Here is a 115,343-nt window from a genome sequence, read left to right as displayed (position 1 = left end):
TGTTTAGATTATAGCTTGATATAGCCGATGTGATCTGCCCCACCATGTTTGGAACATTTTGATGGAATACTGCCACACGTCGCTGCCCTGTATAAGGTATGGAAGCGTTTGGAAAATTCACTGAGTTTTTGATATTTCCTGTATTTAGGAATTCCTTCACTTGCCAAGCCGCCATAATCGCACAGTTTTCCTCTGATTCTTGGGTTGAGGCACCAAGATGTGGGATTGGTACGGTATTTTTCATTTTCAATATATTTTCATTTGGAAAGTCTGTAATGTACTTACCAACTTTTCCACTTTCGAGGGCAGCTTCCATATCCGTTTCATTCACTAACTCACCACGTGAAAAATTCAAAATATGAACGCCCTGCTTCATGATACTGAATGTTTCTTGGTTAAACATTCCTTTAGTATCATCAGTTAGCGGAACGTGTACAGTAATATAATCAGAGTTTGCAAACAATTGTTCAATCGTCATAGCACGTTGGACATTACGAGACAAGTTCCAAGCTGTATCGACAGAGATGAATGGGTCAAATCCGATTACATCCATGTCTAAATCGAGCGCATCATTTGCTACAAGGGCACCGATTGCCCCTAAACCTATCACTCCGAGAGTTTTTCCTTTAATTTCTTTTCCAACGAATTGTTTTTTTCCTGCTTCTACTAGCTTTGGTACATCTACCCCTTCACCTACTAACGTCTTTGTCCAAGCTACACCATCAAAAAGGTTACGGGATGAAGCCATTAATAAGGTAAGGACCAATTCTTTTACGGCGTTAGCATTTGCCCCAGGGGTATTAAAAACAACAATTCCTTCCTCTGTACATTTTTCGACAGGGATATTATTTACACCCGCACCTGCACGTGCGATAGCTTTTAGATTATTGCCAAATTCCATTGTATGCATATTAAAACTGCGAACCATAATGGCATCAGGATTTTCACTATCATTGTTAATCGTAAAAAGATCCTTATTAAATACATTTAACCCGCTTTCTGCAATATTATTTAACGTTTTAATTGTTTTCACTTTGTCTATATTTGGTGTACTCATTTTTTTATCCCCTTTCATATTCCTTTTCTAGTTTACTTAAGTATAACAGGACAATCTTGTATCTTAGCATGTTTCTTAAATTTTTATGTAAACTTTCATTTCCCTATTTTCACCAAAAAGAAAGCCTTATCCAACCGGAATTAGGCTTTCTTAGATTTTTTTTGAATGGCTCTGTTAAATTAGAATGTTGATTTCCGTTACAGGCACTCGCTTTCCGCGGGGCGGGCGGTGAGCCTCCTCGGCGCTAAAGCGCCTGCGGGGTCTCACCTGTTCCGCTGCTCCCGCAGGAGTCTTCGTGCCTTCCACTCCAATCAACATTGTGCAAAAATCAACATTGCGCTTTAAAACAGCCTTTTGAATAAACTGATCAATCTATAAGTCTACCTAAACGATCATAAGCATCATTTAAAGCACCTTACTTAAGAATAACTTGGTTCGTTCATGTTGAGGGTTACCGAATAACTCATTTGGCTCATTTTCTTCAACGATATAGCCACCATCCATGAAAATCACTCGGTCTCCAACTTCTCTTGCAAAGCCCATTTCATGGGTAACGACAACCATTGTCATCCCCTCTTTTGCAAGCTGTTTCATAACCTCTAAAACATCTCCGACCATTTCAGGGTCAAGTGCAGAAGTCGGCTCGTCAAACAGCATAATTTTCGGATTCATGGCGAGAGCTCTGGCTATGGCCACCCGTTGTTGTTGACCTCCAGATAGTTCTCCAGGATAACTATCTGCTTTTTCCCTTAGCCCTACTTTATCAAGTAATTCAAAGGCAACTTTTTCAGCTTGCTCTTTATGGGTTGAGCGAATTTTAATAAGCCCCAATGTGATGTTTTCTAATACCGTTTTATGAGGGAATAAATTAAATTGTTGAAAAACCATCCCAACTTCTTGTCTCACTTTATTTATATTAACTTTTGGGTCCGTAATATCATTTCCATCGATAATTACCTCACCACCCGTAATATCCTCCAGGCGATTTAAGCAGCGAAGAAAAGTACTCTTTCCTGAACCTGAGGGTCCTATGACACAAATAACTTCTTTTTCTTGAACTTCTGCATTTATATCTTTTAAAACTTCTAGATTTCCAAATGATTTTCTCAGGTTTTTTACTGTTATGATGCTCATCTAAGCTGAAACCTCCTTTCAACGAAACTAGCAAGCATGGTCAACAGATAAATGACAATAAAGTAAATAACACCAACGGCCAGCCAAATCTTAAAAGCTTCAAATGTGGCGGAAGCTTGAATCTGTCCTTGCTGTGTTAAATCTGCTATGCCAATGACGGATAGAAGTGAAGTATCTTTCAAGCTAATAATGGATTGATTCGTAATGGTAGGAAGCATTCTTCTAAATGCCTGTGGAAGTATGATAAAACGCATTGTTTGTCCACTTGTAAATCCGATTGATCTTGCAGCTTCAGTCTGGCCTTTATCAATAGATTGAATACCCGCTCTTATGATTTCGGAAAAATATGCACCTGCATTGATTGCAACTGTAACGATTCCAGCTGTCGTATTATCAAGTGAAATCAAATTTAACGAATTTAGACCGAAATAAATAAAAAATAATTGCACAATAAAAGGTGTTCCTCGAATTGCATCTACATAGACTTTTGCGATCCAATTCAAGATCTTTAGTGGGGCAAGTCGCAACAAGGCAACCATTAAACCAATTACAAAACCTAGTATTATAGCAATCACAAAGATATAAAGTGTCACTTGAAGCCCTTCTAATAATATTGGCAATGCTGCAACAATTATATCCACTCGCTTCATTCCCTTCCAAAAAGAAGGCGCGCACGATGCGCGCCTTTGTCTGTATTTATTCTTATATTATTCACCAAGGTAAGTTTTTAAAATCTCATCATACGTTCCATCTTTTTTAAGTTCTGCAAAACCTTTATTAATTTTTTTCAGTAAATCTTGGTTTTTCCCTTTTAAAACTGCAATTCCGTATTGGTCTCCATTTAGACGATCACCCACGATTTTTAATCCAAGCTCTTGTTGGGCAATTGCATAGGAGATAACAGGATAATCTTCAATAAGTGCATCTGCATTTCCATTAGATACTTCTTGGAACATGGCAGGACTATCGTTAAATTGGACGACGGTAATCCCTAATTTTGAAGCATTATCTGTTGCGTATTTAGCACCTGTTGTCCCTTTTTTAACTGCAACTTTTTTTCCATTAAGGTCAGAAACAGATTTAATACTTGAATTATCATTTTTTACAACAACAGTTAATCCTGCATCAAAATACGGTGTTGAGAAATCTACTACCTTTTTTCTATCATCTGTAATACTCATACCAGCAATCGCTACATCAAGCTGATTAGCTTGCATGGCTGGGATAATTCCACCAAAATCCATCGGAGAAAGTTCGATTTTGAAGCCTTGATTTTTCGCAATAGCATTGATTAATTCAATATCGATTCCCTTATACTCGTTTCCTTCTTTAAATTCGAATGGTGGATAAGTTACATCTACGCCCACCTTATAAACCTTTTCTTTTTCGGCTTTTTTATCTGGTGTTTTATCAGTTCCACATGCAGAGATAAAAAGAGCAAGAATCAATAACATACTGAATAAACCAAATTTTTTCAATAAAATCACTCCGTTTTTTAGAATATTGGTATAACACTGATAATTAAAATACTTTTTTATAATATATCACATCAAACTAAGAATTTAATAGTATTAGTTTTTGGAATATAATTACTCTTGTGAACCTATTGGTAATATGATTATTACCTTATTTGATAAAAATCTTATTATTTAAAATGAATTTTAATTAAAATATTAATTATTTTTTCAGTATTTAATTATGACAAATTCGGCAAATTTATTATTTTAAAATAAAAATAGTATGCCACTGCTTTGGTATATTCCTATGTACTATTATCTAACAGAAATGTACTGATTCTTAGTGATTCATTAAATAATTAATAGGAAAAAGAGAAAATGTATTGTAAAATAAGTAAACATTTAGATAATTGAGGGGTGTTAAGTTTGTACGGAATTATTAATTTTGAAGTTTTTTTAGTAACGGCCATTCTGCTCAATTTAACTCCTGGTACGGATACCATGTATATAGTCAGTAGAAGTATTTCTCAAGGTAGAGCAGCTGGGATCTATTCTGCATTAGGCATTTCAGCAGGAGTAGTTGTCCATACTTTACTTGCCGCCTTTGGATTATCCGTTATTTTAATGCAATCAGCATTCTTGTTTAATTTAATCAAAATTATTGGGGCTATTTATTTAGCTTATTTAGGTTTTAAAATGTTAATAACCAAAAAGACAATAAATGAGCAAAAAGACTTACCGAAGCAGAGTAATAAAAAAATATTCCTGCAAGGTATGCTAACGAATGTGACTAATCCAAAAGTTGCCTTGTTTTTCATAGCTTTCCTGCCCCAATTTATTCATACTAGCCCTGGGGTTTCAAGTCCGATTCCTTTTATTTTACTAGGATTGACTTTCACTTTAACAGGGGGCACTTGGTGTTTAATTACAGCCTTCTTTTCCTCAATGGCGACAAATAAATTAAGAAGCAATGCGAAAGTTGGAAATGTGTTGAATAGATTAACAGGAATTGTTTTTATTGCCATGGGCATTAAATTACTTAACACTAAAGTTCACTAATTGCTCGGCAAGTTCCGACAGTGACAAAAGGAGCCCAATCGTTGGATTGGACTCCTTTTTAAATATATATGTCTAAGATATTTATTCCTGCTTTGTTTAAATAATACGAGCTGTAACAACGCCTGTTATTTGGCTGATTTTTTCCTCTAAACCAGGGATGATATCACCGTTTGCTTTATCTTCAATGTGAACCATTGTGTAAGCATATCCACCGCGGCTTCTGTTAATCATGTCAGCAATGTTCAAATTATAGCTTGAAATAACAGATGTGATCTGACCCACCATGTTTGGAACGTTTTTGTGGAAAGCTGCCACTCGTAGTTGTCCTGTATAAGGAAGGTTAGCGTTTGGAAAATTCACTGAGTTTTTGATATTTCCTGTATTTAGAAACTCCTGCACTTGACGAGCAGCCATAATGGCACAGTTTTCTTCTGATTCAGCAGTAGAGGCACCAAGATGTGGAACTGGGATGGTATTTTTCATTTTCAATACATTTTCATTCGGGAAGTCTGTAATATACTTACCAACTTTTCCACTTTCGAGTGCAGCTTCCATATCTGCTTCATTCACTAGCTCGCCTCGTGAAAAATTTAAAATATGAACGTCTGGCTTCATGATGCTGAATGTTTCTTGATTAAACATTCCCTTTGTGTCATCAGTTAGCGGAACATGTACTGTGATATAATCGGAGTTTGCAAACAATTGTTCAATCGTCATCGCACGTTGTACATTGCGTGCTAAATTCCAGGCAGTATCTACAGAGATGAACGGATCAAAACCAATTACATCCATATCTAAATCAAGGGCATCATTTGCAACAAGAGCACCAATCGCTCCTAAACCTATTATACCAAGAGTTTTCCCCTTAATTTCTTTTCCTACAAATTGTTTCTTTCCTGCTTCTACAAGCTTAGGAACCTCTGCACCTTCGCCCACTAATGTCTTTGTCCATGCTACACCATCAAAAAGGTTACGTGATGAAGCAATTAATACAGTAAGAATCATTTCCTTTACAGCATTAGCATTTGCACCAGGCGTATTAAAAACAACAATTCCTTCTTCCGTACATCTTTCAACAGGAATATTATTGACACCGGCACCAGCACGTGCGATTGCTTTTAGATTACTTCCAAACTCCATTTCATGCATGTTATAGCTGCGAACAACAATCGCATCAGGATTTTCACTATTATTATCAATCGTATAGGTATCTTTATTGAAAACATTTAACCCATTCTCAGCAATACTGTTTAATGTTTTGATTGTTTTTACCTTGTCTATAGTTATTGCGCTCATTTTATTGTTATCCCCTTTTTGTTTTTACTTAATTTCAAATCGTTTGTTATTTTTAATATTCTAATATTTTTTATTGGATATATCAACTTTTACTTCCTTCCCCCCTTAATAAGCAGAAAGAGGTAAAGGATATTAAATCCCTTACCTCTGCCCAGGCGAACGGCTACGTCACTATGTGCTCCCTCACGGTTATCCGCGTTTCGCCAGTTACACATAGACTTTTCATTTGTTTTATTTTATCTGATTCTTCACTAAACTTCAACCTTTATTATTTTTACTTTTAAAATTTTTCTCGTTCCCTAGCCAATTAGGACACCGCCGCAGTTAAATATGACTCGTTGACATAGGATTCAAACTCGGTAGCTGACAAAGGTCGGCTGTAATAATACCCTTGCCCTAAAACACAGTCTATTTCTTTTAAAAATTTTACTTGTTCCTTCGTTTCAATTCCTTCAGCTATGACCTCATATTGTAGGTTTTTTCCCATGCTCATGATCGTTTTAACTAAAGGACCCTCTGGGTTATCGATCAATTCATCAATAAATGCCTTATCTATCTTTAAACAATCAATTGGCAAATGCTTTAAGTAAGCTAGAGATGAATACCCAGTTCCAAAATCATCAATCGCTATTTTCACTCCCAAATCCTTCAGCCTCATTAAAATTGGGATCATGATTTCAATATCTTGAAGCACACTTTCCGTTAGTTCAATTTTTAACAAATGAGGGTCTAACCCCGTTTCACTGAGGATTCCCACCACCTTACTGGTAAACAGCGGATCCTTAAATTGTTTTGCTGATACATTAACAGAAATAAAGATATTCGTTAAACCAGCTTCCTGCCATTCTTTCATTTGTTGACAAGCTGTTTTCATCACCCAGGTACCAATAGGCTCAATTAATCCTGTATCTTCAGCTAAAGGAATGAATTCAAGCGGCGATATCATTCCTAATTCAGGATGATTCCAGCGAATAAGAGCTTCCGTTCCAACGACACCACCAGAACCCAATTCCACCAATGGCTGATAATACAGCAAAAATTGTTCTTGTTGAATCGCCCTTCTTAATTGTGATTCTAACTCTATTCTTCTTGTCTGTTTTTGTTGTAGCGTTACGCTAAAGATCTTAAATTGATTTTTCCCCTCCTCTTTTGCTAAATACATGGCGGTGTCGGCATTCTTCATCAATACATCAACATCATTGCCATGATCAGGATAGATGCTAATACCTATGCTTGCGGTTGAATATACTTCATTTCCTTTTATGAAAAAGGGCTTTGAGAATTCATGAATGATTTTTTCAGCAACCAAAATCGATTTTTGTTGATTAGTATCTGGTAAGAGGATGGTAAATTCATCTCCAGACATCCTTGAAATCATCGCTTTCCCGCCCAGAGTCGAACAAAATCGATCGGCAATTTGTTGTAATAACAAATTACCTCCATGATGCCCCAAGCGATCATTAATATTTTTGAAACGATCCATATCGATAAACAGAATTGAGAACTTCCCTTCCCTATGCTGCATTAAGTCTATTTCTAGTTGAACTCGTTTATGAAATAAGCTATTATTCGCCAGCTTTGTTAGTGCGTCAAAATGAACTAATTCCTCAATTTTTAAAAATAAACCTTGTATGTAATTTCCTCTTTTAGTAGAACCTGTGCCTGTTTGATTAGTTGATTCTGAGCCTGCCAGCCTGTATAATTTTTCAATCATTCTCCTATTCTCAATCGTGCTGAAAACTTGTTTGAATAGCAAAAGTAACATAATCAAATAAATTCCAATTTGGAGCACATCTAACTTTCCTTGATGATAGACCAGGGAAACAATGAGAAATAGACCAGAACTGATATAGGTGATGTAAAACCCTTTATTCTCCGGTGAACCTATTTTCATACGAGACTCCCTTTGTATCCATTGGAATTCCCGTGATAAAAGTGCTGATAATCCCATTAACAATTGCGCCATTGGCCATAATAGATTAACGTAGTTTCCATTCGTATATTTTTCATAATAGGATTGATAATTATAGAAGGCATCCGCCATTATTTGGATTAATAGCGGTAAGGAAATCATATAGAATACTTTTCTAACTGCGGGATTGAAGGAACTATACAATAAACAAATGATAGCAAAAAATAAACTGGCGTCTAATAGGATATACCCTGTCGAGATTGAGGATGATAAAACAGAAAGTTCTCGCGGATAATTTAAAATCGGGTGAATAATAAAAGACCAACAGATGCTAAAGCCAACAATCATTAAAATAACGACATGAAATAAGAATGCAATCATTGGAATGGTATCTTTCATCACCTTCATGACATAAAAAAGGGCAATTAAGTTCATGACATACCCTATTAATCTAATCAAATCACCCAAATTCCCATATGGAATCGTTTGAAATGTGATTTGGTAAATTGTCCAGTAAAGTTGTGCAACTAAAAGACAAAATCCACATAATCCTAACCATAACCAAATATACCTTTGTTTGCCGGTAATTTTCCTGAAAGAGGATATCAGCCAAGTTGTGCTAATCGCGTAGGCTATACTCGAAAATACACATGTTCCTATCAAAGATACGATAGGATGCCCCTTCCAATAATAAAGAAATATGCTAAAGGTGACAAAATAGATCAAGATAAATAGTTTTCTTTTCAAGTTAGTAGTATTCATCTTTTTTGTCCTTTCTTTGGGACATTCATCTGGATGGTTATTTTACGACTTAGACCCGGAGCTTTACGCGAGAATCTTTCGACTAGTTTGCCTTTTCGGATATTATTACTTTAAATATAATTCTGACAGAGGGTAATTCCTATTAAATAAATCACTATTCAGACACTTTTTGTTCATTTTTATGTTTTAAAAACAACATATTATTTGATCACCCTATAATTTTTTTCTAAATACTTGAGCATAATAAAAACGATAATATTTGAAAGTGAGATGGGAAAGAATGTCCAATCAAGGCAGACAAAATAAGGATCAAACCAGAGAGCAAATTGAGAAACAGGATAAAAGAAACGATGTTGAATTAGGTAATGATTTTCAAATTGGAAACACTAGTTCACAAAGTCAGAAAAAAAGCGGACGCCAAGTTAATAAAAAATAACTTCGAGCCTGTCACGTGTCAGGTTTTCGAGTACAAAACTGTAAATAATAAACCAAGTAGTAGCCCAATTTATATAAATTGGACTACTACTTTTTTTGACTTGACGGGGTCTAAGGGTATATAGCATAGGAATTTGCACCTGATTAATGGATATTTATGTTAATAAAGATAGCATATATTCTGAAAGTCGAGCATACATTCTGAAAGTCGAGCATATATCCTGAAAGTCGAGCATACATCCTGAAAAGTTGAGCATATATATCGAAAAGTCGAGCATATATCCTGAAAAGTTGAGCATATATCTCGAAAAGTCGAGCATATATCTCGAAAAGTCGATTAGAACACCGCAAAAGATGAGTGAATTTCCCCATATTCGAGAATACATCCACATTAAGATGACTTTTATTCAAATAACGGGGTCAAATGTTGAATAATGTAATAAAAATGAAGCAAAAGTTCAGATTTTTTTCAGTATCGTCTATTGTGTTAATTAGTTTTTTTATTCAGCTGCAAATTCTAATTCGATTTCAGTCACTAATTGTAATTTTGCACTTCAAAATCGAAAGCAAAGAAGCCATTCTCTTCCTGTGAGAATGGCTTCATTTTTATTGACCTACAAAGAAAATTGCATGAGGCTAGCTACTACTTGGATTCCTGTTAGGATAATTCCAATAATAAAACCACAAACTGCTCCGTTCACACGGATCCACTGCAAATCTTTACCAATGTTATTTTCCATCATATCAATCAAGGTTTCATCGTCCAGCTTATCTAAATTCTCCTGAACGAGATTGCCTATCTGTGAATGGTTATTTTCAATAAGGTTAACGATTTGGTTTTGAATCCAGTTATCAATATTAGTATTTCTTTCTTTTATTTTGCCTAAGGTATGATTAATTAAGGGAATTAGATAGATATCCATAAAACTTTGAGTTTCAATTAGTTCTAATACATTCTTTTGAATGTGTATCAGCATGTTTGTAATGGTTTCATCAGGCTCCCAGTTCTCCAGAAGTTGATTTTTCCATTTTTCAATACCCTCTAATAGCTCCGAGTTTTCATTAATGCCTTGTATTTCTTTTCGAATATATAAGATTAAAGCTGCTCTGTTCTGATCATTACTATCCTGCAAACTATGGATGCCGCTTAATAATAGTTTTTTCACTATATTTCCAAGTTTTTCCTCACTGAGTATATTTTTAATGGAATTAAGGGCAAATTGAAGGATCCCATCTAATTCAATTTTGTTGAGTAAATTCATGGAAACTGTACCTAAGCGTTGACTTGTTTGTTCTTGTTTAAGCCAGGTCTCAGCTTTTTTCAAAATATGATCCAAAACCCTTTGATCAAATTGTTCTTTAAGTAATTGTGTACTTAGTAGTTGGAGAAATTTACTCATATCAATTTTTGAAAGAGCAGAAGTAATTTGTTTTTTTACAAATGGAGAAATTTTTTCAACATCGATATTACAAATTATTTCTTTTATCATCTTTATCAGACCGTTTCTAAACGGTTCAGTATGTATCTCTTGTTCTATCCTTGTCACTAGCTTATCTGAAAAATGAACTTGTTTTACTTTCCCCTGAATACTTTCCTTAGAAAGCCAATCATTTTTTATGGTCGAAACAAGCCCATTTGTCATTCTTTTTCGGTTATTTGCTAGTAGAGAAGTATGAGGGATTGGTAATCCTAATGGATGGCGAAAAAGTGCGGTAACCGCAAACCAATCAGCAAGTCCACCTACTAGCCCTGCCTCAAACCCACCCTGTAATAAATTTACCCAAAATGAACCTTGAAATGGGATGGTTGCAATAAAACCTATCCCCATGATAATTAATGAATACCTAGCTATTTTTTTTGACTCTCTCGTTTTTGTTGACATTATATTCCCTCATCCTAAAATGTAATTCAAAACCAATAAGCTAACGATGAGCAAAAGTTTACATTCACTCATGATAGGCATTTTCAACTAATATAATAGCAACTTATCTTTCGATTATCTAGTTTGTATATCGGTAATGAAAATAATACTGCTTTCCTCATAAAAAATTCATTAACAGTAAAGTCGCGCTTACGATTGGTGTTACGACAATTCCATAGCGCAAGAATACTTGAGGGAGTTTACTCGTTAATTTTGCTCCAACGTACGTCCCAAACATTGTGCTAATCGCTACTTGAAAAAACAGCATAAGATCAAAGTATCCATTTTGAATGGACCCAATGGACGCAAAAAATGCAACCGGCAATAGGACCAGCATGGTGGTTCCTGCTGCAATCCTCATTGGAAAATGAAGCCATTTTAACAAGGATAACTGAATAAATGGTGCAGCGCCAATTCCAAAAGTGCCCGAAATCAATCCATTTCCAAGACCTATCCCAACGTAACTTAAAAAGACAGGCTCCTTCTTCACTTCTTCCTTTTGGAGTTTCATCCTTGTTTTTAACCAAATGAGAACTCCAGATGACGCCAGTGCGAAAACGGTAAATAGCATTAACACATTTGGATTAATAAGTGTTGTTAAACGCATGCCAAAATAAGCGCCAATTCCCCCGAATAACCCAACCAAAAGCCCTTGCTTTACATATATATTCCCTTCGCGAAAATGACTCATGCTTCCAGTTATTACGTTAATAAACATAACTGGTACAGCAGTGCCAAGCGCCTCATGGATTGGAATGTGAAAAACGGTCACTAAAATTGCAATGATAAACCCAGAGCCCCCGGCTCCAATAAATCCTAACAGTAACCCTAAAAACAGCATCGTGATACTTAAAAGCATATTAAGTTAGAAACCCCTCTCATCAAAATAGCTACCAATAATCGGAGGAGCTATTCTTTTTGTTCTTTTCTTCAGATGATGACAATCACAAGTCTACTAAATTTTGTCAAAATCAGAGCTTTTGCACTAAAGCTTTTTTATAGTAGTAATCCTATTTTCCTATAAAAATAGATAATAATCTATTATTTTTGCCTTTTTCACAAAAAAGCAAGTCTAGTTTAAAGTTATTAAAGTCAAAGTGATTATTTTCGATGTGTTAGACTCCTGATAGTATAAAGATTATTAAGGGAAGCCCAAAGGACTTCCCTTAATTTAACAATCTATAAATTACTAGGAGTAACCCAGTCACGTATATCGTACCAAATATCAATTTGTTGTTTTTTGCTAACCATCTTGGCAAATAGATATCAAATCCAACCTCTTGATTTTCTGTGTATTTATACCCCAAAATCGTTAATGGGCATTTCCCTTTAAAAATGATCAAAATTATTCCTTCAAAAATGACTGAGCCAATTGCAAGCCACGTATATAAATTTATTTGGTTATAAAGACCTGCAAATACTATGTAGGAAATGATTAATACGTAAAAAACCCAGATGATTGTATGCATCAATTTAATATAAACTAATTTCTTGGACATATTCATCCCCTCAAAAATCGTTCTAAATAATACTGTGATACAATTTAAGGATTTCGTACTATTATCATAGTATCCTACTATTATGCCTCCGCTCAATTATACAGAATATTAATATAGTTTTCCAAAATTCAATATTATTAAAAATCCTTCGATTCCTAATATTTGATTAGACACTACTTTTTTAATGCCTTTATGTCCTCTATAAATGCGAGTACCTCACCCTCTTTTGTAGCCCAAGAAGTTACTAGCCGAATGGCAGAATGATCCGAATCGACCTTTTCCCAAATATGAAATGAATACTTATTTTGGAGCTCGGTTATAAGTGAATTGGGTAGAATCGGAAATATTTGGTTCGATGGAGAATGGTTCAGGAACTTAATATTGGCTTTGCTTATTTCATCCCTCAGCAAGTCAGCCATATTATTCGCATGGGTGGCAGAATCAAAGAACAAATTATCCCGAAAAAGTTCAAGAAACTGTACTCCCAATAGTCTTCCTTTTGCAAGGAGCCCACCTTTTTGCTTTATATGGTAGCGAAAATCCTTTTTAAGGTAATCACGGCAAATGACTAAAGCCTCACCGATTAGTGCACCATTCTTAGTTCCGCCAATATAAAAAGCATCTACAAGTGCAGGCAGATCGATCAACTCGAGGTCATTTTCTGCAGAGCAAAGAGCTGACCCGAGTCTTGCACCATCCATAAATAATACAAGATTATGCTCACGGCAGAAACGACTTAACTGCTCCAGTTCTTTCTTTTTATAAATAGAACCTATTTCGGTGGAATTAGATATGTAAACTAACTTAGGCTTAACCATGTGTTCATCTGGATGAGCATCGAGTGCAGCTTCCAAGTGCGAAGGGCTAAGTTTGCCATCTTCAGTATCTATTGAAATGATTTTATGTCCTGTCGCTTCGATTGCACCTGTCTCATGTCCGAGAATATGCCCTGTACTAGCTGCGATAGCGGCTTCATGTGGTCTTAGAAAAGCTGAAATAGCGGTTAAATTGGTTTGTGTTCCTCCTGTTAAAAAATGAATATCGACGTCTGTGCAGTCCATTCTTTCCTTTAACAGTGCAATCGCTTTTTGGGAATAACGATCTTCTCCATAGCCCTCCTCCTGCACAAAGTTAGATTCAATTAAAGCATTTAGGATTCTTGGATGTGCGCCTTCACTGTAATCGTTTTTAAAGCTGTACATATGGTAAACCCCCGTCCTTGATTAATAACATCTCTTATTTTATCGTAACATAACATTTAATGAATCCGCACTTTCTTATACTAATTTCTACTTCAGGTGGCCACAACTTCCCTTTTCTGTTAATCGTTGCGTTTTTTCTCTCTTCGGTCACTCTCTTTTCTGGAAAAGCAATGTCGAACTTTGTCAAAAATTATTTGTAAATTATCAGATAATATGATATTTTTATATTGGTGATGTATATGATATTTAAAGAACTTCTTTCAAATTTAGGTATAATGACTTCATTACTTTTCCTTTACACCCAATTAACGAATTCTTCTCCACTAGAAAAGACATCTCCACTACCTAAAGATTACTATTAGGTGCCCTTGGAGGAATATTAAGCAACATTCTCATGTTATATAGTATTCATTTAGGTAATACCATCATTGATCTTAGACATATCCCAATCATATTGCTTTCATTATATGGTGGTGCTGTGCCAGCATTGGTTTCAATGGTATTGGTGATTTTTGGTCGTTTTTTAATTGGAATAAATTCTTCTTCGTATCTAGCTGCTATCCTCATCGTTTCAATTTAATTGTTTCTCTTTACTTTTCAAAAAAGGAATTATCAAAAAAAATAAAAGTATTAGTTATACTAACAATTTCAAACCTCATTTATTCTGTTTTTTATTCATACGTAATAAAAGATGTTACTATACTAATATTATTAATACCTGTTTTCTTGGTTATTTCTTATTTAGGTGGGTTTATCGCTTTTTACATTTTGGAATACTTGCGAAGTAGCCAAGAGCTATTTAATCGATTTAAATCTGAGTCCTTAACAGATGGACTTACAGGACTAAATAACTATAGAAAATTTTTTTAAAAAAGTAAATGATACTTATGGACATAAAGAAGGAGACCTTGTATTAAAAGAACTAGGTGACATTTTAAAAAATTCCGCAAGGTCCTTTGACATTGTCAGTAGGAACGGTGGTGAAGAATTTTCTGTCATTCTTTTAGACTGTCCGATGAAACGAGCGGTAGAAATTGGCGAGTTGATAAGAAGGAATGTTGAAAGCCACTTATTCATACTGAGCTCATGTAAAAAAATTAATATTACTATTTCTATTGGTTTGGCTTGTTTTGATGAAACGACAAAGGATCCTGCACTATTAATCGACGATGCTGATAAAGCATTGTATCAAGCAAAAAGAACGGGCCGCAATAAAGTTTGTGTTTATTTACATTCTTCCAATAATGCTTTTTTATAAAAAGTCTCTGTAAAAACTAGGATGGTGATTTCCGTTCCAGACGCTTCGCTTTCCGCGGGTCGGGCGGTGAGCCTCCTCGGCGCTAAAGCGCCTGCGGGGTCTCGCCTGTCCCGCTGCTCCCGCAGGAGTCTTCGCGCCTTCCACTCCAATCACCATTGTGCAAAATGTAGGTGTACACCAGTAATTGTTCACTAGCAAATCGCTGTGCATTTTCTATTTCAAATTAGAGGATTTACTATGTGAAAAACTTGATAAAACAATAAAAAATGACTAACAATTTAACATACATTTTGTTAGTCATTTTTAGTTTGATTGTTTTTCGTTATCATCTATTTAACTTACCGCTAATTTCCTGATAGATAGAACACCATGACCTTTTGGAAAAACAGATGGGAATCCCTTGATCCTGCGCCTTTCGTTTAATAGCTCCTGAATCGCTGTGGCTGATAAAATCTGTTAACACTAAAATTAAATCAAATTTCCCTGGTATTCCTTTTCCTTTTCGTATCATCTTTTTTTTCGGCAATTTAAATGGGTCACTTCGTTAAACCCTTCTCCTTCTAGCCTTTGGGTAATTTTACCGAGATGATCTCCGCCAATAATTAACATTGACTTCACACCAATCCCCCCTTTAAGAATGTTCTGATATTTAATCACAAACTATTCCTACCTAAATAGTTGTATTTATACTTAAAAAAAATGAAAGGATTATATTTTTTTATCTTATCTCCAGTTTTATTACATTTCTGCTTTGTTCACTTTCATTAATAAATTCATTCAGCCTTTTTGTAAGGCCTCCATGACCAAATCGGATAAATTTATGTTGATCTTCCACTAGCCGTTCATCTTTATTAAATTCTAAGAATGCCAAAATCTGAATTCTACGGTATTGAATTTCGACAATCCCATACTCATAAAACCATTGATCAATCGTATTATAAACACCTCTATTGACCCCATATTTTCGATTGCACCAATTAAAAAACTGTAGATCTGGCAAATTAAGATATTTACTTGTTTCGAACTGTTTATTTGTTTTTCTTATTATCCCTACCAAATTTTCATTTTGGGTCTTCATGATATCGATCTCCTTTGTGTTTGTCCCTTTGCCCCATTAAAATACGATATTTCTATTGTAAGGACAGGTTTTTTGGACCCGTCTCTATTCTTCATGGTTAAGAAAAATCTTTATTATAATGAAAAACATCAATTAAATGGTTTTTTTATGTAACTATGCCAAGGACCACTATTTTGATTTATTGCTAATAAAATTGGATTGATCCAAAATCACCATGAGGATGACTATATAATTGAAATCCTCTATATTCATTTTCAAGTTCTGTTAAAGATAACTCAAAAAGATGCTTATCTTCTTTCTTATACACATTAAAAGCAATTAATTTCTCTATTAATTTTTTACGTCTATCTTCTACTGCTTTCCGAAGAATATCGCCCACCTGAATCACTCCTATTTTTAGATTTATCATTATTGATTTCCAAAAAACGGATTCTGAATTGATCCCAACTTCCTTTTTAAATAACGGCTCTGTTTACCATGCTTTAACACAGCCTAAATAATAAAAGGCTCTCTATTCAAGATGCATTCATCTTGAATAGAGAGCCTCTAGAGATCTAGTCAGCACGGAAAATAATTCTAAATATTTTAATTAATTTTAAACTATATAATTCTCATCTGTCAAGTAAGAATTAAATTTACACAAATTTGAATCATCTCATTTATTGTCATATTACACTTAATCATCTGAACATACTAATTAGTATATTATATTCAATAAAATCGCTTTAAAATCAGAGTGAACATAAATCATTGTACACTGCTAGAGTTACAGATTGCTTTTAGCCTTTAAAACCTCAATAAAATTCTCTAGCTTCTCCAACGATATCAAGTTTTCATTGCATTTCTGGCTATCTTGGCAAATATAGTTTCCTCTTCGAATGAAAGTTCCCTGGGCAACGCCTTTTGTTTCTGACATAAATAGGCCCACTTCCCCATGACTGTTGCAAAGAGTACAAAATCCCTTTTTGCTTGCAAGGGTAAAAGTTCCATGTAGCCCAATGAAATGATTTTGGCAAAGTGCAATAATATACTTTTTATTGGTACCCTTATCGTTCCAGCCGAGATACGTCAATTCTTTGGGATCTATTTCATCTAAAGATGGTAACCTCAACTTCTTGGCTTTCGGAAAAAGTTTTTTCACTGTCTGCTCTGTTACTTGTTTAAAAGGGATAACATAAGGCTTTAATTTGACCAAATATTCTTCCGCCTTCACGCTGTCCACCACCTCGATGATGGGTTCCACTAACCTTTTTTGTTCAGCGTTAATATCGAAAAATAGATTGGACACTTTATCACTTGCCAATGATTTTAGAGCGTTGAGAACATTCCTGTCATTTACGCTAGAATGTCCATTTATGAGAATTTGCGTTTGTTTTTTAATGAATTGGAACTGGTCAGATCTATTGAACTACCCCTCCTTAACACCCTTACGGGTTGTTTGAAGAAGGGGATTCCTAAGAACACCAGTGTATCCACCAGTTATTGATTAGGCGATCCCCGCAGTCCCTGCGGTTAGAAGTCTTAGGGCTTCGTTTTTAAGATTGATTCCTGCGTTAATATCTCGATTATGATAGGTATGACATTTAGGGCATTCCCATTCACGTAATCCGAGATTTTTAACGTCTTTGTTTTTGTAGCCACAACCAGAACAAAGCTGACTACTAGCGAAGTTTTTTGAAACGGTTACCACTTGTCTGCTGCTCCATTTAGCTTTATATTCGATCATACATTTGAATTGTGACCAAGATACTTCGCTGATTGCTTTAGCAAGATGGTGGTTCTTTAACATGTTCGATACGGACAAGTCTTCCATCCCAATAATGTCGTGGTTTTTGACAATCTTGGAAGAAATCTTGTCCAAATAATCTTTTCTTGCATTTACAATTTTTTCATGAATACATGCGACTTTTCTTTTGGCTTTATACCAGTTCGCGCCACCTATCTTTCGTCTGCTCATAACTCTTTGCGCATGGACTAATTTTTCTTCTAATGAACGAAAAAACTTCGGATTAGGGTAAATCGTTCCATCCGAAAGAATAGCGAAATCTTTCAGTCCTACATCAATACCAATTGCTGAATTGGTTTTAAGTAATGCCATAACTTCCGATTCAGTAGCTACAGAAACAAAATATTTACCAGAGAGGTTTCTTCCGATCGTGGCACTTATAATACGACCTTCGACTTCACGACTTTTTGCAAAACGGACGTACCCTAGTTTGGGGAGTTTGATGCGGTTGTCTATGATAGCTATATTTCCGTTTGTATACTTTGTTGTATAAGATTGCACTGGATTCTTTTTTGACTTAAAGCGTGGTTGTTTATTTTGCTTTTTGTAGTAGCGATCATAGGAATCAGCTAAATTTTCTACTGATTTTTGCAAAGCAATACTATCGACTTCTTTCAAAAATGAGTACTGTTTCTTCAGTTCAGGAAGCGATTTCACTGTTTCAAATTTGTTTAAGAATTTGCCTTTCCAGTTATTCGCTGTGAGTTGACCGTTTTGTCTCATTTCTTCGACGATATACCAGTAAGCATTTTTTTCTTTTTGTTTACCAAGAAAGAAATTGAAAACAAATCTTGAACAGCCAATGGTTTTGTTTATCTGTTCAATTTGTTTTTTATTTGGGTAGATGCGGAACTTGTAAGCCTTGTTTACTAGCATATATTCCACCTCGACACACAGGAACATTTGTTCTTATTATAACACAAGGAAGAAAGTTTTGGCTATCGCCAACCGACATTCATCCATACCCTACTCATTGGGCTTCGCCCTTCACATTCCTTTAGGGAGGGATATTCTGTCGGAAGGATGATAAATGGCTCCTCTTTTATTCCTCCTATCCATACCCTATTACTTTAAACGGTATGATCCAATTATTATAGGTAGAAAATAATTCTAATCAATCTACACACAAAAAGCACTGAGGAATCAGTGCTTTGAATACACAATTTTTTTAATAGTTTCAATGGAGAAAAAGTATTCATCTGCCAAGTCAGTAATAGTCCTTCCCTGTGAATACGCCCTTTTTATGGAGGAATTCCGGTTGTCTATTTATCTCCTACCGCCGGACAAGGTTCCCCATTTTTTTCGGGTGGATTCGGAATTTGGGATATAGATGGTCTCTCCTTGGACATATTTTTGAATTTCCAATATCAGTTTTTTTGGTAAAACTGCACTCGCTTTCACATATTTCATTTTAGCCAGCCCCTTATTAATTTTTAATAAAATAAGGTGCAAAGCCAAGTATAAGAAATGGCGATTTAGTGTAGGTTAGACCCCATGCAAAGTATCGCCGTTCCAATAACAGGCTTTGCATGAGTGGCTGAAGAATTAGGCAAAAGAAAATGAATTGCCATTTGTTTGCCTCCTTTATATACCATAGATTTTCTCAATCATTATAAAATATAACGACTGATTTTGCATCTAAATTCCATCAGTAGCAGCTAAGTCGTTATTCAATCATTAAAAAAGGCGACCACCATAATTAGCGTTCGCCCTTGTTTTGAAACTAATTGATTTTTTCAAATGTATTCAACTGAATAAACCAGTGTGCAGTTAAATAGAATAGGGTTAAAATTAAAAAAGAATAAGTAAAAGCCCAATCAATTTTCTTGTATAAATCTATCATTGCCAATAATGGCATTCTCACATATGCACCTAATCCACCGAAAAAAACTGCTTTTACAAATGAATTATTTGTTGGTTTAAATTGCAATAACAGCATTAGAAACACAGGTAAAACTGAAAGTCGATACGAAAAGTTTAAGGTTGCTAGAGGTACAACTTTCACGGGGTATGCCCATTTGCCAAAACTAACGCCGAATGTATCAAGGATTTCTGATAATACCATTACCAATAAACCCGCGGATAATATTCGAGCTGAGCTTTCACGGTTGCGGAATACCCCCCAAATAGCCCAAGGAACAACAATCATTGCTAATGCTAACCACCATTGCCAAGTAAATAAAAAAGCGTTCATAACTGCTTCAAAAGTTAAATGATTTGCGTCACTAATTAATTTTGTAGCTTTATCAATTTGTTTTAATCCATCTTGATAATTCATTACTCTCCACCTTGTTTTACTTTATTCATCGACTGTTAGTCTTTACCAAATTTCCTCAACTATTCGGTGGTTTATTAAATTTTTGATGAAGTTACAAATCATGAGTAATTCCCCTTTTATGAAAAATCGGAAAAAGAAATCTTTCTTTTCCTTTCATTGTTTTATATTCCGCTGTTTAATCTTGGGTATCTTCATCACTTCGGTATTCTAAAATATCTCCGGGTTGACATTCTAAAGCCTTACAAATTGCCTCTAAAGTTGAAAACCTTATTGCTTTTGCCTTTCCATTTTTCAATATAGAAAGGTTAGCCATTGTTATTCCAACCCTCTCCGAGAGTTCTGTTACGCTCATTTTCCTTTTAGCCAGCATCACATCAATATTAATTATAATTGCCATTGTTATCACCTCAGACTATTAAGTCATTTTCCGATTTTATATCAATCGCTTCTTTTAAAAGTCTCTGAAGGACCGCAGCGAATACTGCGATTACCATTGAAGCAAAGATAGGGACCATTCCGACTATGACTAGACCTGGTGCATCATCTAGATCTGCTACGAGAAAAACAAATGGCTCAATTACCACATACAAACCACTGATTGTCATGGCACAGAATTTGATATTCTTTAGAGCCTTTACAGACAATTCAGAGAATGCTTGATTATTGTCAATATAGCCTAAAAGTTTAAAAGCCTGATACAATGCAACAAAAAACGGAAACACTGATAAACACATACCGATTACAATGGGGTACAGTATATGGGCATAATCTGGATTTGCTGGATTCTTAGCTAACCAAAATAGCCCATATATACCCAAAGCAAGCACAGGAGTTCCAATAAGAAAAACAGCCATCCTTAAAAATAGTGTTGACCCTCGTTTCATAAAAAGCACCTCACTTATTTATTGTCAAATTGATTATAATATATATTTTATCGTTTATCAATAAATCATTATTGTCTTTTATTATATTATTATCGTTATATAAATATCCCTTTCATTTTTAAAAAGATAAAAAAGCATTCCTCATTACAAAGGAATGCTTAATAATTTAAAACTATACGACCACCGACAATTTTCATCGCTAATTCAATCATTTTAACAACGTTCCTGCGAATCACATTTTTTTGATATTCCCATCAACCCTACCTTTATTTACCATGAGTCGTTAATTTATCACGGGTAAAGCGATTTTCAGGCTTCTTTAACCCAAGATGATCACGAAGTGTGTCACCTTCATAATCCAACCGGAATAATCCTCGCTCCTGTAAAATCGGCACGACTAGCTTGACAAAATCCTCTAGATCATTAGGATACAGAGGGAACTGAAGCATAAAGCCGTCAGCAGCTCTTTCGACAAACCATTTCTCTATTTCATCCGCTACTTGCGTTGGTGTCCCAACAAATGCGTCACGTCTCCCTGGCCCAAAGAAACGATTATATAAATCACCGACTTTTAAGTCTTCTTCATCGATAATTTTCTTCATTTCATTAAAATGACTTTGAATGCTATTCACTACCGGAAATTCAACTTCTCTTGCTGGAGTATCTAAATCATATTTAGAGAAATCAACGTTTCCCATATAACCCGATACAAATTTTAAGCTCTCATATGGATCAATCAGATTTTGGAGAGTTTGGTATTTCTGTAAGGCAATTTCTTCCGTTTCCCCAACGATTGGTGAAATACCATGAAGAATGTGGAGCTCATCTTCGCCTCTTCCAAAATCCTTCAATTGTGATTTTAACTTTTTATAATAACTTTTCGCTTCTTCGATATTATCCCAATGAACGAACACCACTTCAGCAACCCGAGATGCGAGCCGTTGTCCTGGTTCAGATGCGCCTGCTTGAACAATAACGGGCTGTCCTTGCTTTGAGCGTGCAATATTTAATGGACCCTTTACGGAAAAATACTTCCCATTATAATGAATCTCATGGAGTTTATCTTTATCATAAAATCCACCTGTTTCTTTGTTATACAAGAAGGCATCATCTTCCCATGAATCCCATAATCCTTGTACAACATCTACAAACTCTTCCGCGCGCTCATAACGCTGGTCATGTTCCCAATGCGCATTTCGAGTAAAATTCAATGCCGTTTCACCCGTTGCATCTGATGTAGTAACAAGATTCCAAGCTGCCCGACCATTACTAATATGATCAACAGAAGCAAATTGACGAGCAAGGACATATGGTTCGCTGTAAGTAGTCGACGCTGTTGCACCAACACCAATTTTTTCCGTAACGGCGGCGATTGCTGTAATTAACACCGTTGGGTCAAAGCGATTCAAAATTTGCGGATGTGACTCATGATTAATTGCCAAACTATCGGCCACAAACGCCACATCAAATTTCCCTTTTTCAGCAATTTGCGCCAATTTTTGAAAAGCCTTTACATCAATACTTGCATTTGGATTAGCATTCGGATGACGCCACGAAGCTACATGCATCCCTGTCCCAATTAAATAAGCCGCAAGCTTAATCTGTCTTTTTTGGCTCATTTTCCTCTCTCCTTATTTTTTAGAGTATGTTTCCTTGTATGTGCTTAACTCATCTAGAGTAATAAAGGTTGGAATATAGTTTCCGTTATAGGTTTTTTCAATAAATTTTGCAGTATCTTCAGATTGATATAGTTTGACGATTTTTTTAAACGTTGGATTATTTTTGTCTTCTTTTTTTGCTGCAATGACATTAATGTAAGGCTTTGCTGTTTTACTTTCATGAATGATTGCATCTTTAAGGGACAGCCCAGCCTCGACTGCTACACCATTATTAATGATAGAACCCGCAGTATCTTCCATGACACGAGGTGTTGTCGCCGCATCAACTGGAACAATTTCAATTTTCTTTGGATTGTCTTTAATTTTATCCACCCCACCATTTCCATCGAACCCATCTACAACCTTTAACAATCCCGCTTCTTGCAACAATACGAGTGCGCGTCCCCAATTCGACGGGTCATTAGGTACAGCAATTTGGGCACCATTTGGTATATCATCTAGAGAATTATATTTTTTTGAATACAAGCCAAGCGGCGCAATAATTGTCGTCCCAATTGGTACAATATTTGTCTTGTTATTTTTATTAAATAAGTCTAAGTAAGCAACATGTTGAAAAGCGTTAATATCAATATCACCGGCTACTAAAGCTTGATCTGGATCAACAGCAGATGAAAAATTAACAATTTCTATCTCGATCCCTTCATCTTTTGCTTTCTCCTTTAAATATTCCCATGTTCGAAGCTCTGAGCCTCTAACCCCAACCTTCACTTTCTCCTGCTCAGATTCTTTATTTACTGCATCGCTTGTAGACTTGCTTGAGCATCCTGTTAAAATTATTCCAAGGACAAGAAAAATTAATAAAATTGTTTTCTTCATTTTGTTTAAATCACCTTTCTTTATAACTTTCAAACTCTTCTGATTTTTCTCTCCAAAATATTCCCCAAACTTTGAACCCCTTGTACGATAACAACGAGAATAATCACTGTGGCAAAAATCGTGATGGTGCTAAAGCGCTGATAACCATAGGTAATCGCTACATCTCCTAATCCTCCACCACCAATTGCTCCTGCCATAGCTGTTGCACCAATTAAACCGATTGTTGCAGTTGTTATACTTAGAATTAATGATGCGAAGGCCTCAGGAATTAAAAATTTAAAAATAATCTGTAATGGTGTTGCTCCCATTGCCTTAGCTGCTTCAATAATCCCTTCATCTACTTCTAGCAATGAATTTTCGACAAGTCTGGAGATATATGGTCCTACATGAAGCACAAGCGGCACAATTGCTGCCGACGTACCAATCGAGGTACCTACAATTATCCTTGTAAAGGGAATGATGGCTACTAGTAAAATAATAAAAGGGATTGATCGAAAGATATTAACGATTGGGTTAACAATTGAAAAAATCCATTTATTCTCCAACACATGTCCCTTCCTTGTAACCACTAGTAAAATTCCTAAAAAAACACCAAGGAGCCCCCCAAAAAAGAGAGAAGTACTAACCATGTAGAGCGTTTCCCACAAGGCGTTTAGAATAAGTTCTGTACTTACTTCCAACTTCAGTCACCTCCGTTACCTTGACGTTTTGTTTTTCAATAAATTGAATCGCTCTTTCCATTTCGTCCTCATTACCAATAAATTCAACAATTAAATTGCCAAACGGAATGCCCTGGAGTTCGGTAATGTTTCCGAACAAAACATTAATATCGACATTGAAATTCTTGGCCGTTTTTGAAACAACAGGTTGACCTGAGCTTGATCCAAGAAAATCAATTTTGACAATTCGACTGTCATCCTTATTTTCTTTTAACAGTCGATACACGCTAGCTGGAACTTCATCGCGAACAACAGATCGGACGAAATTGCGGGTCGTTAGCGTTCGTGGAGAAGCAAAAATGTCAAACACACTTCCTGCTTCAATCACACGACCATCTTCCATGACTGCAACACGATTACATATTTCCTTAATCACTTCCATCTCATGGGTGATGATAAGAATCGTAATTTTATATTCTTCATTAATCCTTTTTAACAGGTCAAGAATCGATTTTGTTGTTTGAGGATCTAATGCCGATGTCGCTTCATCACATAATAAAATCGAAGGGTTTGTCGCCAGCGCCCGAGCAATTCCTACTCGTTGTTTTTGTCCCCCCGATAGCTGATCAGGGTAATTCTTCGCTTTGTCCTCTAACCCAACAAAGCGAAGAATCTCATAAACTCGGTCTTCGATCTCTTTTTTCTTTTTTTTACTTAATAAGAGTGGCATCGCCACATTATCAAAAACCGTTTTAGAATTCAGTAAATTAAAATGCTGAAAAATCATTCCGATATTTTTCTTAGCTTCTCTTAATTCTTTTTCCGATAAGTCTGCTAAATTTCTTCCTTCGATGACCACCTCTCCTGAAGTTGGAGATTCTAGTAAATTTACCGTTCGGATGAGTGTGCTTTTTCCAGCACCACTAAAACCAATGACGCCAAAAATATCTCCTTTTTCAACCGTTAAATCAATATCTATTAACGCCTCAATCTTTTTCTCTCCATTATCAAACACTTTTGAAACATGACGGAATTCAATCAAAGCAACCCCTCCTAACTTTCATAATGGTTAAAATGCTGGCACAACAGCACCTTCATATTTTTCCTCAATAAATTGTTTTACTTTTTCAGATGTTAACGCTTTTGCAAGCTTTTGAATGGCTTCATCATCCTTATTATCTGGCCGAGACACTAGAATATTGACATACGGTGAATTACTTCCTTCAATAATTATCGCATCTTTCAATGGTTTAAAACCGCCTTCTAACGCATAGTTTGTATTAATCGCCGAGGCTTCCACATCATCTAATGAACGTACTAATACTGGGCCATCTACTGGAATAAACTCTATTTTTTTATCATTTTCGGTAATGTCCTCTAATGTGTAATTCCCCTTTTTTGAACGGTCTAACTTGATAAGACCATTATCTGCAAACAATAATAATCCACGGGAAAAGTTTACTGGATCCTTAGGTAATGCAACTTTCGCACCATTTGATAATTCTTTAATAGAGTTAATTTTTTTCGAATACACTCCGAATGGCTCGATATGAACTCCAACTACCTTTACCAAATCTAAACCACTATCCTTATTTACTTGCTCTAAATAGGGTGTATGTTGAAAAAAGTTTGCATCTAATTCTTTGTCAGCTGTTGATTGATTCGTTTGAATTCCATCTTGAGTGATGACGATATCTAACTTCACGCCTTGTTTTTCCAAATCAGGAGCAATATGCTCTAATATTTCAGCATGTGGTGTAGAAGATGCACTAATTTTCAAGGTAACCTGTTTATTTTTATTCTCTGCCCCTTTCGAAGACGCTTGCTCTTCTTTTCCGCAAGCACCTAATACCACAGATAACAACAATACAAATGTAAGGGACAACCATTTCAATTTTTTCACTTTTCCCAATCTCCTATTCGGTATAAAATTGATAATTCAAATACGTTTACTATGATTTAATGATAAAAAACCTTCTCTTCTTTTTAGCCCCAAGAAGAGATCGATGAAATGCATTTGCAAATCTCTATTTAACTAGCAAACTACCGCTATTCCTCATTAATAAACTCTTGGCACTCTCATATAAAAAATAGGCTGCTTTTATAATAGCTGTTTCATCAATCGTGAACGCTGGATGATGCCAGTCTTGACTCCCGCTTGTGCCAAAAAAAGCAAATGAGCCAGGAATATATTGCAAATAACTTGCGAAATCTTCACCCGCCATCGATGGTTCGGGATCAACTACCTTTAATGAATGCCGTTCTGCAGATTGACGGGCAATTTCTGTTATGTTTGCATCATTCAAGAGTGGAGGTGGACCAGGATACCATGTAAAAGTTGATTCTTGGGAAAAGGCAAGGGCTATATGTTTCACTAAATGGTTCATCTTTTGTTTGACCTCTTCCCGCAAGGAGGGGTCAAACGTTCGAACCGTGCCCTCCAATATGACGTCTTCTGGAATGACATTCCATGTATTTCCACCTACTATTTTCGTTACACTTACAACAGCACTTTGCAAGGGTGAAATTGTTCGGCTAACGATGGTCTGCAAGGCTGTAATCAGTTGTGTTGCAGCAATAATCGGGTCCTTTCCAGTTTGAGGAAGCGCACCATGACTCCCTTTGCCACGTAATTTGATGACAAAGCGGTCTGCCGCCGCCATTAAGGGGCCTTCCTTCAATCCAATTGTCCCAACTGGTAAATCGGGCTTATTATGCAGCCCGATGATCGCTTCGACTTCTTGAAGTTGGCCATCTTTTATCACTTTTTCGGCACCGCCACCCGATTCCTCTGCTGGTTGAAAAATTAAACGCACAGTACCACTCAATTCAGCTTGAGACTCTTTCAAAAGATAAGCCGCCCCAAGCGCTGCAGCTGTATGAAAATCATGACCGCATGCGTGCATGATGCCTTTGATTTTTGAAGCATAAGGTAGCCCTGTTTGTTCTTCAATCGGCAGTGCATCAATATCTGCTCGAATGGCCACTGTCGGCCCTGGCTTTTCCCCTTCGATGTCGGCAAAAACACCCGTTGGCAAGCTGGTGCTCCGAATATCAATCCCTTCCTCTTGTAGCCATTTCTGAATCGACTTTGTTGTTTCAAATTCTTCTTTTGAAACTTCCGGATACTGGTGTAAATGGCGCCTAATCGTAATAAGGCGCGATTCTAATTTCGTTTGATTCATACAGTCTTTAGTCACTTCCTTCTATAAATCGAATCGAAAGCATTTTACTAAAATATCATGATTTTGAAATTCCTTTGTTCGATCCCGTTTAAAACCGAGCCATTCATACAGTTTAATAGCTTTGTGCATTTTATCACTCGAATGCAAATACAAACTATTCGCTTCTTGTTCCTTTGCGTAGTTAATACTAGCTTTTAATAACTCTTGTGCAACTCCAAGCCCTCTTGCTTTAGGATGAACGCCTAACAATCGGACAATTGGTGAGAAGATTTCAAGCTCTGGTTTCGCATATGCCTGTTCCGATGACAGAAATAGCTGCAATGTGCCAAGAACATCCTGGCCGCTCTTCGCGACCAATATTTTTTCAACCTGTGGATTATCGATTGAAACAGTAATATTTTCTAAATATTCCTGCCAAACTTGAGGATCTGAATAGTCATGTTCATACTGTTGATAGCTGTCAATTAATACACGACGAGCTATTTCTTTATCTTCTTCCAGAAGTTCCGACACGACTATTTGATTGGACAATTGATTGACTCCCTGTTTGGACATTCTATTTTCTCCCCTTCCTTCTTTTCTTACTTCGCAGATAAGAGTAATCAACTTTATTGATTTAATTGAAAATTATCCTATCACTTAATCCAAGACGATGACAATACTTTTCCTGATAGGAATTTTTTTAAAATTGATAGAAATATTTTATTGATTGTAAAAAAGGTCCATAAATCAATGACTCAGTCTTTAGTCTTTTAAGCAAATGTTGACTGTTTGTTTTCCCAGATTGTACTTGGAATTTCTCGACGAAGGACCGGTATTACTTCAGTAGCAAATCTATCGAGCTGTTCAAGTTGTTCTGCTTCACCTAGTCCCTCTACACTAATACTTTGAACTTGATGCCCATATGCCTTGTGATATTTTAATAGCTTCTCAATCACTTGATCAGGTGTTCCCACTAAAGCCGGACCATTCTTAATATTGTCTTCCAGATCATTAAATGGGGACTGATTATACTTCGCTGGTTCTGTGTGATTATAAGCATCATAGTAAGGACGGTATCCTTTGATAGCTTCCTCTGATGTATTAGCTAAATACAAGCCTCTCGCCCCTGATCCAACAACTGCTTTTTCAGGATCATAACCGTAAAAAGCCAAACGCTCACGGTAATGTTCAATTAATTCTTTATACTTCAACATTGGATGGAAGGTATTAGATGAGAAAATCGGTTCTCCATTTTTTGCAGCCAGCTCCGTAGAAAGCTTACTTGATGCACTTCCATGCCATATCGGAATCTGTTGTTGAAACGGTCTCGGCTGGGTAGTAACATTTTCTAATGGTGTTCGATATTTCCCTGTCCAATTCACATTCTTTTCACTCCATAGGCGTTTAAGTAGATTGTATCGCTCCGCAAGGGATTCCCACTGTTCTTCCTCTGTAATACCAAAAAGTGAGTAGTGCCGTGGGTCGTTTCCTTTACCGATTATCATCTCTAATCTTCCGCTTGAAAGATGATCCAGCGTAGCATAGTCCTCTGCAACACGCACTGGATCAAGAATGCTAAGCACTGTAACTGTAGTCAACAACCGAATTTTTGATGTTTTTGTGGCAATGGCCCCAAGTAACACTGCAGGAGAAGATGACAGAAAAGGTTCTCCGTGTCTTTCTCCCACACCATAGCCGTCAAAACCCCATTTTTCAGCGAAAACGGCCTGGTCAAGGACCTTTTGAAAAAGTTGTTGTTCAGTCAATGATTCTCCTGTAACCCCGTTAGGTAGATTACTCATGAGAGTAAATAAAACAAATTTCATTAATCTTCTGCCTCCAAATCTAGAGCTACTAAAATAATTCTAACCAAAAAAGTAATGACAATTTCCCACACCCATAACCTAAATTCCTACGATACGATTCGGCATCCTTTAGTACGGAAAATAGGTTGGAAAATTGTCATGATAAAAAATCTCAAGTTAATATCAAACTATTAATATTTATATAGTCGGGATTAAATCGTGCTTTTTTGATTTTGAACTTCGGCAAGCGCTTTTTCCAGATGTTCAATTCCAACCTCTGTTACACCTTGATATACTTCACCCTGCCCAATTTCCACGACAGGTACGTGACGAACCCCATATTTCACATCCAAAATATCTCGATAATCATCATGGTTTGTTACGTCCACCGTTTGATAAGAAATGCCTTTATCCTCTAAAAAATTTTTTACTACTCCACAATAGTGGCATCCTTGTTTTGACCAGACAACAACTGATAAACTTTTGCTCATCTACTTTTCCTCCTCAAATGAATAAAATGATTTTTCTTTTTATAAAACTGAACCAATTAGCTTTTATATTTCACTATTAAGAACCCAATTCAAAAATCTATCCTAGCATTATTGTTGAATCGGTTCTACCGCATAACGATTTTTCGGGATTGGAAGCCCTAGGTTACCACGTAATGTGTCTGCTTCATATTCGGTCCGATAAATCCCTCGTTTCTGAAGAATAGGTACAACATGGTCGACGAAATCATTCAAAGCATTTGGTACCCCTGCTGCTAGGTTAAATCCATCAGCTCCCTTCTCTTCGAACCATTGCTGAATCTGGTCTGCCACTTTCTCTGGAGTTCCAATGAAAGGCGTCCGTGGTGTCGCTTCTCTTAATGCAAATTGTCGAAGTGTTAGCCCTTCTTTCTTTGCTTCCACCTTAATTCGATCCGTGGTGCTTTTGAAACTGTTTTTTCCTACCTCACCGAGTTCAGGGAACGGTGCATCTAATTCATATTGGGAGAAATCATGATGATCGAAGTAGCGTCCTAAATAGTCAAGGGCCTTATCTATCGATACAAGGTTAGCAATTTCTTGATATTTTAGTTCGGCCTCTTCCTCTGTTGCCCCAATAATTGGTGAAAAACCTGGTAATATCACTAGATCATCTGGATTTCTCCCTAATGCTTTAGCCCTACTTTTCACATCTTGATAAAATTTTTGAGCTTCTTCCAAGGTAGGCTGTCCTGTGAAAATAGCATCCGCTTCTTTAGCAGCCAAATTTATTCCTGCTTCGGAAGAACCAGCTTGGAAAATAATAGGATGACCTTGTTTGGACCGACCAATATTAAGTGGTCCCTGAACAGAGAAAAACTCTCCTTTATGGTTTAATGGATGCAATTTTGTTGGATCAAAAAATACGCCCGATTCTTTATCTCTAACAAATGCATCATCTTCCCAGGAATCCCATAGCCCTTTTACAACCTGTAAATATTCGGAAGCGATTCGATATCGTTTAGGATGATTCGGATGTTCTTCAATTGTTTTGTTAAAGTTTAATGCAGTACTTTCAAGAGGTGTCGTGACAACATTCCACCCTGCACGACCACCGCTAATTTGATCCAGCGAAGCGAATTGCCGAGCTATTGTAAATGGCTCACTATACGAAGTAGAAACTGTCCCAATAAGCCCGATGTGTGAAGTGACAGCGGCAAGGGCAGATAAAATGGTCAGTGGCTCAAAACGATTTAAAAAATGAGGAATCGACTTTTCATTTATATATAAGCCATCGGCAATGAATACTAAATCGAACTTCCCTTCTTCAGCCTTCAGAGCCTGTTCCTTATAAAAGTCAAGACTAACACTTGCATCAGTTTGAACCTCAGGGTGCCTCCAGCCTGCTATATTCCCCCCGACTCCATGAATAAGTGCGCCAAATTTCAACTTTCTTTGCTTGGCCATTGATATTTCCCCCTTTGATATTTCATCAGCAATAAGGATTCATTAATAGATTGAAAGAATCGTAGGCTCGGTTTTCCTTAAATGGTCACTTTAATTGGACTCAACAATTTAAAGGACCGTAATCGCTCTTCTTCTTTTAGAATTGGAGTATGCAAAATAAACTCATCTACACCATATTTTTTGTGGAGATCATCTAAAACGCCATTAACATAGGAAGGAGTTCCCGCAATAATTTTGGAATCCTGCTCTTCAATTTCGTACTTCTCTCCAGATTGATTGCCAAACAATTCTGCTTGTTCACGTGTTTGAACCTTCAATGTCCGACCACTTTGCAAGTGTACCTTCACAATTTTGTTATAATCACTTGAAAGTAGTTCTGCTTCGTGCTGTGTAGGGGCAGCAAATCCGGCAACGCCTAAGATAAAACGGCCTTCAGGAAAGCGACTATGATACACCTGCGCCGCTTCTTCCAACTCGTTCAGATCGTTATTAAAAAAGATACCGAATACAAACGGTGTTTTATAATCAGCAGCTAACTTCGCACTTGCAGAACTTGCACCCAGTAAGATCGTTTCTGGTTTTTCAGATGGTAGAGGTGTTGCTTGAATACCAGCAAGCGGGTGAGAGTCATCTACGGAATTTTCAATTAATTTTTGCAGCAATGAGAACCGTTCCTCGAAATCTTTTCCATCATTTACTGTTCCATACTGAAGTGCTCTTGTTGACAATGGAAGTCCGCCTGGAGCTTTTCCAATACCCAAATCAACCCTTCCAGGCGCCAGATTGGATAACACATGGAAATTTTCGGCCACTTTATATGGGCTATAATGCTGAAGCAAGACTCCGCCTGATCCAACTCGAATCGATTTTGTTTGTGCTAGCAGGTAGGATACCAATACTTCAGGTGATGCCCCAGCCAACTGTTCAGCGTGATGATGTTCTGATACCCAAAATCGTGAGTACCCCCAATCTTCTGCATTTTTTGCTAGATTAATGGTTTGTTGTAACGCAGAATATGCAGAAGTCTCAGGAAAAATGGGGCTTTGATCTAAAATACCAAGCTTGTAACTCATCTTAATTCCTCCTTTTTTATTCCAATTTTGCAGGTATGAATAATATGTTTTATTGGGATTTGGTTGAGACTTATCCTATCACCTAAAACCCTTCTATGACAATCCTTTCGCTGATAGAAAGATTTATTGTATTCATAGGAAAGTTTAATCAATCAGTATGTAGAAGTGATAGTTGATGATTTTTTTCAAATTCCTGAACTGAATGTAGAATATCCTCCCAAAGCAAAGGTAGTTCCGAGCCATTATTTCCATGTATTAGATAGATAGATTGTTTGAGCTTGATTAAGTGTGACACATCTATTTCAATCAATTTGCCCTGTTCTATCTCTTTTTTTACGCATAAATGTGGTAAAAATCCGATACCGCTTCTGCTTAGTATTAGCGCCTTAGCCACTTCAAGATGATCTACCTGAAACTCAATGCGTGGCTCTATATGACTCACTTCAAAAATTTTGCGAACCCTATTCCAGTCAAATGCACCACATTCAAAAAATACCATTGGCTCCACTGCTAATTGCTGTGCTGTGATATCTGTCTGAAATTGAAATGAATGTCCAGGATAGACAACTAATCGAACCGAGTTATCAAGTACCTCGTGTTTTTGGAGACGGTTATGTTCCACATCCTTTAAAAATGCCAGGTCCACTTGCTTTTGAAGCAGTTTGTCAACGAGCATATCGTTTGGTGCAGCAATAAATTTAAATCGCAAATCAGGATGTGCTTTTTTCCATAAAGGTAAGGCAAATGGAATAAAATATTGTGAAGTAATCATATTTGCACCTATCGTTATTTCTTCATTTATTGGTGCTTTTTTCAATTGCTTTTTTCCCAGTTGAAGGGTTCGGATAATCTGTTCTGCATATGGAAAAAACTCTTTCCCTTTTTCATTTAAAATAAGTCCTCTTCCCTGTCGCACAAATAATTCAGAATCAAGTTCACGCTCAAGCGTCTTTATTCTCGCCGTAACAGTTGGTTGTGACAAAAACAAAGCGTCTGCGGCCTTATGAATATTGTTAAAATGCACTACATACATAAATGCCTCAATATTATCTATGTTCAAATCCCCATCTCCTTTTCTCTAATATAAAAACCAAAAGCTCCTGTACGCTTAGCGTTCAGGAGCTTTTGGTCGACCAATCAGCTCAATAAATAATGTTTTTAACCCGACTATTGTTAGTGAAAAAATGGGTATTAGCTCTACTATTAAAGAATGTATGACTGTTGAGTTTTTTGAATACCTAATTTTAACGTTTTTAATACCGAGTATTTTTATGTGTTTTGTTTTTTTATATCATATTATTTATTCCTAATTTAATCAACCGAATATTTTAATTTTTAAAAAAATATAAAAAGCCGTCTCCAAAGTTAGTTCTCTTATTAGGGCTGCATTGATTCGCATGTTATAATCAGTTCATTTATGAAAAACATCTTAGAAAGGAATTGTTTTATGAACAGAAAAATTGGTTTTATTGGTTGCGGAAGCATGGCCAAAGCAATGATCGGCGGGATTGTGAAATCGGGACATACAAGTCCAGACAATATTTATGCTTCAAACCGTTCTTTATCTAATCTTGAGGAAATGAAACAGGCTTATGGCATTCAAATTAAAGAGGACAATCGTGAGGTGGCTCAGAACTGTAACATCATTTTCCTTTCAGTTACTCCCGATATGTATGAATCAGTTATTGAACAAATAAGAGAAAGCATTCACGAACAAACCATCATTATTATGATTGCTGCTGGGCAGACCATCGCTCAAAATGAACAGCGATTTGGGCGCAAAATCAAAATAGCTAGATCTATGCCTAATACCCCGGCTCTTGTGGGTGAGGCAATGTCAGCACTGTGTGTCAATGATTTAATTTCAGCTGATGAAAAACAGGAACTAAAAGCGATTTTCGAATGCTTCGGTGAAGTTGAATTTATAGAAGAAAACCTTATGGATGTCGTTAGTGGGGTCAGCGGCGCTTCTCCTGCCTATGCCTATATGTTCATTGAAGCTCTTGCTGATGGAGCAGTCAAACAAGGAATGCCAAGGAAACAGGCTTATATTTTTGCATCTCAGGCAATATTGGGCGCCGCAAAAATGGTATTGGAAACTGGTATTCATCCAGGAGAGCTAAAAGATCAGGTTTGCTCACCAGGTGGAGCGACAATTGAGGCGATTGCAAGCCTTGAAGAAAATGGGTTCCGGTCGTCAGTCATTAAAGCAGTTGATGCATGTGTTGCAAAATCGAAATTGTTGAATAGCTAATGATTTGATTAGAGACAACCTTGTTTTTCCAATCGATTTATAATCCATCATATAATAACCTTGATAGACCGTTTGCATGATTTCTAATAAATATTTCGTTCAAGAAGAAAATCAAATAGCATAGCCTCCAAAAAAGAAAGCAAACTAAAATAGTGGGTGCCAATCGAAAAAAACATAAAAAATTTCCGCACCGTAATCCTTATATTGTGTTGGCATCATTTAAGGAATAACTATATCAGCCTGCAATGGTGGTGAGAAAATGGCTAAAAATAAGAATAATCAATTTAAGAATAATAAAAATGCTCTACCAAAAGCAGATGTAGAATTTGCGGGAGAAAATGGACTAGAAAAAAAAGCACTAAAGGCACTAAAAAGTCAAAATAAGTAAACAACATGGAATAGTCAACCTGTCACTTTGTCCTACCTATCTGATATTACCCGCACTTTAATGACTAAGGGAGCTGTCACATTGTCTTTCGGTCGCTACTGCCCTATTTTTAGTGACCGCCTGGGTCCTTTTTTTCTCTCTTTGGTAACTACTTAACTGGTTTAGTGACCGTCTGAGTCCTTTTCCCCTCTCTTTGGTCACTACTTCACCGGTTTAGTGACCGCTCGGGTATTCTTTTCCCATCTTCGGTCACTACTTCACCGGTTTAGTGACCGCTCGGGTATTTTTTTCCCATCTTTGGTCACTACTTAACTGGTTTAGTGACCGACTGAGTTCTTTTTCCCTCTCTTCGGTCACTACTTCACTAGTTTAGTGACCGTTCAGGTATTTTTTTCCCATCTTCGGTCACTACTTCAAGTTTAGTGACCGTTCAGGTATTTTTGTCTATTTTCGGTCACTACAGCCATTCATCAGCGATTGAACTATTGTCAGCGATTGAATAGGCTGCATTCACGATTGCTTGTGGTAAGGTTTCACCAGTGGCGCCTTCGTCATTAAAGCACACCTCGTAAGCCCCTTTTTTTGTATATGTAAATCCTAGCTTTTCTAATTTTTCAACGATAAGCATTGCATGGTCAAGTTTTTGCTCAGGTTGAAAATTACGGATGAAAATACCTTTTTCATAATCAAACCATTTATCCCAGCTATTCATTTTCCAGCCTAGTATTCTGCGAGCTATTACCTCTACTTTATCCATTTCCTGCTGCCCTCTTTCCTCTAGATTTTTTTATTTTACCATTTTCCATCACACTAGTAGTACTAATTCAATTCCAATTTCTCGAAAAAAATAATGCCTGTTCTATTTCAAAATACCATTGTATAGTTACAGTAATGAAATTTTTTAGGAGTGGTCTAATTTGTTCATAAAACTTACTAAAGAGCAACAACAATTAATGATATCTGACATTCAGTATTTCTTTTCACAAGAAAGAGATGAAGAAATATCTGAATTTGCGGCTGAAACGGTATTAGATTTCGTGAAGAAGTCCCTTGCTCCACATTTCTATAATGCTGCAGTTTTAGATGCAAAAAATGTTATTGATCAGCAATTTGCTTCACTTGAAGATGAAATATTAACTTTGGAACGACCAATAAAAAGATAAGAAATACACAAAAGGAACTTCTAACGATAGAGGTTCCTTCTAATATATTAGCACCCTACCACTTTTTCAAGTCAACTCGCTTTGTTATGAGCAGCCAATTAGACTGTTCAACTAGGAAGTCAAAAATTTTAAAAAACCTTTTCCATGACCATCACATCGACAAAACGACCATCTAACTTCCCCTGATTCTTCAATAACCCCACTTCTCGATAACCATTTTTTCTATAAAGCCCCTGCCCTAATTCGTTAAATGGGAGGGTAAATAGGACAATTTTATTAAATTTATTCTCCATTGCAAGGAGCTCAATATCTCTCAATAATAACGAACCAATTCCCGTTCCCCGATTTTTCCTTTTAATATAAATAGACAAATCCGCCACGCCATCGTAGGCACATCGATTGGAATATCGGTTTAAAGATGTCCAACCCACAATTTTCCCAGATTGCTCAGCAACCAAAACTGCAAAACGCTGATTATGATCTTTCTCGAACCAATTTTGCATATAATCTAAGTCTTTTGGAGTTTCTTCTAATGTAGCAATCCTATCCTCAATTCCTTGGTTATAAATTTCAAGAATGGATTCCAAGTCCTCTTTTGTGGCTAACCTTGTTTTTAGATTCGATTTCACTGTAATCTCTCCTTAAATTTAATTCCCTAAATTTATTTTATCAAACTATTTGCATTTTGAAAATTTAAAAACTTGCAATTTGCAAATAATTATTATATAAATAATTGTGAGGTGATTAAATTGGAAAATAACAACTTAAGAAGTTTGCTCCAAATGATTGTTAGAAGATTTGGCTTCCTGAATGAACGTTGCTGTGAAGACTGCTGTGGGGATGATATTAGTCTCATTCAAGGCCACATATTATACGAGATCTCTAGACAGAACAAGCCGTCAATGCAGGATATTGCTGGAGCTTTGGGTTTAGATATCACAACCTTTAGCCGTCAAGTCAAGACCCTTGTTGAAAGGGATTTGGTCAAAAAGACACCTCATCCTAATGATAATCGCGTAAACCTTCTATCACTCACGCCTAAAGGAACCCAGACCGAGCAAAATATAAATCAAGAAATGAATAAGTATCTTAACGACATTTTATCTCCCTTTAGTGATTTCGAGCGAGAAACTGTTATTCGATCGATGCAGCTTTTAGATGAGGCAATGAGAAAATCAGAAAGTTATTGTTGCCCACCAAAATAAACCGGGATATTCTTAATAAAATACTTGTAAATCACAAATAATCACCAAAAGTAGATGGAGGGTTATTTTATGAAAGACAAAGAAGAAATTAGAGAATTTATTCGAAAAAACTATGCAGAGGTTGCATTGAAAGGATCAGACCAAGGCTGTTGCAGTAGTGGTTGTAGTTGTGAAGAGACTCCCTTTGATATTAGTGAGACCTCAATTAAATTAGGTTATAAAGCAGATGATCTATTAAATATACCGCTTGAATCCAATATGGGATTAGGATGTGGAAATCCTATCGCCATCGCAGCTATTAAAGAAGGAGAAGTCGTTCTCGATCTTGGAAGTGGAGGCGGATTTGATTGTTTCCTTGCAAGGAGGCAGGTAGGTGAAACTGGGTATGTAATTGGGGTTGATATGACCCCCGATATGATTAAGTTGGCAAGAAAAAATGCGGAGAAAAGTGGATATTCCAATGTTGAATTCAGATTGGGAGAAATCGAACATATACCCGTTGCTGATGCGTCAGTGAATGTGATCATATCCAATTGTGTCATTAACCTTTCTCTAGATAAAGCCCAAGTATTTAAAGAAGCCTTCAGAGTTCTTAAGCCGGGTGGCAGGTTATCAATATCTGATGTTGTCGCAACAGCACCCATCCCGCAAAACATAAAACAGGATCTGAGATTGATTACAGGCTGTGTTGGTGGTGCTGAATATGTTGAAGACATTAAAAATATGCTGTGTAACGCGGGATTCAAGGATATTCAAATGGCACAAAAAGATAACAGCAGAGAGATCATAAAAACATGGTCCCCTGATAAAAATATTGAAGATTTCGTCGCTTCTTTTCTAATAGAGGCTATAAAGGAATAAACCAAAGGAGATAATATCCCAATATGTTCAAAAATGGCTCAGTCCTAGCGACTGAGCCATTTCCTTTTAGCAACAGCTACTAGCACCTAATAAAACCAATCCTGTGCCTTCTTGATTTTCTTCTTTGTCTAGAGTTAATTCCTCAGTTGTCGTGATTTGTGCATCAAATGCTACTTTAATTCCATTAATCGTTTCCATTCTATCCGATTCCTGTGGTGGATCTAGAGATATGGCAAATTGTGGCCCACAGCAGCCTCCAACCGTATAAAGACGAATTCCGTCAGCCCCTTTTTCTTTTAAAAAGCTTTCTAACAGTTGTTTAGCTTCATCTGTAATTTTCATCTATTGCTCCTCCTTTATTTTTTTGCATCCATTTAAGCCTTAAAATAAGTAATCCTTTAGCTTGTCATAACCAATTTTTTCTTCATGCAACCAAGGAATAAGCGCACATTCCTCAGCTAGGTTTTCCTTTACTTCATTGATCCATTTAGTTTCCGAAATAGCTTTTCCTTTTAAAATAGGATCGTTTGTCGTTGTGGTAGATAAACTCTGATTGATCACCCACCATTTTGGACTAATATTAGCTCTTCTTAAATCATCTTGTAATCTGGATGACTCTAAAACAGGGGTCGCTTCCGCAAGTGTGACAATAACAACGGCTGTTTCTTTTGGATTCCGAATTTGTGGCAGTAGCATTTTTGCACTTTCTGGCACGTCTCCAGTTGACCTTTCAATCTCTTTGCTATATGACTGAGAAGCATCTAATAATAGTAAGGTGTGTCCTGTCGGTGCCGTATCTATAACGACAATTTCATTAATTGATCTGGCTACTACTTCCGCAAAGGCTTGAAAAACGGCAATTTCTTCTGTACACGGTGACTCTAAATCTTCTTGCAAGTATGCAAGACCTGCTTCATCCAAGTCCTTACTCGCATTGGATAATACGGTTGCTTTATATTTTTCAACTTCTACTTTCGGATTAATGCTACTAATCGTTAAATTTTGATTCAGATGCTCACTTTGAAATTGATATTCTAGGTGAGCCGCAGGATCGGTTGTGGTCAAATGGACCCGATGCCCTTTTTCAACTAGACCCACGGCAATGGCTGCTGCAACCGTTGTTTTTCCAACACCGCCTTTGCCCATCGTGAAGATTAGCTTTGTATGACTTGCTGAAGAGTCATCAACCACAGCTTTTAATCCAGGAAGTTGAACGAATTTACTCCCCATGTGATTTTCTTTTTTTGGAAATTCGTTTGGTTTAAAAAGATTGCGAAGATTTTCTACTCCTGTTAATGAATAGGCAAGGTATGGTAGCGAGTAAATAGTGCTCTCCGTTAAATTTTTTGATATCTGCTTTAATGCCTGTCTTTGCCGATGATAAAATGCTGATGACACTTCATCTTGTTCAACGTGGTTCTGAAGAAGACCGTTTATGATCAGCATTTTGTTTTTGATTCCAATTTCTTTTAGCTCTTTTGAAGCTCGGTCTGCTTCAAAGAGAGATGAGACATCAGGTCGCGTTACCAACATTAATGTCGTTTTAGTTGGGTCAGAAAGAGCCGATACGGCCTTTGAATATAAATCTTTTTTATCTGCCAGTCCCGATAAAGGGCCCAAACACGATGCACCGAGTGTACTTTCTTCTAAAAATCCATCCCAAGCAGTGGGAAGCTGCAAAAGCCGTAATGTATGGCCTGTTGGGGCTGTATCAAAAATAATGTGGTCATATAGATTTACGATTTCAATATTTGTAAGAAAATTGGTAAATTCGTCAAAGGCTGCAATTTCTACTGTACATGCCCCTGATAGCTGTTCTTCCATTGTAGTCACTACTGCTTCAGGAAATTTCTCTCGATACGGACCGACAACACTTTCACGATAAGCTTTTGCAGCAGCTTCAGGGTCAATGTTACTAGCAAATAAATTTTCAACCGCTGGAACGGCTTTTGGTGCGCTGGTTAATTCGATTCCAAACACATCTTCTAAATTGGAGGCAGGGTCAGTACTTATCAATAATACTTTTTTCCCGCTATCCGCTAATGCCACAGCTAGCGCACAAGCTGTTGAGGTTTTCCCTACCCCACCTTTTCCTGTTAAAAATAAAAATTGAGTGTGCATATGATTTGGTCTGAATGCTGGATACATGCTTTTTCCTTCTTCCAAATTTATTACAATTGTTTTAAATTGATAGAAAGTCGAGCTTTTGGTTTTTCAGTTAACTCTTCCAAACTCACTTCAAACCATTCAGCAAATTCTTCGTTAGATGGATAACTTCCTTCTTTTACAACTTGATCATTAACCAAAACCACCGGTAAAGCATTAGGTCCTTTTTCAATAAAAACACGATTTATTTCCTTGTTTTCTGCAAATTTATCAGGGTCATTTGTTAATTGGTACCGTTTAATATCAAAACCCTTTTTCCCTAATGAATATATAGCAGCTGCCACCCTTGCTAACTCTGGATCCACACTAGGACCACATACTCCTGTTGAACAACACATCGCCGGATCAAAAATTTCGACTTTTGTCATATTAAGACCTCCATTAATAAGCATTCTCTTATATACGAATCGAAAGGATAGCCAAGAATTTCTCTTGGCTAATACATTACTCTCCAGTTTCCGAGAAGCATTTTATCCGTTCTCCGATTTCATCACGTACCCGTTGGAAGAACGCCCATTTTTCGTCGTCGGTTCCCTTTGCTTTTGCAGGGTCATCAAAGCCCCAATGTTCACGCTTCACCTGTGGTGGGGTCATCGGACACTTATCTGCAGCGTCTCCGCAAAGAGTCACAACTAAATCAGCATTATTTAAGATTTCAGGGTCGATCATATCCGATGTATGATTAGAAATATCAATCCCGACTTCCTTCATTGCTTTAACAGCATTAGGATTTACCCCATGTGCTTCAATCCCTGCACTACGGACTTCCCACTCATCAACTAAATATTTTTTTGCCCAGCCATCAGCCATTTGGCTTCGACATGAATTTCCAGTACACAAAAAATAGATTGTTTTTTTAGCCATATTTCTACTCCTTTGATTTAACTTGGTCTATTCGCACGAAATGCGCAAACCATCTGATTCTAATTGGATTAATAATTCGTCTTGTTTTGGTAAATGGTCTAATAAACTTTTGACAAACGGATAATATTCATTTTCTTTATTCATTGAATAGAAAATCCATTGGCCCCTTCGGCTTTCCCTTACCAAACCAGCATCCCTTAATTTACGTAAATGCTGACTGACCGCTGGTTGACTCATATTAAAAATCCCTACAAATTCGCATACGCAACAGTCATTCGTTTCTAGTAACTTAACCATCGTGAGACGGGTTTTATCACCAAGTAATTTAAGGATTTGCGCGACATTTTGCATATCAGGTGTCATTTTAACATCCAAGATGGAACACCCCCATATTATTCTACAGCAGTACTAAAGTATTTCTTTTGCATCCAAAGAGCGACGTTTACTAAGCCAACCATTACGGGGACTTCTACTAATGGACCAATTACCGCTGCAAAGGCCACACCCGAGTGGATCCCAAATACACCAACGGCAACCGCAATCGCCAACTCAAAATTATTGCTTCCCGCGGTAAAAGCGAGCGTCGTTGTCACTGGATAGTTTGCACCAATCTTCTTCCCCATAAAGAAAGATATAAAGAACATCACCACAAAATAAATCAATAATGGAATGGCAATTCTTACAACATCTAAAGGTAAAGTCACGATTGTCTCACCTTTTAGCGAGAACATAACGATGATCGTGAATAATAAGGCAATAAGGGTGATTGGACTGATTTTAGGAATAAATACCTTTTGATACCATTCTCTCCCTTTTGATTTTACCAAGATCAATCGAGTTAACATCCCACTGATGAAAGGAATTCCGAGATAGATAAAAACTGACTTTGCCACTTCTCCCATTGTGATTTTGACGATTGCCCCTTCTAATCCAATCCATTGCGGGATAACGGTGACGAACACATAGGCATAAAGAGAGAAGAACAGTAATTGGAACACGGAGTTAAACGCAACCAATCCAGCTGCGTACTCAGCGTCCCCTTTGGCAAGGTCATTCCAGACAATAACCATGGCAATACACCTGGCCAGTCCGATCATGATGAGTCCTATCATATATTCTGGTTTATCCGGTAAAAAGACAATGGCTAGCACAAACATCAATATGGGGCCAACAATCCAGTTTTGGACAAGAGATAGTCCTAACACCTTCATATTTTTAAATACGCGACCCATTTCCTCATATTTTACCTTTGCTAACGGCGGATACATCATTAAAATCAAACCAATCGCCAATGGTATTGAAGTCGTTCCTACCTGGAGACGATTGATTCCCTTCACTAAGCCTGGAGAAACACATCCAATTCCTATTCCCACTGCCATCGCCAAAAATATCCATAGCGTGAGGTAACGATCAAGAAAAGATAATCGTTTCTTTTTGGTTATGTTCATAAATCTAACCTCCTAAATGAAAAAATATGTATTTTAAAACCCTATTATAAGTATATAAGCATTAGCTTATATATGCAAGTCGTTTTCTTGTTTTAAATGTAGTATTACTTTTCAGAATCAGACGACCAGAGCACCCGTGTTTTGAGGTCCCGCTTACTGACTTGCCCATGAATATTTGATGTACGCATAAAGGGTTAATTACCCATTTATCTGTTTTTCCAAAACGTCCACTTTGTTGCTTTTCCAAGGTTTGGTTAAGACATATTCAAATCCTTGCCGAGCCCAAAATTCTTTTGCTGACAGGTTGTCTTGAAGCACACCTAGCCTTACAGCATCATATTTTAGGGCTTTTAATTTTTCTTCAAAAGTATGATAAATCCGTGTCCCGTACCCTTTTGAACGGAATTTCCCATGAATCATTAGTAACCCAATCCAAGGAAATCCATCCTTAGGATTTTTATGAAGAAAATCAATGACTGCGATATAAACGCCATCATTTTTTATTAAAAAGCTATCAGACTGTATATTTAGAAATTCCTCTTTTATTTCGTCTTCTGTTCTACATTGATGACCATTTTCTAACTGATTATAATCAGGATTGGAGTTTATTATTTCTAACACATTTGATAATGTTTCAGTTGTTATTTTTTCAAAATAAAACATCATGGGGCTCCTTTCCCGGATTTTAACATTATTATCCTACTAATCCTTATTCAAGTCCATTTAAACAATTTAATAGTTTGTTACACAAGCAAACCCAAACAACTGTTTAGCGCTCCTAATAAAATATAGTGAAAGGTAAAAAGTGAAGAAAAACGCTATACTAATACGCAAGGAGTGGTTTACTATGGACTTTTTTTCAATTATTGCTGAAGATAAAATTCGCAAAGCGATAAAAGATGGTGATTTTGCTAACCTACCGGGTCAAGGAAAACCACTGAAGCTCGAAGACTTATCAAATATTCCAGAAGAACTTCGAATGGCCTACAAAGTGATGAAAAACGCAAATGTTATCGACGATTACGATGCATTAAGGGCAGAGTTAATGACCATTAATGACCTGATTAATGACTGTGAAAATAATGATGAGAGACAGCTTCTTAAAAGACAAAAGAATGAAAAAGAAATTAGATTCGAGGCTTTAATGAAAAAGCGGAGAACACTTAATTCCCCAGCCTCTTCCTTCTATAAAGAACAAATGTTAGAACGATTAAAAGGTCATGGACGGAAAAAGTGATGGAAAGGAAACACTGTCAGAATTTTAACACAATATTCATTGATTGAGTTCATCCATGTCCTTTCTTTTCTATAAAATAAATATAGAGTTAATAAAAAGGAAGGATGTGGAATATGCTTTTTAAGCCTCGCACAGTGCCAATTGAATTATTAATTCTAGGATATTTAAACACTCGAATGAAATTATCATCCAAGGATATACAGCAATTTTTGACCCTTAAAAAAGGATTTGAAGGGGAAGCTATGTTTGACTTATTACTAGGAAATCTCCAAAGTGAGATGATTATTTTAAATGACTTGTTGTTTGAGGTGAACAACTCTCTGTTCCAAATAGATTCATTAATCATTTCACAAGAAACCATTTACCTTTTTGAAGTAAAAAATTATGAAGTAGATTTTTATTATAAATCTGACAGGTTTTACACGATGTTAGGCACCGAAATTAAAAATCCACTAGACCATTAAAACGTACTGAATCCTTGCTCCGTCAATTACTCCAAAAACTAGGATACAATTTCCCAATTGAGGCTCAGGTTGTCTTTATCAATCCGGCGTTCACCTTATATCAAGCCCCCTCAAACCAACCGATTATTTTCCCAACACAGCTAACTCGCCTATTGAACAAATTAAATACGACCCCATCTGCACTTAATGAAAGGCATAAGAAACTAGCGGATCACCTGGTCTCTTTGCACCTAAAAGTATCTCCTCATTCCCGTTTGCCAAAATATGACTATAATCAGCTAAAAAAAGGGATTATCTCATCGTCTTGTAACTCATTTATGGTTGCTAGCGGTGAAAGGAAATTAATATGTGAGAAATGTGGATGCTCTGAACGGGTAGAATCAGCCGTTTTGCGGAGTATAGCGGAATTTAAGCTTCTTTTCCCTGGTCAACTACCCCCACTGAGGTCAAGCATTTCAGTGGGGGTTTGAGTTAAAACTCTAGGTCTTTTCGTCTATTACTAGACAGTTTGACGCTCTAGAATTCATGCCACCCTACGGTGACACCCCAAGTAAGTTTTTGGTTGGTACTAGCGACGAACTATCGTTTTCCCACTTGCACCACCCTTTCGAAAAGAACAGTTCTTCCTTACGGAAGAAGCCACCACTCAGATTGTTCCGGCGTGTACTACAAGCCCCGACAAGTCGAGTACGCATGGATGGTTGACGCACCCACTAAGTTATGCACTAAGCAACAACTTTACGTTTTTGTACTTCCAATAAGATTGGATTTATGAGTATCATATTATCGTCCAATTCTACTACTTCTGATTTACGCAAGATGTTTAGGGCACCGTTGATGTCGGCTTGAATACATCTTCCATTTTTACTTCGGTACAAACCACGAGTTATCCGTTTGCCACTAAAGCGATAAGTTGTTTTATTGTCTTTCGACCAAACAGGAATGAAATCTTTGTCTAGGAAACTTGCTTTTGATGTATAGCTTTCTTCTTGTTTTAAAAATCGAATACCTTCTTTTACACACTTATTCTCAAAGGCAGAAATCAGCTTATGGAAGGGGATTTGAACAAAAGCTTGATTATTCTTTTTTCCCATCTCACATTCTTGTTTCCAACCAGCGTTATAGCCGACTATAACAGTATCAATCTTACCTTCTTTTATTTTTTGGAACAGCAAGCCGACGGCTTGTGAGAAATATCCGTTAATTTGGCTTTCACGTTTGTTCCAGAGTTCTGCCAATTGGTTCGTGACAACACGTTTGGAAAGACCGTTTTCGATGTTTTTCTGTTGTAAATTACTTATCATTTTATTAAAGTATTGGTTGATAGATTTTAATTTTTTTCCATCGATTAAAAACGTATCCCCCTTATTGGTTGCACAGCTCAATAATCGGTCTACACCTAAATCGCAACTCAAAGCATTATTCGTTGTCGTTGGTTGTTTTTTCATTTGAGAAACGTGCATTTCATACGTATAATGCACCTCAAAGAACCGACCTTTTTGCTTGGGTACGATTTCAATGTAGGAGATTTTTTTGTGTAACAAATTCTTCGGCATACGAATTTTGATGGAACCGTAACGTTTTCTGAATTCGACGTTCATAGGAATTGACCAATAGCCTTCCTTATCTACTTTCGGAACTTGGTAGATTTCAATAACACGTTTTTCAGTAGCACGAGAATACTTCGGAAACTTTGGACGCCCCGTGAATTTTTCGGGATTTTTCTTCCACTTTTCTAATGCTTTGAAAAAGCTCTTCGCTTCCGCATACAACGTTCTACGAATAGCTTGAGCAGAGTTAGATTGAACGCCCCAATAGTTCATATCCGCTTGAATGGCAGTGTCTATTTCTTTTACAGTCGCTATCTTATTGGTGTTTAAGTAGCTTTGTTTAATGGTATACAATCCAACATTGCGCAACGCTTTCGAACTATGCGACATACGTTGAAGCAAACGGAATTCTTTAGACGTTAGGACACCACTTCCAATATTTTGTTTCTGTGTAAACCGTTGAATATGTTCGGTTTTCTTTTGTTTGCGCAACACTTTAATTGCTTTCTTTCTAGCCATTGTGTTCACCACCATTCTTAGGAGAGTTTATTAAGGATTAAGTAAACAAACCGGACGATTAGAATCATCGATTTTTAACTTATTCCCATCTGCGATTAATCGTAGCATTAGGTAAATAAATATGCGAACATTTGCTCTCAAGAAAGGCAAAAATTTTTTGAACTAAAAAGAGTTCAGCCTATCGGCTGACGGCAATTCATCTACACCTGAATTGTTGGGCTTCGCCCGTAACACAAATCAGGTGGAGTCTTCTTGCCAAAAGGGATAAAAAAGTTACCTCCAAAGCTATTCATGAATGGTGTGCGGTTGTCGAGTCCAAGAAGGTGATTAGGAGAATTTTAAAACAAAACTATCGGGCAATGGGGAAGGGAACTAATACTTATTATTTGTAAGTTTTGTTTTCTCTGGGGGGGCTCCTGGTTTCGTGACCGGTCCGACTCTCTTTTCTCTCAATTGGTCACTACTCTAATACCTTGATCTAGTGACCGTTCGCATGCTTCTTTACTCTCTTCGGTCACTACTACCCGGGTTTAGTGACCGTTTGCATGGTTTTACCCTCTCATTGGTCGCTACTACCCTGGTCTAGTGACCGTTCGCATCGTTTTACCCTCTCATTAGTCGCTACTACTCTGGTCTAGTGACCGTTCGCATGGCTTTTTCCTCTGTTTGGTCACTCCAGTTCTGCACGGGTAACCACACCCTCTTCCTTCATCTTAGCTCACTCCAATCCAAGTTATATTACCACTGGTGCTCTTTTACCTCTTTTCAATCTTATTTTCATCCAATAACCCTACATGTTAAAATAAAACAAACACTAGCCCTTACCAAATATAATTGGAGTGAGCAGGATGTTCCATTTAGAAAAAAATCAAAATCCGAAAACAAACAGTCAACTATTGGAGAAAATAACCGGAAGCCAACTCCAAATTAGTGAAGCACTAGAAGAGACCGAGCAGCTTTTCCACCTTTGTCAGGAGAATAAGATTCCTCCTTTCCCTACATACGCCAACACCCACACTCAAGCGCCTTCTTCCACAAAAAAAATGGCAGAACTTCTCTGGCGAGTTTTTTCCAAGCCCGCAAACTATCAAGAGCGAACGATGATCTCAGTTGATGCAAACGGAAACGTCATTCCGGATTGGAAAGAAAAGCTTGATCAAGAGTTCAGTTTGCTGAAAAAAAACATAAACAGTGAAGTTTATTTACTGGATTTCGGTGCTATTGGGGATGGAAAAACGGACTGTACTCTTGCATTTAAAAGAGCGATAGGAAGAGGGCGAGTAAAAGTTGTCGTTCCAGAAGGAGTTTTTATCACAAAAGGAATTAAGCTACCATCATGGACATGGCTTATTGGGGTTGGAAAAGGAGTGACCAAGATAAAGCTGCATGATGAAGCAACAAAAGATACCCGACTTGTCACCAACGCTAACCACTGGAAGGGCAATCACTATATTTTTGTCGGATCTTTAAGTCTCGACTGGAATGTGGAGAGACTTGGAAATGTGGAGAAAACCAGTTCGGGCGGCAATCATTCAAGCTGTTTAACATTTGCCAATGTAACGTATGGTTGGGTTAGAGATGTGGAAGCCATCAATCCTGGTCTCCATTGTTTTGATATTTCCTCGACCATGTATAATTATGCCGGGGATGGATACCGTGCTCGCGGCGGGAGCAAATATGTATGGCTCGATGGGTTAAATGGTTTCGGCTTTGGTGATGACGGAATTACCACACACCATAGCGATCATATTTTTATTTCACGATCTCATATGTGCGACCCTAGTGGGCGTGCCCATCAGAAAGGTTTTTCTAATTCGAATGGATTTGAAATTGATGACGGTTCACAAAATGTATTACTTGTAGAAAATTCTACAGCAAGGTGCTTTGGTGGTGTCGAAATTAAGGCCCATCAAAATTCTTCGGCAGCCTCAAATGTGCAAATTGTCGGGCATATTTCTGTCAACGATAACCGCTCTTATAATTTTCGCCATATTGGCCATCACAAAAACACCGATCCGGAATCGAAATCGGCATACAATATTCTAGCGACAAACATTGTCTCCGTTGCCCCTGTTTTTACTGACTTATATAAAGATTCATCGCCGCGAGGTTTAGTGGTTTCAGCTTATAAAAATGTAGTCATAAATCATTTCACCTTAATCGGTGATCCTGATTACGATTTAAAGAAAAATCCTGTTGTTGCAATTCAATATCGGGCCCGAAACGTTATTTTAAACCATGTTACCTTAAAAAATTTTCAAAAAACCGGACCTGGAGTAAAAGTATTTGGAGGCTCCAACCGGGCGGATTCTGTTAGAATCCGCAACGTTAAGTTTGATAGCAGTTTAAAAAAAGCTATAGAGGTCGGGCAGAACGTCCATGATATTAAAATTGAAAATGTTAAAACTTTTTAAAATGATTAAGCCTTAACATTGTTAACCATTCCATTTCGAAGTATCTTAACGATTACTTGCGGTCAACCCTGAAAATACATGAGCCACACGACACCTTTTATATTTAATCGATTAGCCCTGTGACAATCTCAATCCCAAGGTAGAGACCAATCAGTATTACTTTATCTGCTTATTTTCCATTATATTTAATCGTTCTGCCATGTTTTGCTGATTTTCAATAATGGTACTCAGCTTTTGATGAATATCTTCTATGATGATTTCCGCTTTTAAGTTAACTTTAAAATCGTTTTTTGCTCTTAGTCTATCCTTTTGCTCTTGTCTATTTTGGCTCATCATAATTACAGGAGCCTGAATAGCAGCCAGGCATGACAAAATTAGGTTGAGTAAAATGAAGGGGTAAATATCATAAGGTTTTGTGAGGATTACTGCATTTAAGGTAATCCAACCTGATAAAATAAAGAAAAATATAATGATGAAAGCCCAGCTACCTGCAAATTTCGCAAGATTATCTGCCGCTTTTTCACCAAAGGTTAGCCCTTCGTCATGCTCTAACATGGAATTTTTTGAAATACGTTCTTGTAAAAGTATATGTAGAATTTCATCTTCTTCAGCTGCAATAGAGTCATCTTCTAGGATCGTTTTGATTAATTCTAGCCTTTTTTCATTTATAGACATATAGTTTAGTCCCCTCTCCTTAGTCCTGACAATCTGAATGATTTATATTAAAGTAACTATTTAATAATTCCATCCTAAATTTACGCCTTTTTCCAAATATCTAGAAAATCAGTTAACATTCTTTTCTCAGGATCACTTTTGGCCAATGTACAAAGAAATTGAGCAGTGCTTGATCTTTCGTGATTATTCGAATCTGTTAATTTCGCTTTCAATTGACCCCATACTTCATAAGGCAGTCTACCTTTTCTTTAGTAGCTGCAAGAATCTGATTTGAGGCTTCCAATTGTCGTTCCCTAACAAGTGAAATTAAGTTTTCAAAAATAGGATTGTATCTTCGAATCCACCGTCACCACTCCTTCTAAAAATTGTGTGTCCCACCCGTATTAATTCCTTTGCAACTAGTATATCATTTAGTATTTTATAGTTAAATGAGGCCAAGCGTTTGCACTTTTAGGGCACTTTCCTTTTGAAAATAGTTGTTATGGCGAGTGTTAAACCTTTCCTATTTCACCTCATATTACCACCAAAAGACAGATGATTCCTAAACTGGTGGCGGTGGTTCCGGTGCTTTCTAGCTTTTATAATTAAATATTTGCGATGAATATTCAATGAATAAATTTGTTTCTCAGATTAACACTATCTTTAGTGTTATCTTTTAACACTAAACTTCAATGCGGAGGGATATCTGATGAATATTCTTTTTAGCTTATTTCCACGATTAATTATTATGTGGTTTAGAGTGACAATCTTAATTAGTACCATGATATCTAAGTTGAAATGTCTCTTAAGAATGCCTGCTTTAACTTAAGTATCGAATATACCATAAGTATCATTAAATTCGCATTGTTGTAGAAAAAGGTGAGCACAGTATTGTGCTTGCTTTTTTTAGTGAATAAATCTCGCAGGAGAACAATACATTTAATTTTTGATAATGCGTACATTAACCTACAAATCTAAATTTCATTAGAAGTAATTGGTTAGAAAAGACTTAATGTATTTTTACGATTCATGCGATAACGATGCGAAAAGGTGGGAAAAGTTGTGGGGATAAGTGCAAGTATTTGGAGTGTAATTTGGTCCAGTTTGCCCACCCCCCAAAAAAGCCCAGACCTCATCCAACATTTGGATAAGCCCTGGCGCTTTTTTGGTTCTAATTTGGTTTACATGTAAGAAGACTAAGGTCGATCATACCATCAATTGCGATATTTTATAAGCTAACAAAATAATTTCATTTCCCCTCTTCCCAAAGCTCCAATGGTAATCCCACTAAAATCTTTCCAACTTGATCACGTGCTATATTATTTGATGGTGCCATTGGAATTCCTGCTCGGGCATCTCGGTATAGCCGTTCAAATATACCTTCTTTATATCCATAACCACCTGCTACATCCATCGCAATTCGAGCTGAAAAATCTGCTAATTCCGATGTTTGAACTTTTAATTCTATGACTTCCGCCGCTAATAAACTTAATGGTTTCCCCTCGGCAAGCAACTCATCATAATGTCTCGCTAAATCTAATTGCCACGCTTTTAATCCAGTAATTTGTATTTTTACCTCTGCTAATTTTTGACGAATCACTTGATGATCAGCCAGACTTTTATTGAAGCCTTCATTCACTGTCTTCGTAACATGATCTACCGCTGCCTTAAGAGCACCTTGCGCCACCCCAAGCCATGCAGATGCAAGACCAAGTAAATAAATTGGATTCACACCATCATCCATAATTTCTTTTCCTAATCCTTCATACCCCACTAGATCGCGATGACTTACTTTAACGTTACGATAAGTAATCGGTCCACTATGGTTTCCTCTTACTCCCAATGCTTTCCATGGTTCAGAAGTAATACCCTTGTCATGACCGTCAACGATGAAATAGCTAATATCACTATAGTCATCAGTCTCTGGAGTTCTCGTTTGTAAAATGTAAAAATCAGCCTGGCCACCACTAGTTGTAAACGACTTTTCGGCATTAATAATATAATCCTTTCCATCGCGTTCTGCTTGGCTTAGGTTAAACCATACATGGCCTCTTGTGGCTTTTTCGCTAATAGAAAAAGTTCCTACAGATCCCTCACGAACTGGCAATAACCAGCGGTTTTTTTGATCCTCATTTCCATATAAGGCAATTACTTGGGCAGCACCAACGTGCATGGCATATACTAAAGCAGTCGAAGCATCCACCTTCCCGATTTCTTCCGCAACAATTGCAAGACCTAAATAGCCTAAATCCAGTCCGCCCCATTTTTCAGAAAATGTTACCGAATTCCATCCTTCTTTAGCAAGCGCTAATAAATTTTCACGGGGAAATCTTCCTTCTTTATCAATAATTACAGCATTTGGTTCGATGATATTTTGAATAATCGGTCGAACTCTTTCTCTAATTTCCTCGACATAGGCTCTTGAATAGATATTTTTTTTCGTTTCTACATTACTCATGATTAATTCCTCCAATTTTATTACTAATAAATTTCCACATTAATATTAATTAGTTTTTAAAAATAAATTTCTCCAATTGGAAGCTCAGAATCATTCACAACATAGTTACCTATGGCACGTGCTTTGTATACGACTGGATTGTGGGAAGCAATCGTACGAATATTACGCCAGTGGCGATCAAGGTTCGCTGACTGTCTTGTTGCCGATGCACCACCAACATCAAAAAGTTGCGTAGAGGACTGTAATGCAAGATTGTCTACTATTACCTTAGCCTTAGCCGCTTGAAGCGAAGCATCATGACTCAAAGAATAATCAATAACACCCTCTACTGCTGAATTCACTGCAATATCTAGTGCATCTGCAGCAGCAAGGACAATCGCTTCGGCAGCAAAAGCACTACTCGAAAGCTGTCCAATTATTTGCAGTAATTGTGGGTCTTCGTTTGGTTTCTCGGCCGCTGCAAAACTAAAAGTACGAGTTCTTCTTTTCACCAAAGAAGAAGCATCGGTAACGACATTTCGCAATATTCCAGCTATAACTGCATGGAGAATTAGCTGTAAAAATGAATTAAACGGTGTTTGCTCTTCATTGGTGACAGTCACTTCATTTTTATGGACGAATGCATTCTTAAGGACCGTGGTTCCACTACCCGTCAATCTTTGGCCAATTCCATCCCAATCATCCTCAATGATGACTCCTTCTCGGTCAGTTGGGATTAATGCAGAAACATTTAAACCCTCAGGAGTTGACGCCGTAACAAAAACCCAATCAGCATACAAAGTACCGGTGCTAAAATACTTCGTTCCATTTAAACGGTAGCCATCTCCATCAGGGGATAAAGTAGTTTCATAGACGGAACTCCCAACATTATTATTTGATATTTCAGTATACGCATTTCCAATAATCGTTCCGTCCGCCACTCTTTTCAGCCACGTATTACGTAGTTCATTATTCGGACTAAGGAGGAATTCCTCAACTTGGTAATAATGGAAACGAAGACTATGAGCAACATCTGGGTCCGCTTCAGCTAAACGTGTGACGGCATAGAAAAGGTCCCGAATGCTAGCTCCTCCGCCACCTAGTTCAATCGGTAAACGTAGAGCGCCCAGTTTTGATTGTCTGATTAAATCAATTGAAAAATAGGGACGTGCCTCGCTGCCAGCATTCCTTCGCTCCTGGGCATTCCGTGCAATTGCTGTAATCAAGTGTTCAAATTCTTTAGAACCTACTTTTACCGGTGCAGTAAACGTTAGTTGGGGAGAAGAATCGTTCTTATTATTATTAATTTCTGGATTTAATTGTTTTTGCTTCGCCATTTTGACAAACTCCTTTTGTTTTAACATCATGATCAGAATCTTTTTAGTCGCTCTTATTCAATGCAGAGGCCTATTGTAATCTAGCCGAAGATTATATTTTCAAAACCATACATTCGGACTCAACTAATTGTGCAAGAGCTCCTTCAATTTAGCCTCTTTTTCTCTGACAAGTGGCAATACCTTCTCACCAAATGCTCGCAAGTCTTGCTCATAGTGGAGAAAACCTGTAAGAATGATGTTGACTCCTATCTTTTTAAGTTCAATGATTTGGTCCGCTACTTGTTCCGCTGTTCCAATTAAGCCTGTTTTAAAACCGTCATTATATTGGATATGATCTTCGAAGGAGGATTCTGCCCACATTCCTTGCCCTTCTGGTGAGGCTGCACCTGCGGTTTTGACTGATTCTTTAAATCCTTCAACTGCTTCTATATTGGCATTTTCCACAATTTCTCGTAGAACTTCTTTTGCTTCTGCTTCTGTATCACGAACAATAACAAAGCCATTTACTCCAAATTGGATGTCGCCTCTGCCATTTTCATTTCTTAATGCTCTCACTTCATCTATTTGTTGTTTTATTTTTTCAAGCGAACCTCCGTTCATAAAATACACATCTGTACTACGTCCTGCCATTTCTTTAGCTGCCTTAGAATTTCCACCTTGAAAGATTTTTGGCTGTTTAATTGGTTTTGGTTTTAAAGGTGCGTTGTTTATCCGATAAAAATCGCCCCGATAATTAGTATTTTCTTTTGTCCATAACTCACGAAGGACTTCGATAAATTCCTCTGAACGGCGATATCGTTCATCGTGATCGAGCCATGGTTCACCATAACCATTAAATTCACCTTTAAACCAACCACTAACAATATTAATCGCAGCACGTCCATTACTGATTTGATCTATCGTCGAGATGATTTTTGCCATCACCCCTGGGTGCCATAGACCTGGAAGTACAGCGGTAATGATGTTGATTTTTTTTGTTGAAGCAGCAAGTGCGGATGCAAGTGCAGATGCTTCTAACTGATTTTCAGCCCCATAGCTTGCAAAAAACCTTGTTTGCAAGAGTACATAATCAAACCCGATTTCTTCAGCAATTAATGCATACCGTTTATTGTCTTCAAATGACCAGCCTGTTTTTTGTGGGATGTTTGATATCACTAGACCTCCACTAACATTTGGTGCCCAATAGGCAAATTGTAAACTCATTATTTTTCCCCCTTATTAATTTGGAAATAAAAAAAGAGGCTCATATCAGAATCCTAATCGTAAAGGATTGACATGGGCCTCCGGTAAACCAGTGGGCAATATTGGATATTAAGTAATTTATTACTATTTACACAATAAACTACATTAAACCTACTAGTCAAGTGTGTTTTTAAAAAAAGTTAATAATCTCTCTCCAGACGTCTAATCCTGTTTGAAAATAAAACGACCGGAATTATCCTTATCGTAAGGCTCTGTTAAACTATAATGTTGATTTCCGTTCCAGGCACTCGCTTTCCGCGGGGCGGGCGGTGAGCCTCCTAGGCGCTAAAGCGTCTCCGGGGTCTCACCTGTCCCGCTGCTCCCGCAGGAGTCTTCGTGCCTTCCACTCCAATCTACATTGTGCAATAATCAACAATGAGCTTTAACACAGCCTTTTCGCAAAAAAAAATCACTTCCTTTTGGAAAGTGATTTTTTCTAGTTAGGCTAAATCCTTTTGTAAACTCTTTATACTTTGAGGGGTCAAAGCAATTTTCACAGTTAAATTTGGGTGATTGAGGATTAAAGCTACATCAGTAGGTCCGTTACTAAAAAGATTTTTGGCATTCTGTGTCATTGGGAATTTTAAATAATGAACACTTGTGGTAAATTCACGGTCATCATGCACTTCTTCAAAAACAGCTGGAACCTCTTCGTTTTCAACCATCATCATTAAATGATGTTCAATACCTTTTAGGGAAACTAATAAGTCTGAAAGTTTACTTTGGTCGTCTAACTCTATGAAAAGAGTAGCTGACAATTCACTCTCATTAGGAATCATATCTGAATAAATGTCTATGTATTCATCAATTTCTTGAGGGTCCTCTAGATCTTCACAATTTACCAATTCTTGAATTTGAAATAACACCGTGTTTCGATTTTCAAATAATAGGGAAATATGTTCCGACAACTGGATCCGTCTATTATTTTTATATGTAATCATTTTTTGAAGGTATTCTTCTCTTCCTCGTCGGTATGTACTTAATGGGATCAAATCTTGTCTAGTTATGGTATTAGTCATACATAGCCCACCTCTTTTCATTTATTAAAACAACCGTCCCAAATAATCAGGGACGGCAATAAAAATTAGTCTTCTAAAGAATCAAGCAACTTTTGGAAACGTTGTGCATGAACTCGTTCTGCTTTTGCCATAACTTCCATCCACTCACCGATTTGGTCAAATCCTTCTTTACGAGCAGTTGCTGCAAAACCTGGGTACATTTCGGAATACTCGTATGTTTCTCCAGCAATCGCTGAAGCAAGCATTTCTTTAACATTTCCCACAGGAAGACCTGTAGCAGGATCACCTTCACCGTTGCTACGTAAATTATCAAAGTGGCCAAAAGCATGTTTTGTCTCACCATTTGCAATGCTACGGAATAAGCTTGCTACTTCTTCTGCACCTTCTGTATCAGCTTTGTCCGCAAAGTAAAGATAGCGTCGATTTGCTTGTGACTCCCCTGCAAAGCCCGCTCTTAAATTGTCTGCTGTTTTTGTTCCTTTTAAATCTGCCATGTTTCATTCCTCCTTGATATGATTTTGAATGAATTTAGATCCACTATTCATCTAAATCCACTCATTATTCCCATTTTATGTAATCCAAATAATGAACAACAAAAGTCGTCTATTATTCAAGTATATCGTTTCATAAGAAAACTGTAAAATCTTTCATCCCATCTTTAACCAAAAAGGAATTTGTTCACCATTAGGATAGTATTGCCACTTTTTGAAATTTTGCCACAATGCTGTCCGCTTTTTCCGAAAATTAAAATTAAAATGAGGGTATACAAATACTTACATACAAATAATTTGAGAGGAGGTATTTCTTTTATGAGAAAAATTTCACTTAGTATTCTTTTACTATTTTTTTGTGTTGGTTTGGTTGGTTGTTCAAATAAGGAGGAAGTAAGTAAACAAGCGAAAATTGATCCTAATAAGTTGCTTGAAACTCTTCAAAATGATAGCCCCCTTGTACCATTAGGCGATATCCCAGTTCCAGTGGATAACCCAATGACGCCTGAAGTGGTCAAGCTAGGGCAAACCTTGTTCTTTGATCCTCGCCTTTCCGGAAACAATGAGCGAAGCTGCGCTACATGTCATGATTCAAGTTTAGGTTATGGGGATGGTCGTCCAACTTTAAAAATGTATGATGGTAGTGATGGAGCTAGAAATAGTCCAACCATCATCAACTCAGGCTACTACACCTCAAACTTTTGGGACGGGCGGGCGTCTTCATTAGAGGAACAGGCACTAGGTCCCATCCAGAATCCAAATGAAATGAATCAAAAATTAGATGAGCTTATTCAGGAATTAAAGGGCATAACAGGTTACGAAGACCTTTTTTTGGCCGCTTTTAATGACGGAATAACCGAAAAAAATCTTGCTAAAGCCTTAGCTGCTTTTGAACGACAAATCGTTGTAAAAGATACACCTTATGATCAATTTTTACAAGGGGACACAACAGCATTAAACCAACAGGAACTTCGAGGTTTAAGTTTATTCTCTGGGAAGGCTTATTGCTCAAAATGTCATAATGGCCCAAATCTCTCTGACAACAACTTTTATAATACTGGACTAAATAGTGAAGATGAGGGAAGGTTTGCTTTAACGAAAAAAATTGGAGATATGGGGAAATTTCGCACAGCTGGTTTATATGGGATAACCCACACCGCACCATACATGCGTGATGGAAGCATTGCCACACTAAAAGAGGTCATTAATTACTATAATCGCGGCGGCGGCGAACACCCAAACAAGAGCTTTTACTTGAAAAATTTTATGTCTCCCTTAGATTTAACAAAGCAAGAAAAAGAAGATTTGTTAGCCTTCTTAAAATCATTAGGAGGTAATCCACCAATTTTTACGAAACCTGTACTACCTGGGATTACCAACTAATTGTAGCAACTATAGTAAAAAGTTCCCTTAACCGAAGGGAACTTTTTTTTTCCATTGGCTCTGTTAAACTAGAATGTTGATTTCCGTTCCAGGCGCTTCGCGCACCTTAGGGGTGGGCGGTGAGCCTCCTCGGCGCTAAAGCGCCTGCGGGGTCTCACCTGTCCCACTGCTCCCGCAGGAGTCTCGCGCCTTCCACTCCAATCAACATTGTGCCAAAAAAAACATTGTGCTTTAACACAGCCTTTTCATTAAAAAATTATTTAATAATGACTAATCTTGATACCCAGATAATTGTTGTTGTGCGGTATTTAGTGAATTTATAGCTTGTTGTATCTTGTTTTTATTATCTGGTTTTTCTGCAGAACCTAGTGCTTGTTGTAAGGTGCTCACCGTACCTTGAACTGTTGACATACATTGGTCAATCTGTTGTTTCGCTTTTCCTGGCATACCTAATACCTCCTTTGAAATTAATTCAAAGATAGTATCTTCACACATTCTGATATATATTCATAATCAAATTCATTTCATCTAAAGGGAGAATCATATTATCTTCCAACTAACGATATACTCCATCTGTTCATTTGGGAGACCAATTTTGGGATCCTCTTTTATCCATTGACCCTCGACATTTATTTCCTGACAAGCTAAATCAAACTGACACATGGCAATCCCCATATCTAGTATTTGCATGTCATATCCCAATTTTGCGCTATAATTTGGCGTATGCTCTATATAAAAATGACAAACCTGCCGATCAGGAGACACCACGAGTCGCCAAGGCTGTTTATTTGAAGCAGATGGTCCAAGTCTAACCATTTCAATCGGTATTTCAAAATTACCTGCTTTCTCTTTTACTAAAGTAACCTTAAAGTTCGCATCATAAAAAAGCTTTTCCCAAGCCTTTTTATTGTCTGCTTTTACGACGAAGCGGAGTGCTTTATCCAAAACCCGTTTTTTATCATTTGGATAGCCTATGGGTGTTATGCAAGGAATGAACTCCCCTTCCTCTAGCTGAAGTTCCTTTTCAAAGGAATTTCGGTTGAATGTTCCTCCCATCCAGCAAGTTCCAATTTCTAACTCTGTCAAAAATAATATGAGTTTTTGAAAAGTGTAGCCAAACTCTAATATCGAGTTTTGATTATTTTCGGCAATTCCTACAAAATATCCCTGTGGATTTTTAATCATTCCATAGGTCCCCAACTTTATTCCCTTGTCTGTTACATTGTTGGTTACTTGAATCAACTCAACTCTCCCTTTTCCTCCAAACGGTCCGATAAAGTTTTCTTCTGTATTTATGTAATCATTTATTAACTTATAATGAGATTCGGTTATTTCTTGGGTATCATATGTTCTAATCGACTGACGCTTACGCATTATTTCAATTACCGATTTTTTTATACTCATCTTAATCCCCACCTCACTATAATTATATTATTATTCTATACGAACATCACGGATATTCCCCTTAGCCTCTCCTCATTTATTTTTTTACTTAAAAATACTTATTTATCATTGAATTCACTTAAAGATAGTGTATAATTACTTATAAATACTTAAATTGAAAGTTGGTGTGTTAAGTTGTATCAAGAGGAAAGATTATTGTCCATTTTGGATTTTCTTAAAAAGAATAATAGAATTTCAGTCGAACAAATCTGTTCCTTGCTTAATGTTTCAAGAGACACAGCAAGAAGAGATTTGGTCAAACTAGAAGAAGAAAAATCAATATTACGGACACGTGGAGGGGCGATTCTTCCCTCTGTTCATCAAGAAATAAAAGACTACTCGAACCGACTTAAAACGGTTTCTGACGAAAAAAAGACGATTGGAAAACTAGCAGCTTCGTTTATTTTTCCAGGTGATAGAGTAATATTGGATGCCTCAACTACCGTTCAATCCTGCGCTGAACAGATTGAAAATATAGATTGTACCATTATCACCAATTCAATTAACCAGGCAGAAGTATTATCTAACAACTCAGATGTGAATATTCAACTCCTAGGTGGGACTCTTCATAAAGAACATCGGTTTCTATACGGTTCATCTGTATCAGAAAAATTAGCAGAATTTCATGTAGATAAAGCTTTTATTGGTGTAGTTGGCATTTCTGAACATGGTTTAACCAGTCCTCATGAGGAGGATGGAATGGTAAAACGAAAAATGATTAAGCAAGCTAAGCAGGTTATCGTTTTAGCCGATCATACAAAATTAGGTATCACTGATTTTTTCAGGTTTGCCAATCTAAATGATATAGATCTTTTAATAACGGATAAAACTCCCCCAAAAGCGTTTAGGGATTTGTTGAATAAAAACAATGTTGAGCTCTTAACTGCTGATCAAAAAGACATAGGAGTGGATTAACTTGGTGAAATTGATTGCGATTGATTTAGATGGAACTTTACTTAATGAAGAAAACCAAGTAAGCATACAAAATTTGGAAGCTATTAAATTTGCCCAATCCAACCAAATTGAAATTGTTATTGCGACAGGACGCACTCATTTTGATGTTCAATCCATATTTAAAAATTGCGGTATTAAAACTTGGGTTATTGGAGCTAATGGAGCCACAATTCACCAACCAAATGGAGAATTGTTCCACTCAGAACCAATCAATAGACAGGGTGCATTAAATATTTTGAGTTGGCTCGAAAAAGAAAACTTTTATTATGAAGTTTGTAGCAATGATTTCATATGGACTCCGCATAATGGAAGAGAGCTTTTAGCAATCGAAATGGATCGAATAACAAGTGCATACCCCGATATAAATAAAGATCGACTGAAATATGCTGCAGAAAAGCAATTCAGTCAAACAGGCTTTTCCTATATCAAGTCCTACAAAGATCTTTTTGATAAAGATATTGATTTTTACAATATCCTTGCCTTTTCGTTTGATGAGGAAAAGCTGAAAAAAGGCTGGGCAAATTTTGAGTATAGGGACGATTTAACCATGGTTAAGTCTGCTAAACATAATTTTGAATTGGAACACAAGAATGCTTCAAAAGGAATTGCCCTAGAAATTCTTGCAAAAAAGCTAAATATTAACTTAGCGGATACTGCAGCAGTTGGCGACAGCTTTAACGATTTATCTATGCTAAGAATTGCCGGAAGAAGTGCCGCAATGGGGAATGCCCATCAGGAGATTAAAGACGCCTGTCATGAAGTTACCCTTCCTAATCACGAAGACGGTGTTGCACATTTCCTCTATACTTTAACAAAAACAACAGCTATTCATTCTTGATGTTTTTATAAGGCTGTTTTCGTAATCTTTGTTGCTATTTACTAAAAGAAAAGAGTGATTGATTTCCGCTCCAGGATGCTCGCTTTCCGCGGGGCGGGCGGTGAGCCTCCTCGGCGCTTAAGCGCCTGTGGGGTCTCACCTGTCCCGCTGCTCCCGCAGGAGTCTCGCACCTTCCGCTCCAATCAACTTTCTTCTAATAGGTTTCCTTTCCACAAAACCTATTAAAAAAACAACAATCTTTTAGAAAAGAGCCTTTTATAAACATGCTACTTAAACTCATATTGGCGTAACGCAGATTGCGGCGTAACAATTTGAGTTTGAGATATAAATGATTAGATATAAATAATCAGCATTACTTTTGAGTGCCTAGTTTGGGCACTTATTTTTTTATGTCATGAACTTAGATAAAAAGGAAATACTAAATATATCTAATTTCAATTGGGAGGAATACATTTGGCAACCACTGAAAATAAATTATCCATTTTCGCCTTAGGTGGCATCAATGAAATCGGAAAAAACATGTATGTTATCCAATATGCTAACGATATTATTATTGTCGACTGTGGTGGTAAGTTTCCAGATGAGAGTTTATTAGGAATCGATTTAATTATCCCTGATATTACCTATTTAGAAGAAAATCAGGACAAAATCCGTGCATTAATTGTGACCCATGGACACGAAGATCATATCGGTGGTGTTCCTTTTTTCTTAAAAAAATTAAACGTCCCCATTTATGCAACCCGTTTTACACTAGGTTTGATTGAATTAAAATTAGACGAGCATAAGCTCCGACGGGATACGCAATTAGTCCAGATTAACTCGGATTCAAATCTTGAGTTGGGTGAGATCAATGTTTCCTTTTTCAGAGTTAGTCATAGTATTCCTGATTGTCTTGGCGTCGTCTTCCATACACCTGAAGGAAATGTTGTCCATACCGGGGACTTCAAATTCGATTTAACACCTGTAAATAGCCAACATTCTGATATTCATAAAATGGCTGAAATCGGCAATCAAGGTGTCTTAGTATTAATTTCGGAAAGTACAAATGCAGAACGGTCTGGTTTAACCCCTTCGGAGCAAATTATTGGTGGCCATATGGATGAAGCTTTTATGAAAGCTGATGGAAAAATCTTCATCTCCACCTTTGCTTCAAATGTAAATCGCCTACAGCAAGTCGTTGAAGCTTCAATTAAAACTAATCGAAAGCTTGCTTTACTTGGTCGAAGTATGGTCAATGTTGTCTCAGTTGCGATTGAACATGGGTATTTAAATGTTCCAGAAGGGATGCTAATTGAGGCAAATGAAGTCGATAAGCTGGCGCCTGAAAAGGTTACGATTCTATGTACGGGAAGTCAAGGAGAACCAAATGCAGCCCTTGCCCGCCTAGCTAGCGGAAACTATCGGGATGCTGCTATCTATCCTGGAGACACAGTTATTTTTGCCGCTTCGCCAATCCCAGGCAATGAAAAGGACGTTTCACGTATCATCGACAACTTGTTTCAACTTGGCGCCAAGGTTGTATATGGATCTGGAAGTTCAACGGGAATGCATGTTTCAGGACATGGTTACCAGGAAGATTTAAAACTCATGCTTACCTTAATGAAACCCACCTATTTTATTCCAATCCATGGTGAATATCGAATGTTGCATCACCACCGCTTGTTAGCTGAATCGGTTGGAATAGAAAAAGGGAACACTTTTAATATTAAAAATGGTGATGTCGTTGATGTTGAAAACTCAGTTGCCCGACAAACTCGGCAAGTACCTTCAGGGGTTACATATGTAGATGGGATGGGTGTTGGCGATGTTGGAGAGATTGTATTACGAGACCGTAAACAACTTTCTGAGGATGGAATGCTCGTGATTGTTTTAACAATTAGTAAAACAGACCGCAAAATTATTCAAGGTCCAGATACCATTTCTCGTGGGTTCGTGTACGTAAAAGATTCCGAGGATCTTATCAAAGAGATTAACCGTCTTGTAAAAAAATCCGTTAATGACTTACAAGCAGAGAATGTTCGGCAGTGGAATGTAATCAAACAAAGTATTAAAAAATCAGTAGGACAATATTTATACTCCCAAACGAAGCGAAAGCCAATGATCCTGCCAATCATTATTGAAATTTGATGTGATATCCCCCTGGCAATCAGTAGCTATTACAGTTTAAATAGGGGGATGGCTATTTTGAGTAGATTTACACTTATGTTTCCAAAAATATTGGAGGGTGAGCCTTGGAAACGAATAAATCAATTCAATTAACAGCTCCAGAAATTTCGAGCCTTTGGACTCAATACATTTTTGATTCAATGTCCATTTGTTTTTTTCGATATGCACTTGAGCATATCGAAGATCACGAAATCAAATCAATCTACCAAAATGCCTTGGGATTATCAAGAGAGCATGTTCAAAAAGTAACTGAATTCATGTTAAAAGAAAATTACCCGATCCCTCATGGGTTTACAGAAAAAGAAGATGTAAACATTAACGCACCTCGTCTTTTTCAGGACCCTTTCTACCTACATTATCTTTATATCATGACATTGCAAGGGTTGACTGGATACTCTTTTTCAGTAAGTAATTCTATTCGATCTGACTTACGGAAGTATTACATAGCCTGTATGACCGAAACGATGATGCTTTTCGATCAAACCATTGATGTAATGCTTACGAAAGGACTATACACACGACCTCCTATTGTTTCACCACCCGATTCTATCGATTTTGTTAAAAACCAAAGTTTTTTAACTGGATGGTTTGGAAAACGTCGACCACTGAATGTTATGGAAATTGGAGACATTACCTTCAACATGGCTAAAATGCATTTACATGCTGCTTTAAAGGTGGGATTTATCCAAGTAGCTCAATCAAAAGAGGTTCGTCAACATATTAAGAGAGGTCTAGACATTACCAATAAACAACTGAAAATATTTGAATCGGTATTTCATGAAGAGAAATTAAATTCCCCCATTTCTTTACAAGCGCTGATTACTAACTCTACTACTTCGCCCTTTTCAGATAAATTTTTGATGTACCAAATTCAGTTATCTACACAATTATCCATTGGATATTATGGAACTGCTTTGAGTGTCAATGGAAGGAGAGATATAGGTGCTCATTACTTTCGACTTAATCTAGAACTTCTACAATTTGCAGAAGACGGTGGGAAACTGATGATAAAAAATGGTTGGTTAGAGCAGCCTCCATTATCGAGTGACCGTGACTCACTTGTAAAGAAAATGAGTGATTAATAATAATTCGAAATACATGACATTGATATAATTATGTTAATAATCCACCGCGTTAATTTATAACAAATTAACGCGGTGGATTATTAATTTTTGAGACAATAATTGTCATTGATCCAATTGACTTTAAAACTAATTAAAACCAAATGAAATTAAACAAAACTTAACGATATTAAACAAAACTAAACTAATTGTGATAAAATACATAGTAATTATTAATAACATTATTTACACTATTTAATAGTAAATACTGGTTTTAAAGTATTAATCAAAAAATCAATTTGGAGGAACTTACATGAAGAAAAATCGTTTTCTAGCTGTCCTTTTTACTTTAATGCTACTGGTTTTAGCAGCATGCGGAAATTCAAACACAAATTCTGCTACAAAGGAGAAAAAACAGGAGCCTAAAGCAGAACCGACTAGCATGATTCTTGCCACTACTACAAGTACACAAGACAGCGGACTGCTAGATGTAATAATGCCTATGTTTGAAAAGCAAAATAATGTTAAAGTAAAGGTTATTGCAGTAGGTACTGGACAAGCATTAGAAATGGGAACAAAAGGAGAAGCTGATGCCCTTTTGGTTCATGCACCTGCAGCTGAAAAAGCTGTTGTTGATGCCGGTGATGCCATTAACTATAAACGAGTTATGTATAATGACTTTGTTCTAGTTGGACCAAAAGAAAATCCTGCAGGAGTAAGCGGAGAAGATATTAATGCTTCATTCAAAAAATTAGCCGGGACAAAATCAATCTTTGTTTCCCGTGGTGACGATTCTGGTACAGATAAAAAGGAAAAAGGGATTTGGACTGCTCTAAACATTAAGCCAGAAGGTGAATGGTATTTATCAACTGGTCAAGGTATGGGACAAACCCTTCAAGTTGCAGCTGAGAAAAAAGGGTACGTTCTTACAGACCGTGCTACATGGTTAGCTCAAGAAAAGAACTTAGGTGACCTTCAAATTGTCGTTGAAGGCGGTAAAGATTTAATGAACATTTATCACGTAATGCAGGTAAACCCTGAAAAGCATGATAAAGTTAACAGTAAAGATGCTGAAAAATTTGTTAAATTTATGATTGATCCTAAGACACAAGATGTAATCGAAAACTTTGGTAAGAAAGAATATGGTCGATCACTATTTATTAAATATACAGAATAATTTTAAAGGAAGGTCCTTTCTCAAGGACCTTCCTTTTGTGCTTTAGATGTATGGATTACATGTCATTCGTATTGTCTCAAATCAGAAAAGTAACCCCACATACTTACAACGACTTCAGGTTTAACTAAATCGTCCTATTCATACTGTTACACGTCAAAATTTAACTAAGCGCAATAGAAATAAATTTCGTTTCCAGGAATTCCTCGATTCCGTGATGTCCTCCTTCTCGGCCTAAACCACTCTGCTTAAAGCCACCGAATGGAGCCTGGGCCACTGATGGAACGCCGTCGTTTAGACCGACAATTCCATATTCCAGCTTTTCGCTAACTTGAATCGCTTTGCCTAAATTTTGAGTGAAAACATAGGCTGCTAATCCAAATGGAGTGTGATTGGCTCTTTTGATCACTTCTTCTGTGGTCTTAAAAGTAGCGATTGGTGCAAGTGGACCAAATGTTTCTTCATTCATACATTGCATATCATCAGTCGCATTAATTAAGACAGTTGGTTCAAAGAAATAGCCCCCATTTAAGGATAGCTTATTCCCTCCCGTTTCAACCTTTCCACCCTTTTGGATGGCATCTGATATATGGGCTTCCATTTTTTTTATCGCTCTCTCATCGATAAGAGGTCCAATATTGGTCCCGGCTTCCAGTCCATCTCCAATTTTCAACTCTTTTACTGTAGCAATATATTTTATTGAAAAAACCTCTATAATCGATTCTTGAACATAAATCCTGTTGGCACATACACAGGTTTGACCAGCATTTCTAAATTTAGAAGCGATCGCTTCCTTAACCGCTTTGTCAATATCGGCATCTTCGAACACAATCAAGGGGGCATGGCCACCCAGTTCAAGTGATACTTTTTTCACGGTATCGGCAGCACCGCGCATTAAGGTTTTTCCAACTTCTGTCGATCCAGTAAAAGTTATTTTTCGAACTCGATCATCTTGAAGCCAGGCTTCACCTATCGCCTTGGCGTCCCCTGTAATGACATTAAATACCCCTTTTGGAATACCTGCTTTTTCCGCCAAGTCTGCCAATTTCAATGCCGTTAGTGGGGTTAACTCAGAAGGTTTTACGACTACTGTACATCCTGCTGCCAAGGCTGGCGCCACTTTCCTTGTTATCATGCCAGCTGGGAAATTCCAAGGGGTAATCGCCGCCACCACGCCAACCGGTTGTTTTAAGACAACAATCCTTTTATTTTCATGTGAGGCGGGAATGGTTTCTCCATAAATCCTTTTTCCCTCTTCTGCATACCAGGAGATAAAGCTATTTCCATAAGTGACCTCGCCAATTGCTTCTTGTAATGGCTTCCCTTGTTCACGAGTAATAATTTTTCCGATGACTTCTTTTTCCTCATCAATTAATTTGTACCATTGCAGTAATCGTTCGGCCCGCTCATTTGCAGTTTTTCTCGACCAAGTCGATAATGCCTCATATGCGGCATCTACCGCGTTCTTTGCTTCTACTGCTCCACCGCTTGGTACAGTAGCAATAACTTCTCCATTCGCCGGATTGATTACGGGAATGACTGTAACATCATCTGCTGCGAATAAGTCTCTTTTTTTAGGATCTATTTTGGTTGTCATTTCAGTTCCCCTATCCTTTAAAAATTTCCATAATGATAAGTATTTTTATAGATTGGAAGTTTCTTCTTTTAAATAAGTAGGCATTCTTCCTATGTCTTTTAATTTCCGAAGTTCATTTGGGTATTCGTCATTTGAATAATTTCCCCCGATTGCTTCTGGATGCTCAACTTTATTAATAAAAGCTCTTGTTCGTTCATGCCTTGGAAAATTAAACAACTGCTTTGGATGGCCTTCCTCAACAATGACTCCTTTATCCATGAAAATGACGCGATCACCTACATCTTCAGCAAATCTCATTTCATGGGTCACGATCACCATTGTCATTCCTTCATCGGCAAGCTCTTTCATTACATTTAATACTTCTCCAACCAATTCAGGGTCAAGTGCTGAGGTTGCCTCATCAAAAAGCATAACTTTAGGTTCCATTGCTAGTGCTCTAGCGATAGCAACCCGCTGCTGTTGCCCTCCTGAAAGTTGACTTGGATAGTGATTCATTCTGTCTCCTAAGCCAACTTTTCTTAAATAGCGCTCAGCCGTTTTCCTTGCATCTTCTTTTGACTTTTTTCGTATTTTTATTTGAGCAGCCATAACATTCTCTAAGGCCGTCATCGTTGGGAACAGATTAAATCTTTGAAACACCATTCCGATTTCTGTCCTAAGTTTTGCCACATGTTTCTCATTATACTTTTTCTTAGGCTCAACGAAGAATTCACCTTCTACTTTCACAGTACCAGAGGTTGGTATTTCAAGAAAATTCAGACATCTAAGCATAGTCGATTTCCCTGATCCAGATGGCCCAATGATGACGATTTTTTCCCCTTTAAAAACTTTGAAGTCAATTCCTTTTAAAATTTCATTTTTCCCAAATGATTTATGCAAATCTGTAACTTTGATCATGATCTCATGCATGTTTTAATAACCTCCGTTCCAATAAACGAATAATTTGCGCCAAAGGTAGACTGATTATTAAGTACGCAACTGCTAAGAGTGTATATGACTCAATGGTTAAAAATGTTTGTGAAGCATAAGATTGTGTTCGTAATAACAACTCATTTACGGTGATAAAAGCTAACAACGACGTATCTTTAATCATCATTACTAGGTAATTTCCCAAAACTGGAATCGACGATCTTGTCGCCTGTGGCATAATAATTGACCACATCGATTGACGTTTCGTATACCCCAATGCTAATGCCGCTTCATTTTGGCCCTTATCCACAGCAAGTATTGAAGAACGAATCACCTCTGATAAGTAGCAGCCATAGTTAATCCCGAGCCCTAGCATTCCTGCCATAAATGGACTAATTGTAAATTGATAATCAGGGATCCAAACATTAACCAGTAAGGAAATGAGTAGTGGGACGACATAGTACATATAAACTAATTGAACAAGTAACGGGGTTCCTCGAACGATCTCCAACATAGTAACCAATACTCCATTTAGAAGTTTTGATTTTGAAATCCGCCCAAGAGCTATAAAAACTCCTACTATAATCGCCAAAGCAAAGCCGCTTATGGTTGCTTTTAAGGCAATCCACATGCCTTCAACAAGGATGGGTAAAAGATCTGACGATGCAGTATGGAAATCTAAATTCTCGATAATGTTCATTTAGAACCACCTCTTTTCAAAATTTAGCTTTTTTAAAGCTTTATTTTTCATGCCATCGTGAAAAACTATTAAGATTTGACTTATTTTGCTGGAACAAAGTAATCCTCATTTAAGCCATATTTTTTCAATACTTTCAAAATAAAACCATTCTTCTTTAATTCTTCTATTTCTTTATTAATAGCTTCCACTAATGTCTTATCTTCCTTGCGAGCCGCCGCAGCAATATTACCAGATGCTTGAGCCTTATATGGTGAAACGATTTTTAAATTTAATGATGGATCCTTAGAAATACTATAGGCTGCCACGACACCATCTGTAATCGTCCCGTCGATCTTCCCTGTGTTAGTTGCTAATAGCAATTCCGCCGATGAGCCAAAAATATCAACCCTACCAATCTTCCCCTCAGCTTGTAACTTTTGAGCTAATTCTAGAAAAGTTACTCCTTTTTGAGCTCCAATTACTTTTCCCTTTAAATCATCAATTCCCTTAATAGGTGAAGTTTTTGGAACGACCAGTGCTTCCCCTTGCTTGTACCAAATATCTGTGAATTGAACGATTTTCTCTCTTTCCGGTTTTATGTACATCCCATCGGAAACAAGGTCAATGTTCTTATTGTTTAATTCCAGTAATAGATTTTCAAACTTAACTTCTTTCAATTCCACCTTTGGTATACCAATCCGCTTAGCCACTTCTGTTAAAATTTCGGCATCAATACCACTATATTTCTTTGTATCCTTGTCTATATAGGCAAATGGAGCGTCATTTGATGAACCTACAATGAGTACACCTTTTTCTTTAGCGGCCTCCAGAGTATCTTTTTTTTCTGCTGCTGCACTATTAGAATTCGTTTTACTACTGCTTCCGCAACCTGCCAAAATAGAAGAAACCAATGTTACGATCATAATCAATGAAACTATCTTTTTCATATCCTTACCTCCAATAATAGTGTGTATTGTTTACGAAAACTGTTCGTCCTGTTTTTACGAATGTGAATTGAATAGGATCGTAACCTGGTAGATTTTCTCCTTATTCATCATTTTTTAATGATCCCCCCTATTCAGCCTTTCCCTCTTCCATTCTTTAATTTGTTCTAATTAGAGGTTAGCATTAATTTTCTGAATATACTAACGTTGTGTTAGGTTATCTAACATACATTTTATTTACTGGTCAAATGTCAGAACCGATTGCTGCTGTTTTTGCCCTGTTTTTCTTCCATATAATAAAAAATATAATAGGATACAGGCGATAACTACCATAGCTGCAATAACATACACTCCTCTAAAACCAGTTACTGGAATGAAATACCCTAATAAAAAGGGCCCAATTCCAATTCCTCCATCTAGGAAAACAAAGAAGGTTGAGGTAGCCAATCCGATCCGGTGACGTGGTGATACTTGAACTGAAATCGCTTGGGCACTGGACATGAAAGTTCCAAACCCGAGACCGATGAAAGCCGCAGATAATAAGAAGAAGAATCCTTGATGAGCCTGACTAAGAATCATTAGTCCGATTGCAAATGAGAGGAACGCTGGATACATAACAAAACTTTTCCCTTTTTTATCAAACCAAACTCCAGTGAATGGTCTTGAAACTATAATGAAAAATGCATAAACGATAAAGAAAAAACTACCCTCATAAACTAGATTAATTTCTCTCGTATAGGATGTAAGGAAGCTCAAAATAGCCGAAAAGCTAAAGCCCATCAATGCACTAATAATAGAAATAGGTAAAGCTTTTAATTCAAAAACATCATTTAGCTTAAACCCTTTCATTTTGGCTAATTGCTCTTTTCCTCCTTCTATTTTTGGAACTTTTAAAAAGAATGAAGCCAGGCAACAACCGATTAAAACAATCGTGCACATTACGAAAATTAAGCTAAAGTTTCCATACCGTGTGAGGAAAATGCCTAAAAAAGGACCAATTGCGGAAGCTAGTGTTGTACTCAATGCATAATAACCTGTACCCTCTCCTCGTCGCTCATCAGGAATAATTGACGAAATAATCGTTCCTGTTGCGGTAGAAGCAACGCCAAACCCTGCCCCATTTAAAAAACGAACAACAAAAAGGAAGCTTAAACTGTTAGCGATAAAATATAAAAGGGTTGTACAAAAGAACAAGAATAGACCAAAATACAGCATCTTTTTTAGCCCCACTCGTTCGCTTGATCTACCGGCAAACAGCCGGCCCACCATAGCACCTATGATGAAAATACCTGATGCTAGCCCCGCCCCACTTGGTGAGGCTTGAAAATGGTCGATTGCGTAGACGGTTATGATCAACATTAATAAATAATAGGTTAAGTAAATAAAAAAGTTTGCCAGTGAATCTATTAAAAAGTCCTTTGTCCATAATCTGGGTTTATTCATCTTTTTTTGCCTTCTTGATCATAGGTTTCCTCTCCTTGTCAAAATTGCCTACAAGCTACTAACCATCAGACCTCGCAGTTAGGATAAATAAAGCGGCATGAGTTTAGTGGAGCACCCAACTCATGCCGTAAACCAATCTGGTACTTTTATACAGTAGCCATACCAGTGGTTAATAGCTTCTCAATAGGGGTGTAGAGATAGCCATGCGCTACAGCCACACCTTCAAAAGTTACTTTTCCATCGATTACATTGATTCCAGACGCTATAGCTTTATTTTCTAATGCAGCTTGTTTGTAGCCTTTGTTAGCAATTTGAACACCATATGGGACCGTAACATTTGTCAGGGCAATAGTAGATGTTCGTGCCACTGCGCCTGGAATATTGGCAACCGCATAATGAATTACACCGTGTTTTTCATAAGTTGGTTGACTGTGTGTGGTAATATGATCAATCGTCTCGATTGATCCTCCTTGGTCGATTGCAACATCGACTACAACAGAACCCGTTTGCATGGTTTTAATCATCTCTTCTGTAACAATTCTAGGTGCCCGAGCTCCAGGAATCAGCACAGCACCAATTAATAAATCAGCTTTTTTCACTGCTGCAGCAATATTATAAGAATTAGAGATTTGTGTTGTTAATCTTCCTTGAAACATATCATCCAATTGGCGAAGTCGGTCAATATTTGTATCCAACACCGTGACATTTGCCCCTAAACCAAGGGCCATTTTAACGGCATTCGTTCCGACAATACCGCCTCCAACAACCGTTACTTCTGCCGGAGCTACTCCTGGAACACCACCAAGTAAGACACCTTTTCCGCCTTTATGTTTTTCTAAATATTGTGCCCCGATTTGGACCGACATTCTTCCGGCTACTTCACTCATTGGTGTTAACAATGGGAGGGCGCCATTTTGGAGTTGAATGGTTTCATAAGCAATGGCCGTCACTTTATTTTCAATAAGTGCTTTTGTTAATTCTGCTTCTGGAGCAAGATGCAGGTAGGTAAATAGAATCAACCCTTCACGAAAGTATTGATATTCTGAAGGTAGTGGCTCTTTCACTTTCATGACCATTTCTTGTGACCAAACTTCTGTGGCTGATGAGACAATCGTTGCTCCAGCTTCTGTAAAATCTAGATCAGTAAAACCACTACCTAAACCAGCTCCTTTTTCAATCCAGATTTCATGACCATTTTTCACAAAATCAGTTACCCCAGCTGGTGTTATTCCTACACGATTTTCATTATTTTTTATTTCTTTCGGTACGCCAATAATCATATGATCCACTCCCATTTCTTATTTTTATAGAATAAAAGGTTTATATTTTAGGCTGTGTTAAATTAGAATGTTGATTTCCGCTCCATGTGCTCGCTTTCCGCGGGGCGGGCGGTGAGCCTCCTCGGCGCTAAGCGCCTGCGGGGTCTCACCTGTCCCGCTGCTCCCGCAGGAGTCGAGCACCTTCCGCTCCAATCAAATTGTGCAAAAAAATCAACAATGAGCTTTAACACAGCCATATTTTAAAAAAATATTATAAAATTTCTTGTTCTACAGCGGTTAATGATTCATCTAATATGTCCATCATCGTTTCCATTTCTTCTTTATTAATGATTAACGGTGGTGCAAATACGAGAGTATCTTGATCAAACGTAACAGGTCTAATAATCAAGCCTCGTTTTGCTGCTTCAGCGACAAGTTTGGGCGAAATTGGAATTTCAAACCCTTCCCCCGTTTTCTTATCTTTGACAATTTGCATGCCGCCGATCAAACCAAGTGCTCTAACATCACCGACGATCTCGTGCTTTTCTTGTAGATATTTAAAGCCCTTCAGCATTTCTTCACCCATAAGTCTTGAGTTTTCAACTAAATTTTCGCGTTCAATGATTTCAATGTTTTTTAAGGCCACACTACAAGCAGTTGGATGACCACTGTACGTATAACCGTGTAATAAAGTCCCGTTAGAGAGATTAATAAAATCTTTGTAGACTTTCTCGGAAATAATCACACCACCTAATTGTGAATAACCACTCGTAACCCCTTTAGCAAAACACATCATGTCTGGTGTAACCCCATAATGTTCGATTCCAAACAGCTTGCCCGTTCTCCCAAACCCTGTAATCACTTCATCGGTAATCATTAAAATACAGTATTGATCACAAATCTTTCTAACTTCTTGAAAATAACCACTCGGAGCAATATTCACACCACCAGCTCCTTGAATGGGTTCGGTAATAAATGCGGCAATCGTTTCAGGACCCTCTTGTTCAATAACTTCAAGCAAAGCTTCAATTGAAGAACCTTCAACATGATAAAAATCTGGTGCAATAGAATTTGTGAAATCGCGGAATGGTTTTAACCCAGTTGCACTTGTTGCTCCCATGGCAACCCCATGATAGGACTTTGAACGAGAGATAATTTTTTGACGGTTTGATTGACCCTTTAAAATCCAATAATGGCGAGCAAGTTTAATCACTGTATCATTTGATTCCGATCCACCTGAGGTGAAGAACACTGAATTTAAATCACCAGGAGCTATCGAAGCAAGCTTTGTCGCTAAGCGGATGGCTGGCTCATTGCTAAAGGTTGAAAAACAAGAGGAAAATGCCAGCTTCGACATTTGTTCTTGGGCAACTTTTGCCAATTCCTCCCTGCCATGTCCAATATTCACATTCCAAAGCGATGACATTCCATCAATGACTTTTTTTCCGGTAATATCAGTTAAATAAATTCCTTTTCCTTCAGTAAAAATAAAGCTAGGACCATTCTCTTGTTGTTGGGAAATGGAAGACGTTGGATGAATAAAGTGCTTTTTATCCAGTTCATTTAATTCTTGTACCACTGGAACTTCTTTTAACATATAAAACACAACCTCTCGATTTAAATATTTTGTTTTACTAAACATAGTAGCAACATTCATGCCAAAAATTTATAGTGAAAAAACCAGACTTTTTAATAGCTAAATGACGAAATTGATTCATTTTTAAATCAAAACCTTCAAATCACGATTCATTTATTGATTATTTAGACAAAAATGATTTATATTTAAATCAACAATTGCGTTTTTAACTTATTTTAATATTCAAAATAAAAACGAAAGGAGAAAATCAATGAATATTTCCATTGCTAATAAGATTTTAGATACGATCATTGAAACATCGAATAACAATATAACCATTGCCGATGACAAAGGCTATATTTTACATTCCAATCCAAATCATTGGTCTCTATATGGAATTACTCCTGATCAATATAAAGGAAAAACGGTATATCAGCTCCAAGATGAGGGAGTTCTTTCGCCTTCCATTACAGCGATGGTCTTAAAGGAACACAAGGAATTAAAGATCATGCAGAATACTACGACTGGAAAAATCATCATGACGAGTGGTTATCCGATCTTCAACGATGACGGAAAGCTAATCCTTGTGATCAGCTATTCCCAAGATCAAACCGAGATTAGCAATCTACAAAATCAATATGAACAATTAGAAAGGAAACTGAAAGGGTACCAAGCAGAGGTTGAAGAGCTTCGTGGAAAGGAAGGAATTCTTTATCGAAATAAAGAAATGCATCAAATCGTAAAAACGATTCAACGAGTCGCCAAAACAGATGCCACAGTGTTGATATTAGGGGAATCAGGGGTAGGGAAAAGTATGTTTGCACGCGAACTTCACAATCAAAGTGATCGCAAAAAAGAGCCCTTTATCGAAGTAAACTGCAGCACAATCCCAGAAAGTTTGTTTGAAGCAGAAATGTTTGGCTATGAAGCTGGCTCATTTACAGGTGCCCAAAAGCAAGGAAAAACAGGACTGATTGAAGAAGCTGATAACGGAACTTTATTCTTAGATGAAATTGGCGAACTCCCATTAGCCATTCAGGTTAAATTATTAAAAGTATTACAGGAAAAAAAGTTTATGAGAATTGGTGGTACTAAGGAGCGACATGTTGATTTCCGATTAGTGACAGCGACCAATCAAAATTTAGAGGAAATGGTCCAAAAGGGTAGTTTTCGACTGGATTTGTATTACCGATTAAATGTTATTCCACTTTTCATCCCACCTTTACGTGATCGTAAAGAAGATATAACCTTCTTAATCAATCATTATATAGAATTAATTAACCAGAAATATAAAACAAGAAAAAGACTACATTCGTCTACATATGATATCTTGATTCAATACGGGTGGCCTGGGAATGTGCGTGAATTGGAGAATTTAATTGAAAGATTGATTTTGATCAGCGAGGAAACGAATATTCTTCCGAGTTCACTCCCTTCTTCTATTCTAGGCCAAAGCCAAACTGAAGATAAAGAAGCGACCTTGGTCATTGAACAAACTATTAATGATGAAGACCAAGACCTTAAAACTGTTTTAGAAAAAGTGGAGAAATATATGTTTTCGAGAGCCAGTAAACAATGTAAAACAACCTACGAAATGGCTAAACTACTTGGCATTAGCCAACCTTCCGTTATTCGCAAGCTCAAAAAATATAAAGATATGCTCTAGCATTTTCCTGATCCTTTTAAAGTACCTGCTAAAATTAGCAGGTTTTTTTGCGTAATTTATTGTCAGATAATCTAACATGTTCCTTGAACATTTTTAAAATAAGGATAATATTAAGTCATTGAAAAAATATTCTAATAATTAAAATAAAAACATTGTAGAGAATAGGTGAAATAATGGCATTAGGAATGGACTTACTTCAAAAACAAACCTTAAAACTGACTTTAACCCCAGAACTACGCCAATCCATTAATATTTTACAATTTTCGTCACTTGAACTTGTTGATTTCTTACATCAACAAACAGTCGAAAACCCTGTCTTAGTGGTACGCGATCATTCGAGAGATGATTTTGGTAAGCGTCATGACAGTAAAACTTCATATGGTTATCAAACGAGAGATAGCGATTTTAATCCAATCCAACATTGCACGGATTCAAAAATTACACTTGAAAATCATTTAGTGGAACAAGTCATGACCATTCCAAACATTACTCCAATACAGATTAACATAATGAAATTTCTCATTGGAAATTTAAATCAGCATGGTTTTTTGGAAATAGAACCAGCTATAACTGCTCGGATATTTTCCGTACAGCTTGAAGAGATAGAGAAAGTCATTAAAATGTTACAATCGCTTGATCCCATTGGTGTTGGAGCCAGAAATTTAGCCGACTGCCTGCTTATTCAGATACGTTCTCAATCCCACCCACATCCACTTGCTTTTGAAATGATTAGTCATCACTTAGAAGATTTAGCAGCAAAACATTTTCAGAAAATCGCCAAAGTTTTCAATGTCTCTGTAACGGAAGTTCAAGAAGCGGCGGATTATATTAAAACGCTTAACCCTCGTCCATGTATTGAGTTTCATCATGAAATGACACATTATATAATCCCTGACGTCATTGTGAGGAAGATAAAAAATGAATATGTTACCATCGTAAATGATCGTATGGTGCCAGATCTTTCTATTACCCATTTTCATCATTTAAATCAAGAGGATATGAAAAGTGCCGAGGATTTTTTAAAAGAAAAGTATCAGGAAGCAATGATTTTAATGAATGGAATGGCGCAAAGAAAACAAACTCTTTATAGGGTAACAAAGGCAATTGTTGACAGTCAGAAGGATTTTCTAGAGAAAGGGATGAGTGGATTAAAGCCCATGACATTGAAGGACATTTCTGAACAGCTCGGTTACCATGAATCGACAATCAGCCGTGCCACCAGTAATAAATATATTCAAACTCCACATGGTCTTTTTAAGCTTAAAAGTTTGTTTACAACCGGGATCAGCCGATCAAATTGCCTTGAAACCGATTCTTCGGCAAGCGTTAAGGAAACGATTAAGGAATTGATTGATAAAGAAAATAAACTTAAACCATGGTCAGATCAAAAATTGGTTCTCATGTTAGAGCAAAATGGCATCCTCATTTCCCGCCGGACGGTTGCTAAATATCGGGAGGAAATCGGAATCCCCGGTTCTTCTAAACGAAAGAGATATTAAAACGCCAAGGAACCTTGGCGTTTTGTCCTGCTACTATTTTCATTTAACTAAGCGAAATTGAAATGAATTTTGTTTCCAGGAATTCCTCGATTCCGTGGTGACCTCCTTCGCGGCCTAACCCGCTTTGCTTAAAGCCACCGAACGGTGCTTGGGCGACGGACGGAACACCGTCATTTAATCCGATAATTCCATATTCCAACCCTTCGCTAACTTGAATCGCTTTGCTTAAATTTTGGGTAAACACATAGGCTGCCAATCCAAATGGAGTGTGATTGGCTCTTTTGATCACTTCTTCTGTGGTCTTAAAAGTAGCGATGGGTGCCAGTGGACCAAATGTTTCTTCATTCATACATTGCATGTCATCGGTCGCATTCATTAATACAGTTGGTTCAAAGAAATAGCCTCCATTCAAGGAAAGCTTGTTCCCCCCCGTTATAACCTTTCCACCCTTGTTGAGGCAATCTGAAATATGGTTTTCCATTTTCTTAATGGCTCTCTCATCAATAAGCGGTCCAATAGTTGTCCCAGCCTCTAATCCATCTCCAATTTTCAGCTCTTTTACTGCATCAATATATTTTTCGGAAAAAGTAGCCACAATCGATTCTTGAACATAAATCCTGTTGGCACATACACAGGTTTGACCAGCATTTCTAAATTTAGAAGCGATCGCTTCCTTAACCGCTTTGTCAATATCGGCATCTTCGAACACAACCAAAGGGGCATGGCCACCCAGTTCAAGTGATATTTTTTTCACGGTATCAGCAGCACCACGCATTAAGGTTTTTCCAACTTCTGTTGATCCAGTAAAAGTTATTTTTCGAACTCGATCATCCTGAAGCCATGCTTCACCTATCGCCTTGGCGTCACCGGTAATAACATTAAATACCCCTTTTGGAATGCCTGCTTTTTCCGCCAACTCTGCTAATTTCAATGCAGTAAGCGGGGTTAATTCTGCAGGTTTTACCACTACGGTACACCCTGCAGCCAAGGCAGGCGCTACTTTCCTCGTTATCATCGCAGCCGGAAAATTCCAAGGGGTTATGGCTGCCACCACGCCGACTGGCTGCTTTAATACAACTATCCGTTTATGCTCATGTGAGGCGGGAATGGTTTCACCATAAATCCTTTTTCCCTCTTCTGCATACCAGGAGATAAAGCTATTTCCATAAACGACTTCGCCAATCGCTTCTTTTAATGGCTTCCCTTGTTCACGAGTCATAATTTTTCCGATGACTTCTTTTTCCTCATCAATTAATTTGTACCATTGGAGTAATCGTTCGGCCCGCTCATTTGCAGTTTTTCTCGACCAAGTTGATAATGCCTCATATGCGTCTTCCACTGCACGCTTTGCTTCAGCTGCTCCACCTTTTGGTACATAAGCAATGACTTCACCATTCGCTGGATTAATTACCGGAAACACTGACCCCTCTACAGCATTGTTCAATTCATCGTTTAAAGAATCTAATTTAGTTGTCATTTCATTTCTCCTATCCATAATAAATTTTTCTGATAGATAAGTATTTTTACAGATTGGAAGTTTCTTCTTTTAAGTAAGTCGGGATCCTCCCTATGTCTTTTCTTTTTTCTATTCCAGTTGAATATTTCTCATTTAAATAGTTTCCTGCCAATGCTTCAGGATGCTCTACCTTATTAATGAATGCTCTTGTTCGCTCATGCTTAGGAAAGTGAAACAACTGCTTTGGATGCCCTTCCTCAACAATCACTCCGTTATCCATAAAAATGACACGGTCACCAACATCTTCAGCGAATCTCATTTCATGGGTCACAATGACCATGGTCATGCCTTCATTTGCAAGTTCTTTCATGACATTTAATACTTCCCCAACTAATTCTGGATCAAGTGCAGAGGTTGCCTCATCAAAAAGTAATACTTTTGGTTCCATCGCCAGCGCCCTAGCAATAGCGACACGCTGCTGTTGCCCTCCTGATAGTTGGCTTGGATAATGATTCATTCTATCAATTAAACCAACTTTTCTTAAATACCTTTCTGCCGTTTTTCTAGCTTCTTCTGTCGATTTTTTCCTTATTTTTATTTGAGCTGCCATAACATTCTGTAATGCCGTCATCGTTGGGAACAGGTTAAATCTTTGAAAGACCATTCCGATTTCTGTCCGAAGTTTTGCCACATGTTTCTCATTATACTTTTTCTTAGGCTCTACGAAGAATTCTCCTTCTACTTTGACAGAGCCTGCAGTAGGTATTTCCAGAAAGTTCAGACATCTCAATAAAGTCGACTTCCCTGAACCAGATGGTCCTATAATAACGATTTTTTCCCCTTTATAAACTTTAAAGTCGATTCCTTTTAATATGTCATTAGCTCCAAACGATTTGTGTAAACCGGTAACATCGACCATCACCTCATGCATGTTTTACTAACCTCCGTTCCAATAAACGAATTATTTGAGCCAATGGTAAACTTATTATTAAGTAAGCCAAAGCCAAAAGTGAATAAGACTCAATGGTTAAAAACGTTTGCGAAGCATAGGATTGTGTCCGTAATAACAACTCATTTACGGTAATAAACGCTAACAATGATGTATCTTTTATCATCATCACAAGATAATTACCCAAAACAGGAACAGATGATCTGGTGGCTTGTGGCATAATAATCGACCACATCGATTGACGTTTTGTGTAGCCTAAAGCTAATGCTGCTTCGTTCTGCCCTCTATCTACATTCAAAATAGAAGATCGAATAACTTCAGATAAATAACAGCCGTAATTCATTCCTAGTCCTAACATACCAGCGAGAAATGGACTAATCGTAAATTGAAAACCAGGGTTCCATATTTGAAATAGTAATGTTAGGAGTAGTGGGACAACATAATACATATAGACTAATTGAACAAGCAATGGGGTCCCTCGAACAATCTCTAATACAATAACCAATACACCATTTAATAACTTTGATTTTGAAATCCGTCCAAGTGCTATTAAAACACCAATAACTATCGCTAACGCAAAACCGCTTACAGTTGCTTTTAAAGCAATCCACATCCCCTCTAAGAGGATGGGTAAAAGATCTGAAAATGCCGTATAAAAATCTAAAGCATTGATAATGTTCAATTGAAACACCTCTTTTCAATATTTTCGATAAAATCATTCAAGTTAGTACTCTTTTGTTTTTAGACTGTTGGTTTAGACTAATTTATTCATTTGTCGGAACATAGTAATCTTCATTTAAGCCATATTTTTTCAATACTTTTAAAATAAAGCCTTCCTTCTTCAATTCTGCTAATTCCTTGTTAATAGCTTCAACCAGTGTCTTGTCTTCCTTACGAGCTGCAGAAGCGATTTTACCTGTTGCTTGTGCTTTATATGGAGTGACAATTTTTAAATTCAATGATGGATCCTTTGTAATGCTATAGGCTGCTACGACACCATCAGTCATAGTCGCATCGATCTTTCCAGTATTAGTAGCCAGTAGTAAATCCGCGGATGATCCAAAAATATCAACCCTTCCAATTTTACCTTGCTTTTCTAGATCTTGGGCCAATTCTAAAAATGTTACCCCTTTTTGTCCTCCAACTACTTTATCTTTTAAATCATTAATTCCCTTAATAGATGAATCTTTTGGGACAATCAGTGCCTCCCCTTGCTTGTACCAAATATCAGTGAACTGAACGATTTTCTCTCTTTCCGGTTTTCTGTACATTCCATCCGTAACAAGGTCAATGTTATGATTATTTAATTCGAGTAATAAATTCTCAAACTTAACCTCTCTCATCTCAACTTTTGGAATTCCTAATCGTTTTGCTACTTCCTTAATAATATCAGCATCAATCCCAGTGAATTCCTTGGTATCCTTATCAATAAAAGCGAATGGAGCGTCATTGGATGCACCAACAACTAAAACACCTTTTTCTTTAGCTGTTTCCAAAGTGTCCTTTTTTTCTGCAGTTGCACTGCTAGAATTGGTTTTACTACTGCTTCCACAACCTGCGAGAAGAGATGAAATGAGCGTAACAATCATAATAAATGAAACTATTTTTTTCATTTAAATTCCTCCAATTTAAGTGTTTTTCGCCAAAATGTTTCGAAAGGAAGTTCTCTTTAAAGAATATCATGAATTTTCTGAATATATCAATATTTTATTGGACTTGTGAAAAAACATTTTTTGTTGAAGCCTTGATACACCATAGTGTATGCGCTTTCATATAATGTCGTTGGTTTTGGCGATTAGATATCGGAGATAAACATTATTCTGAGAAGTTGAGTGGAATATAAGGCATGAGTCATGTGGAGTACCCAAACTCATGCCAAGATACAAATTTAGACATTTGCTATTTTTTTAAACATTAACAATTTCATTTGTTAAAAGTTCCTCGATTGGGATGTATGAGTAGCCATGAGCTTTAGCCACAGCTTCATAGGTTATTTTCCCTTTGATTACATTAATACCCGAGGCGATCGTCTTATTTTCTAACGCAGCTTGTTGATAGCCTTTGTTAGCAATTTGAACGCCATATGGTACAGTAACATTAGTCAATGCGATAGTTGATGTTCGGGCGACTGCACCTGGAATATTTGCTACCGCATAATGAAGCACACCATATTTTTCATAAGTGGGTTGACTATGAGTGGTAATGTGATCAATTGTCTCGATTGAACCCCCTTGGTCGATTGCAACATCAACGACAACTGAACCTGGTTGCATGGTTTTAATCATTTCTTCTGTAACAATTCTAGGGGCACGGGCTCCAGGGATCAGAACAGCGCCAATTAATAAATCTGCTTTTTTAACGGATGCTGCAATATTATAAGAATTAGAGATCTGAGTGGTCAGTCTTCCTTGGAACATATCATCTAGTTGGCGAAGTCTGTCAACATTTGTATCTAGAACCGTAACATTTGCTCCTAAGCCAATTGCCATTTTTGCCGCATTGGTTCCAACTATACCGCCACCTACTATGGCAACTTCTGCTGGGGACACCCCTGGTACGCCTCCAAGTAAGACCCCTTTTCCACCTTTATGTTTTTCTAAATATTGTGCCCCTATTTGAACGGACATTCTTCCTGCTACCTCACTCATTGGTGTTAATAATGGAAGGGAGCCATTTTGGAGTTGAATAGTTTCATAAGCGATTGCTATTACTTTATTCTTAACAAGTGCCTCTGTTAACTCAGGTTCCGGAGCAAGATGCAGATAGGTAAATAGAATCAAGCCTTCACGAAAATATTGATATTCTGAAGGAAGCGGCTCTTTCACTTTCATGACCATGTTTTGCGACCATGCTTCTTGAGCAGAATGAACAATCGTCGCACCTGCTTTTGTAAAATCTTGATCAGTAAAACCACTGCCTAAACCTGCTCCTGATTCAATCCAGATTTCATGACCATTTTTCACAAAATCAGTTACCCCAGCTGGTGTGATTCCGACACGATTTTCATTGTTTTTAATTTCCTTGGGTATCCCAATAATCATAAAATCCACTCCCTTATCATTATTTTGATTTTTAAATAAAGGCTATCTTAAACTAGAATGTTGATTTCCGCTCCAGGCGCTTCGCTTTCCGCGGGGCGGGCGGTGAGCCTCCTCGGCGCTTAAGCGCCTGTGGGGTCTCACCTGTCCCGCTGCTCCCGCAGGAGTCTTCGCGCCTTCCACTCCAATCAACATTGAGCTTTAACACAGCCTAAATAAAAAGGTTCATATTAATCTATTAAAAGGCTGATAAAACTTCTTGCTCGACTGCTGAAATTGTCTCATCTAATATATCTATCATTAAATTAATTTCATCTTTGTTAATATTAAGTGGCGGGGCAAATACAAGTGTATCTTGATCAAAGGTTACAGATCGAACAATCAACCCACGTTTCGCTGCTTCAGCAACAAGTTTCGGTGAAATTTGATTTTCAAACCTTTCTCCAGTCTTGTTATTTTTGACAATTTCAATGCCACCAATCAGACCTAAAGCTCTTACCTCTCCAACAATCTGGTGTTTGTCCTGTAGAAATTTAAAACCCTTTAACATTTCTTCGCCCATAAGTCTGGAATTCTCAACTAAATTTTCACGTTCAATGATTTCAATATTTTTTAAGGCAACACTACATGCCGTCGCATGGCCACTATATGTGTAACCATGTAAAAGTGTATCCCTAGAGTGTTCAATAAAATCTTTGTGAATCTTGTCAGAAAGGATTACCCCTCCTAATTGGGCATATCCACTAGTTACACCTTTTGCGAAACACATCATATCAGGGCTAACCCCATAATGTTCCATTCCGAAAAATTTCCCAGTTCTCCCAAACCCTGTAATGACTTCATCGGCAATCATTAAAATACCGTATTCATTACATATTTTTCTTACTTCCTCAAAATAGCCTTTTGGAGCAATATTCACGCCACCTGCTCCTTGAACGGGTTCGCTAATAAAAGCAGCAATCGTTTCGGGACCTTCTTTTTCAATTTCTTCACGTAATGCTTCGACCGAGGAACCCTCTACGTAATAAAAGTCTGGTGAAATGGAATTTGTAAAATCACGGAAGGGTTTTAAGCCCGTTGCACTTGTAGCTCCCATAGCTACCCCATGATAGGACTTGGAACGAGAGATAATTTTTTGACGATTAGGCTGTCCTTTTAATATCCAATAATGGCGAGCAAGTTTAAATGCTGTATCATTTGATTCCGACCCACCTGAAGTAAAGAAAACGGCATTCAAATCACCAGGAGCTATCGAGGCAAGCTTAGCTGCTAAACGAATAGCAGGTTCATTGCTGAAAGTAGCAAAACATGAGGTAAACGCGAGCTTCGTCATTTGCTCTTGAGCAACTTGTGCAATCTCCTCTCTTCCGTGACCAATATTTACATTCCAAAGCGAGGACATCCCATCAATGACTTTTTTTCCGGAAATATCAGTAAGGTAAATTCCTTTTCCTTCTGTAAAAATAAACCTAGGGCCGTTCTCTTGTTGTTGCGAAATTGAAGATGTCGGATGTAAAAAGTGTTTTTTATCCAACTCCATTAATTCTTTGCCCACCTTAACTTCTTTTAACATCGTAAAACACAACCTTTCCTGATAATTTTTGTATTAATAAATGAAGTTGCAAGTTTCATGCCAAAATTTTTTAGCGTATAATCACGATTAAAAATGGCCTAATTAAAAAAACAATTCATTTCTGAATCAAATTGTGGTATTTCCGATTCGTTTTCGGATTAATTCTTCTATTTTGATTTATTATTGAATCAAACAAAAGGAAATTTTATTATTATTGTCCCTGGGCAAAAAAAAAAAGACAGGAGTAATTTAATCCTGTCTCCAACATTTTTATTAATGATGAAAATTCGTACCATCGGTGGTAGCTTCAATAATCCCCGCCCGTATGACAAAATCACCAAAGTGTTCGCCTTCCTGCCGTTCCTTGGCGAAGCGAGAAAAAAGCACATTTAATTCACTTAAAATAGCCTCTTCCCCGATGTTCTCTCGATACATTTTGCTTAAGCGACTACCGTCAAAAGCCGCCCCTAAGTACATGTTGTATTTACCAGGAGCTTTGCCGATAAAACCGATTTCTCCGAGGGCTGGACGTGCACAACCGTTTGGACAGCCCGTCATGCGAATGGTAATTTCGTCATCCCTCAGCCCATTTGCATCGACAATTGCCTCAATCTTCTCGAGGAGTTCAGGCAAATAACGCTCTGCTTCGGCCATTGCCAATCCGCATGTTGGAAGGGCAACACATGCCAATGAATTGCGACGGAGTGCTGTATATTGCATTCCATCTGTTAAACCGTATTTTTCGATTAATTCGTTAATTTTTTTCTTTTTCTGACTTGATACATTAGCGATAATCAGGTTCTGATTTCCCGTCAACCGGAAATCTCCAGTATGGATTTTAGCGATTTCTCGCAAGCCGGTCATCAGCTTGTAACCATCAAAATCTGCGATACGGCCCCCTTGGATAAACAGCGTTAAATGCCATTTGCCTTGGACACCTTTCACCCACCCGTATCGGTCACCGTTATGGTCAAAATGAAAAGTCCTAGCTTCATCAAGTCTCCAGCCAAGTCTGTTTTCTAGTTCCGTTTTGACCGTTTCCAGTCCAAGTCGATCAACCGTGTACTTAAAACGTGCGTTTTTTCGGACGGAACGGTTCCCGTAATCGCGCTGAATCGTTATTACTTTTTCCGCCACATCATAAATTTTCTCTGGCGTGCAAAAGCCGATTACTTTTGCTAGCTGTGGGTAGGTCGCCTTATCGCCATGCGTCATCCCCATACCGCCGCCAATTGCCACGTTAAAACCGATTAATTTCCCATTCTCTACAATCGCAATTAAGCCCAGATCCTGGGAAAAAACATCTATATCATTCGATGGGGGAACGGTGATACCAATTTTAAACTTCCTTGGTAAATAAAGCGGTCCGTACATTGGTTCTACATCTTCGATTTCTGGTGTACCTGCCACTTTTTCTTCATCTAGCCAAATTTCATGATAGGCCCTTGTCCGTGGCAGTAAATCATCGCTTAATTTTTTCGCCCAACCATAAACTTCAGAATGAATTTCAGATTGATAGGGGTTCGGGTTGCACATTACGTTTCGATTCACATCTCCACAGGCGGCGATTGTGTCCATAAGGGATGCATGAATTTCCTGAATGGTATTTTTCATATTCCATTTTAAAATACCATGCATTTGAAACGTCATCCTAGTTGTCAATTTTAAAGTACCATTCCCGTTTCTTTGGGCAAGGTCATCCATGGCAAGCCACTGATTGGGTGTAGCAACACCACCGGGGAGACGAACGCGCAACATGAATTGGTAAGCTGGTTCTAGTTTTTGCTTTTGCCGCTCATTGCGGAGGTCGCGATTATCCTGCAGGTAGCTACCGTGATGTTTCATCAGGCGATTGTCGTCTTCGGGGATGCCAGCACTAAGGCGATCCAGCATCACTTCCTTAAGAGTCCCGCGCAAAAAGTTACTTCTTTCTTTTATTCCCTCAACATCACTTGGTGGGCCGTCTGGTGCTGTTAATTTTGTGTTCACCATGGCGAAAAACTCCTCTCAATCCAAAATATGGATAGCTATTTCCACTTGTTTTCCGGGCTTAGAATCATTTATCTAGAAAAATTCACTTTTATCGATGAAAATGGAGCTCTTATCGAAAAAAATTTACATTTATCAAGAAAAAACTAGTATATATCAATAAAAAACACCGAGATATCGATAATTCGACAAAAACAGACAATGGTCAACCGTTAGTTATAGCAGAAACCATTTAGCAAAACTGGCTGATCAATATACATCCCGTTGATACCGTTTTTGCTGCTGTAAGTCGGCAAGATAGGCTTCTGCTTTCTCTCGACTCATATTGCCTTCTTTTTCTATAATCGTAAGTAACGTATTGTGAACGTCATGAGCCATGTGTTTCTTGTCACCACAAATGTAAACGACGGCCCCTTCTTGAAGCCATTTGAACAATTCCTTGCTGTGTTCAAGCAAACGATGCTGCACATAAACTTTTTCATCTGTGTCACGTGAAAACGCAACATCCATTTTCGTAAGCACACCGTCTCTTACCCACTTTTGCCATTCGGTCTGGTAAAGGAAATCCGTAACGAAATGCTGGTCGCCGAAGAACAACCATGATTTCCCTTTTGCACCTAATTCTTCGCGCTCCTGTATGAAAGAGCGGAATGGAGCAACGCCAGTTCCAGGTCCAACCATGATAATCGGTGTATCTGAGTTCTTTGGAAGCTTAAAGTTTTGATTATGTTGAATATAAATTGGCAGTGTATCCCCTGGATGGAGACGTTCTGCTGTTAAAATGGAGCAGACTCCTTTTCGTTCACGGCCGTGTGTTTCATAGCGGACCGTCCCAATTGTCAAATGTACTTCATCTGGATTTGCTGAGATACTACTTGCAATCGAATAAAGGCGGGATGGTATTTTTCGCAAAATCGCAATAAACTCTTGTGACGATCCATTCCAAGGTCCAAAGTCACGAACCATATCAAGCAAATCGCGACCTTTAATATATGATTTTAATTTTTCTACATGCTCCGGTAATATGAGTTCCCATAAATCCTCATTCGTTGTCAGTTCAGCCGCCTTCTCTAAAAGTGGCTTGGTTAAAACGGTGATTTCAAAGGAAGAAATAAGAGCTTCCTTAAGCGGAAGAACATCTCCCTGTTTATTGACCGTCACCATTTCTTCCGCATTCCATTTCATAAACTGAAGAAGCATATTAACAAGCTCTGGATCGTTTTCAGGGAACACACCAAGACTATCTCCTGGTTCAAAGGTAAGTCCAGACCCTTCAAGGGAAATTTCAAGATGACGTGTTTCTTTATTAGATCCGCGCCCGTTCAAATTTATATTTTCAAGCACTTCGGCTTTATATGGATTTGTTCTAGAATACAGCGAATCAGCCTGTTGGAGTTCTGTTGATACCAATGCAGGTGCACTACAATCGATCGATGCCTCACTTAAGCTACCAAGTACTCCATCGATCCATTCTGCTGCTGGTTTATCATAGTCAAGGTCACAATCAACTCGAGGATAAAGCCTATTCCCTCCGAGTTCATCTAATCGAGTATCAAATTCTTTCCCTGTATGGCAGAAAAACTCATATGAGCTGTCGCCAAGCGCTAAAACAGAATAGCTCAGATGATTAAGCTTAGGTGCCCGTCTGCCAAGAAGAAACTCATAGAACGACAGAGCGTTGTCTGGGGGATCACCTTCTCCATGTGTACTCACGATAATAAGCAGGTTTTGGACTTTCTTCAAATGGTTAACCTTAAAATCACTCATGGATGAGAGGGTTACTTGAAAACCTCGCCCCGCTAAAGCTTTTCCGGCAGTCTCCGCAAGCTTATGTGCATTACCAGACTGTGAACCATACAGAACGGTGACTTCTTTAGAAATTGCCAGTTCTATTTTATTAGTATTAACTTCTGCCACCGATGCTACTGGTGTTACCTGAGTAGAGGCATATTGAGAAGCTGCCAGATAACCGCTCAGCCAAATTTTTTGTGATTCTGTTAGTGTTGACAGAAGACGGTTAAGTAGTTCTGCCTGTTCCTTATTAAAAGGACTGTTCATTACTTGAAGTTGCAACGATTTCCACCTCACGTCATTTTTCTATTTATATTGACTGGTTTAAACATTTATTGTTCATCATTTTATCAGCGAAAACATTGATTAATATTATCTTAGATATACTATTCCGATAAGTCAAATCAGTCTTTGTTATATCCATCATAAGTAAATACTTATGATAAAAACAATATGCTGGGAACCCTTTTGTATGGAAGGATTAATTGGAACAAATGGAGAATATTGAATTATCTAATATTGTTCTCAAAATTGATCTCTTTTATATATGGAAATGTATTGATGGATAGATCGGTGAGGTGGGTTTAACATGCATGTTGATTTAGTGGACGGTAATCTAACAATGGTTGAAAGAATCATTCCTTATAATCATAGACTTGCACCGCTATTCATTCGTGATACCCTATATTCTCTCATTCCAGAAGGTACACAGCATATTTATGTCGTGGGGATTGGTTCAAATAAGATTAATGGTGACAGCCTTGGACCTTTTGTCGGTACTCTACTGTTCGATTTATATCCAAGTCATCTAACCGTTCTCGGAAATCTTCATGATCCTTTAGATGCTACAACCATTATCCCAGCGTTTTCGCAAATCACCATACCAAACAACAGTTTTGTAGTTGCGATTGATAGTGTACTCGGTACAGAAGGATTATTAAATAAGATTTTTGTTAGAGAAGGTTCTTTATTACCCGGTATTGGTCTTGGTAATAGACTTTCTCCTATTGGAGATTGCAGCGTCATGGGTGTCGTTTTGGAACATGACCCAACTGTAGAATGCTCTCTCCTATGTACGAACCTGAATCTTATTTATACGATGGCCACCAATATTGCGAAAGGGATTTCCCTTGCGATTAGACAATATTATCGGTACCCTTCAGATTCTCCAATTTTGCTGTTTAATTAAGCATTTTGGTTATTCATATTGACTCTTTCTATCTAAGACAATCTCAGTAAATTTGTCCACTTCTTCATAATTAGGTGAATGGGCCGATTTCTCGAAGGAAAGCCATTCTTTACTTGGTGCTTGAAGTTGGTCAAAAAATTCTTTTGTTGGTGAATGTGGAATGGTTAAGTCATATTTACCCATTAAGAATGAAACAGGAATTTCGACCTTTTGAATCACATTTTCCAACTCAAATGTTCTCAACTCCTCATTCATGGCTTTCATGCTAAAAAATTGTCCCCTTAAATGATTTACAATATCAAATATATTATATTCTTGGCCTTTAAATAGTTTTATTAAAAATTCATATACTAATTTTCCATTACGTGAGATTCCACCCCCAAATAATTCAAGGTATTTCTGATGTAACCGATCATGTTTAAAAGTGTTCCATGGTGGTTTCCCAATTTCCTTTAGTTCTTTTATTGCTTTTTGATTGTTTAATTCTCTTGCTCTTTCCAATGTTAATTCATAGGATAATTGCTCTGCCTTACTCATACTCACTACCTGAGAAACACCAAAATAGTGAATAAAATGCTCAGGATGTTGGTTTATTGCTAATATCCCTAACATACTTCCCCAAGAATGCCCTAATAAGAAAATCCTTTCTTTTTGAAAAGATTTTTTTATATAGACCGTTACTTCAATTACATCATATAAAAATTGTTCTATATTCATCGTCTCAATTGGAATCTTTTTGGAATACGATAAACCTGCACCCCTTTGATCCCAGTTCACAACAATAAAATGTTTTTCTAGTTCTTGTTGGTAGTCTCGATTAAAGCCAATCTGTGCAGCACCGGGACCTCCGTGTACCATTAACAATAATGGATTATGTTTATTTTCTCCTCTAATTAAAAGCCATTGCTCTACTCCACCGACATATATTTTTTTCAGCTCTGACACGGCGTTTATACCTTCTATTTTTGGTGTATATCTTCTAAACAAATTGTTCACCCCCTTTTTTGTTTTGTACAAATACTCACGACATTCGACATCTGTACAAAGTTTTTTAAAATTACTTTACAATAGTTTATTATTATCAATCTTCGCTATTTTAGTATTAATTTCCTTCAAATATAAATAAGAGAAGTGTTGATTTTGGACAGAAAAAACAAAGTGAGTAGGATTTTATTAACATAAAAAATAATTTTCAAGTAAAATAAAAGACAAAGATAAAAATGATAGGAGTTTACATAATGGAACAAGAGTCCCGAGTTATAAACTGGCTTTTAAACGGGGATGTATCCATACAATATCAGACTCACCGAGATATCTTGAAATCCGATAGAGTAACCCTTAAATCACTAAGGGACAGGATCGAACAAGAAGGATGGGGAGTTATATATTTAACATTCAGGAAAATGGACGGTTACTGGGGTCGTGGTTTTTACCAACCAAAATGGACATGTTCACATTACACACTGTTAGAATTGAAAAATCTGGGTATTTCTCCAGAAAATAAAGAAATTAAGGAAAGCCTGCGCCTGATATTTGATCAAAGAAAGGGAAATGACGGTGGTATATATCCAATTGGAACACTAAGGAAAAGTGATGTTTGCATCAATGGAATGGTGATGAATTACGCTTCTTATTTTGGGGTTCCTGAACATGAGTTAAAATCCATTGTTGACTTTATTCTATCCCAACATATGAGTGATGGTGGGTTTAACTGTCAATCAAACAGAAAAGGGGCGGTCCATAGTTCATTACATTCTACACTTTCTGTCTTAGAGGGTATAGTAGAGTATTCACTTCATGGCTATAAATACAGATTGCCCGAATTGCAAGTTGCCGAAAACCAATCAAGAGAGTTTATCCTAAAACACAGATTATTTAAATCAGACAAGACTGGAGAAATAATTGATAAAAAAATGCTTCTACTATCGCATCCTTCCAGATGGAGATTTGACATATTAAGAGCACTTGATTATTTTCGTGCTTCACAAACTCCTTATGACCCAAGGATGAATGATGCCCTTTTGATTATCCAAAGCAAAAAACGAAATGATGGGACATGGCCCCTTCAAGGAAAGCATCCAGGTCAGGTTTTTTTTGAAATGGAGAAACCTGGTGAACCAAGTAGGTGGAACACGCTTCGAACTTTGCGGGTGCTGAACCACTTTAAATTTTCGTAAAATTATAATCACTTAATAATAGTTATCATTGTTAACTAGTTAATGTTTTGTAATTCTATATTTATTCGAGTGCAGTCCTGATTATCATTCTCAATTAAACTATAATATTCTCAATTAAAATTTGACGTTGATCCAGTTCTGGAGTATTATCAATATTATAATAATTCCAAATACGGAGGGAATATTTTGAAGAATTATGATTACCACCATCTAAATCACGTAAAATCCCAGAATACATCGAAGAAAACTCTGTGGATCACACTCATTCTGACGCTGTTTTTTACTCTTGTTGAGGTCGTTGGTGGTTTGTTATCGCATTCCCTGGCTCTATTATCCGATTCAGCTCATATGATGTCCGATGTATTGTCTTTAGGGTTGAGTATGACAGCTATTTATATGGCAACCTGGAAGCCCAATAAGAAATATACTTTCGGATTCCTTCGGTTTGAAATATTGGCATCGTTTATTAACGGCCTTGCATTGGCGGTCATCGCTATTGGAATTTTTGTTGAGGGGATAAAACGTATCGTAAACCCAACAGAAATTGACCTTCAATTAATGTTAACCGTTGCCTCGATTGGCTTGGTTGTAAACATTGTTCTTACTATCGTTTTAGTTCGCAGTACGAAGGCTGAGGAAAATCTGAATATCAAAAGTGCACTCTGGCACTTTATTGGGGACTTACTTAACTCAGTCGGTGTTATCATTTCCGCTGTTTTAATTCATTTTACAGGTCTTTCAATCCTTGATCCTTTAATCAGTATGATCATTGGAGCCGTTATTTTAATTGGTGGTGCGAAAATTATCCGAGAATCTTACTATATTTTGATGGAATCAGTGCCAGAAAAATTTGACCTTGATTCGATTCGACAAGATATTAGCACGGTAGAAGGCGTTGAAGATGTTCACGAAATGCATTTATGGGCTGTTACAACAGACCACTACTCTTTAACTGCACATGTATTTATTCGCGAACAAAGTCAACATTTGTGTGCGATTACGGCTATTAACAAACTATTAAAAGAAAAGTATGGAATCAAACATTCAACAGTACAAATTGAAAATCCAGCTGTGATTGACCACGGACCATACGGACGTAATTTTTTGCTAGAACATCGTTAACCATAAAAATCCTCACCAAAGGTGGGGATTTTTATTTTTTTCCAGAAACAATATTACAGCTAATTTCACTAGTAACATGTGTATAATTTGATGCTATTTAACTACTTGGAAACTCCACTGAATTAATGTACCTTCCAGTTATTATTTTGCGGTGATGTAATTCGTGACCGGCAATAATATAGGCTAGTGCACGAACGGTTACTTCTGAATTATTTGCTATGCCTTTCCGCACCCATGCTTCACTGGTAAGGCTCTTTAGCAAATGTACTGTGGATTGGCGGATAATTGACAAATTTTGAATAAGAGCCTTCACAGTCTGATTGTTAAATGAAGCGTTACGAACATATTCATTTTCATTAAAACCAGGTAAGGAAATGATTTCCCCACGAGCGATTGAAAGAAGTCGATAGCCCATTATTTGCTCAGTATCCGCCATATGACCGATTACTTCTTTTAAAGTCCATTTTTCAGGTGCATATCGGAAATGAGCTTGATTTTCAGAAATGTCTTGAAGAAGACATATGGTCTCTTCATTTTGTTGAGCTAAGATATCAATAATATCCCCTTGAGGAACATCGTTTATATATTTTGAATAATACGGGGCATACTCGCTAGTTTCGATCAGTTTCTTCATGTTATTCCTCCTACATTAGTAATCGATTAACTTAATTTTATCATGTTCAGAATTTAGATTTGATGAAAAATCATTATTATTTTCCATTCCACCTAAAAAAATACTTCTGAGGAGGATGTATCTAGGAATATGATGAATAAAGCTACCGCTTTACGCACTGCTCAAAACATTTGTATTATTATTCTAAATTTAAAACTTTCCTTTACCATACTGGTTGTGATTGGATTGAATTGACCTCTAAAGGAGACTGCTATGAAAAAAACATGGCTGCTGGGGTTTGGATTTTTTAGCATTAGTTTAGGATGGTCACTATATAATGGATTTGTTCCTTTTTTCCTTAACGATTACCTTTCAAGTACGGCATTAATCGGATTTCTGATGACGATTGATAATTATATCGCCTTATTTTTACAACCCTATATCGGGGAGCGAAGCGATCGTACTAATACACGATATGGTCGCCGCATGCCTTATTTGCTTGTTGGAATCCCGATTGCTGCCTTATTTTTTGCTCTTATTCCTTTCCACAATAGTTTAGTTACTTTAATCATCTTTATGGTATGTATGAACTTATCTATGGCCGTTTTCCGTTCACCCACCATTGCCCTAATGCCCGATATTACTCCTGTAGTTGGACGGACAAAAGCAAACGGAGTGATTAATTTCATGGGAGGTTGCGGTGCGATTTTAGCGTTTAGTGTAGGTGCTTACCTTTATAATATTGATGAATCCCTTCCTTTTTTGGCGGTTTCGGTCATTTTTTTAGTGGCTTTATGGGTAATTTTTATCAATATAAAAGAAAACAGGGATGCTATTTCATATTCTGTTTCAACTGAACCAGAAATCAACTATAAACAGGAATTAAATTCAACAACCATATATTTGTTAGCCGCTCTCTTTTTCTGGTTTATTGCAATCCAAGGGATGGAGGCATTATTTACTTTATATGGAGTAAATGGCCTTGGTTTAACAAAAAGTGCTTCAGCATTTTCATTAGCCTTTTTTTCTTTAAGCTTTGTCCTATCGGCCATACCAAGCGGGGTGCTAGGCGCAAAATACGGTATGAAAAAAATAATCTTAATTGGTATTTTAGGATTATTTTTCGTTTTCCTCCTATTAAATTGGGTTAAATCGGTCTTTTTCTTACGAATGATTTTATTGGTTGGCGGAATGTTTTGGGCGTGTATAAATATCAATGCCTACCCGTTTATTGTTTCAACAGGGAGTGAACACAGTTTTGGAACACGAACAGGCTTATATTATTTGGTTTCTTCATTAGCAGCCATCATCTCACCGCCAACATTAGGACTTTTAATTGATTTATTTGGTTTTGGAATATTGTTTTACACCGCAGCAATATGTATGCTTTTCGCGTTAACTTTTCTGGTAAAAGTTAATCATAACGGCACTAACTCGATTTCGGTCCACAAACTGAATGGTTGAAATTTGATTTTCCTCAGTAAAAAACGGACTTACCAGAGGAGAAACCTTGCGTTTAGCAAGGTTATCTTTGTTTAGGTATCTGAATAAATATATTCAAATAAAAACGAACAGATGAAATAAATAGCTGTCCCCCACATGATAATGGCAGAAATTTTATTTAAGCTAGCCACAAATCTTCGTGAATTCGTTAATTTCCCCGCATGCCTCCCAACTACAGCAAGACTAAAAAACCAAATCCACGATACCAGGATACAGGCAATTGCAAATCTTATTTTCTCCACCCCGTTATAGGATACGGCAATGCTCTAGTTATTCTAGGTTGGCTAACCCCCTGGTTAAAAATAAATACGTTCTGGACTCCAACTATATTTCTATGGAATTTACCAGACTTTTTTACTAAATGGAATCCATCCGAGTTAGGTTTGTGTCGTGTGTAACTCAATTGTGATACAATAATTGAATGAACAGTCATTCATTATTCAAGAATGCTCACTATCTTATATCCCCAATAAACTACTCTAAGAAAATTTATCTAATCTGAGGTGAAAACATGAATCGAATTGGCCCGATTATGATTGTGGAAGGTCCAAACAATAGTAAAGTCCCCTATTCACGAAGTCTGTTTATTGATTGTCCTGAGAAGGTGTTGATCGATTCAGGGGCTGATCCTAAAGCACTGTTAGACATCCAACGGCAATACGGAATTGAATTGGTCCTCAATACCCACTATCATCCCGACCATACCACTCACAACCATTTATTTGCCAATACACCAAAATGGATCAATCCAATTGAATTTGAAAATATTAAAACCATTGAAGGTGTCGCCGAGGCTTATGGCGTGTATCAGGAATGGGGTACCAACGGGATTGAAATGTTTCGAAAATCCATTCCAAAAGAATGGGTGCAAAACCTTAGTGAAATTTCCGGTTCTTATCAGTATGAAATGGAATATTCATTTGGTGGCGTAAAGATTATATTTTTACACACACCGGGACATACAAAAGGATTTTCGTGCCCCTACTTCCCTGAATTGGGTGTTGCTTATGTCGCTGATTATGACATGACATCGTTTGGACCCTGGTACAATGGTACCGATGGCAATATTGAGGATTTTATTGAATCTGGAAAACGCTTGCTTACTATTGATGCAGATACATTCATTACCGGACACCAAAAAGGGACCTTCACCAAACAAGAATTTCAACAAGCGATGGACCGATTTCTGGCCATTATTGATAAACGGGATGAAACGATTGAGAAGTATGTTCGTCAAGGCCTTACATTTGAGGAGCTTACTAATATCGGGATTTTCTATCCAAAGAATGTTTTGGAGGGATCTTTTCTTCAAACATGGGAACGAAGCGGGATTCGAAAGCATCTGCAGCGTCTGGGCCTTACCGTTCCAGAATCTGGTTCGGGGCTTTTCACAACAAAGTAGGCATAGAAAAAGGTACTCTGAGGTGAGTACCTTTTTTTTTATGACTATTTATTGTGTTTGCTCCTCAACTGCCCACAGGCTGCATCAATATCAGTCCCATGTTCTTGCCGTATCACACAATTTACTCCATTCTTTTTCAACGTATCATAAAATGCCAGCACTGATTCCTCATCACTTCTTTGATACTGACTGTGTTCTCCAACAGGATTATATGGAATTAAATTAACATATGATTTTTTATTTTCGATTAAGTTAGCAAGTTGCTGTGCTTCTTCGCGATGATCATTCACATCTTTTAGCAGGATATATTCAAACGTAATTCTTCGGTTCGTATTTTCTAAATAATAATCTACAGCCTTCATTAATTCCTCTAATGGATAGGCACGATTTATTTTCATAATCCGTGATCGAAGTTCGTTATTTGGCGCATGTAATGAGATCGCTAGGTTCACTGGCAATTTGGTATCGGTGAAATCATAAATTTTTTCGGCTAGTCCGCTAGTTGATACCGTGATATGTCTGGCAGCTATTTCAAGTCCTTTTTGGTCAATAATAATTTTCAAGAAGTTGACTAGGTTTTCAAAATTATCAAAGGGCTCACCAATGCCCATCACCACAATATGACTTACCTTTTCACCTTTTTCCAAATGATCGAGGTGAAGTTGAACCTTCATAATTTGTTCCACTATTTCCCCACTGGATAAATCGCGATTTTTCACTAATAATCCGCTCGCGCAAAAACTACAACCTATATTACAGCCTACTTGGGTTGTGACACAAACCGATAGACCATATTTATGTCTCATCAACACTGTTTCAATCAAATTCCCATCCTGTAACTTGAATAAAAACTTAATCGTACCATCTGCTGATTCTTGTTTAATATGCTCATTTAAAGTTTGGATAACAAAATGATCCGCTAATAATTGAATACAATCTGAATTGACATCAATCATTTCAGAGAAATCCGTTACCCGCTTTCGATAGAGCCAATCCCAAACTTGTGAGGCTCGAAACTTTCTATGCCCATATTCTAGAAGCCAAGCTTCCAATTGATCAAATGTCAGACCATAAATGGATTTTTTATTCATTCTCTACCCTCTTTTCAAAGCTTAAAATATAATCCTAACCAAAATCGTTCATACACGCAACCTTAGGGAATTGTTCCGAGTTTATTTTATCGTTTAAATTGGCATTTTTCTTCAATGTAGCTGCTAAAAAAAACTCTTTATTTTTAAAAAATATTTCACTCGTAGTGGGAAATATCACTGATTTTCCTACCAAACTCATGTTAAATTGTAAAATATACACTGTAAAAAGGAGACAATTAATGATATTAATGCCAATTAAAGTTGACAGTTGCGAAATTATGCGGACAATTGAATCACTTAGAAAAGAAATGATCCAAATTGGCATCAAAGAAGGACTTCAAAGTGAAAAAACAATCAAGATTAGCCAACGACTTGATGTGTTTATTGCACAGTACCAATCTATTATTTGTTAGATAGTCATAAATTATCATTTTCCAAAATAAAAAGCTACCTAAAAAAGCAGCTTTTATTTTCCTCATTAAATATTAGAACCGGTGGCGAAGGATCGTTCCTTCGCATCAAGTACATGACGAATTTGATCCAAGACCATCTAATACTATATCACTCTATTAGCAAAACATTCTACTTAGCTAAAACACATTGAAAAGCAGAAACAAATTTAGCCCGATAATGAGGAAAGCGGTTAGCCATGCAAAGATCGACGTGAATCGATGGTTAACAAGATTACCCATGATTTTTTTATTTCCTGTAAACATGATGAGGGGCACTAATGCAAAGGCGATCCCAAACGAGAGGACGACCTGGCTCATGACAAGTGCTTTAGATGGGTTAATCCCTGTTAAAATAATTACTAAGGGAGGAAGCATCGTAATAACCCTTCGCAAATAAACAGGTATATGTCTCTTAATAAATCCCTGCATCACTATTTCACCTGTCATCGTACCTACTGAAGAGCTAGATAGTCCCGCAAACAATAATCCAATCCCAAAAAGAATCGCTATGTTAGGTCCAAGCATGGTACCAAATTGGTGAAAAGCAACATCTAAATCCTCAACGAGTAGGCCATTTTTATGAAACAGGGCAGCAGAAACGATTAACATGGCTGCATTTATTCCACCTGCAATGAACATGGCAATAATAATATCGATTTGTTCAAATTGGAAAATCTGTTTTCGTTCAACATCATTTTTCCCAACAATTCTTACTTGAGTTAAAGCAGAATGAAGATAAATAGCATGTGGCATGACAGTTGCGCCAAGCATCCCTGCAGATAACAAAATACTATCTACCCCTTCAAATTTCGGTGTGATTAAACCTAAAAGAAGCGCTGAAGAATCAGGTTTTGCATAAAAAACTTGAGCACCAAACGCAATCACTACAACAAATAACATTCCGATAATAATTGCCTCGAACCTCCGATAACCCCTACGTTGAAATTCTAAAATAGCAAATGAAACGATTGCTGCGATAATGGCTGATGTAATAAGAGGAATACCAAAAAGTAAATAGATTCCTAGGGCGGCTCCAATAAATTCTGCTAGATCCGTTGCTATAATAACTACTTCAGCTTGCAACCACAATAAGAAGGAAAACTTTTTTGAAAATTGTTGTCTGCAAAGTTCAGGGAGATTTTTACCTGTGGCAATCCCTAATTTAGCAGACAATGACTGGATTAGACCTGCCATTAAGTTTGAAACAACGATTACCCATAATAAAGTATAGCCATATTTAGAACCTGCTGTTATATTGGTTGCGTAATTTCCAGGGTCAACATAGGCAACAGCGGCGATAAAGGCTGGACCTAAAAAAGGGAGGAGTTTTTTTATCCCTTTTGAATGATTTCCTAAAAAGTCCGAAGCAGATTGAGTCGATTCATTCGAATCAGGCAAAATTCCAACCCCCTTTGAATTAATTGTTAAAAAGTTTCACATGGGAAACTTTTTTTACTTTAAGCAAGTATATTAGATGGTTAAGAAAAAGTCAAAAGAATAAACCTCTAATTTGGCCTAGTTCAACTAGGGAGATTAGCCACTTCACTAAGAATTGTCGGGATATTCGTAAAGGCTGAGTAGTAAATCGGTTTCTCTTCTAAAATGGCAAATTCCTTTGCTTCCCACATGGCTCGATGAGAAATAAGGTGAGTAAGAACAATGATGATGTCAGCTGTCTTCAATAACTCATAAAAAGCTGGGTCAAGAATTCTCCCATCATGAGTAAGAATAGTATATCCATTCTCCTCTTTAATCTGTTTACCTCTGTTACCACCTAGAATCAGAATTTTCTTTTCTTGAAAAAAGCCTTCAATCGTAATAGGTTCTTGTTTAATACGCTCTTCAGTTAAGAGCATCTCCTCGGTTTGTTCTTCTTCCTCTAATGGGACTGTTACAAGTGAAAGCTCTGTTTTAAGTTCCTCAATCAGCCCTTTTAACTGTTGGATTTTTAATATATCACCTTTATTTCGAACTTCACTTGAAAGATTAACGGACGCTTGCTCTAATTCACTATTTCGAGAATAGGCTTGGCCTAGTTTTTGAGTTAGTCGACCATTTTCCTGTTGAAGCTGGCGGATCTGCTGGTGCTGATGGTCCAACGTTTTATGCAGCTTCAGAACCTCTTGTGATCCATTTTTGGAAAAGTAAGCAGCAAAACCTTGGACATATGGTGCTAATTCTGTTGGGAAAGGTAGGTATTGAAAAATAAACTCTGCTCGGTTTTTGCCTAATATAGCAAACTCTTGTTTCATATCCCAGCCGAATACAGTTACATATAAGTAATGTGTAACGACTACTTGATTTGCTTTACGCCAAAAGGCTTGTTTTTCTTCTACTGTAAGATTGAGCTTTTTAAGCACCGCCATCAGCTTTTCTTTTGTAACGCCACTTGGAATTTCAGGGACAAAGTCTTGCAAAGCAATTTCTAGCTCTTTCCTTGTTAACTCATTGGAAAAGGTTTCCCATTTCACCGTCGCAACAAATGAAAAGGCACTCCAAAATTGTTCCTCAAACTCACGGAAGTAAACATGGTAATCCACCACAACATTTAATACCCTTTGCATTTGTTCTTGATTATTCATATAACCAAGAACGCTCAGCTCATCAATATACCTCTCTGCCAAAAGCTGACCGGTTTGAACATCCTTTATGATTGTCTTATCTTTTTTGACTAAACTATTGCAGTTCTTGCAAATAAATTGATCCCCAACTACCATAATAAGAAGGTCCTCAATATGACGTTCAAGTTCCTTCAGGTTTATTTTTACAGTAGAATTTATACTACTAACGGCGGGCAAATCACAGATTAGGCAGTGCCCCTCTGAGTGGATAGAAACATCCATAACATCATTTGGATAGGTCTCCTCGGAAATAGGATTTAATATAGGTATTGTGGTGATATATACCTTTTGCTCCTTAATCTTTTCCGACAGGACTAGATGAAACTTCTCTAAATTTTCTAGATTTGCTGAGACATTCTTTTCTAACAGTTCTTCAAAATATTTTTTATCATCTACAGTATGTGGATAATAAAAATTGGTTTCAATTCTCCCTGCAATGATCTCTTCGTTCACTTCAAACTTGGTGGTGATGCTTAAGAAATCTGGACTAATCCCACATTCAGTTTTATAAAAAGGTGGTAGTTCCTCTTTTAGCTTTGATGCAAGCTGTGTGACGAGTGAACGAAATCGTCTTTCTAACTGATTTTTGGCATTCCGTTCACTTGCACTTATTTTTCCCCCTACCAATTCTACCGAGTAGTGGTCAGCAAGAGCCATCCCAAAATGATAAGGATCCCCCTTTTTTGGGGCCCATTGATCATGATGATAAATTTGTACTTTTTCTAATAAGAAACGACCTTTATTATGAAACGGGAACAATAAAATTGCCCGTAATTTCTGGTTATTTTGGGTGAAGTATACCTCCAACTCCGTAAAAAAATTATGTTGGTTATCAAAGAAATGCACGATTGATTTTATATCTGGTTTAACCTGCGAGATCAGCACGGACCTTTCCCCTTTTTCTGCTTTATTTCTTTAGTTGCACAAGCATTTCACTTTCAATTTTAATCGGTTCAACCTCTCATTTCCATTTTATCTTATAAAAGGACATTAAAAAACAGCTAAAGAATTTAGCTGCTTTTCACCTTTTTATCTTGTATGTAGTTTTCGTCATAGATCGAGATTTAACTCTCCGTTAACAATTAATAATTGGATTGCCAGGTAAAGTTGATAATTAATATGGGGATTTCGAATATCAACGTTAAGCAGGTTTTCAATTTTTTGCAAGCGGTATCGTAAGCCACTTATTGATAAAGCCATAGTGGAAGCTGTTATTTCTAGGTTTCCACCATGGGAAAGGTAGACATAAAGGGTTCTAATAAATTCAGTCCCCTTTTTCTTATCATAGTTTATTAATTTTCCAAGCTGATTTTCGGTAAATCTCTTGATAACGCTTTCATTACCAGCCTGAATTAATATCCCTACTGCTCCTAGTCCATCATAAGAAATGATTCGCCTTTGTAGACTTGCCATTTGAAAAGCTGCCAATGCTTCCTCATATTGCTGATCGGTTGTTTCTATTGAATTAGAGCACAAGCTAATCCCTATTTTGAAGTTCTTTGCTCGATACATTGTTTGACAGTATTCAAGGATTTCCTCGAAAAATACAGGGACTTCTGTTCCTTGCTCTTTTATAAATTTCTCTTGGATCAAAATCACAATATTATCCAACCTTTGACCGATAAGAAAACGTGCTTTCTTCTTAGTAAAATACGTTGATAGGTTCCCAATTAATTGTTCGTTAAATTCTAGTTGATCTTTTTTTATCATCCTTTTATTTTTGCTGATTTTATTTAACACAGCCACATAAAAAGAATCTTCTAAATCAATTCCAACATAATTACCCCATTTTAATATTTCTTCCTTCGTTAATTGTTTACTAATAATTTGTTCTAAAAAATATCCACGAGAACGCTGCTCTGTTTCGATGGCTATCTGCTGACTTAATAAGTAAATTGAACTAGCGGAAGCCGTTCTTTCTAAAATCATGCGGTTGATGTCTTTTATTTCCTTACATTTTAAGATTAACGTGCAGTAGCCAACCAGCTTTTGACGAACAATGATTGGTGACACGAGATAGTGTTGATCCTCAGCAACTGATATAAGCTTAGTAAGAATATGAGGTTTATCTAAATCGCGCTTGTTTCGGAGCTTTTTTTCAACATCCTCTTTATTGTTATTCTTGAACCATTTTGTTAATTCACCATAGTAATTTTCAATATCTTTTGCTGTTAATCCAATTGAAGCAAGAGTACGTTTGTTTTGATTTGCAATCAATATAGGCACCCCAAGGAATTCGTGGACCATCTCGGCTATGGACTGGAGGTCTTTACCTAGCATGATTTGCTCCATTAGGTTCTTATGAAAAACAAATGTTTGATTAAGATTATCACGTTCGACAACAATCTGCTCATACGCATTTTCGAGTTCATTAATTAGATTATTCTCTTTAAAAAATCCTAATTCCTGATCTATTTCTCCATTCCAATCTTCTAATGTTTTCCCCACCCAAAGACAAAATTCTGCCCCTTTACCTTCACACGTTTTTTCCTTAAAAATAACCGTTGTCCCTAACACCTTTGATGTGTATCCACTCGCGTATCCTACTAATATATGACAAACTGATTCATTACTAATTCCAAAAAGGCGAATATGTTCTTGTGCCTCATAAGAGTTCAACCAAGTGCCTTCCATATGAAAATGATTATTTTTAGAATCTAATTTTATGATGATACCTTCTATTATGGCATGTCCCATTAACATATGTTGTTTTGGGCCTTCCATAATAATCTCATTGAGTGAAGCTCCTTCCATTTCTTGCATCAGTACCGTAGCATCACTTACTCCTAAATTCCACCCATAACGAATCAGAAATGTTTTCGTTCTTTCATAGCCAATTGTCTCTATTAAATTTTTACGTAGCGTACCAATTCCAGAGGACGGAGTCACCACGATTCTTTGATTATTTAACATAAGTTTCCCATTATTAGATTGAATGATGTTTGTTTTTTTAACTAACAATTTTACAAACTCCCCCCCGATCGATAGATATAATTGCACATTTATAATCAATTATATCTTATTTAGTATGCTAAATCAGTTAAATAGATATAAAATTTATAATATTCTGAATTTATAACACAACAAGCTTGTAAACTCTCCCCATTTATTTAAGGAAAGTGATCCTTAAGTCACTTAAAGCGAATGTTTTGCAAGCAAGCGTATAATTCTGCTCGCGTTCATGTGCTGGTAAAACAGCCATTGAGCTCGTATCTCTACGGAACTGTCCTTCTACTATCTTTATTTTACAAACACCACAGCCACCACTGCAGCAGCCTCGCATGATTTTTTGGGCGTTTTTCCGAGCTGCTGATAGTAGATCCTCATCCATTGCACATAGAAACAATTGTTCACCATTTTCACCAACGGATATTTTAAACATCTATTTTCCTCGCCTCCAAATAGATTTAAATCCCCCACAAAACTTTTAACTTTTGTGGGGGATTATATACCGAATTAAAACTCATCCGAAAATATATTAGAGCGCCTAAGTCCACCTTTATAAAGCGTGTTGGTAACTGTTTCGATTAAGATTGGTGGGCCACATAGATAGGCATCCATTTGACTTACGTCAGACAAATATTTCTCTACCACATTGGCAATATATCCTGTTTCACCTAACCATTCTTCATCATTTGGCTGATCTGATAGTGCAGGGACAAAGTGGAAGTTAGGGTAATCCCTTTCAAGTTGATTCCATTGCTCTGTCAAAAATAAATCATCTTTTGTTCTTGCCCCGTAAAAGAACCATGCTTGGTGTTGATATAGGCCATTGAATAATTCCTCAACCAAGGCTTTAATAGGGGCCATCCCGGAGCCACCTGCTATGAAAATTAAATCTTTTTCGCGATCAATCAATTGCATTTTTCCGTAGGGACCAGAGCCCGTTACGGTGGCACCTGGTTGTAAGTCACACATGTAATTTGAACCCGCTCCATTTTCAATTCTTTTTACATGAAAATCAAGAGGTTGCTTCTCTACATACCGATTGGCCATTGAATAGGCTCGCGTTTGCTCAATTTCAGGAATGTCAAACTCAAAAAATTGCCCAGAGGAATATCGAATCCCATTCTGTTGTCTCATTTCGACTTGAATCAAATGAATATCCTTTGTCAGTCTTTCATTATTTACGACGGTTGCTTCAAAATCGACGACTGGGTGAAATTCAAGGCCTTCACTTTCCTCTTCTTCGATTTCGACGATGAGATCACTTTCCGGAACTGTACTGCATAATAGAACGTAGCCTTCATCCCGTTCAAAAGAAAGAAGTGAATAATCTGTCACACGGTCCATGATTTCATATTCACCGTCTAGAACCTTTGCTTTGCATAACGCACAGTTTCCATGACGACATCCATATGAAACTTGTAATCCGTTGCGAATAATTCCATCAAGTAATGTCTGGCCTTCTTTAACTTGAATTTGCTTACCACTGGGCTCTAAAGTAACCTCATACAAATCTACTTTCGTGTCATTCATAGCAACCTTCCTTTCTATTCGATATTATTCACCTACCTAGTTCGCTACAATTTGAAGTGGTGCTCCATTTTGAATCCCGGATTCCTTTATAGTTTGGTCTAAAGCAACAACCACGTCTCCACTCGGTCGCATCGCCACAAGGTGATACTCTTCCTCGTCACCGAGAATATTCCATGTTTCCAAGGCTAAATCTAATAATGCTTTGCCAGTCATATTGTAATTTGCCCGAATGGAGATGTACGTTAAGACTTCATCTCCACCTGTTAAATCTTTGGGGACGACCCCTACAAGTAAATGGTTTTCATCATGTAAGTAAAGCATGTTATCACCAGACCCTCTTTTAATTAAATCGCTTGTCCATATGCAGTGCTTGTTGATATTCAAGCCAGCGTTTACGATCCCTTGAGGAATAATGCTCACCGGCTTCTTCTGGACTGAAGCCAAGATAGTTAAATAAATCAAGCGGCATATTTTCACCAAACTCGCCACCAACATAAGCTTCAGCTGGCCACCACATTTGTAAATATTTTTCTGGCTCCATTTCAAAAATGTGCTTACAACCTGGTGAACACGTCATTTGGATACTTCCGTTATGCTCGCTAAACTGCGTCCACGATTTTGTTGGCTGATCGGGATCAACAAATTCAAGCGGAATCTGACAGACTCGACAAACCGAGGGAATCCCAGGGCTCGTCACGGCAAGCGTTTGATCTCCTTGTCTTCGAAAGTAGGATGCATAATTGCGCTCAAACGAAGGATATTCATTTGACAGCCACTCGTAATCATCAGGCTGTAATTTAAATCCTCTAAACATATTGGCATGCTTATAATGATCCAAAATACGCATTGTCACGTGAGAATAGTGTTCTTTTTCCTTAATCGAATCTTCAGCATGCAGCGGCAAGCGAATTCCATATTTTTTTAGTTCACGGAAAAGACCATTAAACACTTGTTCTTCGATGTAAATTTCAAACGCCTTTTTCCAAGAAATCGGCCGTATTCGAGGATAATAGTCTACTAGTACTGCAACAACGGAAAACATCCGGTACGCTCTCCAATACCACTTATCTAGCCACTTTTGTACAATTGGGACATTGCGATCATCTTCTTCTAAGAGCATTTTTAATGCCGTCATTCCTAATGCCATATGTCTTGCTTCATCTGACTGCACCGTTTTTCCTACCGCTGCAAAATGATCGTCACCCACTGCTGCCGCTGAAGAACCAAACGGTAGGAATAATATATTCGTAAAACAATATTCGAATGAAAACGAAATCGCCATCAATGCTTCAAAAGGACCTGAGGTTAAAGCATCATCGAAAAATGACTTAGGCACTGTATTAAACCAATGGTTTTCGTTTGTTTTTGCATAGGCATGAAGTCCATCATAATATTGACTCATATGGGCGTAATGTTTAATCTCGATTTGAGCATGTCTTAATTCATCGATTGCTTGGGCAAACGTTGCAAAGCGGATTGATTCGATTGGAATGTTGCGACCGATATAGGCCATTAACCGATGTGCCTGATACTCCGCTGGCTGAACAGCTGTGGCAAAAGCTTTTACCCCTTCATACCAACGAGAATCTACTATTTTGGCATGTCCATGATTGGCTTCAAAAGCATTTGCGACAGCATGATAGATTGAATCCTTTTCCGATTGAATTTTGACGTATTGATTATAGGTAATGCGAAACGGATCCTCCCATTTTTTTGGATCTTTAAGAATGATCCCTTCTTTTTCAATTAATGGGTAAATTTTATTCATATCAAAATCTTTCGGATCCCACATTAAATCTCTTGTTTGGGATTCAAACTTTTGTTTTGTATTTAATTTTGTGTTTAATATAATGCTCATCGCCTAGCCCCCTCTTTCGGAAACTTAATTTTTGGACCAATATAGTACGAGCTGTTCACCATCTTGGTCTTCAATAAAACCAAAGCATGATGCCATGTACAAATGGATTTCGTCTAAAGACCACTCCCGGCCTAGATGTTCTTCAACCGAATCTTTACGAATAATAAGTTTAGAAGGTGCTTTTACTTTTTTATAGGTCATGTAGTCCTCAACTTCTACACCTTCATTATCTTGCAGCGCCGCTTCAATAATAGCGTCTACCACATCACCACCGGAACTGTCTAAATCTAGCCCAACAAAAGCCACCTTTTCCTTATTAACCATTGCTTTGTCCTCCTTTGCTACTTATCCTTGGTCACTGTCGCCCTATTAAAAGTGAGCCCTAGTTTCTGATACCGCTTTTTGACAACCTCTAATTCGATTTGGTCTACTACATCAGCAATATTGAAAGCAATGTCATGTTTATCAAATAAAGGCTGAAGTGATAGGACCGCCTCATATGCTTTGGGGTACCACTTATCGACCCATTCTTGAATAATTTCAAGATTGGTCATGGTTTCTTCCGGCGTTTCGCGTGGATCACTCAACGTCCGACCCCAGCGATAGTCACCAGGCCAATCTTCATATCCAAGTGATTTTAAATAATCCCAGCGACTCTCTGCTGGATCATTGGCTAGTAAATTGAATAGCGTAAAGGCCCAATCAGCATGCCATTTATTTTGTTTGTCTATTTGGAGATTAAGACCTGCTAGGTGAATATCACCGTTTTGCTTTGCTTTTTCAGTAAAATGAACATACATTAAGTTTCCTAAAAGGAGATCGAGGGTTAGGTTTTGGGCAACCAACACTTCAGCCCAATCATCCGTGATTAATATTTCTTCAACATAACGGCGTAATAACTGGTAGGATGGTTCGTTTAATAGGACTTCTTTCCCATGCTGCAAAAATTCACCATGATGTTCCTGCATATTCATTGCCCAAGTCGAAATCCATTGGGCTCTGCCTACTTTATCGTAAGCTTGAAAGGTCGCGCATTGTTCAATTGGTGTACCTAATGCATAACGAATCACATATTGCATTTGGACATTTTCGCCATATTCTAGATGTCGAAGTGGGGTATAAATGTCTCGAACGGCATTGACCCACTTTTCTGGCAGAGCTTCAATCAATTCCAAATTCATGACCATTTGAAAGGCATTTTCTACCTCTTCGGAAAGCTTCTTGCGGTCTCGAACATAAGATGAATACCAATATTTCTTCGGATCTCTAAATGATTCCCAGTCCGAACATTTCAATCTAGTATAACGAGGATCATAGATATCATAATCACGTTCGTCATATTTATTGCGGTATTGTCCATGAAGGTAAGGCTGCTGTCTCACCGTTACCACTTCATATTCATTTTTTGTTTTCCAATCCCATGGTTGTTTTCGAATTTTTTGAATTTGCTTTTGTGGCTGAGTCATCGTTTGTCCCCTCAATCCATTAAAAATTTATTAAGTCAAAGCTGCGTTAAACTTGCCTGTTGATTTCCGCTGCATGCGCTCGCTTTCCGCGGGCGGTCCGGGAGCCTCCTCAGCGCTACGCGCCTGCGGGGTCTCCCAAGACCAGCTTCTCCCGCAGGAGTCTCGCGCATTCCGCTCCAATCAACAAAGTGAGTAAAATCAACATTGAGCTTTAACACAGCCTAAGTCAAAGCTATACAGATATTTTTGGCTTCGGTAAAGAATTCTAAGCTATGCTTTCCGCCTTCACGACCAATCCCGCTTTTCTTAAAGCCACCAAATGGAGCGCGCAAATCACGGACAAACCAGCAATTCACCCAAATTGTTCCGGCCCGAACTGAATGGGCGACACGGTGTGCTCTTTTTAAGTTTTCTGTCCAAATCACTCCGTTCAGACCATACTGCGTATCATTAGCAATCTGCAGTGCTTCTTCTTCTGTATCAAATGGAACAATGGTGACGATTGGACCAAAGATCTCTTCTTGGCAAAGTCTTGTTTTTGGATCCTCTTGAACGTAAATAGTCGGCTCAAGATAATACCCGTTTTTCAAATATTCAGCTAATTCAGGTCGTTTTCCACCTGTTATGAGTTGGGCATTTTCTTGTTTGGCAATTTCTAAATAACTTATTACTTTTTGATAATGTTCTTCCCCAACTAACGGCCCCATTTTAGTCGAAAGATCCTGAGGATCACCCACGACTAATTCTTCTGCAGCAGCTTTGAAGCGGCTAATAAATTCTTCCATAATACTGCGTTGCACAAGTATCCGCGAACCTGCCAGACAAACCTGGCCGGCATTTAGAAACGCTGCTTGTATCGACGTTGGAATTGCTTTATCTAAATCAGCATCCTCAAACACGATATTGGCGGCTTTCCCACCTAATTCAAATGCAACCCGTTTTAATGAGTTAGCTGCTTCCTTCATAATTGCTTTTCCTGTTGTGGTTTCGCCAGTGAAAGTTATCATGTCCACCTCTGGGTGTTGAGTAATAAATTCTCCTGCTGAGTTTGGACCAAAACCTTGCACGACATTAATAACACCTTTTGGAATACCCGCTTCATTGGCAATTTCGCCGATTAAAGAGACCGTTAGTGGTGTTAATTCCGCCGGTTTAATCACAACAGTATTTCCGGTTGCCAGAGCAGGGCCCAATTTCCAGGTAGTTAACATAAACGGCAAATTCCAAGGTGTGATCAATCCTGCCACACCAACTGGCTCATATCTTGTGTAATTAAGATACTGTTCATCAACTGGATAGGCTTCCGCTTCATGCTGTTCGATAAAATCAGCGAAAAACTTTAAATTGTTAGCAGAACGTGGAATTTCCACGTCATAAGCAGCATGAAAAGGTTTCCCAACATCTAGTGCTTCTAATCTAGCAAACTCTTCGCGTCGTTCCATGATAATCTCAGCCATCCGTCTGATCTTGTCACAGCGTTTCTTTAGTGACATCGTCCGCCATGGACCTTCTTCAAAGGCTCGTCTTGCAGCCAAACAGGCTCGATTAACATCCTCTTTACTCGCCTCATGAACGATGGCGATGATTTCCTGAGTGGCTGGATTCTTCACCTCGAAGGTTTGTAAATGAGAGGACTCAACATATTCACCATCAATAAATAACTTTACGGTTCTAACTGCTGTTTTAATTGACATGGACGTTCCTCCTTATTATCGATTCAGGTTTGCTTGATCTCTTCTTTTCTTAACGGACTCACCAGCGATTCCCCAGTGGGCAGCAGGCATTTCATTAATTAAGACACGGACGGTTTCAATTGGACTTTCAAGGGTAACGGCTACAAGCTGGGATATATCCTTGATTAGTCTTTCTTTTTTCTCGGCAGAGCGTCCCTCTATGATATTAATTTGAATTAGCGGCATTCTCTTTTCCCCTCTCTATGCTTTAAATTTTGCTGATACTGAACCTAGTCCATCAAAACTAGCACGAATGTAATCTCCAGGTTCAACTGTTATCGATTCACAAATGGCTCCGCTTAAAATAACATCGCCCGGTTGAATAGAAATTCCTTTTTCTCCTAATTTATTTACCATCCAAGCAACTGCTCGGGCCGGATGTCCCATGACAGCAGCTCCCGTACTCGTGGATACAATCGAGCCATTCTTTTCAAACACCATTCCGGTTAGGCCAAGGTCCAGACCTTTTATATTCCGAGTCCGATTTCCAAGCACAAACTTGGATGAGGAGGCATTGTCAGCAATCACATCAAGCAATGTAAATGAAAAATTGCGATAGCGACTATCGATTACTTCTAGGGCTGGCATCACATAAGAGGTTGCTTTTAAAACCTCAGGTGCTGATACCCCAGGACCTGTTAACTCTTCTCCAATAATAAAGGCGATTTCCGGTTCGATTTTTGGATGTATCAATGAAGAAAGGGAGATCTCCTCTTGTTCATCAACAAGCATGTCATCTAACAACATTCCGTACACAGGTTCATGGACACCCATCATTTGTTGTTTTGCGATGCTTGTTAGCCCTAGTTTTCGTCCGATAATTCGACTATTTGAATGCTTTTGTTTACGAATAATTAATTCATCTTGGATTTGATAAGCAATCTCATGATTGTTTAGTTCCGGGTAGCGATCAACAAATTTATCTACCTCTTGCCCATTTAATTCAGCTTTAAATAGTTCGTCGACGATTTCTTTAATTGATAAAATTGACAATCCTTTCACCCCCGTTTATTTTGTTGTTGCACAGTTCCCGCTGCAATTTACGCTACATTTTGTCTTATTTTTAGCCAATTCCGCGGCAACATCAAGAATTAAATCCTCTTGACCGCCAACGGCCTTTCTTCTCCCTAACTCTATTAAAATATCACGTTCGTCTACTTTAAATTTTTCAGCTGCATCTTTCGTATGTAACAAAAAGCTTGAATAGACACCGGAGTACCCCATTACTAGACTAGATCTTCCAATCTCTTGGGAACGTGGCATCAGCGGAGCAACTGTATCATTAGCTGCATCCATGATTTTGTACAAATCAATATTCGTCAGGTAGCCTAAACGATCTAATACGGCCGCCAATACCTCGGTCTGTGTATTCCCACTTCCTGCCCCTAGGCATCGCAAACTTCCATCGACATAAGTTGCTCCTGCTTCAATCGCAGCTAAAGTATTTGCTACTGCTAATGAAAGATTATTATGGCCATGAAAACCGATGTTACAAGAAATCGATTGACGCAGTGCACTCACTCTTTCTTTCACTTCCTGTGGTAAAAGAGCCCCAGCGGAGTCCACCACATAGACAGTGTCAGCACCATATTTTTCAAATAATTTAGCCTGTTCAACTATTTTTTGAGGGGAAACCATATGCGACATCATTAGGAAACCGACAGTTTCTAACCCCAATTCTTTTGCAAAGGTCATATGTTGCTGGGCGACATCTGCTTCCGTAACGTGAGTCGCAACACGGACCATCTTCGCACCTAACTCTGCCGCTTGCTTCAGCTCTTTAACCGTACCAATCCCTGGTAGTTGCAAAACTGACACCTTGGCTTGCTTGCACTCATCCACAGCGGCTTCAATTAATTTCATCTCATCAACTGCTGAAAATCCATACTGTAGCGAAGATCCACCTAAGCCGTCACCATGAGTAACCTCGATATATTCAACCCCTGCCTGGTCTAACTCTCTCGCAACATTCCGAACTTGCTCTTCTGTAAACGAGTGTTTAACAGCATGACTGCCGTCTCTTAAAGTTACGTCAACTATTTTTATTTTTGTATGATTTACCAATGGTTTAACCTCCTCAATTAATTTGTTATTTTTTTAGATTGGTAGGTTTGTTTGGCGAATTCCTCAGCAATTTTAACGCCTGCCGCCGTCATGATATCCAAATTCCCAGCATATGGTGGGAAGAAGTCCCCTGCCCCCTCAACCTCCAAAAATACTGTAATCCGATTTCCTTCTATAAATGGTTTGCCACGAAGGCGATAACCCGGAATATATTCTTTAACCTTTTCAACCATTGAATCGATTGAATTCATGATCGCTTCTTGATCCATTTTCTCTACTAACGCATGGACAGTATCTCTCATTATAACGGGTGGTTCTGCGGGATTTAAGATGATGATTGCTTTTCCCTTTTTTGCACCGCCAACTGTTTCAATTCCTTTAGCCGTGGTCTGAGTAAATTCATCAATGTTGATTCTTGTGCCCGGCCCAACGCTTTTGCTCGATACGGTTGCGACAATTTCAGCATAACTAACAGGTGTTACTTGACTAATGGCATGAACAATCGGGATCGTCGCTTGTCCACCACAAGTAATCATGTTTACATTCTGCGCATCTGCATGCTCCTTAAGGTTTACTGGTGGCGAAACAAGTGGCCCAATTGCTGCTGGTGTCAAATCAATTATTTTTTTATTAACTGAACGAAGCAGCTCATTATGCTTGATATGAGAATAGGCTGTCGTCGCATCAAAAATAATATCAGCTAGTTCTGGCTGTTCCATAAATCCTTCGATTCCTTTATCAATCACCTTGTAGCCTCTAGCTTTTGCTCGTTTTAAACCTTCTGAATCTGGATCAATGCCAATCATGACTCCCATTTCTAAATATGGGCTTCTTTCAACTTTATACATCAAATCAGTTCCAATATTTCCTGATCCTAAAATGCCAACTTTTATTTTTTTCATTGACTATCTCCTCCTTTAAAACCAACTGAAACAGATCCAATATGGGCAAAATGGGCGTTAAAAATATCACCTGATCGAATTGGTACAGCAGCTGTTATCGCACCAGACAAGATGACTTCCCCTGCCTTTAAAGAAATATCATACTCGCCAAGTTTATTGGCTAACCACGCAACAGCTTTGAGCGGATTTCCCAGGACCGCCGCCCCTGCTCCAGTCGCGATTTGTGCACCATTAACGTCGACTACCATCCCGATATGACGTAAATCTACTTGATCTATTTTGGTAGGAATCCCACCTAAAACAAACTTTGCAGACGAACCATTATCCGCAACTGTATCTTCAAATTTAATTTTCCAATCTTTAATTCGACTATCAATCACTTCAAACGCGGGAACAATATAGTCTGTTGCATCAATGACATTAGTTATCGATACACCTGGACCTTTTAAATTCTTTGATAAAATAAAGGCAATTTCAACCTCGATCTTCGGTTCAATAAATTGATCTATATCAATGATTTCTCCATCAACATGGGACATCGTATCTAACAAATGTCCATAATCCGGCTCATTTACTCCGACCATTTCTTGCATTGCTTTACTAGTTAACCCGATCTTTTTGCCAATAATTCTAGCTCCCTGGTCAACTTTTTGCTGAATTTGCAACAGTTGAATTTGATAGGCTTGTTGAACAGAAATAGTTGGATAGGTTTCGGTAAGTGGCGAGATCGGTTTCAATGAAACTTCAGCCTCTAATAATTGATTTGCTATCTCTTCACAAAATTTATCTGTAGCTACCGTTTCCATATTGACCCTCCTTTTTGGGTTTGTTTTTTTGGATGGTGCGGGACACCATCCAAAATAATCAAGTTGAAAATTCACTTTGCTAATCCGATTATTTTATTAAGTTAGAACGTTCATAAACGATTCGCTTAACTCTCTTCGATGGTAAAATACACCTTGACCAATTTTATCCTCTGTCCAAGTGATCGTTTCAAAATCAGAATAGGAGATGTAACCGCTTGCAAAAGCTTCATTACGATTCCCAGAAGGATCAAAGAAGTAAACGGTTTGTCCTCTAGTGATTCCATGGCGAGTTGGTGTGACATCCATAGGGACCTCATTTTTCGATAGAATATCAGCTGCCTTCAAAACATCGTACCAATTATCTACAAAAAAACCGACATGATGAAATTTATTGTCTGGACCTTTGATAAAGGCAATATCATGTGCTTTATTGGTTGTTGCTAAGAAACTGCCAATCATGACTTTTCCATCAACCGTGATGACTCTTTCTGTTTGTTTAAATCCTAAGACCTCCGTAAAGAACTTTGTAACACCCTCTATATCTTCACCAACTAATAAGGTGTGGTCTAAGCGATGTGGGGCGATCCCACGAAGATTATCTGGCCAAGGGTGCGGATTTAATGTCCCAACAGCTGTACCCAATCTTTCAATGTCAGCATACAATTCTATATGGTGTCCGGTCGGAACCGTAAAGCGGATGGCTTCGCCTTCAGCTAAGCGAGTGCCAGCTGCAATTCTAGTAACCGGAATCCCATATTGTTCGATTTTCATTTCATAGTAATCTAAATCTGTCGGCCCCGTTACCTTAAAGGCTAGATGTTCCATTCCGGCTGAATCTGCTTTTGTAAGAATGATACTATGATGATCAAATTCGTCCCAAGCCTTTAGATAAACACTGTTATCATCTCTTCCGGTTTCCTCTAAACCAATTACATTCCGGTAGTATTCCGCTGATTTTTCCAAATCCATTACACGAAGTTCAACTCTACCAACTCTTATAATCGCCATAGTTAAATCCTCCTATTTATTAATTTGGTTTAAATTTGAGAAAACAACTTGTTTACAAATTTCAAATCACTCCTCCTTTTTCTCAATTTATCTGCTAAGCTAAGTTTCCTAAATTTTCAGACTTTTTTCTAGTGCAAAAATCTTTGGTTTTTTTTAAAATCACTCTACTTTTCATGTAGATATTTAGTAGTAAATGCTGGCTACAAGCATTAGTCTGGTGCATATTTTTTCTACTGGGGTAAATATTAAATTTAAATCAGATTAGAATGGTGACCATTTATTCGAGAGTATTCTTAAAGTGGAGGCTAATATAATGAGTCAAAAAAAGGCGCTAAGCTCGAGTGAATTAGGAACATTGTGGATGACCTATCAGCTTAGTACAATGAAACAAAGAATTCTTGAATATTTTATCGAACAAGCAGATGACAACCGCGCTAAGGAAATTATGCAAAATTCTCATCAGAAAATTATTCACTATCTTGAAGATATAAAAAACATCTTCAAAAATGAAGGTGCTGTAATTCCTGTCGGATTCACAGAAGAGGATGTCAATCCTGTCGTGCCCAAGCTTTATGACAACATGTTTGATATTATGTTTCTTCGTTTGCCCAATATAATAAGCATGGGATTACATAGTCTCCACTTAAACATGTCCTATCGAAAAGATATTATTATCCTTTATAAGGAATTAACTGTATTTACTCAAAGCGGTTACGAAGAATGTGTCGACTATTTGCAAGAAAAAGATGTTTTACCTCGTCCTCCTGCTGTAACTATGCCGAAGACCGTGGTGTTTGCAACTGATACCAATTATATGAGTGGGTTCAACCTGTTTTCTGATAAGCGAGCATTGAATACAGTTGAGGTTGCACATATTTACAATGTAATTGGAGCAAATATTTTTGGGATGCAAATGATAACGGGGTTTGCACAAGTTGCTAATGAACCTGAAGTAAAAAAATATTTCTTAAAAGGAAAAGAATTAGCAAAAAAAATTGTAACGGACTATTCAGAAGTATTCCTTCAGAGTGATATTCAGCCACCTGCTACATGGGGGGGAAAAGCAACAGACTCAAAGGTTGCTCCTTTTTCAGATAAGCTAATGATGTACTGTACCAGTATATTTTGTAGCTTTGGTTTAGGAAATACTGCCTTTGGAACAGCTTTTAGTTTACGGAGTGATCTCCCATTAATAATGGTGAAATCCGCAAAAGACATATTAACCTATGCAACTGATGGTGGTAAAATCATGGCGAAAAATGGTTGGCTCGAAGAACCTCCTAAAATGGAAGATAGGAACGAGTTAATTAAATAATTTTGGCTGTTTTCGTAACCTTTGCTGTTATTTATTAAAAGGAAGATTAGTTAATTTCCGCTCCAGGATGCTCGCGCACCTTATTTTTTATGTTTACTTGGGTTAGTCCATCTACAAAACCTGCAGTTTGTAATATTCTCAAAAAAGCCAACAATAGAGCTTATTTGCACATTTTTTAAAAAAAGATTAGGGTTTACAAGGAATCTATGTTATACTGGAAATACCATTTACTTTACGTGATCCAAATGCCCTGCTCATCTGCGAGCAGGGTTTTTTTATGTTTATTTTTA

108 protein-coding genes, 2 pseudogenes and 1 riboswitch (1 of these 111 running past the window's edge) are annotated in these 115,343 nt (G+C 37.5%); of the genes and pseudogenes, 27 read left to right on the top strand and 83 right to left on the bottom strand.

All coding sequences use genetic code 11. The annotated features are described in order from the left end of the window. The 4 genes from B1NLA3E_RS09400 to B1NLA3E_RS09385 all read right to left on the bottom strand — a co-directional run. Nucleotides 1-1,057 carry the 5' portion of a phosphoglycerate dehydrogenase gene (locus B1NLA3E_RS09400; protein ID WP_041580423.1) on the bottom strand. 143 nt of this gene lie to the left of the window's left edge, so 1,057 of the gene's 1,200 nt are visible here — the first part of the coding sequence; the start codon lies at nucleotides 1,055-1,057; its stop codon lies beyond the left edge, outside the window. Between the two features lie 405 nt (nucleotides 1,058-1,462). Continuing rightward, nucleotides 1,463-2,191 (bottom strand): amino acid ABC transporter ATP-binding protein, encoded by a 729-nt coding sequence (locus tag B1NLA3E_RS09395; RefSeq protein WP_015593607.1) that lies wholly within the window; start codon nucleotides 2,189-2,191, stop codon nucleotides 1,463-1,465. Further along, complete coding sequence (locus B1NLA3E_RS09390; RefSeq protein WP_041580422.1) at nucleotides 2,188-2,832, bottom strand: amino acid ABC transporter permease; 645 nt, start codon at nucleotides 2,830-2,832, stop codon at nucleotides 2,188-2,190. The genes B1NLA3E_RS09395 and B1NLA3E_RS09390 overlap by 4 nt, the downstream gene beginning before the upstream one ends. A 66-nt stretch (nucleotides 2,833-2,898) precedes the next feature. Beyond that, nucleotides 2,899-3,669 (bottom strand): transporter substrate-binding domain-containing protein, encoded by a 771-nt coding sequence (locus B1NLA3E_RS09385; RefSeq protein WP_015593605.1) that lies wholly within the window; start codon nucleotides 3,667-3,669, stop codon nucleotides 2,899-2,901. Nucleotides 3,670-4,074: 405 nt separating this feature from the next. On the opposite strand from B1NLA3E_RS09385, the gene B1NLA3E_RS09380 reads away from it, so the two are divergent. Then, the gene (locus B1NLA3E_RS09380) at nucleotides 4,075-4,707 is read left to right on the top strand and encodes a LysE family translocator (RefSeq protein ID WP_015593604.1); all 633 of its coding nucleotides are present in this window, start codon (nucleotides 4,075-4,077) and stop codon (nucleotides 4,705-4,707) included. Nucleotides 4,708-4,803: 96 nt separating this feature from the next. On the opposite strand, the gene B1NLA3E_RS09375 is transcribed toward B1NLA3E_RS09380, so the two are convergent. Continuing rightward, complete coding sequence (locus B1NLA3E_RS09375) at nucleotides 4,804-6,003, bottom strand: phosphoglycerate dehydrogenase (protein WP_015593603.1); 1,200 nt, start codon at nucleotides 6,001-6,003, stop codon at nucleotides 4,804-4,806. Nucleotides 6,004-6,145: 142 nt separating this feature from the next. After that, a riboswitch (ZMP/ZTP riboswitch) is annotated at nucleotides 6,146-6,224 on the bottom strand. Nucleotides 6,225-6,310: 86 nt separating this feature from the next. Continuing rightward, complete coding sequence (locus tag B1NLA3E_RS23260; protein WP_015593602.1) at nucleotides 6,311-8,677, bottom strand: EAL domain-containing protein; 2,367 nt, start codon at nucleotides 8,675-8,677, stop codon at nucleotides 6,311-6,313. Nucleotides 8,678-8,957: 280 nt separating this feature from the next. On the opposite strand from B1NLA3E_RS23260, the gene B1NLA3E_RS25245 reads away from it, so the two are divergent. Further along, a complete protein-coding gene (locus B1NLA3E_RS25245) occupies nucleotides 8,958-9,113 on the top strand; it encodes a hypothetical protein (RefSeq protein ID WP_015593601.1) in 156 nt (51 codons plus the stop codon). Nucleotides 9,114-9,726: 613 nt separating this feature from the next. On the opposite strand, the gene B1NLA3E_RS09365 is transcribed toward B1NLA3E_RS25245, so the two are convergent. From B1NLA3E_RS09365 to B1NLA3E_RS09350, 4 genes are all read right to left on the bottom strand, one after another. Then, the gene (locus B1NLA3E_RS09365) at nucleotides 9,727-10,995 is read right to left on the bottom strand and encodes a DUF445 domain-containing protein (RefSeq protein WP_015593600.1); all 1,269 of its coding nucleotides are present in this window, start codon (nucleotides 10,993-10,995) and stop codon (nucleotides 9,727-9,729) included. 157 nt (nucleotides 10,996-11,152) lie between these two features. Beyond that, a complete protein-coding gene (locus tag B1NLA3E_RS09360; RefSeq protein ID WP_015593599.1) occupies nucleotides 11,153-11,893 on the bottom strand; it encodes a sulfite exporter TauE/SafE family protein in 741 nt (246 codons plus the stop codon). A 307-nt stretch (nucleotides 11,894-12,200) separates the two neighbouring features. Further along, nucleotides 12,201-12,533 (bottom strand): hypothetical protein, encoded by a 333-nt coding sequence (locus tag B1NLA3E_RS09355; protein ID WP_144061448.1) that lies wholly within the window; start codon nucleotides 12,531-12,533, stop codon nucleotides 12,201-12,203. A gap of 173 nt (nucleotides 12,534-12,706) precedes the next feature. Next, the gene (locus B1NLA3E_RS09350; RefSeq protein WP_015593597.1) at nucleotides 12,707-13,735 is read right to left on the bottom strand and encodes a threonine aldolase family protein; all 1,029 of its coding nucleotides are present in this window, start codon (nucleotides 13,733-13,735) and stop codon (nucleotides 12,707-12,709) included. A 394-nt stretch (nucleotides 13,736-14,129) separates the two neighbouring features. On the opposite strand from B1NLA3E_RS09350, the gene B1NLA3E_RS25595 reads away from it, so the two are divergent. Both B1NLA3E_RS25595 and B1NLA3E_RS25590 read left to right on the top strand, forming a co-directional pair. Then, complete coding sequence (locus B1NLA3E_RS25595; RefSeq protein ID WP_041580420.1) at nucleotides 14,130-14,315, top strand: LytS/YhcK type 5TM receptor domain-containing protein; 186 nt, start codon at nucleotides 14,130-14,132, stop codon at nucleotides 14,313-14,315. Between the two features lie 267 nt (nucleotides 14,316-14,582). Continuing rightward, complete coding sequence (locus B1NLA3E_RS25590) at nucleotides 14,583-14,993, top strand: GGDEF domain-containing protein (RefSeq protein ID WP_328285175.1); 411 nt, start codon at nucleotides 14,583-14,585, stop codon at nucleotides 14,991-14,993. A 325-nt stretch (nucleotides 14,994-15,318) separates the two neighbouring features. On the opposite strand, the gene B1NLA3E_RS25985 is transcribed toward B1NLA3E_RS25590, so the two are convergent. The 21 genes and pseudogenes from B1NLA3E_RS25985 to B1NLA3E_RS09235 form a co-directional block, all read right to left on the bottom strand. Continuing rightward, entirely contained in the window at nucleotides 15,319-15,504 is a 186-nt protein-coding gene (locus B1NLA3E_RS25985; RefSeq protein WP_236619653.1) for a DUF2325 domain-containing protein, read from the bottom strand. Between the two features lie 207 nt (nucleotides 15,505-15,711). Beyond that, nucleotides 15,712-16,071 (bottom strand): hypothetical protein, encoded by a 360-nt coding sequence (locus B1NLA3E_RS09330; RefSeq protein ID WP_015593596.1) that lies wholly within the window; start codon nucleotides 16,069-16,071, stop codon nucleotides 15,712-15,714. A 184-nt stretch (nucleotides 16,072-16,255) separates the two neighbouring features. Continuing rightward, the gene (locus B1NLA3E_RS09325; RefSeq protein ID WP_041580419.1) at nucleotides 16,256-16,450 is read right to left on the bottom strand and encodes a Fur-regulated basic protein FbpA; all 195 of its coding nucleotides are present in this window, start codon (nucleotides 16,448-16,450) and stop codon (nucleotides 16,256-16,258) included. Nucleotides 16,451-16,837: 387 nt separating this feature from the next. Next, nucleotides 16,838-17,479 (bottom strand): annotated as a pseudogene (locus tag B1NLA3E_RS09320) (elongation factor G-binding protein); the annotation flags it as partial. Between the two features lie 78 nt (nucleotides 17,480-17,557). Next, nucleotides 17,558-18,733 carry an IS200/IS605 family element RNA-guided endonuclease TnpB gene (gene tnpB, locus B1NLA3E_RS09315; protein WP_015593593.1) on the bottom strand — a complete coding sequence of 392 codons (1,176 nt, stop codon included), beginning with the start codon at nucleotides 18,731-18,733 and terminating at the stop codon, nucleotides 17,558-17,560. Nucleotides 18,734-19,000: 267 nt separating this feature from the next. After that, nucleotides 19,001-19,267 (bottom strand): annotated as a pseudogene (locus B1NLA3E_RS25580) (CD3324 family protein). 313 nt (nucleotides 19,268-19,580) lie between these two features. Next, complete coding sequence (locus B1NLA3E_RS09305; protein WP_015593592.1) at nucleotides 19,581-20,135, bottom strand: CBO0543 family protein; 555 nt, start codon at nucleotides 20,133-20,135, stop codon at nucleotides 19,581-19,583. A 175-nt stretch (nucleotides 20,136-20,310) separates the two neighbouring features. After that, complete coding sequence (locus B1NLA3E_RS09300; protein ID WP_015593591.1) at nucleotides 20,311-20,532, bottom strand: helix-turn-helix domain-containing protein; 222 nt, start codon at nucleotides 20,530-20,532, stop codon at nucleotides 20,311-20,313. Nucleotides 20,533-20,542: 10 nt separating this feature from the next. Next, nucleotides 20,543-21,019, bottom strand: a complete 477-nt coding sequence (locus B1NLA3E_RS09295; RefSeq protein ID WP_041580418.1) for a DUF2975 domain-containing protein — start codon at nucleotides 21,017-21,019, stop codon at nucleotides 20,543-20,545. A 266-nt stretch (nucleotides 21,020-21,285) separates the two neighbouring features. Next, nucleotides 21,286-22,638 carry an LLM class flavin-dependent oxidoreductase gene (locus B1NLA3E_RS09290; protein WP_015593589.1) on the bottom strand — a complete coding sequence of 451 codons (1,353 nt, stop codon included), beginning with the start codon at nucleotides 22,636-22,638 and terminating at the stop codon, nucleotides 21,286-21,288. A 12-nt stretch (nucleotides 22,639-22,650) separates the two neighbouring features. Further along, nucleotides 22,651-23,514 (bottom strand): MetQ/NlpA family ABC transporter substrate-binding protein, encoded by an 864-nt coding sequence (locus tag B1NLA3E_RS09285; RefSeq protein ID WP_041580996.1) that lies wholly within the window; start codon nucleotides 23,512-23,514, stop codon nucleotides 22,651-22,653. Between the two features lie 29 nt (nucleotides 23,515-23,543). Beyond that, nucleotides 23,544-24,143 carry a methionine ABC transporter permease gene (locus B1NLA3E_RS09280; RefSeq protein ID WP_015593587.1) on the bottom strand — a complete coding sequence of 200 codons (600 nt, stop codon included), beginning with the start codon at nucleotides 24,141-24,143 and terminating at the stop codon, nucleotides 23,544-23,546. After that, entirely contained in the window at nucleotides 24,136-25,215 is a 1,080-nt protein-coding gene (locus B1NLA3E_RS09275) for a methionine ABC transporter ATP-binding protein (RefSeq protein ID WP_015593586.1), read from the bottom strand. Before B1NLA3E_RS09275 ends, B1NLA3E_RS09280 begins: the two co-directional genes overlap by 8 nt. Nucleotides 25,216-25,242: 27 nt before the next feature. After that, entirely contained in the window at nucleotides 25,243-26,076 is an 834-nt protein-coding gene (locus tag B1NLA3E_RS09270; RefSeq protein ID WP_015593585.1) for a MetQ/NlpA family ABC transporter substrate-binding protein, read from the bottom strand. A gap of 124 nt (nucleotides 26,077-26,200) precedes the next feature. Beyond that, on the bottom strand, nucleotides 26,201-27,358 hold the full coding sequence (locus B1NLA3E_RS09265; protein WP_015593584.1) for an amidohydrolase: 1,158 nt from the start codon (nucleotides 27,356-27,358) through the stop codon (nucleotides 26,201-26,203). A 21-nt stretch (nucleotides 27,359-27,379) separates the two neighbouring features. Further along, nucleotides 27,380-27,913, bottom strand: coding sequence for a GNAT family N-acetyltransferase (locus B1NLA3E_RS09260; RefSeq protein ID WP_015593583.1), 534 nt, complete (start codon nucleotides 27,911-27,913; stop codon nucleotides 27,380-27,382). Between the two features lie 197 nt (nucleotides 27,914-28,110). Continuing rightward, complete coding sequence (locus tag B1NLA3E_RS09255) at nucleotides 28,111-29,166, bottom strand: LLM class flavin-dependent oxidoreductase (protein ID WP_015593582.1); 1,056 nt, start codon at nucleotides 29,164-29,166, stop codon at nucleotides 28,111-28,113. Between the two features lie 191 nt (nucleotides 29,167-29,357). Further along, nucleotides 29,358-29,636, bottom strand: coding sequence for a glutaredoxin family protein (locus B1NLA3E_RS09250; RefSeq protein ID WP_015593581.1), 279 nt, complete (start codon nucleotides 29,634-29,636; stop codon nucleotides 29,358-29,360). A gap of 108 nt (nucleotides 29,637-29,744) precedes the next feature. Next, the gene (locus B1NLA3E_RS09245; RefSeq protein ID WP_015593580.1) at nucleotides 29,745-31,079 is read right to left on the bottom strand and encodes an LLM class flavin-dependent oxidoreductase; all 1,335 of its coding nucleotides are present in this window, start codon (nucleotides 31,077-31,079) and stop codon (nucleotides 29,745-29,747) included. A gap of 77 nt (nucleotides 31,080-31,156) precedes the next feature. After that, nucleotides 31,157-32,152 carry an MsnO8 family LLM class oxidoreductase gene (locus B1NLA3E_RS09240; RefSeq protein ID WP_015593579.1) on the bottom strand — a complete coding sequence of 332 codons (996 nt, stop codon included), beginning with the start codon at nucleotides 32,150-32,152 and terminating at the stop codon, nucleotides 31,157-31,159. Nucleotides 32,153-32,300: 148 nt separating this feature from the next. Further along, a complete protein-coding gene (locus B1NLA3E_RS09235) occupies nucleotides 32,301-33,212 on the bottom strand; it encodes a LysR family transcriptional regulator (protein WP_015593578.1) in 912 nt (303 codons plus the stop codon). Between the two features lie 387 nt (nucleotides 33,213-33,599). Here B1NLA3E_RS09235 and proC point away from each other — a divergent pair, with 387 nt between their 5' ends. Both proC and B1NLA3E_RS25800 read left to right on the top strand, forming a co-directional pair. Continuing rightward, nucleotides 33,600-34,406 (top strand): pyrroline-5-carboxylate reductase, encoded by an 807-nt coding sequence (gene proC / locus B1NLA3E_RS09230; RefSeq protein ID WP_015593577.1) that lies wholly within the window; start codon nucleotides 33,600-33,602, stop codon nucleotides 34,404-34,406. Nucleotides 34,407-34,665: 259 nt separating this feature from the next. Beyond that, entirely contained in the window at nucleotides 34,666-34,794 is a 129-nt protein-coding gene (locus B1NLA3E_RS25800) for a hypothetical protein (protein WP_268870661.1), read from the top strand. A 457-nt stretch (nucleotides 34,795-35,251) separates the two neighbouring features. On the opposite strand, the gene B1NLA3E_RS09225 is transcribed toward B1NLA3E_RS25800, so the two are convergent. Then, a complete protein-coding gene (locus B1NLA3E_RS09225) occupies nucleotides 35,252-35,551 on the bottom strand; it encodes a BC1872 family protein (RefSeq protein ID WP_015593576.1) in 300 nt (99 codons plus the stop codon). Between the two features lie 160 nt (nucleotides 35,552-35,711). On the opposite strand from B1NLA3E_RS09225, the gene B1NLA3E_RS09220 reads away from it, so the two are divergent. Then, entirely contained in the window at nucleotides 35,712-35,957 is a 246-nt protein-coding gene (locus tag B1NLA3E_RS09220; protein WP_015593575.1) for a DUF2164 domain-containing protein, read from the top strand. 128 nt (nucleotides 35,958-36,085) lie between these two features. Here B1NLA3E_RS09220 and B1NLA3E_RS09215 read toward each other — a convergent pair whose 3' ends face one another. Further along, complete coding sequence (locus B1NLA3E_RS09215) at nucleotides 36,086-36,586, bottom strand: arsinothricin resistance N-acetyltransferase ArsN1 family A (RefSeq protein WP_015593574.1); 501 nt, start codon at nucleotides 36,584-36,586, stop codon at nucleotides 36,086-36,088. A 120-nt stretch (nucleotides 36,587-36,706) separates the two neighbouring features. On the opposite strand from B1NLA3E_RS09215, the gene B1NLA3E_RS09210 reads away from it, so the two are divergent. After that, a complete protein-coding gene (locus tag B1NLA3E_RS09210) occupies nucleotides 36,707-37,162 on the top strand; it encodes a MarR family winged helix-turn-helix transcriptional regulator (protein WP_015593573.1) in 456 nt (151 codons plus the stop codon). 69 nt (nucleotides 37,163-37,231) lie between these two features. Next, nucleotides 37,232-38,023, top strand: a complete 792-nt coding sequence (locus B1NLA3E_RS09205; protein WP_015593572.1) for an arsenite methyltransferase — start codon at nucleotides 37,232-37,234, stop codon at nucleotides 38,021-38,023. A 66-nt stretch (nucleotides 38,024-38,089) separates the two neighbouring features. On the opposite strand, the gene B1NLA3E_RS09200 is transcribed toward B1NLA3E_RS09205, so the two are convergent. The 7 genes from B1NLA3E_RS09200 to B1NLA3E_RS09170 form a co-directional block, all read right to left on the bottom strand. Beyond that, nucleotides 38,090-38,365: an adhesin gene (locus B1NLA3E_RS09200; RefSeq protein ID WP_015593571.1), complete on the bottom strand. Its 276-nt coding sequence runs from the start codon at nucleotides 38,363-38,365 to the stop codon at nucleotides 38,090-38,092. 39 nt (nucleotides 38,366-38,404) lie between these two features. Further along, on the bottom strand, nucleotides 38,405-40,171 hold the full coding sequence (gene arsA / locus B1NLA3E_RS09195) for an arsenical pump-driving ATPase (protein WP_041580416.1): 1,767 nt from the start codon (nucleotides 40,169-40,171) through the stop codon (nucleotides 38,405-38,407). A 23-nt stretch (nucleotides 40,172-40,194) separates the two neighbouring features. After that, the gene (arsD, locus tag B1NLA3E_RS09190; RefSeq protein ID WP_015593569.1) at nucleotides 40,195-40,557 is read right to left on the bottom strand and encodes an arsenite efflux transporter metallochaperone ArsD; all 363 of its coding nucleotides are present in this window, start codon (nucleotides 40,555-40,557) and stop codon (nucleotides 40,195-40,197) included. Nucleotides 40,558-40,633: 76 nt separating this feature from the next. After that, the gene (gene arsC, locus B1NLA3E_RS09185) at nucleotides 40,634-41,053 is read right to left on the bottom strand and encodes an arsenate reductase (thioredoxin) (RefSeq protein WP_015593568.1); all 420 of its coding nucleotides are present in this window, start codon (nucleotides 41,051-41,053) and stop codon (nucleotides 40,634-40,636) included. Between the two features lie 27 nt (nucleotides 41,054-41,080). Then, the gene (locus B1NLA3E_RS09180; RefSeq protein ID WP_041580992.1) at nucleotides 41,081-41,416 is read right to left on the bottom strand and encodes an ArsR/SmtB family transcription factor; all 336 of its coding nucleotides are present in this window, start codon (nucleotides 41,414-41,416) and stop codon (nucleotides 41,081-41,083) included. Between the two features lie 29 nt (nucleotides 41,417-41,445). Continuing rightward, nucleotides 41,446-42,501, bottom strand: a complete 1,056-nt coding sequence (gene arsB, locus B1NLA3E_RS09175) for an ACR3 family arsenite efflux transporter (RefSeq protein WP_015593566.1) — start codon at nucleotides 42,499-42,501, stop codon at nucleotides 41,446-41,448. A gap of 198 nt (nucleotides 42,502-42,699) precedes the next feature. After that, entirely contained in the window at nucleotides 42,700-43,167 is a 468-nt protein-coding gene (locus tag B1NLA3E_RS09170) for a GNAT family N-acetyltransferase (protein WP_015593565.1), read from the bottom strand. Between the two features lie 181 nt (nucleotides 43,168-43,348). On the opposite strand from B1NLA3E_RS09170, the gene B1NLA3E_RS09165 reads away from it, so the two are divergent. Both B1NLA3E_RS09165 and B1NLA3E_RS23250 read left to right on the top strand, forming a co-directional pair. Next, nucleotides 43,349-43,738: a J-domain-containing protein gene (locus tag B1NLA3E_RS09165; RefSeq protein ID WP_041580414.1), complete on the top strand. Its 390-nt coding sequence runs from the start codon at nucleotides 43,349-43,351 to the stop codon at nucleotides 43,736-43,738. 113 nt (nucleotides 43,739-43,851) lie between these two features. Further along, nucleotides 43,852-44,202, top strand: a complete 351-nt coding sequence (locus B1NLA3E_RS23250; RefSeq protein WP_015593563.1) for a nuclease-related domain-containing protein — start codon at nucleotides 43,852-43,854, stop codon at nucleotides 44,200-44,202. Between the two features lie 725 nt (nucleotides 44,203-44,927). On the opposite strand, the gene B1NLA3E_RS09155 is transcribed toward B1NLA3E_RS23250, so the two are convergent. Beyond that, nucleotides 44,928-46,271 carry an RNA-guided endonuclease TnpB family protein gene (locus B1NLA3E_RS09155; RefSeq protein WP_015593562.1) on the bottom strand — a complete coding sequence of 448 codons (1,344 nt, stop codon included), beginning with the start codon at nucleotides 46,269-46,271 and terminating at the stop codon, nucleotides 44,928-44,930. 848 nt (nucleotides 46,272-47,119) lie between these two features. Here B1NLA3E_RS09155 and B1NLA3E_RS09150 point away from each other — a divergent pair. Beyond that, nucleotides 47,120-48,685, top strand: a complete 1,566-nt coding sequence (locus tag B1NLA3E_RS09150; protein ID WP_015593561.1) for a glycosyl hydrolase family 28-related protein — start codon at nucleotides 47,120-47,122, stop codon at nucleotides 48,683-48,685. A gap of 156 nt (nucleotides 48,686-48,841) precedes the next feature. Here B1NLA3E_RS09150 and B1NLA3E_RS09145 read toward each other — a convergent pair whose 3' ends face one another. The 6 genes from B1NLA3E_RS09145 to B1NLA3E_RS09120 form a co-directional block, all read right to left on the bottom strand. Beyond that, entirely contained in the window at nucleotides 48,842-49,360 is a 519-nt protein-coding gene (locus B1NLA3E_RS09145; RefSeq protein ID WP_015593560.1) for a DUF1003 domain-containing protein, read from the bottom strand. 1,228 nt (nucleotides 49,361-50,588) lie between these two features. Then, nucleotides 50,589-51,797 carry an acyl-CoA dehydrogenase family protein gene (locus tag B1NLA3E_RS09140; RefSeq protein ID WP_015593559.1) on the bottom strand — a complete coding sequence of 403 codons (1,209 nt, stop codon included), beginning with the start codon at nucleotides 51,795-51,797 and terminating at the stop codon, nucleotides 50,589-50,591. A gap of 56 nt (nucleotides 51,798-51,853) precedes the next feature. Then, nucleotides 51,854-53,113, bottom strand: a complete 1,260-nt coding sequence (locus tag B1NLA3E_RS09135; RefSeq protein WP_041580413.1) for an acyl-CoA dehydrogenase family protein — start codon at nucleotides 53,111-53,113, stop codon at nucleotides 51,854-51,856. A gap of 123 nt (nucleotides 53,114-53,236) precedes the next feature. Beyond that, the gene (gene sfnG / locus B1NLA3E_RS09130) at nucleotides 53,237-54,316 is read right to left on the bottom strand and encodes a dimethylsulfone monooxygenase SfnG (protein WP_015593557.1); all 1,080 of its coding nucleotides are present in this window, start codon (nucleotides 54,314-54,316) and stop codon (nucleotides 53,237-53,239) included. 479 nt (nucleotides 54,317-54,795) lie between these two features. Beyond that, the gene (locus tag B1NLA3E_RS09125; RefSeq protein WP_015593556.1) at nucleotides 54,796-55,374 is read right to left on the bottom strand and encodes a DUF3501 family protein; all 579 of its coding nucleotides are present in this window, start codon (nucleotides 55,372-55,374) and stop codon (nucleotides 54,796-54,798) included. 65 nt (nucleotides 55,375-55,439) lie between these two features. After that, nucleotides 55,440-55,868 (bottom strand): rubrerythrin family protein, encoded by a 429-nt coding sequence (locus B1NLA3E_RS09120; protein ID WP_015593555.1) that lies wholly within the window; start codon nucleotides 55,866-55,868, stop codon nucleotides 55,440-55,442. Nucleotides 55,869-56,183: 315 nt separating this feature from the next. On the opposite strand from B1NLA3E_RS09120, the gene B1NLA3E_RS09115 reads away from it, so the two are divergent. After that, complete coding sequence (locus B1NLA3E_RS09115) at nucleotides 56,184-57,248, top strand: cytochrome-c peroxidase (RefSeq protein ID WP_015593554.1); 1,065 nt, start codon at nucleotides 56,184-56,186, stop codon at nucleotides 57,246-57,248. A 270-nt stretch (nucleotides 57,249-57,518) separates the two neighbouring features. Here B1NLA3E_RS09115 and B1NLA3E_RS25240 read toward each other — a convergent pair whose 3' ends face one another. Next, the gene (locus B1NLA3E_RS25240) at nucleotides 57,519-57,695 is read right to left on the bottom strand and encodes a hypothetical protein (protein ID WP_015593553.1); all 177 of its coding nucleotides are present in this window, start codon (nucleotides 57,693-57,695) and stop codon (nucleotides 57,519-57,521) included. 93 nt (nucleotides 57,696-57,788) lie between these two features. Next, the gene (locus B1NLA3E_RS09110) at nucleotides 57,789-58,652 is read right to left on the bottom strand and encodes a nitroreductase family protein (protein ID WP_015593552.1); all 864 of its coding nucleotides are present in this window, start codon (nucleotides 58,650-58,652) and stop codon (nucleotides 57,789-57,791) included. Between the two features lie 174 nt (nucleotides 58,653-58,826). Between B1NLA3E_RS09110 and B1NLA3E_RS09105 the strand changes: the two genes are divergently transcribed. The 5 genes from B1NLA3E_RS09105 to B1NLA3E_RS09085 all read left to right on the top strand — a co-directional run bounded on the left by B1NLA3E_RS09105 (nucleotide 58,827) and on the right by B1NLA3E_RS09085 (nucleotide 64,887). After that, entirely contained in the window at nucleotides 58,827-59,606 is a 780-nt protein-coding gene (locus tag B1NLA3E_RS09105) for a DeoR/GlpR family DNA-binding transcription regulator (RefSeq protein ID WP_015593551.1), read from the top strand. A 4-nt stretch (nucleotides 59,607-59,610) separates the two neighbouring features. Next, nucleotides 59,611-60,483 (top strand): Cof-type HAD-IIB family hydrolase, encoded by an 873-nt coding sequence (locus B1NLA3E_RS09100; RefSeq protein ID WP_015593550.1) that lies wholly within the window; start codon nucleotides 59,611-59,613, stop codon nucleotides 60,481-60,483. Nucleotides 60,484-60,936: 453 nt separating this feature from the next. Then, the gene (locus B1NLA3E_RS09095) at nucleotides 60,937-62,610 is read left to right on the top strand and encodes a ribonuclease J (protein WP_015593549.1); all 1,674 of its coding nucleotides are present in this window, start codon (nucleotides 60,937-60,939) and stop codon (nucleotides 62,608-62,610) included. 104 nt (nucleotides 62,611-62,714) lie between these two features. Further along, nucleotides 62,715-63,731: a DUF3231 family protein gene (locus B1NLA3E_RS09090; RefSeq protein WP_015593548.1), complete on the top strand. Its 1,017-nt coding sequence runs from the start codon at nucleotides 62,715-62,717 to the stop codon at nucleotides 63,729-63,731. Between the two features lie 292 nt (nucleotides 63,732-64,023). Beyond that, nucleotides 64,024-64,887 (top strand): substrate-binding domain-containing protein, encoded by an 864-nt coding sequence (locus tag B1NLA3E_RS09085; protein WP_015593547.1) that lies wholly within the window; start codon nucleotides 64,024-64,026, stop codon nucleotides 64,885-64,887. A gap of 160 nt (nucleotides 64,888-65,047) precedes the next feature. Here the strand turns inward: B1NLA3E_RS09085 and B1NLA3E_RS09080 are convergent, their stop codons facing one another. The 7 genes from B1NLA3E_RS09080 to B1NLA3E_RS09050 all read right to left on the bottom strand — a co-directional run bounded on the left by B1NLA3E_RS09080 (nucleotide 65,048) and on the right by B1NLA3E_RS09050 (nucleotide 73,312). Beyond that, entirely contained in the window at nucleotides 65,048-66,481 is a 1,434-nt protein-coding gene (locus tag B1NLA3E_RS09080; RefSeq protein ID WP_015593546.1) for an NAD-dependent succinate-semialdehyde dehydrogenase, read from the bottom strand. A gap of 45 nt (nucleotides 66,482-66,526) precedes the next feature. Then, on the bottom strand, nucleotides 66,527-67,390 hold the full coding sequence (locus B1NLA3E_RS09075) for an amino acid ABC transporter ATP-binding protein (RefSeq protein WP_015593545.1): 864 nt from the start codon (nucleotides 67,388-67,390) through the stop codon (nucleotides 66,527-66,529). Further along, a complete protein-coding gene (locus tag B1NLA3E_RS09070) occupies nucleotides 67,383-68,090 on the bottom strand; it encodes an amino acid ABC transporter permease (RefSeq protein WP_015593544.1) in 708 nt (235 codons plus the stop codon). The genes B1NLA3E_RS09075 and B1NLA3E_RS09070 overlap by 8 nt, the downstream gene beginning before the upstream one ends. A gap of 80 nt (nucleotides 68,091-68,170) precedes the next feature. Beyond that, the gene (locus tag B1NLA3E_RS09065; protein ID WP_015593543.1) at nucleotides 68,171-69,016 is read right to left on the bottom strand and encodes a substrate-binding periplasmic protein; all 846 of its coding nucleotides are present in this window, start codon (nucleotides 69,014-69,016) and stop codon (nucleotides 68,171-68,173) included. A 234-nt stretch (nucleotides 69,017-69,250) separates the two neighbouring features. Next, nucleotides 69,251-70,456, bottom strand: a complete 1,206-nt coding sequence (locus B1NLA3E_RS09060; protein ID WP_015593542.1) for an MFS transporter — start codon at nucleotides 70,454-70,456, stop codon at nucleotides 69,251-69,253. A gap of 146 nt (nucleotides 70,457-70,602) precedes the next feature. Then, nucleotides 70,603-71,736, bottom strand: a complete 1,134-nt coding sequence (ald, locus tag B1NLA3E_RS09055) for an alanine dehydrogenase (protein WP_015593541.1) — start codon at nucleotides 71,734-71,736, stop codon at nucleotides 70,603-70,605. A 250-nt stretch (nucleotides 71,737-71,986) separates the two neighbouring features. Next, nucleotides 71,987-73,312, bottom strand: coding sequence for an aminotransferase family protein (locus B1NLA3E_RS09050; RefSeq protein WP_015593540.1), 1,326 nt, complete (start codon nucleotides 73,310-73,312; stop codon nucleotides 71,987-71,989). Between the two features lie 250 nt (nucleotides 73,313-73,562). Between B1NLA3E_RS09050 and B1NLA3E_RS09045 the strand changes: the two genes are divergently transcribed. Together B1NLA3E_RS09045 and rpoN are read left to right on the top strand one after the other, a co-directional pair. After that, a complete protein-coding gene (locus B1NLA3E_RS09045) occupies nucleotides 73,563-74,957 on the top strand; it encodes a sigma-54 interaction domain-containing protein (RefSeq protein ID WP_015593539.1) in 1,395 nt (464 codons plus the stop codon). A gap of 173 nt (nucleotides 74,958-75,130) precedes the next feature. Beyond that, nucleotides 75,131-76,456 carry an RNA polymerase factor sigma-54 gene (gene rpoN / locus B1NLA3E_RS09040; RefSeq protein ID WP_015593538.1) on the top strand — a complete coding sequence of 442 codons (1,326 nt, stop codon included), beginning with the start codon at nucleotides 75,131-75,133 and terminating at the stop codon, nucleotides 76,454-76,456. 43 nt (nucleotides 76,457-76,499) lie between these two features. Here rpoN and B1NLA3E_RS09035 read toward each other — a convergent pair whose 3' ends face one another. The 8 genes from B1NLA3E_RS09035 to B1NLA3E_RS09000 all read right to left on the bottom strand — a co-directional run bounded on the left by B1NLA3E_RS09035 (nucleotide 76,500) and on the right by B1NLA3E_RS09000 (nucleotide 87,534). Continuing rightward, complete coding sequence (locus tag B1NLA3E_RS09035; protein ID WP_015593537.1) at nucleotides 76,500-77,933, bottom strand: NAD-dependent succinate-semialdehyde dehydrogenase; 1,434 nt, start codon at nucleotides 77,931-77,933, stop codon at nucleotides 76,500-76,502. Nucleotides 77,934-77,979: 46 nt separating this feature from the next. Next, nucleotides 77,980-78,843 carry an amino acid ABC transporter ATP-binding protein gene (locus tag B1NLA3E_RS09030; protein ID WP_015593536.1) on the bottom strand — a complete coding sequence of 288 codons (864 nt, stop codon included), beginning with the start codon at nucleotides 78,841-78,843 and terminating at the stop codon, nucleotides 77,980-77,982. Further along, entirely contained in the window at nucleotides 78,836-79,552 is a 717-nt protein-coding gene (locus B1NLA3E_RS09025; RefSeq protein WP_236619620.1) for an amino acid ABC transporter permease, read from the bottom strand. The genes B1NLA3E_RS09030 and B1NLA3E_RS09025 overlap by 8 nt, the downstream gene beginning before the upstream one ends. Before the next feature lie 73 nt (nucleotides 79,553-79,625). Further along, entirely contained in the window at nucleotides 79,626-80,474 is an 849-nt protein-coding gene (locus B1NLA3E_RS09020; RefSeq protein ID WP_015593534.1) for a substrate-binding periplasmic protein, read from the bottom strand. Nucleotides 80,475-80,768: 294 nt separating this feature from the next. Continuing rightward, nucleotides 80,769-81,902, bottom strand: a complete 1,134-nt coding sequence (gene ald, locus B1NLA3E_RS09015) for an alanine dehydrogenase (RefSeq protein WP_015593533.1) — start codon at nucleotides 81,900-81,902, stop codon at nucleotides 80,769-80,771. Nucleotides 81,903-82,137: 235 nt separating this feature from the next. After that, nucleotides 82,138-83,472 carry an aminotransferase family protein gene (locus B1NLA3E_RS09010; protein WP_015593532.1) on the bottom strand — a complete coding sequence of 445 codons (1,335 nt, stop codon included), beginning with the start codon at nucleotides 83,470-83,472 and terminating at the stop codon, nucleotides 82,138-82,140. Between the two features lie 273 nt (nucleotides 83,473-83,745). Next, entirely contained in the window at nucleotides 83,746-85,464 is a 1,719-nt protein-coding gene (gene cysI, locus B1NLA3E_RS09005) for an assimilatory sulfite reductase (NADPH) hemoprotein subunit (protein WP_015593531.1), read from the bottom strand. A gap of 246 nt (nucleotides 85,465-85,710) precedes the next feature. Beyond that, entirely contained in the window at nucleotides 85,711-87,534 is a 1,824-nt protein-coding gene (locus tag B1NLA3E_RS09000; RefSeq protein ID WP_015593530.1) for an assimilatory sulfite reductase (NADPH) flavoprotein subunit, read from the bottom strand. 307 nt (nucleotides 87,535-87,841) lie between these two features. Here B1NLA3E_RS09000 and B1NLA3E_RS08995 point away from each other — a divergent pair, with 307 nt between their 5' ends. Then, a complete protein-coding gene (locus B1NLA3E_RS08995; protein ID WP_015593529.1) occupies nucleotides 87,842-88,441 on the top strand; it encodes a DUF1256 domain-containing protein in 600 nt (199 codons plus the stop codon). Between the two features lie 9 nt (nucleotides 88,442-88,450). Here the strand turns inward: B1NLA3E_RS08995 and B1NLA3E_RS08990 are convergent, their stop codons facing one another. Next, nucleotides 88,451-89,437 carry an alpha/beta fold hydrolase gene (locus tag B1NLA3E_RS08990; RefSeq protein WP_442852652.1) on the bottom strand — a complete coding sequence of 329 codons (987 nt, stop codon included), beginning with the start codon at nucleotides 89,435-89,437 and terminating at the stop codon, nucleotides 88,451-88,453. A gap of 242 nt (nucleotides 89,438-89,679) precedes the next feature. Between B1NLA3E_RS08990 and B1NLA3E_RS08985 the strand changes: the two genes are divergently transcribed. Both B1NLA3E_RS08985 and B1NLA3E_RS08980 read left to right on the top strand, forming a co-directional pair. Beyond that, the gene (locus tag B1NLA3E_RS08985; protein ID WP_015593527.1) at nucleotides 89,680-90,618 is read left to right on the top strand and encodes a hypothetical protein; all 939 of its coding nucleotides are present in this window, start codon (nucleotides 89,680-89,682) and stop codon (nucleotides 90,616-90,618) included. Nucleotides 90,619-90,804: 186 nt separating this feature from the next. Further along, nucleotides 90,805-91,740, top strand: a complete 936-nt coding sequence (locus B1NLA3E_RS08980; protein WP_015593526.1) for a cation diffusion facilitator family transporter — start codon at nucleotides 90,805-90,807, stop codon at nucleotides 91,738-91,740. A gap of 97 nt (nucleotides 91,741-91,837) precedes the next feature. Here the strand turns inward: B1NLA3E_RS08980 and B1NLA3E_RS08975 are convergent, their stop codons facing one another. Then, a complete protein-coding gene (locus B1NLA3E_RS08975) occupies nucleotides 91,838-92,374 on the bottom strand; it encodes a DinB family protein (protein WP_015593525.1) in 537 nt (178 codons plus the stop codon). A gap of 252 nt (nucleotides 92,375-92,626) precedes the next feature. On the opposite strand from B1NLA3E_RS08975, the gene B1NLA3E_RS08970 reads away from it, so the two are divergent. Together B1NLA3E_RS08970 and B1NLA3E_RS08965 are read left to right on the top strand one after the other, a co-directional pair. After that, nucleotides 92,627-93,817, top strand: a complete 1,191-nt coding sequence (locus tag B1NLA3E_RS08970; protein ID WP_015593524.1) for an SLC45 family MFS transporter — start codon at nucleotides 92,627-92,629, stop codon at nucleotides 93,815-93,817. A 550-nt stretch (nucleotides 93,818-94,367) separates the two neighbouring features. Then, complete coding sequence (locus B1NLA3E_RS08965; protein WP_015593523.1) at nucleotides 94,368-95,258, top strand: MBL fold metallo-hydrolase; 891 nt, start codon at nucleotides 94,368-94,370, stop codon at nucleotides 95,256-95,258. Nucleotides 95,259-95,302: 44 nt separating this feature from the next. On the opposite strand, the gene rlmN is transcribed toward B1NLA3E_RS08965, so the two are convergent. Further along, the gene (rlmN, locus tag B1NLA3E_RS08960; RefSeq protein ID WP_015593522.1) at nucleotides 95,303-96,349 is read right to left on the bottom strand and encodes a 23S rRNA (adenine(2503)-C(2))-methyltransferase RlmN; all 1,047 of its coding nucleotides are present in this window, start codon (nucleotides 96,347-96,349) and stop codon (nucleotides 95,303-95,305) included. 239 nt (nucleotides 96,350-96,588) lie between these two features. Here rlmN and B1NLA3E_RS24730 point away from each other — a divergent pair, with 239 nt between their 5' ends. After that, complete coding sequence (locus B1NLA3E_RS24730) at nucleotides 96,589-96,762, top strand: aspartyl-phosphate phosphatase Spo0E family protein (RefSeq protein WP_144061446.1); 174 nt, start codon at nucleotides 96,589-96,591, stop codon at nucleotides 96,760-96,762. Between the two features lie 177 nt (nucleotides 96,763-96,939). On the opposite strand, the gene B1NLA3E_RS08955 is transcribed toward B1NLA3E_RS24730, so the two are convergent. From B1NLA3E_RS08955 to B1NLA3E_RS08880, 16 genes are all read right to left on the bottom strand, one after another. Beyond that, nucleotides 96,940-98,223 (bottom strand): Nramp family divalent metal transporter, encoded by a 1,284-nt coding sequence (locus tag B1NLA3E_RS08955; RefSeq protein ID WP_041580411.1) that lies wholly within the window; start codon nucleotides 98,221-98,223, stop codon nucleotides 96,940-96,942. 98 nt (nucleotides 98,224-98,321) lie between these two features. Beyond that, nucleotides 98,322-100,307 carry a DUF2325 domain-containing protein gene (locus B1NLA3E_RS08950; RefSeq protein WP_015593519.1) on the bottom strand — a complete coding sequence of 662 codons (1,986 nt, stop codon included), beginning with the start codon at nucleotides 100,305-100,307 and terminating at the stop codon, nucleotides 98,322-98,324. 165 nt (nucleotides 100,308-100,472) lie between these two features. After that, a complete protein-coding gene (locus tag B1NLA3E_RS08945) occupies nucleotides 100,473-102,383 on the bottom strand; it encodes a XylR N-terminal domain-containing protein (protein ID WP_041580410.1) in 1,911 nt (636 codons plus the stop codon). A 145-nt stretch (nucleotides 102,384-102,528) separates the two neighbouring features. Continuing rightward, on the bottom strand, nucleotides 102,529-102,804 hold the full coding sequence (locus B1NLA3E_RS08940; RefSeq protein ID WP_015593517.1) for a 2Fe-2S iron-sulfur cluster-binding protein: 276 nt from the start codon (nucleotides 102,802-102,804) through the stop codon (nucleotides 102,529-102,531). A 74-nt stretch (nucleotides 102,805-102,878) separates the two neighbouring features. Next, entirely contained in the window at nucleotides 102,879-103,901 is a 1,023-nt protein-coding gene (locus tag B1NLA3E_RS08935; RefSeq protein WP_015593516.1) for an NADH:ubiquinone reductase (Na(+)-transporting) subunit F, read from the bottom strand. Nucleotides 103,902-103,937: 36 nt separating this feature from the next. Further along, nucleotides 103,938-104,222 (bottom strand): hypothetical protein, encoded by a 285-nt coding sequence (locus B1NLA3E_RS08930; protein WP_015593515.1) that lies wholly within the window; start codon nucleotides 104,220-104,222, stop codon nucleotides 103,938-103,940. Between the two features lie 19 nt (nucleotides 104,223-104,241). Further along, the gene (locus B1NLA3E_RS08925) at nucleotides 104,242-105,759 is read right to left on the bottom strand and encodes a toluene hydroxylase (protein WP_015593514.1); all 1,518 of its coding nucleotides are present in this window, start codon (nucleotides 105,757-105,759) and stop codon (nucleotides 104,242-104,244) included. A 24-nt stretch (nucleotides 105,760-105,783) separates the two neighbouring features. Next, complete coding sequence (locus B1NLA3E_RS08920) at nucleotides 105,784-106,083, bottom strand: MmoB/DmpM family protein (protein ID WP_015593513.1); 300 nt, start codon at nucleotides 106,081-106,083, stop codon at nucleotides 105,784-105,786. A gap of 17 nt (nucleotides 106,084-106,100) precedes the next feature. Then, nucleotides 106,101-107,225, bottom strand: coding sequence for a toluene hydroxylase (locus B1NLA3E_RS08915; RefSeq protein ID WP_015593512.1), 1,125 nt, complete (start codon nucleotides 107,223-107,225; stop codon nucleotides 106,101-106,103). A gap of 221 nt (nucleotides 107,226-107,446) precedes the next feature. Beyond that, nucleotides 107,447-108,919, bottom strand: a complete 1,473-nt coding sequence (locus B1NLA3E_RS08910; protein WP_015593511.1) for an aldehyde dehydrogenase — start codon at nucleotides 108,917-108,919, stop codon at nucleotides 107,447-107,449. 15 nt (nucleotides 108,920-108,934) lie between these two features. Then, nucleotides 108,935-109,144: a 4-oxalocrotonate tautomerase gene (locus B1NLA3E_RS08905; protein WP_015593510.1), complete on the bottom strand. Its 210-nt coding sequence runs from the start codon at nucleotides 109,142-109,144 to the stop codon at nucleotides 108,935-108,937. Between the two features lie 15 nt (nucleotides 109,145-109,159). Beyond that, nucleotides 109,160-109,951, bottom strand: coding sequence for a 2-keto-4-pentenoate hydratase (locus B1NLA3E_RS08900; protein ID WP_015593509.1), 792 nt, complete (start codon nucleotides 109,949-109,951; stop codon nucleotides 109,160-109,162). Between the two features lie 15 nt (nucleotides 109,952-109,966). Next, nucleotides 109,967-111,022: a 4-hydroxy-2-oxovalerate aldolase gene (gene dmpG / locus B1NLA3E_RS08895; protein WP_015593508.1), complete on the bottom strand. Its 1,056-nt coding sequence runs from the start codon at nucleotides 111,020-111,022 to the stop codon at nucleotides 109,967-109,969. Nucleotides 111,023-111,039: 17 nt separating this feature from the next. Further along, nucleotides 111,040-111,924, bottom strand: a complete 885-nt coding sequence (locus B1NLA3E_RS08890) for an acetaldehyde dehydrogenase (acetylating) (protein WP_015593507.1) — start codon at nucleotides 111,922-111,924, stop codon at nucleotides 111,040-111,042. Then, nucleotides 111,921-112,730 (bottom strand): 2-keto-4-pentenoate hydratase, encoded by an 810-nt coding sequence (locus tag B1NLA3E_RS08885; protein WP_015593506.1) that lies wholly within the window; start codon nucleotides 112,728-112,730, stop codon nucleotides 111,921-111,923. Before B1NLA3E_RS08885 ends, B1NLA3E_RS08890 begins: the two co-directional genes overlap by 4 nt. A 96-nt stretch (nucleotides 112,731-112,826) precedes the next feature. Continuing rightward, nucleotides 112,827-113,738 (bottom strand): catechol 2,3-dioxygenase, encoded by a 912-nt coding sequence (locus B1NLA3E_RS08880; protein ID WP_015593505.1) that lies wholly within the window; start codon nucleotides 113,736-113,738, stop codon nucleotides 112,827-112,829. A 313-nt stretch (nucleotides 113,739-114,051) separates the two neighbouring features. On the opposite strand from B1NLA3E_RS08880, the gene B1NLA3E_RS08875 reads away from it, so the two are divergent. Then, nucleotides 114,052-115,053, top strand: coding sequence for a DUF3231 family protein (locus tag B1NLA3E_RS08875; protein WP_015593504.1), 1,002 nt, complete (start codon nucleotides 114,052-114,054; stop codon nucleotides 115,051-115,053). Nucleotides 115,054-115,343 lie beyond the last annotated feature (290 nt).

The organism is Bacillus sp. 1NLA3E (assembly GCF_000242895.2).
Taxonomy (GTDB): Bacteria; Bacillota; Bacilli; order Bacillales; family Cytobacillaceae; genus Bacillus_BU.
Note: the sequence above shows the minus strand (reverse complement) of the source record. Positions and strands in the feature narration are given on the sequence as shown.

Excerpts from the sequence above, each read along its gene's own strand:
- ald (WP_015593533.1), bottom strand. The coding sequence starts at position 81,902 with ATGATTATTGGGATACCCAAGGAAATTAAAAACAATGAAAATCGTGTC.
- B1NLA3E_RS09170 (WP_015593565.1), bottom strand. The coding sequence starts at position 43,167 with ATGATGTTTTATTTTGAAAAAATAACAACTGAAACATTATCAAATGTG.
- B1NLA3E_RS09360 (WP_015593599.1), bottom strand. The coding sequence starts at position 11,893 with ATGCTTTTAAGTATCACGATGCTGTTTTTAGGGTTACTGTTAGGATTT.
- B1NLA3E_RS09085 (WP_015593547.1), top strand. The coding sequence starts at position 64,024 with ATGAAGAAAAATCGTTTTCTAGCTGTCCTTTTTACTTTAATGCTACTG.
- B1NLA3E_RS24730 (WP_144061446.1), top strand. The coding sequence starts at position 96,589 with ATGATATTAATGCCAATTAAAGTTGACAGTTGCGAAATTATGCGGACA.
- rpoN (WP_015593538.1), top strand. The coding sequence starts at position 75,131 with ATGGCATTAGGAATGGACTTACTTCAAAAACAAACCTTAAAACTGACT.
- B1NLA3E_RS09135 (WP_041580413.1), bottom strand. The coding sequence starts at position 53,113 with ATGGCGAAGCAAAAACAATTAAATCCAGAAATTAATAATAATAAGAAC.
- B1NLA3E_RS09300 (WP_015593591.1), bottom strand. The coding sequence starts at position 20,532 with ATGGCAATTATAATTAATATTGATGTGATGCTGGCTAAAAGGAAAATG.
- B1NLA3E_RS09265 (WP_015593584.1), bottom strand. The coding sequence starts at position 27,358 with ATGAATCAAACGAAATTAGAATCGCGCCTTATTACGATTAGGCGCCAT.
- cysI (WP_015593531.1), bottom strand. The coding sequence starts at position 85,464 with ATGGTGAACACAAAATTAACAGCACCAGACGGCCCACCAAGTGATGTT.
- ald (WP_015593541.1), bottom strand. The coding sequence starts at position 71,736 with ATGATTATTGGCGTACCGAAAGAAATAAAAAATAATGAAAATCGTGTA.
- B1NLA3E_RS09035 (WP_015593537.1), bottom strand. The coding sequence starts at position 77,933 with ATGACAACTAAATTAGATTCTTTAAACGATGAATTGAACAATGCTGTA.
- B1NLA3E_RS08885 (WP_015593506.1), bottom strand. The coding sequence starts at position 112,730 with ATGGAAACGGTAGCTACAGATAAATTTTGTGAAGAGATAGCAAATCAA.
- B1NLA3E_RS25595 (WP_041580420.1), top strand. The coding sequence starts at position 14,130 with ATGTTATATAGTATTCATTTAGGTAATACCATCATTGATCTTAGACAT.
- B1NLA3E_RS09305 (WP_015593592.1), bottom strand. The coding sequence starts at position 20,135 with ATGAATTATCAAGATGGATTAAAACAAATTGATAAAGCTACAAAATTA.
- B1NLA3E_RS09205 (WP_015593572.1), top strand. The coding sequence starts at position 37,232 with ATGAAAGACAAAGAAGAAATTAGAGAATTTATTCGAAAAAACTATGCA.
- B1NLA3E_RS09010 (WP_015593532.1), bottom strand. The coding sequence starts at position 83,472 with ATGTTAAAAGAAGTTAAGGTGGGCAAAGAATTAATGGAGTTGGATAAA.
- proC (WP_015593577.1), top strand. The coding sequence starts at position 33,600 with ATGAACAGAAAAATTGGTTTTATTGGTTGCGGAAGCATGGCCAAAGCA.
- B1NLA3E_RS08930 (WP_015593515.1), bottom strand. The coding sequence starts at position 104,222 with ATGCTTTACTTACATGATGAAAACCATTTACTTGTAGGGGTCGTCCCC.
- B1NLA3E_RS09350 (WP_015593597.1), bottom strand. The coding sequence starts at position 13,735 with ATGTACAGCTTTAAAAACGATTACAGTGAAGGCGCACATCCAAGAATC.
- B1NLA3E_RS09330 (WP_015593596.1), bottom strand. The coding sequence starts at position 16,071 with ATGAAGACCCAAAATGAAAATTTGGTAGGGATAATAAGAAAAACAAAT.
- B1NLA3E_RS08910 (WP_015593511.1), bottom strand. The coding sequence starts at position 108,919 with ATGTCAATTAAAACAGCAGTTAGAACCGTAAAGTTATTTATTGATGGT.
- B1NLA3E_RS25985 (WP_236619653.1), bottom strand. The coding sequence starts at position 15,504 with ATGATACGAAAAGGAAAAGGAATACCAGGGAAATTTGATTTAATTTTA.
- B1NLA3E_RS08970 (WP_015593524.1), top strand. The coding sequence starts at position 92,627 with ATGAAAAAAACATGGCTGCTGGGGTTTGGATTTTTTAGCATTAGTTTA.
- B1NLA3E_RS23250 (WP_015593563.1), top strand. The coding sequence starts at position 43,852 with ATGCTTTTTAAGCCTCGCACAGTGCCAATTGAATTATTAATTCTAGGA.
- B1NLA3E_RS08940 (WP_015593517.1), bottom strand. The coding sequence starts at position 102,804 with ATGTTTAAAATATCCGTTGGTGAAAATGGTGAACAATTGTTTCTATGT.
- B1NLA3E_RS09165 (WP_041580414.1), top strand. The coding sequence starts at position 43,349 with ATGGACTTTTTTTCAATTATTGCTGAAGATAAAATTCGCAAAGCGATA.
- B1NLA3E_RS09045 (WP_015593539.1), top strand. The coding sequence starts at position 73,563 with ATGAATATTTCCATTGCTAATAAGATTTTAGATACGATCATTGAAACA.
- B1NLA3E_RS09290 (WP_015593589.1), bottom strand. The coding sequence starts at position 22,638 with ATGAGCCAAAAAAGACAGATTAAGCTTGCGGCTTATTTAATTGGGACA.
- B1NLA3E_RS08975 (WP_015593525.1), bottom strand. The coding sequence starts at position 92,374 with ATGAAGAAACTGATCGAAACTAGCGAGTATGCCCCGTATTATTCAAAA.
- arsD (WP_015593569.1), bottom strand. The coding sequence starts at position 40,557 with ATGACAAAAGTCGAAATTTTTGATCCGGCGATGTGTTGTTCAACAGGA.
- tnpB (WP_015593593.1), bottom strand. The coding sequence starts at position 18,733 with ATGCTAGTAAACAAGGCTTACAAGTTCCGCATCTACCCAAATAAAAAA.
- B1NLA3E_RS09260 (WP_015593583.1), bottom strand. The coding sequence starts at position 27,913 with ATGTCCAAACAGGGAGTCAATCAATTGTCCAATCAAATAGTCGTGTCG.
- B1NLA3E_RS09030 (WP_015593536.1), bottom strand. The coding sequence starts at position 78,843 with ATGCATGAGGTGATGGTCGATGTTACCGGTTTACACAAATCGTTTGGA.
- B1NLA3E_RS09255 (WP_015593582.1), bottom strand. The coding sequence starts at position 29,166 with ATGAAATTTGTTTTATTTACTCTCATGAGTAATCTACCTAACGGGGTT.
- B1NLA3E_RS09140 (WP_015593559.1), bottom strand. The coding sequence starts at position 51,797 with ATGAGTAATGTAGAAACGAAAAAAAATATCTATTCAAGAGCCTATGTC.
- B1NLA3E_RS09065 (WP_015593543.1), bottom strand. The coding sequence starts at position 69,016 with ATGAAAAAGATAGTTTCATTGATTATGATCGTAACATTGGTTTCTTCT.
- B1NLA3E_RS08925 (WP_015593514.1), bottom strand. The coding sequence starts at position 105,759 with ATGAGCATTATATTAAACACAAAATTAAATACAAAACAAAAGTTTGAA.
- B1NLA3E_RS08915 (WP_015593512.1), bottom strand. The coding sequence starts at position 107,225 with ATGACTCAGCCACAAAAGCAAATTCAAAAAATTCGAAAACAACCATGG.
- B1NLA3E_RS25800 (WP_268870661.1), top strand. The coding sequence starts at position 34,666 with ATGGCTAAAAATAAGAATAATCAATTTAAGAATAATAAAAATGCTCTA.
- B1NLA3E_RS08890 (WP_015593507.1), bottom strand. The coding sequence starts at position 111,924 with ATGAAAAAAATAAAAGTTGGCATTTTAGGATCAGGAAATATTGGAACT.
- sfnG (WP_015593557.1), bottom strand. The coding sequence starts at position 54,316 with ATGAGTTTACAATTTGCCTATTGGGCACCAAATGTTAGTGGAGGTCTA.
- B1NLA3E_RS09355 (WP_144061448.1), bottom strand. The coding sequence starts at position 12,533 with ATGTCCAAGAAATTAGTTTATATTAAATTGATGCATACAATCATCTGG.
- B1NLA3E_RS09280 (WP_015593587.1), bottom strand. The coding sequence starts at position 24,143 with ATGGTTAGTACTTCTCTCTTTTTTGGGGGGCTCCTTGGTGTTTTTTTA.
- B1NLA3E_RS08905 (WP_015593510.1), bottom strand. The coding sequence starts at position 109,144 with ATGCCGCTAATTCAAATTAATATCATAGAGGGACGCTCTGCCGAGAAA.
- B1NLA3E_RS08920 (WP_015593513.1), bottom strand. The coding sequence starts at position 106,083 with ATGGTTAATAAGGAAAAGGTGGCTTTTGTTGGGCTAGATTTAGACAGT.
- B1NLA3E_RS08935 (WP_015593516.1), bottom strand. The coding sequence starts at position 103,901 with ATGAATGACACGAAAGTAGATTTGTATGAGGTTACTTTAGAGCCCAGT.
- B1NLA3E_RS09225 (WP_015593576.1), bottom strand. The coding sequence starts at position 35,551 with ATGGATAAAGTAGAGGTAATAGCTCGCAGAATACTAGGCTGGAAAATG.
- B1NLA3E_RS09240 (WP_015593579.1), bottom strand. The coding sequence starts at position 32,152 with ATGAGTTACAAGCTTGGTATTTTAGATCAAAGCCCCATTTTTCCTGAG.
- B1NLA3E_RS09080 (WP_015593546.1), bottom strand. The coding sequence starts at position 66,481 with ATGACAACCAAAATAGATCCTAAAAAAAGAGACTTATTCGCAGCAGAT.
- rlmN (WP_015593522.1), bottom strand. The coding sequence starts at position 96,349 with ATGAATAAAAAATCCATTTATGGTCTGACATTTGATCAATTGGAAGCT.
- arsB (WP_015593566.1), bottom strand. The coding sequence starts at position 42,501 with ATGAACATAACCAAAAAGAAACGATTATCTTTTCTTGATCGTTACCTC.
- B1NLA3E_RS09245 (WP_015593580.1), bottom strand. The coding sequence starts at position 31,079 with ATGGCCAAGCAAAGAAAGTTGAAATTTGGCGCACTTATTCATGGAGTC.
- B1NLA3E_RS25245 (WP_015593601.1), top strand. The coding sequence starts at position 8,958 with ATGTCCAATCAAGGCAGACAAAATAAGGATCAAACCAGAGAGCAAATT.
- B1NLA3E_RS09180 (WP_041580992.1), bottom strand. The coding sequence starts at position 41,416 with ATGACACCTGATATGCAAAATGTCGCGCAAATCCTTAAATTACTTGGT.
- B1NLA3E_RS09365 (WP_015593600.1), bottom strand. The coding sequence starts at position 10,995 with ATGTCAACAAAAACGAGAGAGTCAAAAAAAATAGCTAGGTATTCATTA.
- B1NLA3E_RS25240 (WP_015593553.1), bottom strand. The coding sequence starts at position 57,695 with ATGCCAGGAAAAGCGAAACAACAGATTGACCAATGTATGTCAACAGTT.
- arsA (WP_041580416.1), bottom strand. The coding sequence starts at position 40,171 with ATGTATCCAGCATTCAGACCAAATCATATGCACACTCAATTTTTATTT.
- B1NLA3E_RS09020 (WP_015593534.1), bottom strand. The coding sequence starts at position 80,474 with ATGAAAAAAATAGTTTCATTTATTATGATTGTTACGCTCATTTCATCT.
- B1NLA3E_RS09145 (WP_015593560.1), bottom strand. The coding sequence starts at position 49,360 with ATGTCTATAAATGAAAAAAGGCTAGAATTAATCAAAACGATCCTAGAA.
- B1NLA3E_RS09050 (WP_015593540.1), bottom strand. The coding sequence starts at position 73,312 with ATGTTAAAAGAAGTTCCAGTGGTACAAGAATTAAATGAACTGGATAAA.
- B1NLA3E_RS08985 (WP_015593527.1), top strand. The coding sequence starts at position 89,680 with ATGGAACAAGAGTCCCGAGTTATAAACTGGCTTTTAAACGGGGATGTA.
- arsC (WP_015593568.1), bottom strand. The coding sequence starts at position 41,053 with ATGGCTAAAAAAACAATCTATTTTTTGTGTACTGGAAATTCATGTCGA.
- B1NLA3E_RS08880 (WP_015593505.1), bottom strand. The coding sequence starts at position 113,738 with ATGGCGATTATAAGAGTTGGTAGAGTTGAACTTCGTGTAATGGATTTG.
- B1NLA3E_RS09285 (WP_041580996.1), bottom strand. The coding sequence starts at position 23,514 with ATGAAGAAAACAATTTTATTAATTTTTCTTGTCCTTGGAATAATTTTA.
- B1NLA3E_RS09115 (WP_015593554.1), top strand. The coding sequence starts at position 56,184 with ATGAGAAAAATTTCACTTAGTATTCTTTTACTATTTTTTTGTGTTGGT.
- B1NLA3E_RS09075 (WP_015593545.1), bottom strand. The coding sequence starts at position 67,390 with ATGCATGAGATCATGATCAAAGTTACAGATTTGCATAAATCATTTGGG.
- B1NLA3E_RS09120 (WP_015593555.1), bottom strand. The coding sequence starts at position 55,868 with ATGGCAGATTTAAAAGGAACAAAAACAGCAGACAATTTAAGAGCGGGC.
- B1NLA3E_RS09070 (WP_015593544.1), bottom strand. The coding sequence starts at position 68,090 with ATGAACATTATCGAGAATTTAGATTTCCATACTGCATCGTCAGATCTT.
- B1NLA3E_RS08965 (WP_015593523.1), top strand. The coding sequence starts at position 94,368 with ATGAATCGAATTGGCCCGATTATGATTGTGGAAGGTCCAAACAATAGT.
- B1NLA3E_RS09110 (WP_015593552.1), bottom strand. The coding sequence starts at position 58,652 with ATGAGTATAAAAAAATCGGTAATTGAAATAATGCGTAAGCGTCAGTCG.
- B1NLA3E_RS08995 (WP_015593529.1), top strand. The coding sequence starts at position 87,842 with ATGCATGTTGATTTAGTGGACGGTAATCTAACAATGGTTGAAAGAATC.
- B1NLA3E_RS09150 (WP_015593561.1), top strand. The coding sequence starts at position 47,120 with ATGTTCCATTTAGAAAAAAATCAAAATCCGAAAACAAACAGTCAACTA.
- B1NLA3E_RS23260 (WP_015593602.1), bottom strand. The coding sequence starts at position 8,677 with ATGAATACTACTAACTTGAAAAGAAAACTATTTATCTTGATCTATTTT.
- B1NLA3E_RS09295 (WP_041580418.1), bottom strand. The coding sequence starts at position 21,019 with ATGAAACGAGGGTCAACACTATTTTTAAGGATGGCTGTTTTTCTTATT.
- B1NLA3E_RS09155 (WP_015593562.1), bottom strand. The coding sequence starts at position 46,271 with ATGGCTAGAAAGAAAGCAATTAAAGTGTTGCGCAAACAAAAGAAAACC.
- B1NLA3E_RS09125 (WP_015593556.1), bottom strand. The coding sequence starts at position 55,374 with ATGACTAATACCATAACTAGACAAGATTTGATCCCATTAAGTACATAC.
- B1NLA3E_RS09200 (WP_015593571.1), bottom strand. The coding sequence starts at position 38,365 with ATGAAAATTACAGATGAAGCTAAACAACTGTTAGAAAGCTTTTTAAAA.
- B1NLA3E_RS09060 (WP_015593542.1), bottom strand. The coding sequence starts at position 70,456 with ATGAATAAACCCAGATTATGGACAAAGGACTTTTTAATAGATTCACTG.
- B1NLA3E_RS09395 (WP_015593607.1), bottom strand. The coding sequence starts at position 2,191 with ATGAGCATCATAACAGTAAAAAACCTGAGAAAATCATTTGGAAATCTA.
- B1NLA3E_RS08875 (WP_015593504.1), top strand. The coding sequence starts at position 114,052 with ATGAGTCAAAAAAAGGCGCTAAGCTCGAGTGAATTAGGAACATTGTGG.
- B1NLA3E_RS09250 (WP_015593581.1), bottom strand. The coding sequence starts at position 29,636 with ATGAGCAAAAGTTTATCAGTTGTTGTCTGGTCAAAACAAGGATGCCAC.
- B1NLA3E_RS09375 (WP_015593603.1), bottom strand. The coding sequence starts at position 6,003 with ATGAGCGCAATAACTATAGACAAGGTAAAAACAATCAAAACATTAAAC.